General features: G+C 76.4%; 100 protein-coding genes, 1 tRNA gene, 2 pseudogenes and 2 riboswitches (2 of these 105 only partly in view). Of the genes and pseudogenes, 62 read left to right on the forward strand and 41 right to left on the reverse strand.

Features of this window, described 5'->3' with window-relative positions:
- Positions 1-953: the 5' portion of an LLM class flavin-dependent oxidoreductase gene (locus AC2TDM_RS00285; protein WP_484635443.1), read on the reverse strand. It extends 121 nt beyond the left edge of the window; 953 of the gene's 1,074 nt are visible here — the first part of the coding sequence; it begins with the start codon at positions 951-953; its stop codon lies beyond the left edge, outside the window.
- Between the two features lie 157 nt (positions 954-1,110).
- Here AC2TDM_RS00285 and AC2TDM_RS00290 point away from each other — a divergent pair, with 157 nt between their 5' ends.
- The 4 genes from AC2TDM_RS00290 (at position 1,111) to AC2TDM_RS00305 (ending at position 6,733) form a co-directional block, all read left to right on the forward strand.
- A complete protein-coding gene (locus AC2TDM_RS00290; RefSeq protein ID WP_090034277.1) occupies positions 1,111-1,320 on the forward strand; it encodes a DUF3072 domain-containing protein in 210 nt (69 codons plus the stop codon).
- A 559-nt stretch (positions 1,321-1,879) separates the two neighbouring features.
- Positions 1,880-3,841 (forward strand): alpha/beta hydrolase, encoded by a 1,962-nt coding sequence (locus tag AC2TDM_RS00295; protein WP_484635444.1) that lies wholly within the window; start codon positions 1,880-1,882, stop codon positions 3,839-3,841.
- An 853-nt stretch (positions 3,842-4,694) separates the two neighbouring features.
- Positions 4,695-5,594 carry an alpha/beta hydrolase gene (locus tag AC2TDM_RS00300; protein ID WP_484635445.1) on the forward strand — a complete coding sequence of 300 codons (900 nt, stop codon included), beginning with the start codon at positions 4,695-4,697 and terminating at the stop codon, positions 5,592-5,594.
- Between the two features lie 74 nt (positions 5,595-5,668).
- On the forward strand, positions 5,669-6,733 hold the full coding sequence (locus AC2TDM_RS00305) for a P1 family peptidase (protein WP_484635446.1): 1,065 nt from the start codon (positions 5,669-5,671) through the stop codon (positions 6,731-6,733).
- Here AC2TDM_RS00305 and AC2TDM_RS00310 read toward each other — a convergent pair.
- On the reverse strand, positions 6,718-7,365 hold the full coding sequence (locus AC2TDM_RS00310) for an NADPH-dependent F420 reductase (RefSeq protein ID WP_484635447.1): 648 nt from the start codon (positions 7,363-7,365) through the stop codon (positions 6,718-6,720). The genes AC2TDM_RS00305 and AC2TDM_RS00310 overlap by 16 nt on opposite strands.
- A gap of 64 nt (positions 7,366-7,429) precedes the next feature.
- On the opposite strand from AC2TDM_RS00310, the gene AC2TDM_RS00315 reads away from it, so the two are divergent.
- The 14 genes from AC2TDM_RS00315 to AC2TDM_RS00380 all read left to right on the forward strand — a co-directional run bounded on the left by AC2TDM_RS00315 (position 7,430) and on the right by AC2TDM_RS00380 (position 21,603).
- Positions 7,430-8,194 carry a glycerophosphodiester phosphodiesterase gene (locus AC2TDM_RS00315; protein WP_484635448.1) on the forward strand — a complete coding sequence of 255 codons (765 nt, stop codon included), beginning with the start codon at positions 7,430-7,432 and terminating at the stop codon, positions 8,192-8,194.
- 324 nt (positions 8,195-8,518) lie between these two features.
- Positions 8,519-9,283 (forward strand): type I methionyl aminopeptidase, encoded by a 765-nt coding sequence (gene map, locus AC2TDM_RS00320; RefSeq protein WP_484635449.1) that lies wholly within the window; start codon positions 8,519-8,521, stop codon positions 9,281-9,283.
- Between the two features lie 55 nt (positions 9,284-9,338).
- A complete protein-coding gene (locus tag AC2TDM_RS00325; RefSeq protein WP_484636493.1) occupies positions 9,339-9,860 on the forward strand; it encodes a low molecular weight protein-tyrosine-phosphatase in 522 nt (173 codons plus the stop codon).
- A 62-nt stretch (positions 9,861-9,922) separates the two neighbouring features.
- Positions 9,923-11,122, forward strand: coding sequence for a pyridoxal phosphate-dependent aminotransferase (locus AC2TDM_RS00330; protein WP_484636494.1), 1,200 nt, complete (start codon positions 9,923-9,925; stop codon positions 11,120-11,122).
- Positions 11,123-11,132: 10 nt separating this feature from the next.
- Positions 11,133-12,209, forward strand: coding sequence for a lactate/malate family dehydrogenase (locus AC2TDM_RS00335; RefSeq protein ID WP_484635450.1), 1,077 nt, complete (start codon positions 11,133-11,135; stop codon positions 12,207-12,209).
- A complete protein-coding gene (locus AC2TDM_RS00340; protein ID WP_484635451.1) occupies positions 12,206-12,856 on the forward strand; it encodes a hypothetical protein in 651 nt (216 codons plus the stop codon). Before AC2TDM_RS00335 ends, AC2TDM_RS00340 begins: the two co-directional genes overlap by 4 nt.
- Positions 12,857-13,054: 198 nt before the next feature.
- On the forward strand, positions 13,055-13,297 hold the full coding sequence (locus AC2TDM_RS00345) for a helix-turn-helix transcriptional regulator (protein WP_175499569.1): 243 nt from the start codon (positions 13,055-13,057) through the stop codon (positions 13,295-13,297).
- On the forward strand, positions 13,294-14,679 hold the full coding sequence (locus AC2TDM_RS00350) for a HipA domain-containing protein (RefSeq protein WP_484635452.1): 1,386 nt from the start codon (positions 13,294-13,296) through the stop codon (positions 14,677-14,679). Before AC2TDM_RS00345 ends, AC2TDM_RS00350 begins: the two co-directional genes overlap by 4 nt.
- A 173-nt stretch (positions 14,680-14,852) precedes the next feature.
- A riboswitch (glycine riboswitch) is annotated at positions 14,853-14,951 on the forward strand.
- A gap of 181 nt (positions 14,952-15,132) precedes the next feature.
- Entirely contained in the window at positions 15,133-18,264 is a 3,132-nt protein-coding gene (gcvP, locus tag AC2TDM_RS00355) for an aminomethyl-transferring glycine dehydrogenase (protein ID WP_484635453.1), read from the forward strand.
- 14 nt (positions 18,265-18,278) lie between these two features.
- The gene (gene gcvT, locus AC2TDM_RS00360) at positions 18,279-19,505 is read left to right on the forward strand and encodes a glycine cleavage system aminomethyltransferase GcvT (RefSeq protein WP_484636364.1); all 1,227 of its coding nucleotides are present in this window, start codon (positions 18,279-18,281) and stop codon (positions 19,503-19,505) included.
- 76 nt (positions 19,506-19,581) lie between these two features.
- Positions 19,582-19,959, forward strand: a complete 378-nt coding sequence (gene gcvH / locus AC2TDM_RS00365; RefSeq protein WP_484635454.1) for a glycine cleavage system protein GcvH — start codon at positions 19,582-19,584, stop codon at positions 19,957-19,959.
- Positions 19,960-20,261: 302 nt separating this feature from the next.
- The gene (locus AC2TDM_RS00370) at positions 20,262-20,495 is read left to right on the forward strand and encodes a LuxR C-terminal-related transcriptional regulator (RefSeq protein ID WP_090032146.1); all 234 of its coding nucleotides are present in this window, start codon (positions 20,262-20,264) and stop codon (positions 20,493-20,495) included.
- 58 nt (positions 20,496-20,553) lie between these two features.
- Positions 20,554-20,988, forward strand: a complete 435-nt coding sequence (locus AC2TDM_RS00375) for a (deoxy)nucleoside triphosphate pyrophosphohydrolase (protein WP_090032148.1) — start codon at positions 20,554-20,556, stop codon at positions 20,986-20,988.
- Between the two features lie 174 nt (positions 20,989-21,162).
- Complete coding sequence (locus tag AC2TDM_RS00380; protein ID WP_090032150.1) at positions 21,163-21,603, forward strand: Hsp20/alpha crystallin family protein; 441 nt, start codon at positions 21,163-21,165, stop codon at positions 21,601-21,603.
- A gap of 129 nt (positions 21,604-21,732) precedes the next feature.
- Here the strand turns inward: AC2TDM_RS00380 and metE are convergent, their stop codons facing one another.
- The 9 genes from metE to AC2TDM_RS00425 form a co-directional block, all read right to left on the reverse strand.
- Positions 21,733-24,081: a 5-methyltetrahydropteroyltriglutamate--homocysteine S-methyltransferase gene (gene metE / locus AC2TDM_RS00385; protein ID WP_484635455.1), complete on the reverse strand. Its 2,349-nt coding sequence runs from the start codon at positions 24,079-24,081 to the stop codon at positions 21,733-21,735.
- 123 nt (positions 24,082-24,204) lie between these two features.
- Positions 24,205-25,194: a methylenetetrahydrofolate reductase gene (locus AC2TDM_RS00390; RefSeq protein WP_239078726.1), complete on the reverse strand. Its 990-nt coding sequence runs from the start codon at positions 25,192-25,194 to the stop codon at positions 24,205-24,207.
- Positions 25,195-25,256: 62 nt separating this feature from the next.
- A riboswitch (SAM riboswitch) is annotated at positions 25,257-25,367 on the reverse strand.
- 100 nt (positions 25,368-25,467) lie between these two features.
- A complete protein-coding gene (locus tag AC2TDM_RS00395) occupies positions 25,468-26,058 on the reverse strand; it encodes a DNA-3-methyladenine glycosylase I (protein ID WP_175499410.1) in 591 nt (196 codons plus the stop codon).
- 170 nt (positions 26,059-26,228) lie between these two features.
- A complete protein-coding gene (locus AC2TDM_RS00400) occupies positions 26,229-27,164 on the reverse strand; it encodes a glycosyl hydrolase family 32 (RefSeq protein WP_484635456.1) in 936 nt (311 codons plus the stop codon).
- Between the two features lie 5 nt (positions 27,165-27,169).
- Positions 27,170-28,111 carry a carbohydrate ABC transporter permease gene (locus tag AC2TDM_RS00405; RefSeq protein ID WP_484635457.1) on the reverse strand — a complete coding sequence of 314 codons (942 nt, stop codon included), beginning with the start codon at positions 28,109-28,111 and terminating at the stop codon, positions 27,170-27,172.
- 2 nt (positions 28,112-28,113) lie between these two features.
- A complete protein-coding gene (locus AC2TDM_RS00410) occupies positions 28,114-28,956 on the reverse strand; it encodes a carbohydrate ABC transporter permease (protein WP_175499412.1) in 843 nt (280 codons plus the stop codon).
- A 209-nt stretch (positions 28,957-29,165) separates the two neighbouring features.
- A complete protein-coding gene (locus AC2TDM_RS00415; protein ID WP_090032162.1) occupies positions 29,166-30,452 on the reverse strand; it encodes a sugar ABC transporter substrate-binding protein in 1,287 nt (428 codons plus the stop codon).
- An 84-nt stretch (positions 30,453-30,536) separates the two neighbouring features.
- Positions 30,537-31,601, reverse strand: coding sequence for a LacI family DNA-binding transcriptional regulator (locus AC2TDM_RS00420; protein ID WP_090032164.1), 1,065 nt, complete (start codon positions 31,599-31,601; stop codon positions 30,537-30,539).
- A gap of 170 nt (positions 31,602-31,771) precedes the next feature.
- A complete protein-coding gene (locus AC2TDM_RS00425; protein ID WP_484635458.1) occupies positions 31,772-36,583 on the reverse strand; it encodes a DUF3418 domain-containing protein in 4,812 nt (1,603 codons plus the stop codon).
- A gap of 204 nt (positions 36,584-36,787) precedes the next feature.
- Here AC2TDM_RS00425 and AC2TDM_RS00430 point away from each other — a divergent pair, with 204 nt between their 5' ends.
- From AC2TDM_RS00430 to AC2TDM_RS00450, 5 genes are all read left to right on the forward strand, one after another.
- The gene (locus AC2TDM_RS00430) at positions 36,788-38,824 is read left to right on the forward strand and encodes a GGDEF domain-containing protein (protein ID WP_484635459.1); all 2,037 of its coding nucleotides are present in this window, start codon (positions 36,788-36,790) and stop codon (positions 38,822-38,824) included.
- 224 nt (positions 38,825-39,048) lie between these two features.
- Entirely contained in the window at positions 39,049-40,332 is a 1,284-nt protein-coding gene (gene nhaA, locus AC2TDM_RS00435; RefSeq protein WP_484635460.1) for a Na+/H+ antiporter NhaA, read from the forward strand.
- A gap of 51 nt (positions 40,333-40,383) precedes the next feature.
- Positions 40,384-42,123, forward strand: a complete 1,740-nt coding sequence (locus tag AC2TDM_RS00440) for an alpha/beta hydrolase (protein WP_484635461.1) — start codon at positions 40,384-40,386, stop codon at positions 42,121-42,123.
- Positions 42,124-42,137: 14 nt separating this feature from the next.
- Positions 42,138-42,641 (forward strand): aminoacyl-tRNA deacylase, encoded by a 504-nt coding sequence (locus AC2TDM_RS00445; protein WP_484635462.1) that lies wholly within the window; start codon positions 42,138-42,140, stop codon positions 42,639-42,641.
- Positions 42,642-42,969: 328 nt separating this feature from the next.
- On the forward strand, positions 42,970-43,356 hold the full coding sequence (locus tag AC2TDM_RS00450) for an STAS domain-containing protein (protein WP_090032174.1): 387 nt from the start codon (positions 42,970-42,972) through the stop codon (positions 43,354-43,356).
- Here the strand turns inward: AC2TDM_RS00450 and AC2TDM_RS00455 are convergent.
- The 4 genes from AC2TDM_RS00455 to AC2TDM_RS00470 form a co-directional block, all read right to left on the reverse strand.
- The gene (locus tag AC2TDM_RS00455) at positions 43,353-44,588 is read right to left on the reverse strand and encodes a cobalamin-independent methionine synthase II family protein (protein WP_484635463.1); all 1,236 of its coding nucleotides are present in this window, start codon (positions 44,586-44,588) and stop codon (positions 43,353-43,355) included. The genes AC2TDM_RS00450 and AC2TDM_RS00455 overlap by 4 nt on opposite strands.
- 24 nt (positions 44,589-44,612) lie before the next feature.
- A complete protein-coding gene (locus AC2TDM_RS00460) occupies positions 44,613-46,493 on the reverse strand; it encodes a carbohydrate-binding domain-containing protein (protein WP_484635464.1) in 1,881 nt (626 codons plus the stop codon).
- Between the two features lie 62 nt (positions 46,494-46,555).
- Entirely contained in the window at positions 46,556-47,431 is an 876-nt protein-coding gene (locus AC2TDM_RS00465) for a polyphosphate polymerase domain-containing protein (protein ID WP_484635465.1), read from the reverse strand.
- An 11-nt stretch (positions 47,432-47,442) separates the two neighbouring features.
- Complete coding sequence (locus AC2TDM_RS00470) at positions 47,443-48,099, reverse strand: DUF4956 domain-containing protein (protein ID WP_484635466.1); 657 nt, start codon at positions 48,097-48,099, stop codon at positions 47,443-47,445.
- A gap of 162 nt (positions 48,100-48,261) precedes the next feature.
- On the opposite strand from AC2TDM_RS00470, the gene AC2TDM_RS00475 reads away from it, so the two are divergent.
- On the forward strand, positions 48,262-49,443 hold the full coding sequence (locus AC2TDM_RS00475) for an exonuclease SbcCD subunit D (RefSeq protein ID WP_484635467.1): 1,182 nt from the start codon (positions 48,262-48,264) through the stop codon (positions 49,441-49,443).
- On the forward strand, positions 49,443-52,553 hold the full coding sequence (locus AC2TDM_RS00480) for an AAA family ATPase (protein ID WP_484635468.1): 3,111 nt from the start codon (positions 49,443-49,445) through the stop codon (positions 52,551-52,553). Before AC2TDM_RS00475 ends, AC2TDM_RS00480 begins: the two co-directional genes overlap by 1 nt.
- Before the next feature lie 29 nt (positions 52,554-52,582).
- Here AC2TDM_RS00480 and AC2TDM_RS00485 read toward each other — a convergent pair whose 3' ends face one another.
- A complete protein-coding gene (locus AC2TDM_RS00485; protein WP_090032187.1) occupies positions 52,583-53,050 on the reverse strand; it encodes a hypothetical protein in 468 nt (155 codons plus the stop codon).
- A 229-nt stretch (positions 53,051-53,279) separates the two neighbouring features.
- Between AC2TDM_RS00485 and AC2TDM_RS00490 the strand changes: the two genes are divergently transcribed.
- Both AC2TDM_RS00490 and AC2TDM_RS00495 read left to right on the forward strand, forming a co-directional pair.
- The gene (locus AC2TDM_RS00490; RefSeq protein ID WP_090032189.1) at positions 53,280-54,005 is read left to right on the forward strand and encodes an LmeA family phospholipid-binding protein; all 726 of its coding nucleotides are present in this window, start codon (positions 53,280-53,282) and stop codon (positions 54,003-54,005) included.
- A complete protein-coding gene (locus AC2TDM_RS00495) occupies positions 54,002-54,703 on the forward strand; it encodes a M50 family metallopeptidase (RefSeq protein WP_484635469.1) in 702 nt (233 codons plus the stop codon). Before AC2TDM_RS00490 ends, AC2TDM_RS00495 begins: the two co-directional genes overlap by 4 nt.
- A gap of 16 nt (positions 54,704-54,719) precedes the next feature.
- Here the strand turns inward: AC2TDM_RS00495 and AC2TDM_RS00500 are convergent, their stop codons facing one another.
- The 3 genes from AC2TDM_RS00500 to AC2TDM_RS00510 form a co-directional block, all read right to left on the reverse strand.
- Positions 54,720-55,385 carry an HNH endonuclease family protein gene (locus AC2TDM_RS00500; RefSeq protein ID WP_239078725.1) on the reverse strand — a complete coding sequence of 222 codons (666 nt, stop codon included), beginning with the start codon at positions 55,383-55,385 and terminating at the stop codon, positions 54,720-54,722.
- A 300-nt stretch (positions 55,386-55,685) separates the two neighbouring features.
- A complete protein-coding gene (locus AC2TDM_RS00505) occupies positions 55,686-56,429 on the reverse strand; it encodes a hypothetical protein (protein WP_139224363.1) in 744 nt (247 codons plus the stop codon).
- A 66-nt stretch (positions 56,430-56,495) separates the two neighbouring features.
- Positions 56,496-57,395, reverse strand: coding sequence for a ParA family protein (locus AC2TDM_RS00510; RefSeq protein ID WP_484635470.1), 900 nt, complete (start codon positions 57,393-57,395; stop codon positions 56,496-56,498).
- 76 nt (positions 57,396-57,471) lie between these two features.
- Here AC2TDM_RS00510 and AC2TDM_RS00515 point away from each other — a divergent pair, with 76 nt between their 5' ends.
- Positions 57,472-58,311, forward strand: a complete 840-nt coding sequence (locus tag AC2TDM_RS00515) for an HAD family hydrolase (RefSeq protein ID WP_484635471.1) — start codon at positions 57,472-57,474, stop codon at positions 58,309-58,311.
- On the opposite strand, the gene AC2TDM_RS00520 is transcribed toward AC2TDM_RS00515, so the two are convergent.
- On the reverse strand, positions 58,292-58,891 hold the full coding sequence (locus AC2TDM_RS00520) for a TetR/AcrR family transcriptional regulator (RefSeq protein WP_484635472.1): 600 nt from the start codon (positions 58,889-58,891) through the stop codon (positions 58,292-58,294). The genes AC2TDM_RS00515 and AC2TDM_RS00520 overlap by 20 nt on opposite strands.
- Before the next feature lie 225 nt (positions 58,892-59,116).
- Between AC2TDM_RS00520 and AC2TDM_RS00525 the strand changes: the two genes are divergently transcribed.
- Both AC2TDM_RS00525 and AC2TDM_RS00530 read left to right on the forward strand, forming a co-directional pair.
- Complete coding sequence (locus AC2TDM_RS00525) at positions 59,117-62,443, forward strand: hypothetical protein (protein ID WP_484635473.1); 3,327 nt, start codon at positions 59,117-59,119, stop codon at positions 62,441-62,443.
- Positions 62,443-63,333 (forward strand): SDR family oxidoreductase, encoded by an 891-nt coding sequence (locus AC2TDM_RS00530; protein ID WP_090032201.1) that lies wholly within the window; start codon positions 62,443-62,445, stop codon positions 63,331-63,333. Before AC2TDM_RS00525 ends, AC2TDM_RS00530 begins: the two co-directional genes overlap by 1 nt.
- A gap of 47 nt (positions 63,334-63,380) precedes the next feature.
- On the opposite strand, the gene AC2TDM_RS00535 is transcribed toward AC2TDM_RS00530, so the two are convergent.
- Together AC2TDM_RS00535 and AC2TDM_RS00540 are read right to left on the reverse strand one after the other, a co-directional pair.
- Positions 63,381-64,001 (reverse strand): L-threonylcarbamoyladenylate synthase, encoded by a 621-nt coding sequence (locus AC2TDM_RS00535; RefSeq protein WP_090032459.1) that lies wholly within the window; start codon positions 63,999-64,001, stop codon positions 63,381-63,383.
- A gap of 70 nt (positions 64,002-64,071) precedes the next feature.
- A complete protein-coding gene (locus AC2TDM_RS00540) occupies positions 64,072-65,046 on the reverse strand; it encodes an FKBP-type peptidyl-prolyl cis-trans isomerase (RefSeq protein WP_239078724.1) in 975 nt (324 codons plus the stop codon).
- Positions 65,047-65,257: 211 nt separating this feature from the next.
- On the opposite strand from AC2TDM_RS00540, the gene AC2TDM_RS00545 reads away from it, so the two are divergent.
- The 7 genes from AC2TDM_RS00545 (at position 65,258) to AC2TDM_RS00575 (ending at position 71,724) form a co-directional block, all read left to right on the forward strand.
- Entirely contained in the window at positions 65,258-66,364 is a 1,107-nt protein-coding gene (locus tag AC2TDM_RS00545) for a Gfo/Idh/MocA family protein (protein ID WP_484635474.1), read from the forward strand.
- Between the two features lie 66 nt (positions 66,365-66,430).
- Positions 66,431-67,417 (forward strand): LLM class F420-dependent oxidoreductase, encoded by a 987-nt coding sequence (locus tag AC2TDM_RS00550; RefSeq protein ID WP_484635475.1) that lies wholly within the window; start codon positions 66,431-66,433, stop codon positions 67,415-67,417.
- 129 nt (positions 67,418-67,546) lie between these two features.
- Positions 67,547-68,671, forward strand: coding sequence for a VIT1/CCC1 transporter family protein (locus AC2TDM_RS00555; protein WP_484635476.1), 1,125 nt, complete (start codon positions 67,547-67,549; stop codon positions 68,669-68,671).
- Between the two features lie 144 nt (positions 68,672-68,815).
- Positions 68,816-69,187, forward strand: coding sequence for a YtxH domain-containing protein (locus tag AC2TDM_RS00560; RefSeq protein ID WP_484635477.1), 372 nt, complete (start codon positions 68,816-68,818; stop codon positions 69,185-69,187).
- A 121-nt stretch (positions 69,188-69,308) separates the two neighbouring features.
- Positions 69,309-69,641: a hypothetical protein gene (locus AC2TDM_RS00565; protein ID WP_139224367.1), complete on the forward strand. Its 333-nt coding sequence runs from the start codon at positions 69,309-69,311 to the stop codon at positions 69,639-69,641.
- A gap of 65 nt (positions 69,642-69,706) precedes the next feature.
- Positions 69,707-71,056, forward strand: coding sequence for a hypothetical protein (locus AC2TDM_RS00570; protein WP_484635478.1), 1,350 nt, complete (start codon positions 69,707-69,709; stop codon positions 71,054-71,056).
- The gene (locus AC2TDM_RS00575) at positions 71,053-71,724 is read left to right on the forward strand and encodes a hypothetical protein (protein WP_484635479.1); all 672 of its coding nucleotides are present in this window, start codon (positions 71,053-71,055) and stop codon (positions 71,722-71,724) included. The genes AC2TDM_RS00570 and AC2TDM_RS00575 overlap by 4 nt, the downstream gene beginning before the upstream one ends.
- Before the next feature lie 25 nt (positions 71,725-71,749).
- On the opposite strand, the gene AC2TDM_RS00580 is transcribed toward AC2TDM_RS00575, so the two are convergent.
- Entirely contained in the window at positions 71,750-73,633 is a 1,884-nt protein-coding gene (locus tag AC2TDM_RS00580; RefSeq protein WP_484635480.1) for a phosphoenolpyruvate carboxykinase (GTP), read from the reverse strand.
- A 95-nt stretch (positions 73,634-73,728) separates the two neighbouring features.
- On the opposite strand from AC2TDM_RS00580, the gene AC2TDM_RS00585 reads away from it, so the two are divergent.
- Positions 73,729-75,243 carry a helix-turn-helix domain-containing protein gene (locus tag AC2TDM_RS00585; protein WP_484635481.1) on the forward strand — a complete coding sequence of 505 codons (1,515 nt, stop codon included), beginning with the start codon at positions 73,729-73,731 and terminating at the stop codon, positions 75,241-75,243.
- A gap of 11 nt (positions 75,244-75,254) precedes the next feature.
- Here AC2TDM_RS00585 and AC2TDM_RS00590 read toward each other — a convergent pair whose 3' ends face one another.
- Positions 75,255-77,075 (reverse strand): pyruvate dehydrogenase, encoded by a 1,821-nt coding sequence (locus AC2TDM_RS00590; RefSeq protein WP_484635482.1) that lies wholly within the window; start codon positions 77,073-77,075, stop codon positions 75,255-75,257.
- A 128-nt stretch (positions 77,076-77,203) separates the two neighbouring features.
- On the reverse strand, positions 77,204-78,415 hold the full coding sequence (locus AC2TDM_RS00595; RefSeq protein WP_484635483.1) for an MFS transporter: 1,212 nt from the start codon (positions 78,413-78,415) through the stop codon (positions 77,204-77,206).
- A gap of 240 nt (positions 78,416-78,655) precedes the next feature.
- Here AC2TDM_RS00595 and AC2TDM_RS00600 point away from each other — a divergent pair, with 240 nt between their 5' ends.
- Positions 78,656-79,681, forward strand: coding sequence for a TerC family protein (locus AC2TDM_RS00600; protein WP_090032225.1), 1,026 nt, complete (start codon positions 78,656-78,658; stop codon positions 79,679-79,681).
- Here the strand turns inward: AC2TDM_RS00600 and AC2TDM_RS00605 are convergent.
- The 3 genes from AC2TDM_RS00605 to AC2TDM_RS00615 form a co-directional block, all read right to left on the reverse strand.
- The gene (locus AC2TDM_RS00605; protein WP_484635484.1) at positions 79,678-80,286 is read right to left on the reverse strand and encodes a TetR/AcrR family transcriptional regulator; all 609 of its coding nucleotides are present in this window, start codon (positions 80,284-80,286) and stop codon (positions 79,678-79,680) included. The genes AC2TDM_RS00600 and AC2TDM_RS00605 overlap by 4 nt on opposite strands.
- A gap of 400 nt (positions 80,287-80,686) precedes the next feature.
- Positions 80,687-82,366, reverse strand: coding sequence for a phosphoglucomutase (alpha-D-glucose-1,6-bisphosphate-dependent) (gene pgm / locus AC2TDM_RS00610; RefSeq protein ID WP_484635485.1), 1,680 nt, complete (start codon positions 82,364-82,366; stop codon positions 80,687-80,689).
- An 80-nt stretch (positions 82,367-82,446) separates the two neighbouring features.
- A complete protein-coding gene (locus AC2TDM_RS00615) occupies positions 82,447-83,379 on the reverse strand; it encodes a diacylglycerol/lipid kinase family protein (protein WP_484635486.1) in 933 nt (310 codons plus the stop codon).
- A 217-nt stretch (positions 83,380-83,596) separates the two neighbouring features.
- Between AC2TDM_RS00615 and AC2TDM_RS00620 the strand changes: the two genes are divergently transcribed.
- Complete coding sequence (locus AC2TDM_RS00620) at positions 83,597-84,421, forward strand: DUF5926 family protein (protein ID WP_484635487.1); 825 nt, start codon at positions 83,597-83,599, stop codon at positions 84,419-84,421.
- A 17-nt stretch (positions 84,422-84,438) separates the two neighbouring features.
- Entirely contained in the window at positions 84,439-85,221 is a 783-nt protein-coding gene (locus tag AC2TDM_RS00625; RefSeq protein ID WP_373308404.1) for a glycosyltransferase family 2 protein, read from the forward strand.
- Here the strand turns inward: AC2TDM_RS00625 and AC2TDM_RS00630 are convergent.
- Complete coding sequence (locus tag AC2TDM_RS00630) at positions 85,130-87,421, reverse strand: hypothetical protein (protein WP_484635488.1); 2,292 nt, start codon at positions 87,419-87,421, stop codon at positions 85,130-85,132. The genes AC2TDM_RS00625 and AC2TDM_RS00630 overlap by 92 nt on opposite strands.
- Before the next feature lie 138 nt (positions 87,422-87,559).
- On the opposite strand from AC2TDM_RS00630, the gene pheA reads away from it, so the two are divergent.
- From pheA to AC2TDM_RS00650, 4 genes and pseudogenes are all read left to right on the forward strand, one after another.
- Positions 87,560-88,513, forward strand: a complete 954-nt coding sequence (pheA, locus tag AC2TDM_RS00635) for a prephenate dehydratase (RefSeq protein WP_484635489.1) — start codon at positions 87,560-87,562, stop codon at positions 88,511-88,513.
- 671 nt (positions 88,514-89,184) lie between these two features.
- Positions 89,185-90,257 (forward strand): annotated as a pseudogene (locus AC2TDM_RS00640) (PP2C family protein-serine/threonine phosphatase).
- 89 nt (positions 90,258-90,346) lie between these two features.
- A complete protein-coding gene (locus AC2TDM_RS00645; RefSeq protein ID WP_484635490.1) occupies positions 90,347-91,609 on the forward strand; it encodes a hypothetical protein in 1,263 nt (420 codons plus the stop codon).
- A gap of 122 nt (positions 91,610-91,731) precedes the next feature.
- A complete protein-coding gene (locus tag AC2TDM_RS00650; protein WP_484635491.1) occupies positions 91,732-91,989 on the forward strand; it encodes a hypothetical protein in 258 nt (85 codons plus the stop codon).
- Positions 91,990-92,006: 17 nt separating this feature from the next.
- Here the strand turns inward: AC2TDM_RS00650 and AC2TDM_RS00655 are convergent, their stop codons facing one another.
- Entirely contained in the window at positions 92,007-92,930 is a 924-nt protein-coding gene (locus tag AC2TDM_RS00655; RefSeq protein WP_484635492.1) for a metal ABC transporter substrate-binding protein, read from the reverse strand.
- Positions 92,930-94,060: a hypothetical protein gene (locus tag AC2TDM_RS00660; RefSeq protein WP_484635493.1), complete on the reverse strand. Its 1,131-nt coding sequence runs from the start codon at positions 94,058-94,060 to the stop codon at positions 92,930-92,932. The genes AC2TDM_RS00655 and AC2TDM_RS00660 overlap by 1 nt, the downstream gene beginning before the upstream one ends.
- Before the next feature lie 49 nt (positions 94,061-94,109).
- On the opposite strand from AC2TDM_RS00660, the gene AC2TDM_RS00665 reads away from it, so the two are divergent.
- The 4 genes from AC2TDM_RS00665 to AC2TDM_RS00680 are packed head-to-tail and all read left to right on the forward strand — an operon-like array spanning position 94,110 to position 97,479.
- Complete coding sequence (locus AC2TDM_RS00665) at positions 94,110-94,730, forward strand: metal ABC transporter ATP-binding protein (protein WP_484635494.1); 621 nt, start codon at positions 94,110-94,112, stop codon at positions 94,728-94,730.
- Positions 94,727-95,593: a metal ABC transporter permease gene (locus tag AC2TDM_RS00670; protein WP_484635495.1), complete on the forward strand. Its 867-nt coding sequence runs from the start codon at positions 94,727-94,729 to the stop codon at positions 95,591-95,593. The genes AC2TDM_RS00665 and AC2TDM_RS00670 overlap by 4 nt, the downstream gene beginning before the upstream one ends.
- Positions 95,594-95,602: 9 nt before the next feature.
- Positions 95,603-96,658: an Fpg/Nei family DNA glycosylase gene (locus tag AC2TDM_RS00675; protein WP_484635496.1), complete on the forward strand. Its 1,056-nt coding sequence runs from the start codon at positions 95,603-95,605 to the stop codon at positions 96,656-96,658.
- Positions 96,655-97,479, forward strand: a complete 825-nt coding sequence (locus AC2TDM_RS00680) for an alpha/beta fold hydrolase (RefSeq protein ID WP_484635497.1) — start codon at positions 96,655-96,657, stop codon at positions 97,477-97,479. Before AC2TDM_RS00675 ends, AC2TDM_RS00680 begins: the two co-directional genes overlap by 4 nt.
- A gap of 4 nt (positions 97,480-97,483) precedes the next feature.
- On the opposite strand, the gene AC2TDM_RS00685 is transcribed toward AC2TDM_RS00680, so the two are convergent.
- From AC2TDM_RS00685 to AC2TDM_RS00695, 3 genes are all read right to left on the reverse strand, one after another.
- Positions 97,484-97,765 (reverse strand): hypothetical protein, encoded by a 282-nt coding sequence (locus tag AC2TDM_RS00685; RefSeq protein WP_484635498.1) that lies wholly within the window; start codon positions 97,763-97,765, stop codon positions 97,484-97,486.
- Positions 97,762-98,382 carry an ArsR/SmtB family transcription factor gene (locus AC2TDM_RS00690; RefSeq protein WP_090032253.1) on the reverse strand — a complete coding sequence of 207 codons (621 nt, stop codon included), beginning with the start codon at positions 98,380-98,382 and terminating at the stop codon, positions 97,762-97,764. The genes AC2TDM_RS00685 and AC2TDM_RS00690 overlap by 4 nt, the downstream gene beginning before the upstream one ends.
- Before the next feature lie 91 nt (positions 98,383-98,473).
- Positions 98,474-99,697: a diacylglycerol/lipid kinase family protein gene (locus tag AC2TDM_RS00695; protein WP_484635499.1), complete on the reverse strand. Its 1,224-nt coding sequence runs from the start codon at positions 99,695-99,697 to the stop codon at positions 98,474-98,476.
- Between the two features lie 124 nt (positions 99,698-99,821).
- Here AC2TDM_RS00695 and AC2TDM_RS00700 point away from each other — a divergent pair.
- From AC2TDM_RS00700 to AC2TDM_RS00720, 5 genes and pseudogenes are all read left to right on the forward strand, one after another.
- A pseudogene (locus AC2TDM_RS00700) lies at positions 99,822-99,968 on the forward strand (DJ-1/PfpI family protein); the annotation flags it as partial.
- Between the two features lie 38 nt (positions 99,969-100,006).
- A complete protein-coding gene (locus tag AC2TDM_RS00705) occupies positions 100,007-100,693 on the forward strand; it encodes a DJ-1/PfpI family protein (RefSeq protein ID WP_203708767.1) in 687 nt (228 codons plus the stop codon).
- A gap of 9 nt (positions 100,694-100,702) precedes the next feature.
- Complete coding sequence (serS, locus tag AC2TDM_RS00710) at positions 100,703-101,995, forward strand: serine--tRNA ligase (RefSeq protein ID WP_090032257.1); 1,293 nt, start codon at positions 100,703-100,705, stop codon at positions 101,993-101,995.
- Positions 101,992-102,792, forward strand: a complete 801-nt coding sequence (locus AC2TDM_RS00715; protein ID WP_090032259.1) for an HAD family hydrolase — start codon at positions 101,992-101,994, stop codon at positions 102,790-102,792. Before serS ends, AC2TDM_RS00715 begins: the two co-directional genes overlap by 4 nt.
- Entirely contained in the window at positions 102,789-103,829 is a 1,041-nt protein-coding gene (locus AC2TDM_RS00720) for an EamA family transporter (RefSeq protein ID WP_090032261.1), read from the forward strand. Before AC2TDM_RS00715 ends, AC2TDM_RS00720 begins: the two co-directional genes overlap by 4 nt.
- On the opposite strand, the gene AC2TDM_RS00725 is transcribed toward AC2TDM_RS00720, so the two are convergent.
- From AC2TDM_RS00725 to AC2TDM_RS00750, 6 genes are all read right to left on the reverse strand, one after another.
- Positions 103,792-104,343 (reverse strand): hypothetical protein, encoded by a 552-nt coding sequence (locus AC2TDM_RS00725; RefSeq protein WP_090032263.1) that lies wholly within the window; start codon positions 104,341-104,343, stop codon positions 103,792-103,794. The genes AC2TDM_RS00720 and AC2TDM_RS00725 overlap by 38 nt on opposite strands.
- 57 nt (positions 104,344-104,400) lie before the next feature.
- Positions 104,401-104,994 carry a bacterial proteasome activator family protein gene (locus AC2TDM_RS00730; protein WP_484635500.1) on the reverse strand — a complete coding sequence of 198 codons (594 nt, stop codon included), beginning with the start codon at positions 104,992-104,994 and terminating at the stop codon, positions 104,401-104,403.
- Between the two features lie 43 nt (positions 104,995-105,037).
- Positions 105,038-106,033 (reverse strand): NAD(P)H-quinone oxidoreductase, encoded by a 996-nt coding sequence (locus AC2TDM_RS00735; protein ID WP_484635501.1) that lies wholly within the window; start codon positions 106,031-106,033, stop codon positions 105,038-105,040.
- Between the two features lie 21 nt (positions 106,034-106,054).
- On the reverse strand, positions 106,055-107,194 hold the full coding sequence (locus AC2TDM_RS00740; protein ID WP_484635502.1) for a sugar kinase: 1,140 nt from the start codon (positions 107,192-107,194) through the stop codon (positions 106,055-106,057).
- A gap of 56 nt (positions 107,195-107,250) precedes the next feature.
- Positions 107,251-107,889, reverse strand: coding sequence for a bifunctional 4-hydroxy-2-oxoglutarate aldolase/2-dehydro-3-deoxy-phosphogluconate aldolase (gene eda / locus AC2TDM_RS00745; protein WP_484635503.1), 639 nt, complete (start codon positions 107,887-107,889; stop codon positions 107,251-107,253).
- A gap of 83 nt (positions 107,890-107,972) precedes the next feature.
- On the reverse strand, positions 107,973-108,833 hold the full coding sequence (locus tag AC2TDM_RS00750; protein WP_484635504.1) for an IclR family transcriptional regulator: 861 nt from the start codon (positions 108,831-108,833) through the stop codon (positions 107,973-107,975).
- 95 nt (positions 108,834-108,928) lie between these two features.
- Here AC2TDM_RS00750 and AC2TDM_RS00755 point away from each other — a divergent pair, with 95 nt between their 5' ends.
- Positions 108,929-109,366: an arsenate-mycothiol transferase ArsC gene (locus AC2TDM_RS00755; protein ID WP_484635505.1), complete on the forward strand. Its 438-nt coding sequence runs from the start codon at positions 108,929-108,931 to the stop codon at positions 109,364-109,366.
- Between the two features lie 391 nt (positions 109,367-109,757).
- Positions 109,758-109,849 (forward strand) — tRNA-Ser (locus AC2TDM_RS00760).
- An 18-nt stretch (positions 109,850-109,867) separates the two neighbouring features.
- Here the strand turns inward: AC2TDM_RS00760 and AC2TDM_RS00765 are convergent.
- Positions 109,868-110,011, reverse strand: coding sequence for a hypothetical protein (locus AC2TDM_RS00765; RefSeq protein ID WP_484635506.1), 144 nt, complete (start codon positions 110,009-110,011; stop codon positions 109,868-109,870).
- A gap of 367 nt (positions 110,012-110,378) precedes the next feature.
- Between AC2TDM_RS00765 and AC2TDM_RS00770 the strand changes: the two genes are divergently transcribed.
- From AC2TDM_RS00770 to AC2TDM_RS00795, 6 genes are all read left to right on the forward strand, one after another.
- The gene (locus tag AC2TDM_RS00770) at positions 110,379-110,843 is read left to right on the forward strand and encodes an ATP-binding protein (RefSeq protein WP_484635507.1); all 465 of its coding nucleotides are present in this window, start codon (positions 110,379-110,381) and stop codon (positions 110,841-110,843) included.
- A 101-nt stretch (positions 110,844-110,944) separates the two neighbouring features.
- A complete protein-coding gene (locus AC2TDM_RS00775; RefSeq protein ID WP_090032473.1) occupies positions 110,945-111,118 on the forward strand; it encodes a CsbD family protein in 174 nt (57 codons plus the stop codon).
- A 183-nt stretch (positions 111,119-111,301) separates the two neighbouring features.
- Positions 111,302-111,685 carry an STAS domain-containing protein gene (locus tag AC2TDM_RS00780; protein ID WP_090032278.1) on the forward strand — a complete coding sequence of 128 codons (384 nt, stop codon included), beginning with the start codon at positions 111,302-111,304 and terminating at the stop codon, positions 111,683-111,685.
- Positions 111,686-111,760: 75 nt separating this feature from the next.
- Complete coding sequence (locus AC2TDM_RS00785; RefSeq protein ID WP_484635508.1) at positions 111,761-112,336, forward strand: ATP-binding protein; 576 nt, start codon at positions 111,761-111,763, stop codon at positions 112,334-112,336.
- 167 nt (positions 112,337-112,503) lie between these two features.
- The gene (locus tag AC2TDM_RS00790) at positions 112,504-112,734 is read left to right on the forward strand and encodes a DUF6458 family protein (RefSeq protein WP_090032282.1); all 231 of its coding nucleotides are present in this window, start codon (positions 112,504-112,506) and stop codon (positions 112,732-112,734) included.
- An 88-nt stretch (positions 112,735-112,822) separates the two neighbouring features.
- Positions 112,823-113,176: the 5' portion of a helix-turn-helix domain-containing protein gene (locus AC2TDM_RS00795; protein ID WP_484635509.1), read on the forward strand. The gene runs 243 nt beyond the window's last position; 354 of the gene's 597 nt are visible here — the first part of the coding sequence; the start codon lies at positions 112,823-112,825; the stop codon falls past the right edge of the window.

A 113,176-nucleotide genomic window follows, 5' to 3' on the forward strand; every position in this document is an offset into this window, starting at 1 on the left:
AGGTCGAACCGGTCGACGCCCAGGGCGGCCACCGCGTCGGCGATGCGCCGGGCGACGGTCTCGGGGCTCCCGACGAACAGCGCCCCGCCCTCGGCCTCGGCGTCGAACTCCGCCCGGCCCATGGGGGGCCAGCCGCGCTCGCGGCCGATGCGGTCGCGGTTCGCCTTGAAGTGCGGGAACAGCAGCTCGCGCGCCTCGTCGTCGGTGTCGGCGACGAAGCCGGGGGAGTGCACGCCCACGGCCTGCCGCCCCGTGCCGATCTGCTCGGTGGCCCGGTGGAACAGGTCGACGTAGGGGGCGAACCGCGCGGGCGCGCCGCCGATGATCGCGAGCATGAGGGGCAGCCCGTGCCGGGCGGTGCGCACGACGGACTCGGGGCTCCCGCCCACGCCCACCCACACCGGCAGGGACCCGCGCTCCGTCGTCGGGAAGACGCGCTGGTCCGTCAGCCCCGCGCGGGTCGTGCCGGACCAGGTGACCGGGCCCTCGTCGCGCAGCCGGACGAGCAGGTCCAGCTTCTCCTCGAACAGCACCTCGTAGTCGGTCAGGTCGTAGCCGAACAGCGGGAAGGACTCCGTGAAGGAGCCGCGGCCGACGGTGATCTCCGCGCGCCCGCCGCTGATCGCGTCGATGGTCGCGAAGCGCTGGTAGACGCGGACGGGGTCGTCGGAGCTGAGGACCGTCACGCCGGAGCCGAGCGTGATCCGCCGGGTCCGCGCCGCGACGGCCGCGAGCACCACGTCGGGGGCCGAGACGGCGTAGTCGTCGCGGTGGTGCTCGCCGAGGCTGAGGTGGTCCACGCCGACCTCGTCGGCCAGGACCCCCTCCTCGACGACGTCCCGGACGACCTGGTGGGCCGGCACCGGCCGGCCGTCGTCGTCGACCGTGACGTCGCCGAAGGTGTCGAGGCCGAAGGTGACGGTCCGGGGCTGCTGCGCGGTGGGGTCGCTCATGGCCCGATCAACGAGCACGCCGCACGCGGTGTTCCTGTGGGTGCCCTGTCCGCGCCGGCGCCGGCGCCGGCCCCGCCGGGCGGGTGTCGGGGGGCGGGGCTAGCGTCGGCGGCGGACGCGGCAGGACGACGACGCCGCCCGACGAGAGGAGCCGGCCGTGGCCGATGCCGATGACGTGACGCAGTCCGCCGAGAAGGACCCGTCGGACTGGACGACGGGGGACGAGCCCATGACGGGCCCGCAGCGCAGCTACCTGCACACGCTGGCGCGCGAGGCGGGCGAGGAGGTGCCGGACGACATCACGAAGGCGCAGGCCTCCGAGATGATCGACCGGCTGCAGTCGGCGACGGGGCGCGGCGCGTCCTGACCCTCGCCCTCGGGCTCCGAGGGCCCTGCGCCCGAACGGCCGTCGTCCCCCCGCGGGGCGGCGGCCGTTCCTCGTCTGGGGACGGCCCACGGCGGCCGCCGGACAGACCCTTGACACGGACGTGTGAACGGCAGACTTCCGCTGTGCGGTTACGACGTCGTAAAGTGCGCGTCAGCAGCATTACGACGTCGTGAGCGCGGTGCACGGGCGCGCCGCCGCGGGAGGCACGGCGCGGTGCCGGTCCCCGACGTGAGCGGACGGCGATGAGAGGCGAATCGATGGCGATGGGATCTCGACAGGGGACGACCGGGCTGCGGCGACGCCGCGGCCGGCAGGCCGTGGCGGCCACGGCGGCCGTGGCGATGGGGGCGGCGGCGCTGCTCGTCGCGCAGCCCGCGGCGGCGGACGCGATCGGCGCCGACCCGTGGGTCGCGGAGGTGCCGAACAACCCGGTGCAGGACGTCTACCGATTCACGGTGCCCTCCGCGGCGGTGACCGCGGCGACGGGCATCGCGGGCGGCCAGACGGCGGTCGAGGGCAACTTCGGCCCCGGCAAGGCGTGGACCACGTACAACATGGGCGCCAGCGGGGCGAACCTCACCGCGACCTTCGGCCCCTTCAGCCGGGCCTGTACTACTACCAGTACGCGACCCGCCCCGCCGCAGACCAGGACGCGGTCGCCTTCCGCAACCCGGCGGTCGCGCAGGAGGTCACGTCGAAGCCGACGCTGGCCACGCTCTTCGTCCCCGGGCCGGGGGCGGAGTGGCTCGCGGACGCGCCCGGTGGTGGTGAGCTGGAGACGTTCTCCTACGGCAAGGCGCCGCGCAGCGGGGGGGAGGCGGTCGTGTGGACGCCCCCGGGCTACGACGAGGACCGCGCGGAGCCCTACCCCGTCCTCTACCTGCTGCAGGACGAGGGCCAGAGCCCGCGCGAGTGGGCGGAGCTCGGCCGGCTCGAGCAGATCATGGACAACCTGACGCTCGGCGGCGACGCCGAGCCCATGGTGGTCGTCATGGGTGACGCGGGCGTGTCCGACCGCGTCTCCCGCGTGACGAAGGACCTCTTCCGCGACACCGAGCGCGCGTACAACGTCGCCACCGACGGCGAGGAGCGGGCGATCGCGGGCATCGGTCGCGGGGCCGCCCTGGCGGTGGAGAGCCTCGTCGAGAGCCCGCGGGACTTCTCCGCCGTCGGCGTCTTCTCGGGCGGCTACGACGGCTCGATCCGGGACAGCAAGGTCCGCAAGATCAACGAGTCGACGGACGTCCTGCGCCTGTACGCGGGCAACGTCACCGACCCCGCCTACGACGACACCGTCGCTCTCGCGGCGTCGCTCACGACCGCAGGTGTGGAGTTCCAGTCCGACGGCTCCGACCCGACCACCGGCGGGACCTGGGACACCTGGCAGAAGAACCTGCACGACTTCGCCCAGCGTGCCTTCCGTGACGCGGTCGACGACGGCCCGAGCGAGGGCCACCTGCCGCTCGTCCCGTACACGCCGCCCGCGGCCGGCACGACGCCGACGCCCGTGGTGGGCGAGAACGGCGTGGTGACCTTCGAGCTCGGCGCCCAGTACGCCGACGCCACCGGCGTCACCGTCTGGGCCAACTTCGGCCCGGCGGGGAGCTGGCCGCGGACGCCGATGGTGCAGCAGGCCGACGGCTCGTGGCGCCTCTCGCTCGTCGTGCCCGGCGGCTCGTACTACGACAAGTTCGTCGTCGACGGCGTGGACCTCAAGGACCCGACCAACCCGACGAAGGTGACGTCGGAGCCCACGTGGAGCACGTTCACGGTCGAGGGCGACACCCTGCGCGGCCGGTACACCTCCGAGGTCCCCGCGGCGGCGCAGGGCGAGGTCAGCGTCATGACCTACACGAGCACCGCCGGTGAGCAGCAGCGGCAGGCGTACGTGTGGACGCCCCCGGGCTACGACGCGGACCGCGCCGAGGCCTACCCGGTCTTCTACCTGCAGCACGGCGGCGGGCAGACCTGGACGGACTGGGTCGAGGTCGGCCACATCGACCGCATCCTCGACAACCACCTGCAGGACGGCACGATCGTCCCGATGGTCGTCGTCATGGCCAACGGGAACGCCGTGGACTTCCCCCGCGAGGTCACCGAGCGCATCGTGCCGACGGCCGAGGCGCAGTACAACGTCAGCACCGAGGGCGACCAGAAGGCCCTCGCCGGCCTGTCGATGGGCTCCGGCGCCACCCTGAGCACGCTCTGGGCGCACCCGGGCGACTTCGCGTACATCGGAGCGATGTCGGCCTTCGGAGCGGTGCCGGCGGGCGCCGACGTCGCGGCCATCAACGAGGGGACGAAGCTGCTGCGCGTGTACAGCGGCGACGTGCAGGACTTCACCTACGGCGCGACGCTGCAGCTCATCTCGTCGATGACCACCCGGGGCGTGGAGCACGAGTTCGCCCCGATCATCCCGGGCCCCCACAGCTGGGACGTCTGGCAGAAGTCGGTCATCGACCTCCTGCCGCGGCTGTTCGTGGACGGTGCCGGGGCCTGACGCCCCTCACCTCCGCCCCGGTGCGGCCGGCAGGCACGTCCTGCCGGCCGCACCGGCCCCGACGGCGCTCCTCGGTGCCCACCGCACCACCGCGCTCGTCACCGCACGACCGCAGGACGTCGACGTGCCCCAGCGCTCGTCGACGACGAGCCGCCGTGCGACGGCTCGCCCACCGTTCGAGGGAGAACAGTGATGTCAGCTCTGCACCCCAGCCGGGCCGTCGCCGGGTCGGGCCCCGCGACCGGACGTGCGTCCGGCCGTCGGACCGCCCGCCTGGTCCTGGTCACCGGCGTCGGCGCCGCGCTCGCGCTCGGCGCCGTTCCCGCGACCGCCATGGCCGACGACCACGTCGACCTCACCCCCGGCCCGACCGTCGTGGCCGACCCGGGGTCGCCGACGGGCTACACCGGGCACTTCGTCCTGCACGAGCCCGACGCCGAGAGCGTCCGCTTCGTCGCCGACATCAACCTGCGCAGCTGGGAGGACCCGGCGGACCCGACCGTGTACTCGCCCTTCGACTACCGGCCCGGGCTCATGCGCGGCGGCGGTGCGTACGAGGTCGAGATGACGGAGGTGGAGGACGGCTGGTGGGTCACGGAGGTGCCCCTGGCCGCCGGCGCGAACCAGTACTGGTTCTACGTCGACGGGGACACGAGCCTCTGGGTGACCGATCCCGCCAACTCGCCGGTCTACGCGCCCGACGGCCTCACGGGTACCGCCCGCCGCGCGTTCAACAAGGTCAACGTGCCCTACGACCCGGAGAAGCAGGACTACGCCCCGCTGGCGGCACGGGCGGTGGAGAAACCCCCGGCCCGGCTCGGCGAAGGGGACGTGGAGCTACGTCCCGATCCAGGTGGCCGGTGCCGAGCGCACCGTCGGCGTCTACCTGCCGCCCGGCTACGACCCGGAGCGGCGGCAGCCCTACAAGACCATCTACATGCAGCACGGCGGCGGCCAGGACCAGTCCGACTGGCTCAACATCGGCAGCGTCCCGGTCATCATGGACAACCTGCTGCAGGACGGGCTGACGGAGCCCGCGGTCGTCATCACCACGGCGACGAACTACCTCGGGGACCCCGCCCAGGGCTACCCGAACCTGCGCGACGTCGTCCTGCCGTTCGTCGAGAGCACCTACAACGTCTCGACGGACGCCGACGACCGCGCCTTCGCCGGGCTCTCGATGGGCAGCATCGCCACCCAGAACATCATCAACCACGATCCCACACTCTTCGGGTGGTACGGGCCGTGGAGCGGCGGGGCCCGGCTCGACCCGACCACGCCGGACCTGGCGACGCCGTACATCCTCTTCGGCGGCGGCGCGTGGGACTTCGGCCTGCCCAACGCGGCCGTGGTCGAGTCGTACGACAACGCGCTCGTCGAGAACGTCGTGGTGAGCGGGGCGCACGACTTCAACGCGTGGAACCAGCTCTTCACGATCTTCGCCCGTGACTACCTGTGGCAGCCGGACGCCTTCGTCGCCCCGTACCTCGAGCGGACGCAGGCCGAGCTGGACGCGCTGCAGGCCGAGCGGGCCGTCGCCGGACCGGTGTCCTTCCTGCTCGACGGGCACCTGTCCGCCGCCACGCGGATGGCGGACCGCGGGAAGACCACCGCGGCCGTCGTGCAGCTCGAGCGGTTCCTCGGCCGTCTCGACTCGCCCCCCGGGCCGTCCAGCCGGGTGTCCGAGGAGGCCGACGCCGAGCTGCGGGAGCGTGCCGAGACGCTCATCGAGAACCTCAGCCAGGAGCGCTGAGCGCGGGTCCACGCGGAGGGGTGCGCCGACCAGGGGGCGGCGCACCCCTCCGTCGTCATGACAGGGTGACGGACATGGACGACGAGGTCGGCAGCATCACGGACGTCCCCGGGGTGCGCGTGGGCCACGTGCAGCGGGTCGGCGACGGGTGGCTGACCGGCGTGACCGTGGTGCTGCCCCCGCCGGGCACGGTCGGCGGGGTCGACGTGCGCGGCGGCGGACCCGGCACGCACGAGACCGACGCGCTCGACCCCCGCACGCTCGTCGCCACCGTCGACGCGGTCGTCCTCACCGGCGGCAGCGCCTACGGCCTCGTCACCGCCCACGGCGTGCAGCGCTGGTGCGCGGAGCAGGGGCGGGGGTTCCCCGTCGGCCCGCGGCCCGACGAGGTCGTGCCCATCGTCCCGGCCGCCGCCGTGTTCGACCTCGGCCGCGGCGGGCGGTTCACGGCCCACCCCGACGAGGCCATGGGCTACGCCGCCGCGGTCGCCGCCGGCGCGCAGCCCGAGCACGGGACGGTCGCGCGCGGCACGGTCGGCGCGGGCACGGGCGCGGCGATCGCCGGCGGCCGGTTCAAGGGCGGGGTGGGCACGGCGTCCGTCCGCGTCACGGTGGACGGGCCGCAGGGGCCGCGACCCGTCGTCGTCGGCGCCATCGCCGTCGTCAACGCGGCGGGGGCGCCGCGCGACGACGCTGCCGGCGCGAGGACCGCGGTCCCGGCCGCCGCGGCGGAGGCAGGAGGCGCGCTCGCCGCCGCACCCCTCAACACGACCATCGCCTGTGTCGTGACGGACGCGGCGCTCGACCCGGCGGAGACGTCCCGGACCGCGACCGCCGCGCACGCCGGCCTCGCACGGGCCCTCAACCCGGTGCACACCCTCGTCGACGGCGACACCGTCGTCGCCCTCGCCACCGGCGACGTCCCGCTGCCCGCACCGCGCCCGGAGCGGGTCGGTGCCCTCGTCGCCCTGCACGCCGCCGCGGCGCACGCGCTGGAGGCGGCCGTCCGCGACGCCGTGCGCTCGGCCACGCCCGTCCGGACGCCGGCCGTCGACCTGCCCGTGTGGCCGGGCGGTCCCGCCGTGGACCCCGGGAGGGGGACCGGCGGCGGGACCACCCCGGGTCACATGTCGCGGTAGCGGCGCGCGGCGCCGAGGGCCTCCTGCAACCCCGCGACGTCCAGGCGGACGCCGTAGCCGGGCGTGTCGCGCTGGATGCGCCAGCCCTCCGACAGCGGCTGGAGGGTCACGGTGTCGAAGCCGAGCTCGTGGATCAGCGCGGCGACCTGGCCGACCGCATCGGTGTCGTCCCCGGCGACGACCAGTGCACGGCGGCCCGCGGGCTCGTCGGGCTGGGCGTGCTCGAGCAGGTGCGAGGCCATGATGTGGTTGAAGGCCTTGACCACGCGGCTGCCGGGCAGGTGGGCCTGCAGCAGCTCCGCGGTGGTGGTGCTCTCGTCGTCGAGCTCGGCGATCTGGCCGTCGCGCTGCGGGTAGTAGTTGTTGGTGTCGACGACGACCTTGCCCACCAGCGGCTCGGCGGGCACGGACCCGATCGCCTTCAGCGGGATCGTCACGACGACGAGGTCGCCGGCGGCCGCCGCGTCCTGCGCCGTCGCCGCCCGGGCGCGCGGGCCGATGTCTGCGACGAGGTCCGCGAGCGTCTCCGGCCCGCGGGAGTTGGAGAGCACGACGTCGTACCCGTGCTGCGCGAAGAGCCGCGCGAGGGAGGAACCGATGTGGCCTGCGCCGATGAACCCGATCGTGGTCATGGCGGCCCCAACGTCACCCGACAGGGGTCGTGTTCCCGCAGGGTCGCGCCGCTACGGTCCCGGCATGGACCCGGTCCGGCCGGCTCGGCCGCTCGTCGTCGCCCACCGCGGCAGCTCCTCCGTCGCCCCGCAGAACACGCTCGCCGCGCTGGAGGCGGCGTGGCGCGCCGGCGCCGACCTGGTGGAGGTCGACGTGCAGCGCACGCGCGACGGCGCGGTCGTCGTGCTGCACGACGACGACGTCGACGCGACGACGGACGGCACCGGGGCGGTGGCCGACCTCGACCTGGCGCAGGTGCGCGCCCTCGACGCGGGGGCGTGGTTCTCGCCGGCGTACGCCGGGCAGCGGGTGCCGACGCTGGCCGAGGTGCTGGCCTTCCTGGCCGACCGGCCGGGCATCGACCTGCTGCTCGAGGTCAAGGGCACGTGGGACGAGGACGCCGTGCGCGCGGTGACGGAGCCGGTCCTGGCGGCGGGGCTCGGCGGGCGGGTGCTCGTGCAGGGGTTCGACGAGGGGACCGTGGCGGCGCTCGCGGCGGTGGCACCCGGGCTGCCCCGCGCGCTGCTGGTGGCCGAGGTGCCCGACGACCTCGTCGAGCGGTGCCGGGCGCTGGGCGTCGTGGCGTGCAACCCCGGCGCGCTGGCGCTGGCCGCGCGGCCGGACCTCGTCGGGCGTCTGCAGGCGGAGGGGTGGCGCGTCATGGTCTGGACGCTCGACGAGCCCGAGGACTGGGCGGCCGCGGTCGCGCTCGGCGTCGACGCGGTCATCACCGACCGGCCGGACCGCCTGCGGGGCTGGCTGGAGGGGCGGGCGTCGTCGTCCTCCTGAGCCCCCGCCGAGGACCGGCGATCTCCCTCGGCGAAAACCCCTTGGCGTCCCCGCCCGACGGACGTACGGTCGAGGCACACGGAAGGGAGGTGGTCCTGAGGTGAATTCTCATAGGACGCGTGAGGTGGCTGCCCGCTAGTCGCCCGAGCACTCGGACGGATTGTCCCGATCCGCCGTGCCCCGCCGGACCGTTCCGGACGGGCGCAGCGAATCCCCGGCAGTCACCGCAGCCCGTGGGCGCCGTGGTCTCGTCCTCCACGGCAGGTCCCCGTCAGGGGAGCCAGCCCACGGGCTGTTGCCTGCCCGCGTGCGAGAGTGGGGCGCATGGCTCTGAAGACCCCCGCCCAGATCGAGGAGATGCGGCCGGCCGGACGGTTCGTCGCCTCCGTGCTGTCGTCGCTCCGGGACGTGGCCCGCGTCGGCATGACGCTGCAGGACCTCGACGACCACGCGCACCGCATGATCGACGCCGCCGGCGCCCGCTCGGTGTACCTGGGCTACCACCCGTCGTTCGGCGCCATGCCGTACCCGGGGGTGCTGTGCACGTCCGTCAACGACGCGGCCCTGCACGGCCTGCCGTCGGACCGCGTGCTCGAGGACGGTGACGTGCTGAGCATCGACTTCGCGGCGGAGCTCGGCGGCTGGGTCTGCGACTCCGCGCTGACGGTCCAGCTCGGCACGACGACGCCCGAGGCGCAGGAGCTCATCGCGACGACGGAGCGCGCGCTCGAGGCCGGCATCGCGGCGGCCCGCGTCGGCGGGCACATGGGCGACGTCTCCGCGGCGATCGGCCGCGTCGGGCACGCGGGCCGCTACGGCATCAACACCGACTTCGGCGGCCACGGCGTCGGCCGGACGATGCACGAGGAGCCGCACGTCCCCAACGACGGCCGCCGCGGCTCGGGCATGCGGCTGAAGGCGGGGCTCGTCGTCGCCATCGAGCCCTGGTTCATGGCCGGCGGCCGCGACTACGTCATCGACCCCGACGGCTGGACGATCCGCTCCGCCGACGGGTCGCTCGCCGCGCACGCCGAGCACACCGTCGCGCTCACCCCGGAGGGGCCGCTCGTCCTCACCGCCCGCGACTGACGGCGTCGCGGGGCAGGATGGCCGGGTGACCAGCACCCCCGAGCCCTACCGCGTCATGACCGTCTGCACCGGCAACATCTGCCGCTCGCCCATGGCGGAGGTGGTCCTGCGCGAGCGGCTGCGGGAGGCGGGGCTGGCCGACCGGGTGCTCGTCGACTCGTCGGGCATCTCGGACGAGGAGAACGGCAACCCCGTCGACCGGCGCGCCCGCCAGGTGCTGCAGGCGCACGGGTACCCGGTGCTCGAGGGGCACCGCGCGCACGCGGTGGCCACCAGCGAGGTCGTGGAGCGGGACCTGCTCCTGGCCATGACGGCCCAGCACGCGAAGGCGCTGCGGCACCTGGCCGACCACGCCGGGGCCGAGACGACGAAGGTCCGCATGCTGCGCAGCTTCGACCCCGACGCCCCGCGCGTGGAGCCCGGCGGCCGCGAGTCCCGGCTCGACATCGCGGACCCCTGGTACGGCGGCATCGAGGACTTCGAGGTCACGCTGCAGGAGGTGGAGGCGGCCGCGGACGGCGTCGTGGCGTACGTGCGCTCGCAGCTCGAGGCGCGCGACGCGGGCGGCGGCGCCTGACCGTGGCGCCGCCGCCGCCGACGTCGCAGCCGGTCCCGCCGCCTGACCTGCCGCCTGACCCGCTGCCCGCCTCCCGCCGGTCCCGGGTCCCGCCGTTCGCGGTCATGCAGATCGTGGCCGCGGCCAACGAGCGCCGGGCGGCCGGCGCCGACGTGCTGTCCCTGTGCGTGGGGGAGCCGGCCGGCGGCGCGCCCGCGGTGGTCCGGCGGCGGGCGGCGGAGCTCGTCGAGCACGCGGACCTCGGCTACACGGAGGCGGCGGGCCTGCCCGCCCTGCGCCACGCGATCGCCGGCCACTACGCGCGCTGGTACGGGCTGGACCTCGACCCGCGCCGGGTGGTCGTGACGACGGGCTCGTCGGGCGCGTTCGTCCTGGCGTTCCTCGCGGCCTTCGAGCACGGCGACCGGGTGGCGCTCGCGCGGCCCGGCTACCCGGCCTACGCGAACATCCTGCGGGCGCTCGGCTGCGAGGTCGTCGACCTGCCGTGCGGCGCCGCGCAGCGCTACCAGCCGACGACGGCCCAGCTCGACGCGCTGGACCGCCCGCCCGCCGGCCTGCTCGTCGCCAGCCCCGCCAACCCCACGGGCACGATGCTCGACGCGGCCGCGCTCGACGCGCTGGCGGCGTGGTCGGCCGCGCACGGCACCCGGCTCATCAGCGACGAGATCTACCACGGCCTCACCTACGCGGGCCCTGACGGCCGCCGCCCCCCGCTCACCACGGCGGCCCGCCACCCGGACGCCGTCGTCGTGTCGTCCTTCTCGAAGTACTGGGCGATGACGGGCTGGCGGCTGGGCTGGCTCGTCCTGCCCGACGCGCTCGTCGACGCCGTGGACGCGCTCGCGGGCAACATCGCGCTCTCCCCGCCCGCCCTGCCGCAGCACGCGGCCCTGGCCGCCTTCAGCGAGGAGGCGTACGCGGCGGCGGAGGCGTCGGTCGCGCGGTACGCCGACGCCCGGGCGCTGCTGCTGGACCGGCTGCCGGCCCTGGACTGGTCGCACGTCGCACCCGCGGACGGCGCGTTCTACCTGTACGCGGACGTCTCCGCCTCGGGCCTGGACTCCGTGACGTGGTGCGCCCGGCTGCTCGACGAGGCCGGCGTCGCCCTCACGCCCGGCACGGACTTCGACCCGGCGGACGGCCACCGGTGGGTGCGGCTGTCCTTCGCCGTCGCGCCGGAGGTGCTGTCCGCGGCGCTCGACCGCATCGAGGCGTGGCAGGCGACGATCGGCGTGGCTCCCGACACCGGCACGACCCCGTAGGTTCTGCGCCGTGGACGTGGCGGTGCTGGGGGCGACGGGGGACGTCGGACGGCAGGTCTGCACGCAGCTCGTCGAGCGGCGCGTGCTGCCGACGAGCTCGCGGCTGCAGCTCGTCGGGCGGGCCGACGGGCACTCCGGCCGGGCCACGCACGGCCTGCGCGCGGACCTCGTCGACGCCTACGACGAGCACGCCCCGCTCATCGACGTCGCCCTGACGCCCGAGGAGGTCGTCGCGGACGTCGTCGTCGTGTGCGCGGGCAGCACCGCACCCGCCCGTCCCGACGCCTCCACGGACCGCGGCGCGCTGGCCGCCGGGAACGCCGCGGTCTTCGCCGCCTACGCCGACGCGCTCGCGGCGCACGGCTCGGGCAGCGAGGTCGTCGTCGTCGTCTCCAACCCGGTCGAGCTGGGCGTCGCCGTGATGGCCGAGCGCCTGGGCCGGCACCGGGTGGTCGGCATGGGCGCGTGGCTCGACACGCTGCGGTTCCGCCGGGAGGTGGCCGTGTCCCTCGGCGTGCGTCGGCACCGGGTGACGGGGTTCGTGGCCGGGCAGCACGGCGACGACCTCGTGCCGCTGTGGTCGACCGTGCGGGTGAGCGGGCTGGACCTGGCCGAGCGGCGGCGGGCGGTGGACGGGCTGCGGCGCGGGCGGACGCTGGCGACCTTCGGCGCGGAGATCGCGGCGGCGCAGTCCGAGCTCTCGTCGCTGGTGCTCGACGACGTCGAGGCGGCCTTCGCCCGCATCGACACCTACCCGGCGGACCTGCGCGTCGTCACCCGTCCGTCGCTGACGCACCGCAGCGGCGCCAAGACCGCGGCCGGGACCGCCAGCGCGACGATCGACCTCGTGGAGACGGTGCTCGACGGGCGGGACATCGTCGTCGCCGGGCAGGTAACGCTCGACGGGGAGACGATCGCGGGCCGGGAGCGGCACGGGGTGCTCGGCGTGCCCGTCGTCCTCGGCCCGGAGGGCTGGTCCCGCGTCCTGCTCGACGAACTGCCGCCCGACGAGGCCACGCGCCTGGACGAGGTCGCCGACCGGATCGTGGCCGTCACGGCGCCGTGGCTCGGGACGGGTGCCCGGTGACGGCGCCCGACGAGAGCCGCGCGCCCCTGCCCGCCGAGGACGAGGAGCGATGGGTCGCCTACGTCCGCGCCGACCACCGCACGGGCACCGTCGCGGCGCTGGCCGGGGTCTTCGCCACCCGCGGGGTCAACTTCGACTCCCTGGCCGGGTCGCCGGGCTCCCGGGTGCCGGCGGCGGACGGCACGGTCGAGCCGGGCCTCGTCGTCGTCACGTTCTGGGCCACTCCGCGTCGTCAGCGGCTGCTCACCCGCAGCGTCGAGCGCCTCGCGGCCGTCCGGAGGGTGCAGGTCCGCAGCGCGGGCCATCCGGACGTGCGGGCGGCGGCGGTCGTCCGCCTGCCCGTCGAGTCGACGTTCCGGCCGCCCGACGACTCCGCGGTGCGCTGGACGGGGGAGCCGCAGGGCCAGGGACCGCTGCTCGTCGAGGGTCGGTTGGCCGACGTCGAGGCGGTGCTGGACGCCGCAGAGGCGGCGGGCGCGGTGGCCTCCGCCGTCGTCCTGGAACCCTTGCCCCCCGCCGAGCTGATGGCGGAGGCGAGCACCTCGATCCTCGACGAGGTGCACGACGGAGCTGGTGGACGAGCCGGGGGCGGCCTGCCCTTCCGCGATGCGGCGGAGGCGGTGCGCGAGGACCGTGATCGTCGTTGACGCGAGCTCGTCGCAGGTCCTCTCGTCGATGTCGAGGTGCTTCTCGATGCCGCCGGCGGTGGTCGGGGCCTCACGCTGTCGGTCCAGCTCCGCGTACTTCGTGCGTCGCTGAGTTGGATGTCGCGATATGCAGACGTGCCGTTGGCGACCGGATATCCTGACGCACGGCAGGCAACGGTACGGTCACAGGAGGGCGTCGTGGAGGAGCCGCGCAGAGCCGGCTGGGCCTACGTCGCGACGCCCGAGCAGCTCGGGCGCTGGCTGCGCGAGCAGCGCGAGTCCCTCGAGCTGACCCAGGAGCAGCTCGCCGACGAGCTGGGCATCACGCGCCAGTACCTGCACGAGATCGAGAGCGGCAAGCCCAGCCTGTACACGTCGCGCCTGTTCTCGCTGCTACGCCTGCTCGGCGCGCGGTTGAAGGTCGAGGGGCGCAACGGGTGAGCCCAGCGCTCGACGCATGGCTGTACGGGACCCACGTCGCCACCTTCAGCCCCGCCGCCGGACGCTCCAGCCCCGGCGTGCGGATGACCTGGGCGTCCGGGGCGGCGGAGCGGTGGGGCGACGGATCGGTCGTGCTGTCCCACCTCCTGCCGACCGGTGCCGACCCCCACCCGGCACGGGCGCGCGCCTGGCTCGAGGGACTCCTTCCGGAGGGGCGCGCGCGCACCCACCAGGCCGTCGAGGTCGGGGTCGACCCGGAGGACACGCTGGGGTTCCTCGCCATCTACGGCCGCGACACCGCCGGAGCCCTGGTGCTCGTCCCGGCAGGGGAGACGTCGGTCGACCGCATCGGTCACCTCGAGACCGTCGACGACGAGGAGATCGCCCGCATGCTGCTCCGGGCTGCCGAGCGAGCGGGAGGGGCGAGCGGCCGTCGGGACTCACTCACCTCGCTCCCCGGCATGGAGCCGAAGATCGCGCTCGCCCTGGACCCGCAGGGGCGGTGGAACCGGTGCGTGGACGGGGCGCCGTCCACCCACATCCTCAAGCTGTCGCGCGAGGCCGGCAGCGCCACCGCTGACACGATCGACACCGAGGCGGCCGCGCTGGACCTGGCCCGGCGGATCGGCCTCACCACCGTCGACGCCCACGTGGCGACCTTCGGCGGCGTGCGGGCGATCGTCGTCAGCCGCTACGACCGGATCGCCTCTTCAGACGGGGTCACCGCGCGGCTCCACCAGGAGGACTGCGCCCAGGCGATGGGACTCGACACCCGCAATCCCGACAGGAAGTTCCAGTTCGGGCGCTCGCTGCCCTCGCTGCTCAGGATCGCGCAGCTGCTGCGTGAGGGCGCCTCGGAGCCGGACGAGCTGCTGCGCCTGACGACGTTCAACCTGGCCATCGGGAACACCGACGCCCACGCCAAGAACATCTCCCTGCTGCACCCGGACGACGGCACGGTGTCGCTGGCACCGGCCTACGACGTCGCGATGCACCTGCACGCGGACGTGCCCGGCGAGAGCGCCATGGACATCGCCGGCCGACGCGCCATGCGCGACGTCACCGGACCCGACCTGCTTCAGGAAGCCACGAGCTGGGGCATGCCTGCGCGTCGCGCCGAACGCGTCGTCGCGGCCACCCTCGACGAGCTGCGCACCGCGCTGGAGGAGATCGACCGCGACCGGCACCCCGGCGTCCGCGATCTGGCGTGGCGCACCGTCGAGAAGCGCACGCAGCAGCTCGCGGACCAGCTCGCACCCGTGCAGCGTGCTGCGCGTCCCCAGGGGCGCGCGCACGCGACGCAGCCGCGCCGACCGAAGGGCAGCCCGCGCGGCGGGCAGTTCGGCACGATGCATCGCTCCGAGCCCGACCCTGAGCCGTGACGGTACGGGCGGCGAGGAGTTCGGCACCGCGATCTCCGCCGACGGCAGTCCCGGACCATGCCCTTGTCGGCGCGCAGGGCCGCCACAGCTCGGCGAGGATCACGACGTAGTGCCGCCCGGCTCTTGCGCCTGCGCGATAGCCTGGGCGCGGATCGACAACCGAACACGCTGCTCGAGCCGTGGTGGGAGAGCTCCCGCCGCACCCACCGGCGCGACGCCGTAGGAGCAACCCTCCCCGGGAAACTCTCAGGCCCCCGCACCGCCACGGCGAGGCGACTCTGGAAAGCGGCCGCCCGTCCTCGACGGGCCGGCCCACCGACGGTGCAAGCCGGCGCGTCCCGCACGACGGACCGGCGAAGCTCTCAGGTCGTGCGCCCGCGCAGGGCGCGCCGATGACAGAGCGGGGAGCCCCCTGCCCGTCCCGGCCTGCCCGGGCGACCCCGTGGAGCCCCCGTGACCGACCAGCTCGAGCGCACCCTGCCCGCCGGCACCACCGGCACGTCCGGTACCGACGCCCCCGTCAGCGCGACGCACGGCGACGAGTGGTCGCCGGCCGCCACCGTCTTCGCCGACCGGCACGTCGGTCCGCGCGGCACCGAGACCGAGCACATGCTGGCCGCGCTCGGCTACGCGGACCTGGACACGTTCGTCGACGCCGCGGTCCCCGCCGCCATCCGCTCGGAGCACCCCCTCGACCTGCCGGCCGCGCGCTCGGAGGAGGAGGTGCTCGCGGCCCTGCGCGGCATCGCCGACCGCAACCGCGTGCTCACCTCCATGATCGGCCAGGGCTACAGCGGCACCATCACGCCGCCGGTCATCCGCCGCAACGTGCTCGAGTCGCCGGCCTGGTACACCGCCTACACGCCCTACCAGCCCGAGATCTCCCAGGGCCGGCTCGAGGCCCTGCTCACCTTCCAGACCGTGGTCTCCGACCTCACCGGCCTGCCCACGGCCAACGCCTCCCTGCTCGACGAGGCCACCGCCGTCGCCGAGGCCGTCGCGCTCATGTGGCGCGCGCAGAAGAACGCCCCGGGCACGGTCGTGCTCGACGCTGACCTGTTCGGGCAGTCGCTCGCGGTGACCCTCGGGCGCGCGAACGCGATCGGCCTGCCGGTCGTCGTCGCCGACCTGACCCAGGGCCTGCCCGACGTCGAGGGCAAGCTCCTCGGGGTCGTCGTGCAGCAGGTCGGGGCGTCCGGGCGGGCGCTGGACCTCGGTCCGGTCGTCGCCGCCGCGCACGAGCAGGGGGCGCTCGTCACCGTCGCCGCGGACCTGCTCGCGCTGACGCTGCTGCAGGCCCCCGGCGACCTCGGCGCCGACGTGGCCGTCGGGTCCGCGCAGCGCTTCGGCGTGCCGCTGTTCGGGGGCGGCCCGCACGCGGCCTTCGTCGCCGTCCGGGCCGGGCTGGAGCGCACGCTGCCCGGGCGGCTCGTCGGCGTGAGCCTCGACGCGGACGGCGCGCCGGCCTACCGGCTCGCGCTGCAGACGCGCGAGCAGCACATCCGCCGCGAGAAGGCGACGAGCAACATCTGCACGGCCCAGGCGCTCCTGGCCGTCGTCGCCGCCATGTACGCCGTCCACCACGGGCCGGACGGGCTGCGCGCCATCGCCGAGCGGGTGCACGGCCGCGCCGTGTCCGTGGCCGACGCGCTGCGCGGGCACGGGCTGACGGTCGAGCACGCGGAGGTCTTCGACACCGTGCGCGTCGTCGTGCCGGGGCGCGCCGGCGCGGTCCTCGCGGCTGCGGAGGCGCGGGGCATCAACCTCTGGGCGCCCGACGCGGACCACGTCCAGGTGGCCTGCGACGAGCGGACGACCGCCGACCACGTCGTGCAGGTCGTCGAGGCGTTCGCCGAGGCGGCGGTGCTGGGCGAGGCCGACGGCACCGACGGCGACGACGCCGTCGTCGCCACGACGCCCGGCGTCACGGTGCTCGACGCCGCCACGCCGCCCGCGCACCTGCTGCGCACGTCGGACTACCTCACGCACCCCGTCTTCCACCGCCACCGCTCGGAGACGGCGATGCTGCGCTTCCTGCGCCGGCTGTCGGACCTGGACCTGGCGCTGGACCGCACGATGATCCCGCTGGGCTCCTGCACGATGAAGCTCAACGCGACGGTGGAGATGGAGCCCATCTCCTGGCCGGGCTTCGCGGACGTGCACCCCTACGCCCCGGCGGACCAGACCCGCGGCTACGCGGAGCTCGTCGAGCAGCTCCAGGGCTGGCTGGCCGAGATCACGGGCTACGCGGCCGTGTCCGTGCAGCCCAACGCCGGCAGCCAGGGCGAGCTCGCGGGCCTGCTCGCGATCCACGCCTACCACCAATCCAACCGCGCCGAGGGCGAGCCCGACCGCGACGTGTGCCTCATCCCCGCCTCCGCGCACGGCACGAACGCGGCGTCCGCGGCGCTCGCGGGTCTGCGCGTCGTCGTCGTGGCCACCGCGCCGGACGGGTCCGTCGACCTCGCCGACCTCGACGCGAAGCTCGAGCAGCACGGCCCGCGCGTCGCCGCGATCATGCTCACCTACCCCTCGACGCACGGCGTGTACGAGGAGCACGTGCGCGAGGTGACGGGCCGCGTCCACGCCGCCGGCGGCCAGGTGTACATCGACGGCGCGAACCTCAACGCCCTCGTCGGGCTGGCGCGCCCGGCCGAGCTGGGCGGCGACGTGTCCCACCTCAACCTGCACAAGACGTTCTGCATCCCGCACGGCGGTGGCGGGCCGGGCGTCGGGCCGGTCGCGGTCGCCGCGCACCTGGTGCCCTACCTGCCCGGGGACCCGACGCCGGAGCGCCTGCGCTCCCGTGCGGCGCACCCCGCGGCCGGCGGTGCGGCGGGCGGGGCGGCGGCGTCCGACGAGGTGCGGGCCGACGAGCGCGCGGGCCGTCCGGGGGCGGTGCTCGTCGCCCCCGGGGACGTCCCGCTGGCCGGCACGCCGGTGTCGGCGGCGCCGTGGGGGTCGGCCGGGATCCTGCCGATCTCCTGGGCGTACGTCGCGCTCATGGGGCCCGACGGCCTGCGGCGGGCGACCGAGACCGCAGTCCTGGCGGCGAACTACCTCGCCGTGCGGCTGCGCGACCACTTCCCGGTGCTCTACACCGGCCCGGGCGGGCACGTCGCGCACGAGTGCATCCTCGACCTGCGGCCGCTGACCGCCGGGACGGGCGTGACCGCCGAGGACGTGGCCAAGCGGCTCATGGACTACGGCTTCCACGCCCCGACGCTGTCGTTCCCCGTGCCGGGCACCCTCATGGTGGAGCCGACGGAGAGCGAGGACCTCGGCGAGCTCGACCGCTTCGTCGACGCCCTCGTCGCCATCCGCAAGGAGATCGACGCCGTGGCGCAGGGCCGCTGGCCGCTGGCCGACTCCCCGCTGCGGCACGCGCCGCACACCGCGGCGAGCGTGTCCGCCGACGCGTGGGACCTGCCGTACGGCCGCGAGCTGGCGGCCTTCCCCGTGCCGCGGCTGCGGCGCGCGAAGTACTGGCCGCCGGTGCGGCGGATCGACGGCGCCCGCGGCGACCGCACGCTCGTGTGCTCCTGCCCGCCGGTCAGCGCGTTCGACGAGGGGGACCGGGCGTGAGCGGGGACGTGACGGTGGGCACGACGACTGACGCGACGACGGGCACGACGACGGACCAGACGCGGCGGTCCCCGCTGCACGACGAGCACGTCGCCCTCGGCGGGACGCTCGTGCCGTTCGCCGGCTGGACGATGCCGCTGCGCTACACCTCGGACCTGGCGGAGCACACGGCCGTCCGGACCGCGGCGGGGCTCTTCGACCTGTCGCACATGGGCGAGATCGTCGTCGAGGGTCCGGGCGCCGGCGCGTTCCTCGACCGGGCGCTCGTCGGGGCGCTGTCGGCCCTGCGCGTGCTCGGCGCCCGTTACACGATGCTCTGCCAGAGGGACGGCGGGGTGCTCGACGACCTCGTCGTCTACCGCACGGGCGACGAGGCGTACCTCGTCGTCGCGAACGCGGCCAACCACGAGGTCGTCCTAGCGGCGCTGCGCGAGCGGGCGGCGGCCGCGAGGGGTGTGGTCGGCGAGGTGCGCGTCGAGGACCGCTCGGCGGCGATCGCGCTCGCTGCGGTGCAGGGCCCGCGGGCGCTGGACGTGCTCGTCGCTCTGCCGGGGCTCGTGCTGGCGGCGGGGCCCGACGGGTCGGTCACCGACCTGCCCACCGGGCTGGCGGCGCTGAAGTACTACGCCTGCCTGCCGGCGGCCGTCGACGGGCGGCCGGTGCTCCTCGCGCGGACCGGCTACACGGGGGAGGACGGGTTCGAGCTGTTCTGCGACGCGGCCGACGCCCCCGCGCTGTGGCGCGCGCTGCTGGCGATCGGGACGCCGCTCGGCCTGGTGCCCGCGGGCCTGGCCGCCCGGGACAGCCTGCGCCTCGAGGCCGGGATGCCGCTGTACGGGCACGAGCTGGACACGACGACGACGCCGTTCGAGGCCGGGCTCGGCCGCGTGGTCCGCCTGGACAAGGTCGACGCCGCCGGGGAGCCGGTGCCGTTCGTGGGGCGGGAGGCACTGGCCGCCCGCGCCGGCTCGGCACCCGCGCGCGTGCTCGTCGGGCTGGAGGGCCTGGGCCGGCGGGCCGCCCGGGAGGGCTACCCGGTCCTGGCGTCCGCCGCCGCCGACGCGCCGCGCGTCGGCACGGTGACGTCCGGGGCGCCGTCGCCGACGCTGGGCCGGCCCGTCGCCATGGCCTACGTGACGCCGGAGCTGTCGGCGCCGGGGACGCAGCTGGCCGTCGACGTGCGCGGCCGCCCCGAGCCCGTGCGGGTCGTGGCGCTGCCGTTCTACCGCCGCGCGCGCTGACCCCTACCCCCTGGCGCGACCCCCTGGCGCGACCCCCTAGCGTGACCCCCGACCGTCCCCACCCGGAGGAGACCCCATGACGTCGCCCGAGCTGCCCGCCGACCTGCACTACACCGCCGAGCACGAGTGGCTGCGCGACGGCGAGCCCGCCATGTTCGGCATCACCGCCGTGGCCGCCGACGCGCTCGGGGACGTCGTCTACCTCGAGCTGCCGGCCGTGGGCGACGAGGTCACGGCCGGCGCGGTCGTCGGCGAGATCGAGTCGACGAAGTCCGTCTCCGAGCTCTACTCCCCGGTGACCGGCACGGTCGTCGAGGTGAACACCGCGGCCGTCGACGACCCCTCCGTCGTCAACGCCGACCCGTACGGCGCCGGCTGGCTGCTCAAGGTCGACGTGACGGCTACCGGGTCGCTGCTCACCGCCGAGGAGTACGCGGCCAGCACCGCGGGCTGACCGCGGCTCCGCCGCACGACGACCGCCGTACGACGACGGCAGCCCCACGACGCCGGGACCCGGGAGGGTCCCGGCGTCGTCGTGTCCGCGCACGTATCAGGACGCTCCTCCGGCGTTCCTGCCGTGCCGAGGGGTGCGGAAAAGGTCGCGCCGTTCACCCAAACCGGTGAACGATGGGCTCCGAACCCCCCGTGTCAGAAGAAGTCGCGGAAACGGCGTCATAGGCGTGAGCGGGGCACCTCTCATGCACGACGCACACGGACGGACCCCTGCCGGGGGCCGTCGGAACCCGGAGGGCCCAGATGAGCACCATGGTCGAGATGCGCGAGCCGATGACGTCCCTCGTCACGCTGACACGTCGCGAGCGCGTCGTGCTGGCCGAGCTGGGTGAGGACGTGACGCTCGAGGAGATCGCCACGCGCCTGTTCGTCACCCGCAACACGGTGAAGAGCCAGGTCCGCAGCGTCTACAAGAAGATCGGCGTCTCCACGCGCCACGAGGCCGTGGCCTGGGCGATCGCGCACGGCATCCGCTGACGCACCCCGCAGGACCGCCGCCGGGCGGAGCAGGCAGCCCGGCTGGCAGGATCGGCGCATGACCGGCTCGCAGCCCACCCTCGTCGTGGCAGCCGCCCTCGTCGACGACCTCGACGCGCCCACCGTCCTGCTCAGCGCTCGTCGCCGCACGCCGGCCAGCCTCGCCGGCCGCTGGGAGTTCCCCGGCGGCAAGGTGGAGCCGGGCGAGACGCCGGAGGAGGCCCTCCACCGCGAGCTGCGCGAGGAGCTCGGCGTCGCCGTCGGGCTGGGGGACGAGGTCCCCGGGCCCGAGGACGGCGTCTGGCGCATCACCCCCACGCACGTGCTGCGGCTCTGGCTGGCCGAGGTGGTCAGCGGCGTGCCGGCCCCCCTCGTCGAGCACGACGAGCTGCGCTGGCTCCCGGCCGGGCAGTGGTTCGACGTGCCGTGGTTGGACGCCGACGTCCCCATCGTCACGGCCGTCGTCGCGCTGACCAGCGCGGACGCTGCCTGAGCTCGTCTCGTTCGTCCTGGGCGAACGAGGCCACGACCGCCCTCGAAGGGCTGGCACTCACGTGCGTCGAGTGCTAGAACATCTCCCGTAGCCGCTGCGCGGTGACGCCGACCGCCACCGCGTGAGCGCCCCGGCGCCGGGAGGTCCGGCGCCGTCCCGAGGGAGGTGACGGCTGTGGCTACGCGACTCGACCCGTTCCAGGAGATGGACCGTCTGCTCGGCCAGATGTTCGCGGCCGACCGCGCGACGGCCAGCATGCCGATGGACCTGTACCGGTCCGGCGACCACTACGTCCTGCACGTCGACCTGCCGGGCGCGGACCCGGGGACGATCGACGTGAACGTCGAGGACCGCACCCTGACGATCCGCGCCCAGCGCACGCCGCGCACGGAGCAGGACGTCCAGTGGCTGGCCAAGGAGCGGCCCGTGGGCACCTACGCCCGGCAGCTCACCGTCGGCCGCGGGCTCGCGCTCGACCGGATCTCGGCCACCTACGCCGACGGCGTCCTCACGCTGACGATCCCCGTCGCCGAGGAGGCGAAGCCGCGGCGCATCGAGGTGCAGCACGGCGGCAGCGCCACCCAGATCGGCGCGTCGGAGCCGGCCAGCGCCTGATCCGGCTGCGTGATCCGGCTGCCGGTCGGCTGCGCCGGCACCGACAGCGAGAGCCCGGGACCGCGAGGGTCCCGGGCTCTCGCCGCGTGAGGCGTCAGCGTCAGGCGTCAGCCGTCAGGTGTCAGACCGTCAGGCGTCGGCCGTCACCGCGCGCCGCTCACGGACGGCCCGCGTCGCGGCGACGAGGTGCTCCAGCGAGGGCACGACCTCCTCGTAGCGGCGGGTCTTGAGGCCGCAGTCCGGGTTGACCCACACGCGCTGCGGGTCGATGGACCGCACCGCCTCCGTGAGCAGCTCCGTGACCTCCTCCGTGCTGGGCACGCGGGGGGAGTGGATGTCGTAGACGCCCGGGCCGATCTGGCGCTCGAAGCCCGAGGCGGCGACGTCCGCGAGGATCTCCATCTTGGAGCGCGCGGCCTCGATGCTCGTGACGTCCGCGTCGAGGCCGTCGATCGCGTCGATGACCTCGCCGAACTCCGAGTAGCACAGGTGCGTGTGGATCTGCGTCTCGTCGCGCACGCCGGCCGTGGCCAGACGGAAGGACCGCACCGACCAGGCGAGGTACGCGGCGTGGTCGGCCCGGCGCAGCGGCAGGAGCTCGCGCAGGGCGGGCTCGTCGACCTGGATGATGCCGATGCCGGCGGCCTCGAGGTCGGCGATCTCGTCGCGCAGGGCGAGGGCCACCTGGTCGGCCGTGTCGCCGAGCGGCTGGTCGTCGCGGACGAAGGACCAGGCGAGGATCGTCACCGGACCGGTGAGCATGCCCTTGACCGGCTTCGGCGTGAGCGACTGCGTGTAGGTCGACCAGCCGACGGTGATCGGCGCCGGGCGGGACACGTCGCCCCACAGCAGCGACGGGCGCGTGCAGCGCGAGCCGTAGGACTGCACCCAGCCGTTGGCGGTGACCGCGAACCCGTCGAGGTGCTCCGCGAAGTACTGGACCATGTCGTTGCGCTCGGGCTCGCCGTGGACGAGGACGTCGATGCCGACGTTCTCCTGCAGCTCGACGACACGGCGGATCTCCGCCTTCATCTCGTCCTCGTACTGCTCGGCCGTGAGCTCGCCCTTGCCGAAGGCGGCGCGCGCCTTGCGGATCTCCTGCGTCTGGGGGAAGGAGCCGATGGTCGTCGTCGGCAGCGGCGGCAGGGAGAAGCGGGCGGTCTGCGCGGGCTCGCGCTGGGCGTACGGGGTGCGCTCGGCGTCGGCGTCGGTGAGGGCGCCGGTGCGCTCGCGGACCTCGGGCCGCACGACACCGGGGGTCTGCGCGCGGGTCCGCAGGGCGTCGCCGGCCTCGAGGAGCTGCGCGTGTACGGCCTCGCGGCCCTCGACGAGCCCCTCGGCGAGCGTGACGACCTCGCCGACCTTCTGGTCGGCGAACGCGAGCCAGGACCGCAGGGTCGCGTCGAGCTGCGGCTCGTCGGCGACGTCGTGGGGGAGGTGGAACAGGCTGGTCGACGAGGCGACCATGACGGCCCCGGCGCCGAGGCGCTCGAGCTTCTCGAGCTGGGTCAGCTTCGCGTCGAGGTCGGCACGCCACACGTTGTGGCCGTCGACGACGCCGGCGACGAGGGTCGTGCTCTCCAGGCCCGGCACGGCGGCCGCGGGCGCCGACCCCTTGACGAGGTCGATCGCGAGGGCCTCGACGGACGTGGCGGCCAGCACCGGCAGCGCGTCCTGCAGGTCGCCGTAAGGCGCGGCGACGAGCAGCGCCGGGCGCTCGGGCCGCGCGAGCTCGTCGGCCAGCACGGCGTAGGCGCGAGCCGTCGCCGCCAGGAGGGCGTCGTGGTCCGCGTCGACGGAGTCCGACACGAGGGCCGGCTCGTCGAGCTGCACCCACGTGGCGCCGGCGGCGGCCAGGCGGCGCAGCAGCTCGGCGTACACGGGCAGCAGGTCCTCGAGGCGGTCGAGCGGGACGAAGCCCTCAGGGCTCCCGGCGGCCGGCTTGGACAGCGCGAGGAACGTGACGGGCCCGACGAGCACGGGGCGCGTGAGGACCCCGTCGGCGAGGGCCTCGGCGAACTCCCGGACGGGCCGGTCGGACGCGAGGCGGAAGGTCGTGCCCGGGCCGATCTCGGGGACGAGGTAGTGGTAGTTCGAGTCGAACCACTTCGTCATCTCCAGCGGCAGGTCGTCCCCGCGGCCGCGTGCCACCGTGCTGTAGCCGGCGAGGTCGAGGCCGCCGTCGGCGTCGACGAGGTCCGCGAAGCGCTCGGGCACCGCCCCGGTGACGACCGCCGCGTCGAGCACGTGGTCGTAGAAGGAGAAGGCGCTGGGGATCGAGGCGTCGTCGGTGCCCAGGCCCAGCTCGGCCAGGCGGGTGCGGGTGCGGCGGCGCAGGTCGGCGGCGACGGTCTCGAGCTCGTCGGCGGTGCTGCGGCCGGCCCAGAAGGACTCCAGCGCGCGCTTGAGCTCGCGGCGCGGGCCGATGCGCGGGTACCCGAGGACGGTCGCGCGGGGGAACGGGACGGTGCTGGTCATGGTCCTGGCCTTCGGTCGGTCGGTCGTCAGGGCGGTACGTCGTGGAGGTGCGGGTCGTGGAGGTGCGGGTCGTGGAGGTGCGGGTCGTGCAGGTCGTCGTGCGAGCGGTCGACGGCGGCGCGGTCAGCCGACGGCGGCGGGGACGCGGTCGCCGGCGGCGGGGGTGTCGCCGGGCGCTTCGCCGGGCGCTTCGTCGGGCGCGTCGTCGTGCGCGTGGCCGAGCAGGCCTGCGCGCTCGAGGGCGTCGAGCGGCCCCCGGTGCTGGTTGAACGTGTAGACGTGCACGCCGGGGGCGCCGGCGTCGAGGACGCCGCGCAGCAGCTCGGCGGTGGCGTCCACGCCGACCTCGTGCCGGTGCTCGGGGTCCTCGATGGCGTCGAGCCGCCCGACGAGCGCGGCCGGCGCCGGGACGCCGGTGAGCTGCTCGAGGCGGCGCAGGCGCCCGGGGTCGGTGAGCGGGATGACGCCCGGGATGATCGGGATGCGCACCCCGGCGGACCGCGCCTCCTCGACGAGGCCCGCGAAGTCGTCCGCCGTGTGCACGACCTGCGTGATGGCGAAGTCCGCACCCGCCTCCTGCTTCGCGAGCAGCGACTGGACGTCCTGCGCGCGGGTGCCGCCGGTGGCGTGGTTGCCCCGCGGGAACGCGGCGACGGCCAGCGACAGCGGGCGCACGGTGGCGCGCACGGCCTGCGCCGGGCTGACCGCGACGCGTTCGGCCTCGATGCGGCGCAGCAGCGCCACGAGGTCGGCGGCCGTGTCGACGCCGTCGGGGTGCGGCTGCCAGTCCTCGGCGTCGGCGGGCGGGTCCCCGCGCAGCGCCAGGAACGCGCGCACGCCCTCGTCGAGGAACTCGCGCACGACCTGGGACACCTCCTCGCGCGAGGTGCCCACGCAGGTGAGGTGGACGATCGCCGTCAGGGACGTCTCGCGCAGCAGCCGCCGCACCAGCGCCCGCGTCGTCTCCCGCGTGCGCCCCGAAGCGCCGTAGGTCACGGAGACGAAGTCGGGGCGGGCCGCCTCGAGCGCGCGCACGGTCTGCCACAGGCGGGGCTCGGCCGCGGGGGTGCGCGGCGGGAACAGCTCGAAGGAGAGCGTGGGGCGCTCGGTCACGGCGGGCAGGTGCTCGGGGCCCGGCGGGCACACGTCGGCGCCGCGGGGACAGCGAGGTCGGTCGGTCATCGTCCGGCTCCATCGGTCCTGGCGGAAGCACCCACACCCTCGGTGAGGAGGGCGGGTTGCTGCGGCGTCGCTGAGCCAGGTCTCTCGGCCGCTCTGGATGGTCGCGGTGAGGCTAGGGAAGGTCTCGCAGCGTGGGCAAGAACCGTCCACCAGCCGAGACGATCGGTCTCGTGGAGCCGGACGGACCGGGACGGACCGGTCGGCCTAGCGTCGCGTCACGACCGGGCAGGTCGCGAGGTGGTCGTCGACGAGCCCGCACGCCTGCATCGTCGCGTACATCGTCGTCGGCCCGACGAACCGGAAGCCGAGGCCCTTGAGCTCCTTCGCGAGGGCGGCGGACGCCGGGGTGCGGGCGGGTACGTCGGCCCAGCTGGTGGGCCGTGGCCGCGCACCGCCCTCGTCGTCCGCCGGCGCGTGGGACCAGACGACCTCGTCGAGCGACCGGCCCGCGTCCTGCAGCGCGACGACCGCCCGCGCGTTGGCGACCGTCGCCTCGATCTTCAGACGATTGCGGACGATGCCCGCGTCGGTGAGCAGCCGGGCGACGTCGGCCTCGTCGAACGCCGCCACCGCCGCGGGTTCGAAGTCCGCGAAGCCCCGGCGGAAGGCGGGCCGTTTGCGCAGCACGGTGATCCACGACAGCCCCGACTGGAAGCCCTCCAGCGCGATGCGCTCGAAGAGCGCCCGGTCCCCGTGGACGGGCACGCCCCACTCCGTGTCGTGGTACTCCTCGTAGAGCGGGTCGCCGTCGCCGAAGCAGCGGCCGGTCACCGCACCGGTCATCGCACCGGTCATCGCACCGGTCATCGCACCGGTCATCGCACCGGTCGTGTCGCTGGTCATGCCGGTGATCCTGCCGGAGCACGGGGACACGGCCGCAGCGCCCGGGCGCGGGTGTGGACGGCGGCGTCGAGGACGGGCCCGGGGACGGCTCGGCGAGCCGTCCCCGGGTGTACCGGCACCGCTCAGGCGAGCTGGAGCCTGTCGCCCACCCGCACGACCGGCAGCGGGTCGGTGATCTCCCCGACGAACTGCCCGTCCTCGGTGTCCCGGAAGCCGATCAGGGACCACCCGAGGACCGGGTCCTGCACCAGTCGGGCGGCGTACAGCGACGGGTGGTCGAACGTGTGCGCGCGGGAGAAGTCCCACGGCCCGAGCAGCGACTCCCCGGGGACCACCCACATGCCGCCGCCGGTCCACTCCTGGCGCCGCTCGGGCGACAGGTGCTCCGACCAGCAGCAGAAGATGAGCACGGGCAGCCCGTCGACGACCTCGACCTGCGTGACCTCGAGCTGGCCGAAGCCGGCCGGCGAGGTGAGCGGCGGTCCGACCTCCCAGTGCTCGAGGTCCTGGCTGCGGGCGTGGCCGACGACGCTGCGGCCGATCGGGTCCCCGGTTCGCACCCGGGCGGTGACCAGCATGTGCCAGCCGTCGCCGTCCGGGTCGCGCAGCACCCACGGGTCGCGCCAGGCCTCGTCGAACCAGGTGCCCTGGTCCAGCGTCTCGTACCAGCGCGGGTCGGCCGACGTCACCGGACCGGGCAGGCGCTCCCAGACGACGAGGTCGTCGGAGCGCGCGACCCCGATCCGCTGGACCAGCCCGCGGTCGGCGCGGGACACGCCTGTGTAGAACATCCGCCACGACCCGTCGTCGGCGCGGACGACGGACCCGGTCCACGTCGCCTGGTCGTCCCACGCGTCGGGGTCCGCCGCCACCAGGGCGTCGGGCAGCAGCTCCCAGGAGCGCAGGTCGGTCGAGCGGGCGTGCCCGATGGAGGCGCGCAGGTGCCGCCGGTCGGGCTCGAGGAGGGCGCGGGAGGCCCGGAGGAAGAACAGGTGGTGGTGCGTCCCGTCGTAGGCGGTCCAGCTGTCCCACACCCAGTGGTCGGCGAGCTTGAGCACCGGCCCTACCCCTTCACGCCGCTGGCGGCGATGCTGCTGACGAAGGCGCGCTGGAAGACCAGGAACACCAGGAGGACCGGCAGGGTGATGAGCGACGTGTACGCCATGACCTCACCCCAGGCCGTGTTGAGCTGGAAGAAGTACTGCATGCCGACCATCACGGGCCGCAGCTCCTCCTTCTGCACCGTCATGAGCGGCCAGAGGTAGGAGTTCCACGCGGGCAGGAAGGTGAGGATCGCGACGGTGGCGAACGCCGGCCCGGCCAGCGGCGCGACGATGCGGCGGTAGATCGTGAACCAGCCGGCCCCGTCGATGCGGGCGGCCTCGTCGAGCGACTTCGGGATCGTCGAGAAGTACTGCGTGAAGAGGAAGATCGAGAACGCGTTCGCGACGAACGGGATGATCTGCACCTGGTAGGTGTTCAGCCAGCCGAAGTCGTACTTGAGCACGAACCCCTCGAACACCAGCGTCGGCAGCTTCGAGACCCAGTAGACCATCGGCACCGCGATCGTCTCGAAGGGGACGATGAGCGTGGCGATGATGACGGTCAGGAGGACCTTGCGGCCCCGGAACTCCATCCGCGACAGGGCGAACCCGGCCATGGAGTTCACGACGAGCCCGAGGCCCACGATGAGCACGGTGACGACCACCGAGTTGAGCAGGAACCGGCCGACGGGGACGCGGTCGAAGACGTCGGCGTAGTTCTGCAGCGAGATGTCTCCGACCGGCAGGAAGGCGCGCGGCGAGTCGACGTCGGACAGGATCTGCGCGTCCGGCTTGAGGCTCGAGACGAACATGAAGACCAGCGGGAAGAGGAAGAACACCGCGAGCACGGTCATGAGCGCGTAGGAGCGCCAGGCGCGGGTGGTGCGGGGGCCGGTGGCGGGCGCGGTCGCGGGGGTGCGACGGGCGGACCGGCCGCGCGGCGGGGCGGCGGCGTTGGCCATGGTCAGTCCTTGTCTCGGGTCAGCCGGCGCTGCACGAGCGCCACGGCCAGGACCAGCACGAAGAAGATGAGGGAGATGGCCGCGCCGTAGCCGACCTGCTGCTCGCGGTAGCCGCGGCGGACGGCGTGGTACACGAGCGTCGTCGTGGAGTTGACCGGACCGCCCTGCGTCATGACGTCGATCTGCACGAACAGGCCCAGGGCGGCGATCGTGATGGTCACGAGGATGAAGACCATCGTCGGGCGCAGGCCCGGCCACGTGACGTTGGTGAACTGCTGCCGCGGCGTCGCGCCGTCCATGCGGGCGGCCTCGTACAGCTCCTCCGGGATGGTCTGCAGGCCCGAGAGCCAGATGATCATGTGGAAGCCGACGGCCTGCCAGATCGAGAGCACGATGATCGCGGGCAGCGCCGTGGCGGTGTTGTTGAGCCACGCGGTGCCCTGCCAGGCCCCGAAGGTGAGCGTGTCGATCGCGGAGTTCACCAGGCCGTCCTGCTGGTACATGAACTTCCAGAGGATCGACACGACGACGATCGACGTCACCACGGGGATGAAGAAGATGACGCGGTAGGCCGTCACGCCGCGCAGCCGCTGGTTGACCAGCAGGGCCAGCACGAGCCCGAGGCCGGCCTGCACGGGGACGACGACGACCGCGAACAGCGCGGTGTTGAGCACCGAGCGGAGGAACACCGGGTCCGCGGTGAAGGCCCGCACGAAGTTGTCGCCGCCGACGAAGCGGGGCGGCTCGGGCGAGATGAGGCGGGCGTTGGTGAAGGAGAGCCCGAAGGCGAGCGCCACCGGGACGACGAGGAAGAGCAGGAGGAGCACGACGGCGGGGGCGACCATGCCGTAGGCCGACCGGTGGCCGCGCAGGGCGGGCGACCGCCGACGGCGGGTCGTCGGGCGGGTCTCCGGGGACGCGGCGCGCGCGGTCGCGGTGGCCGGCGTCCCCTGCTGCTGGACGGGGATGCTCATGACGGGTCCGTTCCGGCGGGTGGGCGGGCTCGCGCCTGCCCACCCGCCTGGCGTGGTCGGGGGCTGCCGAGCTCAGCGGCTCAGGAGCCGTAGCCGTCGTTGGCCTGGATGTCCGCGTCGATGTCCGCGACCGCCTGGTCGAGGGTCGACTGGATGTCGGCGCCGGCCATGATGTCCTTGGCCGCGCGCTCGAAGGTGCTGCTGATGACGGCGTAGGCGGGCGTCGGGGGCCGCAGGACCGCGAACTGCGTCAGGTCGACGAACGGCCGCAGCGGCGCGCCCTCCGCGAAGTCCTGCGAGGCGGCCTCGGCCTCCTCCGTCGCCGGGATGACGACCTGGCCGTCGCTGAAGGCGGTCACGTACTCCGTGTCGAAGCTGTGCTCGAGGTACGCGCGCGCACCCTCGACCTGGTCGCAGGAGCTGGAGATGCCCCACTGCCAGGACCCGCCACCGATCTTCGGGCCCTGGCCGAAGTCCGGCGGCGGGAGGATCAGCAGGTCGTCACCGGCCGCCGTGAGGGAGTCCTTCGCGTTCCAGACGCCGGTGTAGCTGATGGCGGCCTCGTCCTCGTTGAACTCGGTGTTGCCCACCGTGCCGCCGTTGCTCGTCAGGCCGCGCTCGAACGCGCTCTGGAACCAGGTGAAGAACGCCACCGCCTCGGGACCGTTGAGGACGCCGTCGGCCGACTGGTAGTCCTCGCGGTCGATGAGGTCGCCGCCGGCGCTCTGCAGCATGGGGGAGTAGGCGTAGGGCCACCACTCTCCGGTGTCCTCGGCACCGATGTCGAGGGGCGTCTCGTAGCCCGCGGCCTTGAGGGTCACCAGCGCCGCGTCGAACTCCTCGATGGTCCACGGGGAGTCGACCGTCGGGATGCGGATGCCGTTGGCCTCGAGCACCGACTGCCGCGCGAACAGCGACAGCGCCGCGTCCCAGTAGCCGGCGGAGTAGATCTCACCGTCCCACTCGCCCACCGCCGTGGGCAGCAGCGCGTCCGTGATCTCGGAGGAGATGCCGAGCGGTTGGATGTAGCCGGCCCACGCCCAGTTCGGGACGATGGGTCCGTCCATGTCGAGCAGGCACGGCAGGTCGCCGGACGCGGCGGCGGCGACGATCGCGTCGTTGTACGCGCCCTGCGGGAACGACTCCTCGACGACCTCGTAGTCGTCCTGCGAGGCGTTGAAGTCGTCGATGATCTGCTCGTAGACGGCGAGCTCGGCCGGGTTGCCGGCGGAGTGCGTCCAGAGCGTGATCTGGGCGGGGCCGTCGCCGGAGGAGCCCTCCGACTGGCCGGCCTGGCCGCAGGCCGTCAGGGCCGTGGCCGACGCGGCGGCGATCGCTACGATCGACGCGAGGGACGTGCGCTTCATCGCGGTTCCTCTCCTGGGGTCGGGCGTTGCCGCGCCCGTGCCCCGTGCTCGGTGGGCGCCGCGGTCGCGGCGTCCACGGGTGTGTCACTGCCCGTCGCCGGTCCTCTGTCCAGGAACGACCGGCGGCGGGCTCACGGAACCCCGCTCGACGAGGGGGCACGGCATCCGCAGGACGCCGTCGGCCTCGTCGGGGGGTGGTCGGACCCCGAGGAGGACCTCGGTGGCCCACCGGCCCATCGCGTGGTGCGGCAGCGCGACGGTGGTGAGCGGCGGGTCGAGCTCGGGGGCGATGAGGACCAGGTCGTCGTAGCCGACGACGGACAGATCCTGCGGGATGCGCAGGCCGTGCCGGCGGGCCGCGGTGTACGCGCCGTGGGCGACCTGGTCGTTGTAGCAGAACACCGCGGTCGGACGGTCGGCCGGCGGCAGGGCCAGCAGGGTCTCCGTCGCCGCGGCGGCGTCGGCCGCCGCCGTCGTGGCCGAGCGGACGTGCCATCGCGGGTCGGGTGCGACGCCGGCCTCGGCGAGGACCTCCCGGTAGCCCTGCTCGCGCAGGACGGAGGCCACGGGCCTCGGGTCCTCGTCGATGTCGACGAGCCCGATGCGCCGGTGCCCCGCGGCGACCAGGTGCGCGATCGCCGCGCGGGCGCCGCCGAGGTCGTCCGGGACGACGGCCGGCCGGGCGTCGTCGCCCACGGGGTAGCAGTCGAGGAAGACGGTGCCGGGGGGCAGGTCCGCCGGCGGGTCGACCGGCCGGTGCCACATCGAGGCGTAGATCATGCCGTCGACCTGCTGGGCGAGCAGGGCGCGCACGGCGTCCTCCTCGACCTCGCGCACGCCCCCGGTGCCGACGAGGAACAGCAGCCGGCCGTGCTCGCGGGCCACGTCCTGCGCCGCCTCCACCATGCCGACGGCGAACGGGGTGGTCGCGATGCGGTCCGAGAGCAGGCCGATGGTGTGGGTGCGGCGGGTGCGCAGCCCCCGGGCCAGGACGTTGGGCTCGTAGCCCATCTCCCGCGCCAGGTCGCGGATGCGGGTCCGGGTGGTCTCCGGGAACCGGGCCGCGTTCCGGTCGTTGAGGACGAGGGACACCGTGGTCACCGAGACGCCGGCCGCACGGGCCACGTCGGCGATCCTCACGCGCGTCACGAGCTCTCCTCTGAGCAGGTAAACCGATTGACCAGCACCCCGAGGATGGCCGGGTGCCCGGTGCGCTGTCAACCACCGATGCACGATCGTGACCGGTGTCCGCGCCCGGTCGTGCCCGGGTGCGCCCGTTCAGGTGGCGCGGCAGGGCTCCTGACCTGCGAGGTGGCCGGTCAGGGCAGGGTGGCCAGGGCCTTGCGGATACGGGTGGTCGAGACGGGCACCGGGACGCCGAGCGTCTGGGCGAAGAGGCTCACCCGCAGCTCCTCGAGCTGCCAGCGCACGGCCTCGAGTGCGGCGTCGCGCGCCACGTCGGGCGGGGCGGCCGCGGCCCGGGTCACGGCCGCGCGGTAGGCCTCCGTCACGTCGCGGACCTGCCACGCGAGGTCGGCGTCGCGCTGGGGGCTGTCCGCGGCCTTCTCCAGCCGCAGCCGCGCCGCGCGCAGGTACCGGGTGAGCTGCGGCAGCCGGTCGGCCCCGGTCTCGACGACGAAGCCCGGGTGGACCAGCGCCGCCGCCTGCTCGCGGACGTCCTGCACCGTCGCCAGGAGCGCGAGGCTCGTCGTCCCGCGGACGGCTGCCTCCAGCTCGCGCCACGCGGTCAGCACGGCGACGAGGTGCCCGACCAGGCCGTGCACGGCGTCCTCGAGCCCCGCGCGCACGGCCGCGCGCACGGCGGCGTAGTCCTCCGCGGTGCGGACGCGCTCGGCGGGCACGGACCCGGGGGCGGCGGCGCCGGCCGCGGGTGCGAGGTGGCGCGCCACCAGCGCGTCGATCGCCGCGAGCTGCACGTCCGCGACGAGCGCGTCGGTGCTGGGGTACGGCGAGGCGGCCAGGGCCAACGCCTGCGTGCCGGTCCAGCGCGAGGTGACCCGGCCGGACGGCAGACCGACGTCGGCCAGCAGCAGGCGACGCAGCCCGCGCCGGGAGGCCGTCGGGCGGGCGGCTGCGTCGGCGAGCGTCCGCACGGCCGCCGTCGCGCCGGCGCCCGTGCCCTCCTCGACCAGGGAGGGGTACGCCCGGACGGGGACGCCTCCGACGGTCGTCTCCACCACGTCGGGCAGGGTGCCGCCGGGCAGGTCCGGCCACGTGGTGAGCCCGCTGCGCTCCAGGGGCGGGCTCGGTGGGGCGGCCGGCGCCGCCCCGGGACCGGGTCGCGGCGCCGGCGACCCGTCGCGGCGGCCGCCGCGCCCCCGGGCGCGCACCTCCCCGTCCGCGCGGGGACCGGCGCCCGGCCCCGCCGGCCCGCCGCCCGCCGCTGCCTGCGCCTCGGCCATCGCGGCCTGCACCGCCGTGCGCACCGCCGAGGAGACGGCGTCCTGCGCCCGGCCCGCCAGCCGGCGCTGCAGCACGAGGAGGTCCTTGCCCTCGTCGAGCACACCGCCGCGGTCCCCGACGACGCGGAACGTCATGCGCAGGTGCGCGGGGAGCCGGTCCTCGTCGACGTCCGCCGGGTCGACGTCCACGCCGCGGACCGCGCGCACGGCCTGGGCGAACGCCTCCCGGAACGACGGCGCCGCGTCGCCGGCGCGCACGGTGTCCTCCCACGACGCCAGGTGCTCGTGCATCCACGCGTCGACGAGCCGCGCGACGTCCGGCGCCGGCACGAGCTGCACGCGCACGGGCTTCGGCAGGGCGCGGATGGTCGCGGTGACGAGGTCGGCGCGCAGCCCGGGCACCATCCAGTCGAAGCCCTCCGGCCGCAGCCGGGCCAGCGTCACGAGCGGCACGTGCACGGTGACGCCGTCCGCCTCGGTGCCGGGCTCGAACTGGTACGTCAGCGGCAGGCTGAGGTCGCCCTGCGGCCAGCGGGACGGGAACGCGCGCTCGTCGACGCCGTGCCCCTCGCCGACGAGCAGCTCGCGCGTGAAGGTCAGGAGGTCGGGGTCGGCGCGCCGCGCGCCCTTCCACCACCGGTCGAAGTGCGCGGCCGACACCACGTCGTCCGGCACGCGCTCGTCGTAGAAGTCGAACAGCACGTCGTCGTCGACGACGAGGTCGCGGCGGCGGGCGCGTGCCTCGAGCTGCTCGGCCTCGGCCAGCAGGCGCCGGTTCTCGTGGAAGAAGCGGTGCGGCGTCGTCCACTCGCCCTGCACGAGCGCGTGGCGCAGGAACAGCTCCCGCGCGTGGCCGGGGTCGACCTTCGAGTACAGGACCCGGCGGTCGGCGACGATCGGGACGCCGTAGAGCAGCACCTTCTCCGTCACCATGGCCGCGCCCTGGCGGGTCGACCACGCCGGCTCGGAGTACGTGCGCCGGACGAGGTGGGCCGCCAGCTCCTCGGCCCATTCGGGCTGGATGCGCGCGGCGTCCCGCGCCCACAGCCGCGACGTCTCGACGAGCTCGGCCGCCATGACCCACGCCGGGGGGCGCCGGGCCAGGCCGGAGCCCGGGAAGATCGCGAACCGCGCGCCGCGAGCACCGATGTACTCGTTGCGGGCCCGGCGGTCGGGGCGGGCACCGCGGGCGGCGTCGCGACCCCGGTCGCCGCGGCCCTTCGTCGTGGCCTGGACCTCCGTGGCCTCCTGCATGCCGATCTGCGACAGCAGCCCGGACAGCACGGCCTGGTGGATGCGGTCCCCGTCCCAGCCCCAGCGCGTCCGGTCGGCCTCGAGGGCCTCGGCGTCCGCGGGGGCGTCAGCGGGTGGCGCCTCGGTGCGGAGCGCGTCGGCGGCACCGGTCCCCGACGGCGTGTCTCCGGCGACACGCCGGTCACCCGGACCGCGCTCCGCACCGTTCCGCCGACCGGCCGCGTCGCCCGGCGCGTCGACGACGCCGCGGTCGGTGGGGCGGGGGGCGCCCTTCGCGTCGATGCCGAGGGGGGCCGTGAGGTCGCGCAGCTGCGTGACGACGTCCTGCCACTCGCGCAGCCGCAGGTAGTTGAGGTGCTCGGCGCGCACCTGGCGCCGGAACGCCGACCCGGACAGCGCTCGGCGCTGCTCGCGCAGCCACGTCCACAGGTTGAGGTACGTCAGCAGGTCCGACGAGGGGTCGGCGAAGCGGCGGTGCAGCGCGTCGGCCTGCTCGCGCTGGTCGGCCGGGCGCTCGCGGGGGTCCTGGATGGACAGCGCCGCGGCGATGACCGCCACCTCGCGGGCGACCCCGCGCCGCCCCGCCTCGACGATCATCCGGGCGAGCCGCGGGTCGATCGGCAGCTGCGCCAGCGCCTGCCCCGTCGACGTGAGCCGCAGCCGGCCGTCCTCCGCCGCCAGCGCCCCCAGCTCGGTGAGCAGCGCGACCCCGTCCCGCACCGACCGCACGTCCGGCGGGTCGACGAACGGGAAGTCGACGACCTCGTCGGGCGAGGCGACGACGCCCACCGCGATCATCTGCAGGACCACCGACGCCAGGGACGTGCGCAGGATCTCCGGCTCGGTGAACTCCGGCCGCGAGAGGTAGTCCTCCTCCGAGTAGAGGCGGATGGCGACGCCGGGGGAGAGGCGGCCCGAGCGCCCCGAGCGCTGGTTCGCGGACGCGCGCGAGATCGGCTCGATCGGCAGGCGCTGCACCTTCGTCGCCTTGGAGTAGCGCGAGATGCGGGCGGTGCCGGGGTCGACGACGGACGTGATGCCGGGGACGGTGAGGGACGTCTCGGCGACGTTCGTCGCCAGGACGACCCGGCGGGCGGTGTGCGCCTCGAAGACGCGGTGCTGCTCCGCCGCCGACAGCCGCGAGTACAGCGGCAGCAGCTCCACCGGCCGCGGGTGCCGCGGGTCGGTGACGCGCGTCCCGAGCGCCGTGCGCAGGGCGTCCTCGGCGTCGCGGATCTCCCGCTCCCCGGACAGGAAGACCAGCACGTCGCCGGGGGAGTCGACGAGCAGCTCCTCGACCGCCTCGACGATGCCCGTGACGAGGTCCTTGTCGGCGCCGCGGGCCGCGGCCGCCGCGCCCGAGGCCCGGCCCGTGCGGGCGCTGCCGCCGCGCGCGGCCCGTGCGGCCGGCGCGGGGGGCGTCGTGGGGGCGCGGTCGTCCTCGTCGACGAACAGCTCGTCGTCCTCGTCCTCGACGCCGGTGCGGTCCGGCGACAGCGGCCGGTAGCGCACCTCGACGGGGTAGGTGCGGCCCGTGACCTCGACGACGGGGGCGGGCAGGACGTCCGGGTGCTCCGGGTCGACGCGCGCGCGCTCGGCCTCCGTCAGGCCCGCGAGGCCCGTCGCCGGGTCCACCGGCGTGCCGAAGTGCCGGGCGAACCGCGCCGAGTCGATCGTCGCCGAGGTGATGATCAGCTTGAGGTCCGGGCGGCGCGGCAGCAGGCGCGTGAGGTACCCGAGGATGAAGTCGATGTTGAGCGACCGCTCGTGCGCCTCGTCGACGATGAGCGTGTCGTACTGGCGCAGCATCGGGTCGCGCTGGATCTGCGCGAGCAGGATGCCGTCGGTCATGACCTTGACGAGCGTGTCCTCGCTCGACTCGTCGGTGAAGCGCACCTGGTAGCCGACGACGCCGCCGATGCGGCCGCCCAGCTCCTCCGCGATGCGCTCGGCGACGGACCGCGCGGCGATGCGGCGGGGCTGGGTGTGGCCGATCTGGCCGGCGCGCCCGCGGCCCAGCTCGAGGGCGATCTTGGGCAGCTGCGTCGTCTTGCCGGACCCGGTCTCGCCCGCGACGACGACGACCTGGTGGTCGCGGATCGCCGCGGCGATCTCCTCCCGGCGCGCGCTGACCGGCAGGTCCTCGGGGAAGGCGATCGTGCCGAGGTCGACGGCGGCGCGGTGCTCGGCCGCGCGGGCGCGGCGGGCCTCGGCGCGCGCGTCGTCCGCGGGGCGACGGCCCCGGGGCTGCTGCGGCCCGGCGGCCCGGCCGCGGACGTCGCCGCGTGCGTCCGACCGGGCGACGTCGCGAGGCCGCCGGCCTCGTCGTCGGCCCTGCCCCTCGCTTCGGCCCCCGCTGCGGCCCCCGCTGCGGCCCGGACCGCCGCCCGACCCCGGGCGCGACGGCTCGCCGCCCGCGGGGGGCGGTGGGTCGACCGGGACGGACGCGCTCACGACGTCCCATCCTCGCAGCCGTGACGACCCCTGCCCGACGAGGGACCTGGCCGCAGGGGCGTTGCGCCGCCCGGGTGACCGTGCCCGCGGCGTGTCCTCACCCCTCCGCACCCGCCCGATGGACAGGACGAGGGCCGCGACCGGCCCCTCGCGGACGACGGATCGGGGTGACCGGTGGGCGGCAGGACGAGCAGGTGGTCCCCGGTGGCGACGAGCATCGCGCCCAGCCTCGCCTTCGCCCTGCTGTTCGCCGCCGCGTCCGTCGTCACCCGGCTGAGTGCCGGCACCTCGCCGGTCGGGCTCGTCCACCCGGCGGCCGGTGTCGCGGCGGTGTGGTTCGTCGTGCAGGGGCTCCGGCCACGGCCCACCCGCGTGGTGGTGCTCGACCACGCCCTCCTCGTCGGCAGCGCCACGACCGTGGGTCTCCTGGACGGCGTCCCGACGGTCACCGCGGTCGGTCTCGCGCTGGCCGGTGTCGTCCGCGTCCACGTCTTCGTCCGGCTCCTGCGCCGCTGGGCACCGGACCTGACGGGTCCCGACGGCGGCTGGGAGCTGCACCGGCCCGGGCAGATCGTCCCGGTGCTCGCGGCCGCGGTCGTCGCGTCGCTCGCAGGGTCGACCGTGTCGTGGCCCGCCGTCGCGCTGGGACCGGGCGCGCCGTGGCCCGACACCGTCCTGCTGCTCGTGACGCGCAGCGCGGCGGGCATCGTCGTCGTCTCGCTGGTCGCGCTGCGGGTGCCGCAGATGGCGCGCGACTGGCGGGCACGGGCGCTCGAGCGCCGTGCACCGGGCCGTGCAACCGGACGTGCACCCGGACGTGCACCCGGACGTGCACCCGGACGTGCACCCGGACGTGCACCCGGACGGGTGCCGGCCGCCCGCCGGTGGGCCGCGGCCGAGCTCGCGCTCGCGCTGGTGGTCTCGGCCGCCCTGTGCACGGTCGCCTTCGGGCTGCTGCGGCTGCCGCTGGCGTTCACGGTGCTGGCGGTCACCGCGTGGGTCGCGGTGCGGTTCCGGACGTCCGTGGCCGTCCTGCACGACGCGGCCGTCGGTGTCGTGGTGCTCGTCGCGACCGTGCGCGGCGCCGGGACGTTCTCCCTGGTGACGAACCACGTGGAGCAGGCGCTCGTCGCGCAGCTGTTCGTCGTGCTCCTGCACGTGCTCGGCCTGGCGCTGGCCACGGGGCGCGACGAGCGGACCGCGCTCGCGGACCGGCTGCGCGGCGCGGTCGCCGAGGCGGAGCGGACCACCGACCGGGTGCGCGACCTCGCGGCGGCCGTCGCAGCCGTGACGCAGGCCGCCGACCCCCGCGCGGAGGTCTGCGCCGCCGCGTGCCGGCTGACGGGCGCCGACTCGGCGTTCCTCGTCGAGCCCGACGGGTCCGGGGACCTCGTGTCGACCGGGGAGTCGGGGTGGGACGTGCCCATCCGGCTGTCCATGACCGACGAGAGCCTGAGCCTGCGCGTGTACCTGTCCGGCGAGGGGGCGTTCGCCCCGGACGTCACGCGGCACCCGCGGGTCGCGCCCGTGATGAGCGAGGCGCTCGGCCCCGCGTCCGCGCTCTGGGAGCCGGTGCAGGCGCGCGCCGGCGTCACCGTGGCGGTGCTCGTCGTCATCTGGCGGACGCCGCGTGCGGAGCTGCCGCCCGAGGACGTCGCCACGTTGCGGGCGCTGGGCGCGGGTGCGTCCCACGCCGTGGAGCGGGCGGACCTGCTGGCGCAGCTCGAGGTCGCCGCCGAGCGCGACGTGCTCACCGGCCTGGCCAACCGCCGACGCTGGGACCACCTCGCCGCGACGGAGGTCGCGCGGGCGCACCGGGCCGGCACCCCCTTGAGCTTCGCGCTCGTCGACCTCGACCACTTCAAGGCGTTCAACGACACCCGCGGGCACCTGGCCGGCGATGCGCTGCTCGTCGACTTCGGCCGGCTGCTGGGCCGGTGCCTGCGGGAGACGGACGTCGTCGCGCGGTGGGGCGGCGAGGAGTTCGCGCTCGCGCTGCCGGGCTGCACCGCGACGGACGCGGCGCAGCTCGCCCGGCGGGTCCAGGCCGTGGTCCCGCAGGGGCAGACGTGCACGATCGGCATCGCCGAGTGGCGGCCGGGGCTGTCGGTGGCGGACGCCCTGGCCCGCGCCGACGAGGCGCTCTACCGCGGGAAGAAGGGCGGCCGCGACCTCATCGCGGTGCACGGCCGCGCGCTGCCGGGCGTCATCCCGAGCCCGCCGCCCGGCAGGGGGGCCTGACGCCCGACGCCGGAGCCGGTGACGGAGGCCACCGCTCCCGCCCGCCCCGACGGAGGGCGCCGCGCGTCGGCGGCGGGCATGATGAGGGTCAGGTGCGCCGGGAAGTCTGGTCGGCAGTCCCGTCGGCGTCCCCGCCGGCAAGCCGCCGCCCCTCCGGAGGAACCGTGTCGTCCTCGTCCCCCACCCCGCCCGGCTCCGCCGCCCCTGGTCCGACCGCCGCACCGGTGGCGCCGCGGTCCCTCGTCGTCCGCTTCGGCCGCTGGGCCGCGCAGGAGACGACGGGCGGGCTGCTGCTCCTCGGCGCCGCGCTGCTCGCGCTGCTCTGGGCCAACTCCCCGTGGCGCGGCGTGTACGAGACGGTGTCGAGCACGGTCGTCGGGCCCGCGGCCCTGCACCTCGACCTCAGCATCGCGACGTGGGCGGCCGACGGGCTGCTGGCGATCTTCTTCCTCGTCGTCGGCATCGAGCTCAAGCACGAGCTCGTCGCCGGCAGCCTGCGCAACCCGCGGCAGGCCGGGGTGCCGATGATCGCCGCGGTGGGCGGCATGGCCGTGCCGGCGCTGGTCTACCTGGGCGTCGTGCACGGGCTCGGGGAGCCGACCGCGTCGCACGGGTGGGCCATCCCCAGCGCCACCGACATCGCCTTCGCGCTGGCGGTGCTGGCGATCTTCGGCCGCGGGCTGCCCGTAGCGCTGCGGACGTTCCTGCTCACGCTGGCGGTCGTCGACGACCTGCTGGCCATCGTCGTCATCGCCGCGTTCTACACGAGCGAGCTCGCGATGCCGGCGCTGCTGGGCGCGCTCGCGCTCGTCGCCGTCTTCGGGGTGCTCGTGCGGCTGCGCCGGCCGCCGGTGTGGCTGCTGGTGCCCATCGGCGTGGCGGCCTGGGTGCTCATGCACTCCTCGGGGGTGCACGCGACGATCGCGGGCGTCCTCCTGGGCCTGACCGTGCCCGCGAAGGCCCTGCACGGCGAGCACCACTCCCGCACGCACAGCTGGGAGGGCGTGTGGCGGCCGGTGTCGGCCGGCTTCGCGCTGCCCGTCTTCGCGTTCTTCGCCGCCGGCGTCAGCCTGCTCGACGAGGAGGGCAGCCCGGTGGTGGGCGAGGTGCTCGGCCAGCCGGTGGTCGCCGCGGTGGTCCTCGGCCTGGTGGTCGGCAAGGTCGTGGGGGTGCTCGGCACGACGGCCCTCGTCGTGCGCCTGACGCCGCTGCGCCTGGCGGACGGGATCGGCCTGCGCGACCTGCTGCCCGTCGGGCTGCTGGCCGGGATCGGGTTCACGGTGTCGCTGCTCATCGCGGAGCTGTCCTTCGCGGACGGCGAGCACACGGACGGGGCGAAGGTCGCGGTGCTGCTGGGCTCGGTCCTGGCGGCCGTGCTCGGGTCGGTGATGCTGCGCTGGGACGCGCGGCACGACCGGACCCGGGACATGAACGAGGACGGCATCGACGACGGGGACCTGGTGCGCATCGGGGACGAGGCACCGGCGCCCGCCGCCGATCGCCCGTAGCATCGCGCCTCCCGGGACCGCAGCCGGTCGGCCCGGCGAGGGGAGGCCTGCGTGCGGCACCCCGTCCTGCGCCCGGCACCGCCGCACCCGGCCGGTCTCGTGGTCGCGACGCTCTTCGCGGTCCTGGCGACGACCCCCTCGCTGCTGCCGCGGGACTGGCTGTTCCAGGGCCTGGTCTCGGGCGTCTCCGGAGCCGCGGGGTACGGCGTGGGCGTCGCCGGGGCGTGGCTGCTGCGGCGGTCGTCGCGGTGGCGGGCGTGGCGGGCGCGGGTCGACGTCCGCGTGCGGGACCGGGTGCCGGCGCGCCTGCGGCGCGCCGGGCTGCCGCTGCTGGGGGTGCTCGCGGCGGCGGCCCTCGTCGTGGCGCTCGCGGTCGGGGCGGGGTGGCAGCGGGAGCTGACGACGGCCATGGGCATGCCGTCGACGACGACGTCGGGCTGGCTGCGGGCCGCCCCGCTGCTCGTCCTCGTCGCCGGCGTGCTCGTCGGGGTCGGGCGCGGGGTGGGCCTGCTCGTGCGGCTGGCGGCTGCGGGGCTGCGCCGGCTCCGCGTGCCGAGCGGTGTCGCCGGGCTGGTGGCGACCCTGCTGGTGGCGACCGGGCTCGTCGTCGTCGTGGACGACGTGCTGCTCGCGCGGGCGCTGTCGGCGGTCGACGCGGCGTTCCGCGGGTCGAACCAGGCGGACCTGCCCGGGGCGCCGGCGCCCGTCGAGGCGGACCGCACGGGCGGGCCGGGGTCGCTCGTGGCATGGGAGACGCTGGGGAACTGGGGGCGGGCGTTCGTGGACGGGGAGCTGTCGGCGGCGACGCTGGCCGCGGCGCCGCGCGGGGCCGTCGCCGACCCGGTGCGCGTCTACGTCGGCATCGACAGCGCCGAGGGCGCGGCGGCGCGGGCCGACCTCGCCGTCGCCGAGCTCGAGCGGGTCGGGGGCTTCGACCGGGAGGTGCTGCTCGTCGTGACGACGACGGGCAGCGGCTGGGTGAACGCCGCGGCCGTGGACGCGCTGGAGCTGCTGCACGGCGGCGACACCGCGGCCGTCGCTACGCAGTACTCCTACCTGCCGAGCTGGCTGTCGTTCCTCGTCGACCGGTCGCGCGCGGAGGTCGAGGCGCGGGCGCTGTACGACGCCGTCGAGGCGCGGGTGGAGGCGATGCCCGCCGACGAGCAGCCGCGGCTGCTGTCCTACGGCGAGAGCCTCGGGTCGCTGGGGTCGGAGAGCGTCTTCACGTCGCTGGCCGACATCCGGGCGCGGTCCGACGGTGCGGTCTGGTCCGGGCCGCCGCACGCGAACACGGTGTGGCACGCGCTCGTCGAGCGCCGCGACCCCGGGACGCCGGAGGCCGAGCCCGTGTACGCCAGCGGGCTCGTCGTGCGGTTCGCCGACGACGCCGCCGACATCGCCGAGCCGCCGACGCCGTGGGAGGAGCCGCGGGTGCTGTACCTGCAGAACCGGTCGGACCCCGTGGTGTGGTGGTCGCCGGAGCTCCTGCTCGAGCGCCCGGACTGGCTCGCCGAGCCGCCCGTGGACGGCGACCGGCCGACGATGACGTGGTACCCCGTCGTCACGTTCTGGCAGCTCACGTTCGACCTCGTCAACGCCAAGTCGGTGCCCGACGGGCACGGGCACAACTACGAGGCCGTGCTGCTCGACGCGTGGGCGGCGGTGGCGGCGCCCGAGGGCTGGACGGACGCGGACACGGCTTCAGCGCACCTGGTGCTGGACCCGCTGCTGGACCCGCTGCTGGACCAGGTGCCGGACGAGGTGCCGCCCGTGCAGGAGCAGGAGGGCTGAATACAGTGGACGCCATGGCGCCCGACCGTGGTGGGACCGGCAGCGACGGCGAGCGGCGGGCGCGGGCGGCGTTGGAGGCGTGCGGGGCCGCGTTCACGCTGACGCGGCACGGGCCGGTGGCGTCGCTGGCCGAGGCGGCGGCGGCGCGGGGCGTGACGCCGGCGGACGTCGTGAAGACGCTCGTCGTGCGGCGCGGCGACGACGACTTCCTGTTCGTGCTGGTGCCGGGCGACCGGACGATCTCCTGGCCCAAGCTGCGGGCCCTCCTGGGCGTCTCGCGCCTGTCGATGCCCGACGCCGAGACCGCCCGCGACGTGACCGGCTACGAGCGCGGCACCATCACGCCGTTCGGCTCGACGACGGCCTGGCCCGTCGTCGCCGACCACCGGGTGCGCGGCCGCACGATCTCGCTCGGGGCGGGGGCGCACGGCGTCGCGGCGACCATGGCCGGGGGCGACGTCGTGCGCGTCCTCGCCGCGACCGTGGCGGACGTGACGGACCCCGTGCCGGACGTGTGACGGAGGCGTGAGAGGGCCGGACGAGGGCGGACGTCCCTCCTCCGGGTGAAGACTGTGGCCTATCCTGGTCGCCCGGCATGCCCGTGTCGGTCCCTCGTGGGAACGTCGTGCGGGTCCCCGGACGTCGACCGGTCGGACCTGCGGGATGCCACGTGGCACCCCATGGGCGGACCGGTGAGCAGGACGCACCGGAGCGTCCGGCTGGATCACCGAGGACACCTCGGCCGGTCCCGGCGGTCCAGCGAGGGCCGCACGTGCACCACCCGCACCACGAGAGCGACGCAACCCGCAGGGGACCACGGCTGCGCGCGGCAAGGAGCACCACGTCATGACCCATCTCGCCGACAGCCCTGCCGGCGCGATCCTCGTCGAGCACGAGAGCGGCACCACGCTCGTCCGGCTCGTCGGGGAGATCGACGGGGCCCTGCGCGAGCAGGCCAGCCACACCATGGGGCTGGCCCTGTTCGCCGACCAGCGCGTCGTCGTCGACGCGACGAGCACCACCTTCGTCGACTCCTCCGGCCTGGCGTTCGTGCTGCAGCTGCACATGGCCACGCAGGAGGCCGGCCTCGAGCTGCGCCTGCGGGACCCGTCCCGCGTCCTGCGGACGGTCCTGGAGACGGTCGGGCTGTCCGACCGCATCCCCGACGACGAGCCCGCGGCCGCCACGGCGGGCACGCCGGCCGTCGGCGCCCGGCAGGCGCCGCGGGGCTAGCGCCAGAGACGGCGGCTGGCCAGCTCCGCCCCGGCGACGAGCGACTCGAGCTTCGCCCACGCGATCTGCGCGTGGACCCGGCCGCCGAGACCGCAGTCCGTGGACGCGACCACGCGCTCGCGCCCGACGCGCTGCGCGAACCGCTCGATCCGCTCGGCGACGAGCTCCGGGTGCTCGACGACGTTCGTCGCGTGCGAGACGACGCCCGGCAGGATGACGGCGTCGTCGGGGAGCACCACGTCGTCCCACACCCGGTACTCGTGCTCGTGCCGCACGTTCGCCGCCTCGAAGGAGAAGGCGCCGGCGTGCACCCCCAGCATCGTCGAGACGATGTCGGCCATCGGCAGGTCGGTGGTGTGCGGTCCGTGCCACGAGCCCCAGCACAGGTGGAAGCGGATGCGGTCCTTCGGCAGGCCGCGCAGCGCGTAGTTGAGCGCCTCGACGCGCAGCCGCGTGAAGGCCAGGTAGTCCTCGAGCGACGGCTCGGGCTCGATCTGGTCCCAGCTCTCGGCGACGGAGGGGTCGTCGATCTGCAGGACGAGGCCCGCGTCGATGATCGCCGTGTACTCCTCGCGCAGGACGTCGGCCCAGGCGTAGAGGAACTCCTCGTCGCTGCGGCCGGTGGCGTCGTGGATGCGGGCGGCCGACCCGGGGGCCAGCGAGGTGACGAAGCCCTCGGGCGCCCCGGTGGCGTCGAGGGCCGCCCGCAGGTGCCGGACGTCGGCGGCGATGGCGTCCTGGCCCGTGTACGTGAGGTCGCCGACCGCCTCCGGGAAGACGGGCGGGGCGCCGTGGAAGATGCCCGACGTCGGGTCGGTGTAGGCCTCCGCGAACCGCTGCTGGTCGCGGCGGTGGGAGAAGCCCGTGAGCCGCACCTCGCCGGGGCCCGACACGACCTTCTCCGTCGCCCAGGCCGCCCGCTCGTCGAGCGCCAGGCCCCCCGTGCGCTGGAAGGAGTAGGACCACCAGGCGCCGAAGTCCATGGGCGAGCTCATGGCCTTGCCGTACTCGCCGTCCCCGGGGACGGAGATGCCGAGGGCCAGCTGGCGCTCGACGAGGGCGCGGACCTGCTCTCCGAGGAAGGCGTCCCAGTCCTCGGGCACGCCGTTGCCGGCCCCCTGCGCCGACTCCTGCGCCGCCTCCTGTCGCGCGCGGTTCGCCGCGACGAGCTCGTGGGTGCGCGGCAGGGAGCCGGCGTGGGTAGTGAGGATGGCGTCGTCGCTGCGGAGCATGCGGCGATGCTAGGGGCGTCCCGGTCAGGGGCGGGGGCCGCGTCCGCCGCCGGCGGGGCCGCCGCCCATCCCGCCGCCCCCGCCCATGCCGGCGACCTCGACCCCGGCGGTGGCGGTGACGAGCGTCGTCGCGCCCGAGGCGTCCCCGGACGCCGCGAGCCCGCCGACCTCGTCGCCGGACGCCGTGCCGCCCTCCGCGAGGGTGTACGTCGCGTCCGCGACGACGTCCGCCGAGGAGAGGACGACGTTGCCGACGGTGGTGCTCGTGGTGAAGGTGGCCAGCACGGCGCCGCTCTCGTCGAGCAGCTGCAGGACGGTGCCGTCACCGACGGGGGAGCTGAGGGTGAAGGAGACGAAGGACTGCGGCGACGAGGCCGAGGGGGTCATGGCCATGCCCGACGAGCCAGCCGCCAGCAGCGTGCCGCCCGAGACCTCGAAGGTCCCGTCGACGTCCAGTGCGCCGTTGCCGCTGCCCTCGGGGCCGTTCACGACGACCGTGCCGCCGGTCATCGTCAGGTAGCCGTTGGCGTCGAGACCGTCGCCGTCCGACCGCACGACGACCGTGCCGCCGCTGATCGTCAGGCCGTAGGCGTCGCTCGTGCTCTGCGCCATCGGGTCGCCACCGGCGGCTTCGGTGGCGGTGGGGTCGGAGGCGTTGACGCCGTCGTCGCTCGCGGTGATGTCGACCTCCCCGCCGGCGAGGGTGATGACGCCGGACTCGAGGCCCTCGTAGGAGTCCGTGACGGTGACGGTCCCGCCGTCGACCGTGACCGCACCGTCGCCGTGGATCCCGTCGTCGCCCGACGCGACCGTCACGGTGCCGCCGTGGATGCCGACCGCGCCGTTCGTGTGGATCGCGTCGTCGGTGGCGTCGACGTCGACCGTGCCGCCGCCGACGACGACGGACACGCCCGCGACGAGGCCGCGCGGCGACTCCGTCCCTGTCGGCGTGCTGCCGCTGCCGTCGCCGGCGGTGACCGCGAGGACGCCGTCCCCGACGACCACGTCCGTCGTGGCGTCCACGCCGTCGTCCGTGGCGGTCACCGTGGTGGTGCCGCCCGTGATCGCGACGTAGCCCGCCGTGGCATCGGTGTCGTCGTCGGCCTTCAGCCCGTCGCCGCCGGCGGTGACGTCGAGCGTGCCGCCCTCGACGACGAGGTAGTCCTGCCCGCGCACGCCGTCGTCGACCGCGGCGACGACGAGCTCGCCGGACTGGACGACGAGGCCGTCGGAGGAGGAGATGCCGTCGTTGCTGCTGCCCTCCACGCTCAGCGCGCCGGTGCCGGTGATCGTCAGGTCGATCTGGCTCGCGAGCGCGGCGGTCGGGCCGGCGCCGTCCGCGGCGGTCCAGCCCGCGGTGTCGGCGAGGTGGTTCTCGCTGCCCTCGGCGAGGAGCACGGTGACCTCGTCGGCGGCGACGACGGACAGCGCGGCCCCGGTCGACGACGTGACGTCCGCGCCGTCTAGCACGAGCGTGACCGTGCCCTCGTCGGCGGTGTCGACGACGACCTGGCCGTCGTCGAGCGTGCCGGAGAGGACGTAGGTGCCGGCCGCGGTCACGGTGACGGTCGAGCCGTCGACGGTGACGCCGTCGCCGCTGCTCGTCGCCGAGCCGCCGTCGAGGGTGACCGTCGTGGCGGTGGACAGGTCCACGTCGGCCTCCGTGCCGTCGGTGTGGGTGGCGAGGTTCGCGGCCAGGGCGTCGGCGACGGACTGCGCGGCGTCGGTGCTGGTCACCGTGCCGTCGGTGGCGTCGTCGACGGTCGTGGTGGAGCCGCTCGACGCGCTGGTCGTCGAGTCGGCGGAGGTGGTCGCGGCGGCCGTCGAGCAGCCGGTGAGCACGGCGGCGACGAGGGTGGCGGACGCGAGCGTCCGGGCGAGGACGGGGCGGCGGGCGATGCGCATGGGAGGTCTCCTGGTGGCCCGGTGCGGGCCGGTGGTGGGGTTGGGGGCGGGGGTGCGGCCGGTCAGGCGGCGACGAGGTGCGGCCCGACGTCCTGGGTCAGCACGCGGTGCCAGGGGGTGGCGGGCAGGCCGGGGTGCAGGGCCGCCATGCCGGTGCCGTACTTCGAGATGCGGACGGGCCGGTACCCGTGGCGCCACAGCAGGCGGTCCGTCGACGAGGGGGTCGACCCGGTCTTCGTCTCGACGACCGCCATGCCGGCCAGGGCCAGCGGCGGGGCCGACGGGGTGCCGTCGGGGCCGAGCGCGGTCCAGGTGAGCCCCGTGTCGATGGTCGTGCGGCTGTCCGTGGCGGGCAGGTGCAGCGTGGCCCGGCGGTAGCGGCTGACGAGCGTGGGTCGCAGGTCGGGGATCTCGTCGCCGTCGGCCAGGGGGACCGCGGCGGCGTCGAGGACCTCGGCGGTGAAGCGCAGGCCGTCCTCGTCGAGCACGTCGCGGTGGACGAGGTCGTACGGCAGCCGCTCCTTGACGGTGGTGCCGCGCGTGCCGCGCGTCTTGACCTCGACCCAGCAGCTCGCCGCGTCGACGTACGTGCGGGTGCGGACCTTGAACCGCCGTCGCCGACGACGTGCCGCGCCGAGGTACGACACCAGGCCGGGGGTGTCGAAGTAGACGGACTCGTAGGCGAAGGAGCGGGCGCCGTCGATCTCGAGGACGCGGGCGCCGGCCTCGACGCCCGCGCCGATCCCGCCGAGCACGTGGTCCAGCTCGGCCAGCGGGACCACGTACTTGCGGTCCACGCGGGTCTGCCGCGAGGCCCGCTCGACGAGCTCGGCCAGGCCCACGGGCGGCAGCCGGTGCAGGACCGCCTCGCCGAGCGGCGGCATGCCGGCCGTGACGGGGACCGGGGTGCCCGCGGGGCTGCCCGTCGGGGCGCTCATCGGGGCGCTCATCAGGAGACGCCCTGGTCGGCGCGGTGCTGCAGGGGGAGCGGGAGAGGGTCGCGCGCAGGGGTGTGCAGCGCGGCCTGCAGCGGGGCCTGCACCGGCGGCTGCGTCGGTCGCCCGGCCTCCACCAGCTCGTACCGCACCTCCAGCGCCGTCGTGTCGTTCACCAGGTCGACCCGGTGGACGCCCACGGAGTGCACGCGGGCACCGAGCAGCCGCTCGAGGTGCGCGACGAGGGCCGTCTCGTCCGTGAAGGCGCGGTCGAGCACCATGTCCTGGCGGCGGTACCGCCGCAGCAGCCGCGGGTGGTCGCCGACGGCGAGGACGAGGACGACCAGCGCCATGAGCGCGACGGACACCAGGACGTCCGTCGTCGCCAGCCCGCCGAGGAGACCCAGCGCCAGGGCCGCGAAGTAGTAGGCGACCTCGTGCTGGCCGAGCTCGGTGGACCGCAGCCGGATGATCGACAGCACCCCGAACAGCCCCAGCCCCAGGCCGGCGCCGACCGTGCTCGTCGCCAGGGCCGCCGACACCGCGAGCACGCCGACGTTGACGGCGAGGAAGGACACGACGAGGTCGCGGCGGCGGTGGCGCGGCAGGTAGACGGCGAAGGCGAGGAGGCAGACGGCGACGAGGTCGGCCGCGAGGAGGGGGAGGCTCATGTCGGGCTCCGGTGGGGCTCGGGGGTGCTGCTGGGGACGGGGACCATGAAGCCCGCGGCGTCTGTGCCGACCCTGTGCCCGGGGTGTGCCGGAGGTACGGACCGGCCCGACCCGCCGCCCGCGTCCGGGGTCGTGTCGGTGCCCCCGTCTACCGTCCCCGGCATGCGGATCCTGCACACGTCCGACTGGCACCTGGGCCGGTCGTTGCACGGCGTGGACCTCCTCGACCACCAGGCGGCGTACGCCGACCACCTGGTGGAGCTGGTCCGTGCCGAGCGCCCGGCGGCGGTCGTCGTGGCGGGGGACGTGTACGACCGCGCGATCCCGCCGGTCGAGGCGGTGGCGCTGCTGTCGGCGACGCTCGCCCGGCTGGCCGAGCACACGGTCGTCGTGCTCACGTCCGGCAACCACGACTCCGCGACGCGGCTCGGGTTCGGCGGGGCGCTCATGCGCGAGCAGGTGCGGCTGCGCACGACGGTGGCGGCGCTGGCCGAGCCGGTGGTGCTGCCCGGGGACGACGAGGACGTCCTGGTCTACGGCCTGCCGTACCTGGACCCGGACGCCACCCGCGCGGCCCTGGCCGACGAGGGGGCGGAGCCGCTCGCGCGCTCGCACGCCGCCGTGACGGGCGCCGCGATGCGCCGGGTGGCGGCGGACGTCGTCCGTCGCCGTGCCGCGGCCCCGGGGCGGCGGCTGCGCGTGGTCGTCGCGGGCCACGCTTTCGTCGTCGGCGGCCAGGCCAGCGAGTCCGAGCGGGACATCCGCGTCGGGGGCGTCGACCACGTGCCGGCCGGCGTGTTCGCCGGTGCGGACTACGTCGCGCTCGGGCACCTGCACGGCCCGCAGCGGCTGAGCGGCGTCGAGGGCACGGTCGTGCAGTACTCCGGCTCGCCGCTGGCGTTCTCCTTCTCCGAGCAGCACCACCGCAAGTCGACGGTCCTCGTCGACCTCGACGCGGCCGGCGGCGTGCGGACGGAGCTCGTCGCGGCGCCCGTGCCGCGGCGGCTGGTGGACGTCCGGGGCTCGTTGGAGGAGCTGCTCGGCGCGGCGGGGGAGCCGCACGTCGACGCCTGGACGCGCGTCACGGTGACGGACGCGCACCGGCCGCCGGACCTGTACGCACGCGTGCGCGCCCGGTTCCCGCACGCGCTCGTCGTGCACCACCGGCCACCGGAGGCCGTCGGGGCCGGCGCCCGGTCCGCGCTGGTGACCGCCGCGCGGGACCCGTGGGAGGTCTCGGCGGAGTTCGTCGCGCACGTGACCGGCTGCGACGCCACGCCGGCGGAGCTGGCGGTGCTGCGGCGCGCGACGGAGGACGTCCTGGCCGCGGAGAGGAGCGCCTGATGCACCTGCGCACGCTGACCCTGCAGGCCCTGGGGCCGTTCCGGGGCCGCCACACCGTCGACCTGGCCGCCCTGGGCGCCTCCGGGCTCTTCCTGCTCGAGGGCCCCACCGGCGCCGGCAAGTCCACCCTCATCGACGCGGTGGTCTTCGCGCTCTACGGCAAGGTCGCCTCGGCGGACGCCAGCGACGAGCGGCTGCGCTGCACCCTGGCGGCCGACGACGTGGAGACGGTCGTCGACCTGGTCTTCGAGGTCGAGGCAGGCCTCTTCCGGGTGCGCCGGACCCCGGCGTACGACCGGGCGAAGAAGCGCGGGACGGGTTCGGTGCGGCAGCAGGCGAGCGTCCGGCTGTGGCGGCTGACGCCGGACGACCCGGACGGGACGCTGGTGGCGAGCCGGCTGGACGAGGCGGGGGCCGAGATCCTCCGCGTCGTCGGGCTGGACCGCGCCCAGTTCGTCCAGACGATGGTGCTGCCGCAGGGGGAGTTCGCGCGGTTCCTGCGCGCCGACCCGGAGGAGCGCCGCGGCCTGCTGCAGACGATCTTCGGCACGGAGGTGTACGAGCGGCTGCAGGCGCGGCTCGTCGAGCTGCGGCGCGAGGCCGACCGGGCGACCGAGGAGGCGCGGAACCGCGTGACGGGCGCGCTGGCGCGCACGGTGGGCGCGGCCGGGCTCGACGAGGAGGCCGCGACCGCGCTGACCACCGCGCTGACCGCCGGGCTGGGCGAGGCTGGTCCCGCGGCGGGCGCCGTGCTCGCCCTGACCGGGCCGCTGCAGGCCGTCGCGACCGGGCTGGCCGACGACGCGGCAGCGGCCGGTGAGGCGGCAGCCGTCGCGGGGGAGGTGCTCGCCGGCGTCGAGGACGCGCTGCACGCCGCCGAGGGCATGGTGGGGCTCGTGCGCCGGCGCACCGACCTGCTGGGACAGCGCTCGGCACTGGAGGCCGAGGAGCCGACCGTGCAGGTCCGGCGCGGGCTGGTGGTCGCATCGCGGACGGCCGGGCCCGTGCGGGGTCCGCTGTCGGCGGCCGACCGCGCCCGCACGGAACGGACCGCCGCCGCCAAGGCCCTCGAGGCCGCCTGCGACGCGGCGCCGGCGGCGCTCCTGACCGCCCTGCGCGACGCGGCGGACGGGGACGGGACCGGGGCAGGCGATGAGCGCGCGGGCGGCGCCGGGCCGGTGGGCGTCACGGTCGGGGTGCTCGCGGAGCGGGAGGCGCGGGCCCGGGCGGTGCTCGGCCGGCTGGAACGTCCCGTCGCGCTGGAGGCGGGTCTGGAGGCCCGGCGGCGCGGCGTCCGCGAGGCGCGGGCCGAGGTGGACGACGCGTCGGCGGTCGCCGCGGCGGTGGCGGTCGCCCTCGCCGCGCGGCCGGAGGGGCGCGCAGCGTTGGAGGAGGCCCGCGAGGCGCTCGCCGACGCACCGGCCGCGCTGGTGCGGGCGGAGGGCGCCGTCGCGGAGGCCGAGGCGCTCGCGCGGGGGGTGCTCGCCGCGGCGGCCGCGGCCGAGGAGGTGGGGGCGGCGCAGGACGCCGTCACGCGGTGCGCCGGTGCTGCCGGGGTCGCGGTGGCGGCCGAGGCGGAGGCACGCACGCGCCGGGTCGCCGGGCTCGCCGGCGAGCTGGCGCAGGACCTCGTCCCGGGCACGCCGTGCGCGGTGTGCGGCGGGCGGGAGCACCCGCTGCCGGCGCCGCTGGCCCCCGACCACGTCACGGAGGAGGACGTCGAGCGGCTCACGGCGGCGCGCGAGCGGGCGGAGGCCCTGCTGTCGGCCGCTGCCGCACGGCTCGCGGAGGTGACGGCCCTCGCGGACGCCGCGCACGCCGCCGTCGGCGGTGCCACGGCCGACGACGCTCGGGAGGCGCTCGCGGCGGCACGTGCCGCGCTCGAGGCGGCGGAGGCGGACCGGGCGGCCCTCCTCCGCGCCGAGGCGGACCTGCGCGAGCACGACGCGCGGACGGAGACGCTGCGGGCGGAGGCGCAGGAGGCCGCCGGGCGGCGGGCCGAGGCGGAGGCAGGGCTCGTCGTCCTCGTCGGCGCGCTGGAGGCCGACGAGGCCGAGGTGCGGGCGGCCCGCGACGGGCACCCGACGGTCGCGGCCCGGCACTCGGTGGCCGCCGCCGAGGTCGACGTGCTCGTCGAGCTCCTCGAGGCCGTGCGGGCGCACGCCGAGGCCGACCGGACGGCGGCGCGCTGCGAGGCCGATCTGGCCGCGGCGCTGCTCGCCGCCGGTCACGGCGACGAGGCCGCCTGCCGGGCGGCCCTGCTCGAGCCGGAGGAGGAGGAGCGGCTCGACGCGCAGGTCCGCGCCCACGAGGCACGCCTCGCGGCCGTGACGGCGGCGCTGGCCGACCCCGAGCTCGCCGCCGTGGCCGACCTGTCGGCCGACGCCCTGCCCGACCTGACCCTGCTCACGGCCGCCCGCGCGGAGGCGCGGTCACGCGCCCGGGACGCGGCCGGCCGGGCGCAGGCCGCCGCGGACCGCGTCGAGGCGTTGCGCCGTCACGCCGACGCGCTGACCGCCGCCGCCGCTGACCTCGACGCGGCGGTGGCCGCGGCGGCCCCCGTGCAGCGCCTGGCGGCGCTGGCGTCCGGGACCGGCCGGGACAACGCGACCGGCCTCTCGCTGGCGACCTACGTGCTGGGGCGCCGGTTCGAGGACGTCGTCGCGGCCGCCAACGAGCGGCTCGCGGTCATGTCCGACGGCCGGTACGCCCTGGCCCGGTCCGAGGAGCGCGAGGACGTGCGGACGCGGCGCACGGGGCTTGCCATGAAGGTCCTCGACCACCGGACGGGCGCGTCCCGCGACCCGCGGACGCTGTCGGGCGGGGAGACGTTCTACGTCTCGCTGTGCCTGGCGCTGGGGCTGGCCGACGTGGTGTCGGCCGAGGCGGGCGGCATCCGGCTGGGCACGCTCTTCGTCGACGAGGGCTTCGGGTCGCTCGACCCCGGGACGCTCGAGGGCGTGCTGGCCGAGCTGGGCCGGCTGCGGGCCGGTGGACGCACGGTGGGCGTCGTCTCGCACGTGGAGGCGCTCAAGCAGGCGGTCGCGGACCGCATCGAGGTGCGGCCGTGCGGCGACGGGTCCAGCACGCTGCGGGTGCTGGCCGGATGAGCGGGAGGGCGTGTGCCCGGGAGCGGCGGCTACCAGGTCCAGCCGCGGGAGACGAGCTCGGACTCCTCGCGGAACCGCTCCGACTCGTCCATCGGACGCCGGCGGTCGACCTCGATGCCGGCGAGCCCGCACGCCTCGGCGAGCAGGGCGTCGTAGGCGAGCTGGCACGCGAGCAGGCGCGTCGTGCGGGCGTAGGCCGTGGGGTCGTCCTCGAGCTCACGGACGTTGCTGACGACGGCGCTGAGCCGGGTCTGCAGGAGCAGCGCGTCGAACGGGTCGAGGGCGCCGCCCTCCTCGCCCTTGGCCCGGCCGTTCATGGGGCCGTCGAGGAGCGCGACACGGTTGGTGCCGGACCCCTGCTGGGGCAGCACGGCCGGCGTCCGCGCAGGGGCGGACGAGCGGCGGTCGGCGTCGTGTCCCGTGGGGACGAGCATCCACACGAGCCACAGCACCGAGGAGGTCACCATGGTGACGACTAGCAGCAGCACCCACGTCATCGTGTGTCCTTCGTTCGGCTGGGAGCACGATGCTACGTGACGTACGCCTCACTTGCGAACAGAAGCGGACACCCCGGGCGTACCGCTGGGGGCGACCTGCGGGGCCGTCGCGCGGAGCTCGGGCGCCGGGAAGCGCTCGCGGGGCCGCTGACCAGCGGTCCTGCCGTCGTTCTCCGGCGGGCGAAGGAAACGGACGCACGATCCACAGGGACGGGACGGGGACGGAAACATGAGCGCCCGGGCTGCTGACGGGCGACGAGCCGGCCGCTGGGCGGTGCTCGTCGCCGTGCTGGTGCTCGTCGCCGTGGTGCTCGGCGGGCTGTGGTGGGCCGACGGCTGGGCCGGTCGGCGGGTGCGCGACGGGGTGGCGCTTGCCGTGGCCGAGGCCGTCCCCGGCGCTCGCGGCGAGCCCGAGGTCGTCGTGCACGGGTGGCCCGTGCTCACGCAGCTGGTCGCCGGCCGGCTGGAGCGGGTCGACGTCCGGCTCGACGGCGCGACGCTCGACGGCGTCGACGTCACGGACGTGAGCGGGCGGCTCCGCGGGGTCAGCACGGGCGTGGCCCCCACCGCGGAGGACGCCGTCCTGCACGCCACCGTGCCGGTGGCGTCGCTGCAGGCCCTCGTCGACGAGCAGGTGGACGTGGACACCGAGCTGGCCGTCCGGGACGGCGCGCTGACCGCCGACCTGGAGGTCCTGCGGCTGCCCGTCCGGGTCGAGCTGGGCCTGCGGGTCGAGGACGCCCGCCTGCTCGTCGACGTCGTCGGCGGCACCGTGGCGAGCGCGCGGGTGGACGTCGACGACCTCCCGGGCGTCCTGGCCAGCCGGGTCCAGGGGCTCGAGGTGCCGGTCGCGGGCCTGCCGGCCGGCCTCGCGCTGACGGACGCCGAGGTGGTGGCCGACGGCGTGCGGGTCCGTGCGGCCGGGACCGACGTGGTCCTGACGGCGTCGTCGTGAGCGCCGAGCTCGCCGCGGTGCCGCGGCCCGCGCTCGGGCTGGCCGTCGCGGCGCTCGTCGTCCTCGTCGTGTCCTGGGGTCCGGCGTGGCGCGTCGCCCGGCACGGCGTGACGCTGGTCCACGAGGCGGCGCACGGCGCGGTGGCGCTGCTCGTCGGACGGCGGCTGGCCGGGATCCGGCTGCACTCCGACACGTCGGGGCTCACGGTGTCGGCGGGCCGGCCGCGCGGGCCGGGGATGGTGGCGACCCTGCTCGCCGGGTACCCGGGTCCGGCGCTGGTCGGCCTCGCGGCGGCGCGGGTGCTGGCGGAGGGTCGCGCCGCGCTCGTGCTGTGGGGGCTGCTCGTCGTCGTCGTCCTGGTGCTGCTCGTCGTGCGGAACCTGTTCGGGCTGTGGACGGTGCTCGTCGCCGGGGGGCTTCTCGTCGCCGTCACCCAGCAGGCGTCGCCCGAGGTGCAGGGGGTCGTTGCGCACGCGCTGACCGGCCTCCTGCTGCTGGGGTCGGTGCGGGCCGTGGTGGAGCTGGGCCGGTCGCGGCGGCGGCTGCGCGGCGGCCGGCGCCAGGACACGTCGGACGCCGGGCAGCTCGCCGGGCTCACCGGCGTCCCCGGCACGCTCTGGGTCGCCTTGTTCGGGCTGGTCTGCGTCGGGTGCACCGCGCTGGCGGCCACGTGGCTCTGGGCGGCGGCGACCGCGTGACGCGGCGGGAGAGGACTCAGCCCGCGACGACGCACCGGTCGAGCCACCGCGCCATGGCGTCCCGCTCGGCCGGCGTGACCCACAGGCCGTACGCCGCCTTCACCCGCACCTGCCGCAGCACGTACGCGCACCGGTACCCGGTCTGCGGGGGCAGCCACGTCGCGGCGTCGCCCGCGCCCTTCTGCTGGTTGGCGGGCCCGTCGACCGCGAGCAGGTTCGCCGGGTCGTTCGCGAAGGCCTCGCGCTGCTCGACCGTCCAGCCCTGGGCGCCCTTCTGCCAGGCGTCCGCCAGCGCCACGACGTGATCGATCTGGACCGCCGCGGAGTCCGGGCCGCGGCGGAAGGTCAGCGTGCTCCCCGTGTAGGGGTCCGCGAGCGTCCCGGCCACGACGACGCAGGCGTCCTCGGGGTCGGTCCGCACCGCCTCCAGGTCGCGCGCCAGCACGTCGTCACGGGTGCGGCAGCCGTTGCCGTCGACGTCCGCCCACGGCTCGCCGAACCGGGCGCGGTCGTAGCCCTTGCTCGGCGCGCGCCCCTTCACCGCCAGACCCTCGAGGGCGGACCGCCCGGCCGCGAGGTCCTGCGCGGTGACGGGGAACCGGGCCGCCTGCTGGGCCTGCGTCCACACCGGCGTCCCGGCCCCGACCGCCACCGCGACCGCGAGCAGCACGAGCAGCGGCACCCATCCGGGCAGATGCCAGCGGCGTCGTCGGCGGGGTGGCCGGGTGCCCGGTCGAGGGGTCCCTCGGCGGGTCCTCGCCACGTCCACCTCCCGCTTCACCTCGCCCGCGCTGGCACGCACCTCGCACGCACCTGGCACGCACCTGGCACGCACACCGCACGCACCTCGCACGGGCACCCCACGACGTGCCCCGGGGATGCCCCGAGCCGGGCAGCAGGGTGCCACCCGCGGCACGGTCCGCCGGTCGAGCCCTGCGGCGTGGCGCGCCGCCCGGGTGGGGCGGGGCTGGGGACGGCTCGATCAGCGACCGGCGGCGCGGCGCAGCGGGGCGAGGAACCGCCCGACGGCGGAGCGGGAGCGCTGCGTGGGCAGGACCGGGAGGGTCGGCGTCGCGTCGGTGGTCGGCGTGGCGTCGGCGGACCGTTCGGCGGCCTGATCGGTGGCCGGGTCGGGGGTCCGGGTCGAGGACGCCGGCCCGGCCGTGCCGGTACCGGCGCCGGCGTCGGATCGGGCCAGCGCCGCGCGCTCCCGCCGCGCCTGCGCGTGCATGCGGTGCGGCAGGTCGGCGGTGGACAGCATCGGGCCGTCGGGACGGCGGACCAGCGCGCGGACCAGGGCGTCCGTGACGGCGCGCACCTCGTCGGGCCCGAGCCGCGCCGGCAGGGCGTGCAGGATGCCCGGCAGCTCGTGCGTTCCCACGACCGCCACGCCGCGGGTGCCGCCGACCAGCGGGTACAGCTCGTGCGGCGACCGCTCGTCGGGCACGCAGACGGCCACGCGGACGAGGTGCCGGAACCGGGCGTCGAGGAGCGAGGTGATGACGCTGCCCGCGCGCTGGACCGCGCCGCGTGCGGCGTCGAGCCGGCGCGCGGCGAAGGGCCCGCCACCGGTCGCGCTCACCACGACGACGACGCCGCCCGGGCCCACGACGATGCACTCGGCCGCCGCGCCCGGCAGCTCCGCCACACGCGGTCCGTGCAGCACGGTCCAGCCCTCGAGGCGCCGCGTCGGCACCGGGGCCCCGTGCAGGTCGTCCATGGTCATGATGCCTCCCTGCCGCCTCCATCGGCACGGGTGCGGGCCGACCTGAGGCCCGGGGGACGCGGGTCTCTAGCGCTTGCCGCCCTTCGCGCCCTTGGGCGGCTTCGTCCCGGCCTTCGTCCGACCGGTGGTGGTCTTGGTGGCAGGCGCGGTGGTGGGCGCGGTGGTGGGCGCGGCGGTGGTGGCGGGCTCGGCGGGCAGCACCTGGCGCTCGACGGCCGCCCACAGGGCCGCGAAGGCGGCCGTCGCCGGGGAGCGCGGCGCGAACGTCACCAGCGGCGCCCGGTGCACGCCCATCTGCTCGACCGCGGTCGCCGCGGGCACGACGACGTCCAGCACGTCGGGCCGCCCTCCCGCCAGCTCCCCCACGGCCTGCCGGTGCGCGGTGCGTCGTCGGTCGACCATGGACAGGAAGGCGAGCACGGGCACGGGCCGCGGCGCGTCGGCGACCAGCTCGAGCACCTGCTCGAGCGAGCGAAGCGCCAGCGGGGACGGCGGCAGCGGCACGACGAGCGCGTCCGCGGCCCGCAGCACGTTGCGGGCGACGAGCGACGCCGCCGGCGGGCAGTCGAGCACGGCGAGGTCGTAGCGGTCGCGGACCGGCTCGAGCGTCTCCTCGATGCGGCGCCCCGACCGTTTGGCGGCGTCGAGCGCGAGGTCCAGGTCGCGGTAGGTGGCGTCGCCGGGCAGCACGTCGAGCGTCTCCCACGCGGTCTGCCGGATGGCCGACGCGACGGTCGACCGGCCCTGCACGAGCGCCTCGGCGCCGCCCTTGAGCCGCGGCTTCACGTCGAGCAGCCACGTCGCGCCGCCCTGCGGGTCGAGATCCCACAGCAGCACCTCCCGGCCCGCCGCGGCGGCGTGGGCGAGGTTGACGGCCGCCGTGGTCTTGCCGACCCCGCCCTTGACCGACCACACCGCCACCGTCCGCAGCCGCCGACCGCTGCCCGTCGTCCGCCCTCGTGCCACGCCCGGCCTCCGTCCGTCGTGCGGCCCCTCGCCCCTGCCCGCGGTCCGCGGCGCGCCGCCCCGGTCGGGTGCGGTCGTGGCCCGAACCGTACCGAGCCGCCGCACGCGTGGTTCGATCGCGACGACGTGCCGCGACACAGGACCCGAGGAGATCGCCCTGCTGCCCGACCCCCTGCCCGCCACACCGCCCGCCACACCGCCCGCCACACCGCCCGCCACACCGCCCGCCACACCGCCCGCCACACGGCCCGCCACACTGCCCGACGCCGTCCTGCTCGACCTCGACGGCACCCTCGCGGACTCCGAGCCGCTGTGGTCCCGGGCCACGGCGGAGCTGGCCGCCCGGCACGGCGCGCCCTGGGACGACGCCACGGACGGCCACCGCATCGTCGGGTGGGCGATCCCGGACATCGCGGCGCTGCTCGTCGCGCGGGGCGTGGCACTGCCGTCCCCCGTGGTCGAGGAGTGGCTCAACGACCGCGTCGCCGCGCTCATGGGGGCCGAGCCGCCGTGGCGCCCGGGTGCGACCGCGCTGCTCGGCGCCCTCGTGGACGCCGGCGTGCCGACGGCGCTCGTGACGATGACCTACCGACGGCTGGCGACGACGGTCCGCGACGCGGCGCCGCCCGGCGCGCTGGCGGTCGTCGTCGCCGGCGACGACGTGCGCCGCGGCAAGCCCGACCCCGAGGCGTACCTCACGGCCGCGGCGACCCTCGGCGCGGACCCGGCGCGGTGCGTGGCGGTGGAGGACTCCCTCACCGGCGTGACCGCCGCGCTCGCCGCGGGCGCCCTCACGTACGCGGTGCAGCCCGCCACGGTCCTGCCCGCCGCGCTGGCCGACCACCCGCGGGTGCGGCGGGTGGACGGGCTGCCGGCGGTCGCGGCCGCGCTGGGGCTCAGCGCGGCGGGACGGTGAGGTGCTCGAGCAGCTTCTCGACGAGCATCCGCTGCCGCCGCGGGGTGATCGCGTCCCCGCCGAGCGCCGCTGAGGCACGCAGCCCGACGAGCAGCCACAGCGCCTCGTCCACCACCGTCTCGTCCGACTCGGCCGTGCGCACCTCGCCCCGGGCGCGGCCCTCACGCAGGTGCTGGTACATCCGCGTCCGGCAGCGCTGGTGGTGCCCGGCGAACAGCGCCGCCACGGCCCGGTCCTGCGTCGCCGCCTCCCAGAAGGCCGTGACGACCCGCGCCTCGAGGCGGCGCTCGTCGTCGAGGGGCAGCAGCTCGACCCACTGCCGCCGCAGCGCCTCGAGCCCCGTCGTGCCGTCGACCGCCGTGGCGACGCGGGCCTCCGCCCGCTCGAACGCCTGCCGGCACGTGGCGTGCAGCAGCTCGTCCTTCGTCGGGAAGTAGGGCTTGACGGCCCCGTTGGCGAACCCGGTGACCTCGGCCACGCGGCGCAGGGTCACGGCGGCGAGCCCCTCGTCGAGGATGAGCCGGCCCGTCGCCGCCACGAGCTCGTCGCGGCGGCGGTCGCGGTCCACCGTCCTGGGCACGGTCGCCTCCCCTCGGTCGGGGCAGCGCTGCCCCGCCGGCGGCCGGGAGCGCGCCCCCGTCGTCCGCGCGCCCGACGGTAGTGGTCCGCGGCGTCCCCCGAGGCCGGCGCGGACGGGTCGTCCGTCACAGCGGGCGCTCACGCCGGACGCCGCGCCGCCGATGGGCTGACGGGCCGGCCGGCCCGCCGCCGCCCGCCGCGAGCGGCGACCTGGGACGGGGGACGCGTGCACGACGAGACGGCCGCCGCTGCGGCGCCGCCCGCGCCGGAGCCGGTGCCCGCTCCCGTGCCCTGGGCCGACGAGGTGCTCGGCGTCCCCCGCCGGCACCCGCTACGGGACCTCGACGCGGTCCGCTCGGTCGTCCTCGACCTGCCCGACGAGGGCCGCGACCTGCTCGACCGCCTCGCCGAGGGCCGCCGCGTGCTGCTCGTCGCCGGCGAGCCCGCGAGGGGCGAGGGCGTGTGGCGCGTGCTCCCGCCGCCCGCGACGGCAAAGCCGGTCACCACGCCCGGTGTCACGCCCGTGCCCGTCGACGAGCCCCCGGGCGACCCGCTCGAGGCGCTCGCCCGGGCGGCGGCGGCCGCGGACCGGCGCCTCGACGGCGCGGAGCTCGTCCTCGCGCTCGGCCGGCTGTCGGACGCCGACGACGCCCCCGGCTGGTCCGTCGCCGCCGGCGGGAGCCGGCTCGGCCGCACCGCCGCCCTGCTCCTGCCCGTACGGCTGCACCCGTCGCCCGAGGCCCCCGACGCGTGGGAGCTGCGGTGCGAGCCGGGCCGTCCCGCCCGCCGCAACGCCGCCGCGGGCCGCGCCGTGGCCGCCGAGCACGGGCCGCTCGCCGCCGCGCTCGCCGACCCCGCCCCCGTCCCGGTGACCCGGCTGGCCGGGGTGCTCGACGAGGTCCTCGCCGCCGCGACGCCACCGGTGCGCGCGACCCGCGCCGCCGAGCTCGCCCTCCTGCCGCTCGCGCCCCTCGAGGACGCGGCAGCCCTCCGAGCGCTGCCGCTGCCGGTCGCGGGGCTGAACCCGCGCGGGCCTCGCCCGGGGGTCGAGGTGCTCGAGACGCCCGCCGGGCCCGGCGGCACGCGCGCCGTGGCCGGCGTGCTCGTCGCCGCGCTCACGGCCGGGACGCCGGTGACGGTCGTCGCCGGGCAGGACGCGGACCTCGACGACCTCGCGACCCGGCTCGAGGCCGCGGCCCTCGGACCCTTCGTGCTCGCGCTCACCGGGCGCGGCGCCACCGCGGGGGGGCTGCGGGACCGGCTGCGCAGCGCGGGGCGGCCCCCGGCGGCGCTGCTCGAGGGCGTCACGGCGGACGCCGCGGAGCACGCCGCGCTCACGGCCTGCCTGGCGCGCGACGACGCGGCCGGGCACCTGCCCGGCCCGGCCGGCGTGGCGCTGTGGGACGCGTTCGCGGCGGTGCTGCGGCTCGAGGCGGAGCTGCCTCCCGAGGCGGTCGCGCTCGAGCCGGCCCTGCCCGTCGGCGACCCCGCGCGGCGTCCGGACGCGCTGCCCGCGCTGCGGTCGACCGTCGCCGACCTGGCGGAGGCGCTCGTGGCGGGCGGGGACCCCGACGCGTGGGTCGCCGAGCACCTCGCGGGCACCGGGGCGGTCGACCTCGACCGCGTCGCCGTGGCGGTCACCGGCCTGCTCGCCGCCGACCGTGCCGTCCGCGCCACGGGCAGCGCGCTGGCCGACCTCGTGGACGCCCCGCGCGCGCTGGTCGACGTCGCGGCGCACCTCGGGCTCGTCGCCGCGTGGCTGGACGCGCGCGCGGCCGGGCGTCCCGTCGCCGCGTCGGCGTGCGTCCGGACCGTCGACGACACCTGGCACGCCGCCGCGTCCGCCGCGCGGGCCGCGCTCGCCGGGGTCCGTTCCGCCGGGAGGGAGCTCGTCGGGCCGGACGGCCCCGTCGGCCCCGGTGCGCTCTGCCTCGACCTCGACGTCCTGGACGCGACCCTCGTCGCGACCCCGGAGCGGCGCTGGTGGCCCGAGCGGGACCGGCGCCGGCGCCGGGCCGCGGTGCTCGCCGCGCTCGCCCCGCACCGTCGGCCGGACGTCGCGCTCGAGCCCGACGACGCGCCCGGGCTCGTCGAGGCGCTGCTGGCGCTGCGGGACGCCGCGAGCGAGGTCGTCCGGCGGGTGGCCGCGGTCCCGGGGACCGTGCTGCCCCCCGGGTGGCAGCCCCTCGACGACGCCGCCGCCGACGCCCTGCTCGCCGACCTCGACCTGCGCGCGGCCACCGCCGCGCTGGCCACGGCACCCGGCGTCGGCCCGGGGGCCGTCGACGCGGCCGTGCCGCCCGGGCCGGCGGAGGCGCGCGCGGCGGCGGAGGCGGTCCGCGCGCTCGCGGCCGCGTGGTCCGCCCTGCCGGCCGCGCTCGGCACGGACCTGGCGGGGCTCGCGAGGGCGTGCGGCGACCGGCCCCCGGCCGCGGTGCTGACCCACGACGGTCCGCGGTGGGCCGACGAGGTCGCGGCGGGCCTGCCCGGGCTGCGGGCGCGCGCGGGCCTGCGGCTGGCCCGGGCGGCGCTGCCCGACGAGGTCGCGGCGGTCCTGCTGCCCGACGGGCCCGGGGGCCGGCGACGCGCGCGGGTCGCACCGGAGCACCTCGTGGGCACGCTGGAGCTCGCGGCGGCCCACGCCGTTCTCGACGAGCGCCGGGCCGCCCTGGACCCGCGCTCCTCGGGCACCGCCGTGCTGCGGCCGGCCGAGCGGGCGGCCGTCGTCGACCGGCTGGCCGCCCTGGAGCTCGCGGAGCGGTCCGCGGCCCGGGCGCGCGTGCCGCTGCGGCTGCTCGCGGCCCTGCCGGAGGAGGCCCGCGTCGCCCTGGCCGACGGCCTCGTCGCCGACCTCGCGGCGGCCGTGCCGATGCGGCCCCTGTGGGCCTTCCTCGCTGCCCGCGGCGACGACCTGGCGGTGCTGCTGCCGGCGGTGCTCGTGCCCCTGGACCTGCTGGGCCGTGCCCTGCCGCTGCAGCACGAGGACGCGGTGCTCGTCGTGGAGGACGCCGGCCGGGTGCCGGCGGCGCGGGTCGCGGTGGCCGCGTCGCGGGCGCGCCGCGTGCTGCTCGTCGAGCGCACGGGAGGGGCGCCCCCCGACCCGGCCAGCGCCCTCGTCGTCCTCGGCGCCGGTGCGTCCCCCGTACAGGACGGCGGCGGCCCCCGGCGGCCGGAGCTGCGGGCGGCCGGCGGCGGCCCGGCCTGGGAGCGGCACCGGGCGGCCGTGGCCGCCGCGCTGGTGGCGGCGGGCCTCGTCGTGCGCGACCCGGCCGGTCCGGAGGGGACGGTCGCGGACCTCGTCGTCGGACGGGCCGACGGGTCCGGGGTCGCCGTGCTGCTCGACCGGCCGGCGCCCGGGGCGCCCGCCGGCAGCAGCAGCGGCGACGTGGCGCTGTCGGCCTGGCTGCAGGGCCGTGACGACGGGGGCTCCTGGGCCGCGGTGCGCACCGTGACCGCGGCCGCGTGGCTGACCGTCCCGGACGGTGTCGTCCAGGACGTGGACGCAGCGCTGCCCCCGGTGGCGGGATCCGCTGCACGTCACACGATGAAGTGATGACAGACAACACCGCACCCGACCCGCGCGAGGCCCACCCCGGCACGGAGGCCCAGGACGCCGAGACCATCGCCCACCCGGGTCTCACCGGCGACATGCCCTCCGAGCCCGACCACGGCGAGGAGAGCTACGTCGGCCACGGCAAGCTCGACGGCCGCAAGGCCCTCATCACCGGCGCCGACTCCGGCATCGGCCGCGCCGTCGCCATCGCCTTCGCCCGCGAGGGTGCCGACGTGGCCATCTCCTACCTGCCCGAGGAGGAGGAGGACGCGAAGGTCACCGCGTCCTGGGTGGAGAAGGCCGGCCGGAAGGCCGTCCTGCTGCCCGGGGACATCCGCGACGAGTCCTTCTGCACGCAGCTCGTCGAGAGCGCCGCCTCCGGGCTCGGCGGCCTCGACGTGCTCGTCAACAACGCCGCGTACCAGATGGCGCAGCCGGCGGGCCTCGAGGACATCACCACCGAGCAGCTCGACCGCGTCTTCAAGACCAACCTCTACGCGATGTTCTGGATCACGCGGGCGGCCCTGGCGCACCTCGGCGCGGGCTCGACCATCGTCAACACGAGCTCCGTGCAGGCCTTCCAGCCCAGCCCGCCGCTGCTGGACTACGCCACGACGAAGGCCGGCATCCTCAACTTCACGAAGGGCCTGGCGGAGACCCTGGCCGAGAAGGGGATCCGCGTGAACGCGGTGTGCCCCGGCCCGATCTGGACCCCGCTCATCCCCGCCACGATGCCCGAGGAGAAGGTCGACGAGTTCGGCGGCGACACGCCGCTCGGCCGCGCCGGCCAGCCGGCGGAGATGGCCCCGGCCTACGTCTACCTGGCCTCGCCGGACTCGAGCTACGTCACCGGCGACCGCATCGTCGCCACGGGCGGCAAGATCGTCTGACCGGACGGCGGCCGGGACCCGTCACGCGTGACTCGTCGCGTGACCCGTCACGCGAAGCGCGACGGGTCCCCGGCCCCCTCCCGCACGACCTCGGGCGACCCGCCCGTGAGGTCGACGACCGTCGTCGGCGTGGTGCCGCAGTCGCCCGCGTCGACGACGGCGTCGAGCACGTCGTCGAGCTCCTCCTTGATCTGCCAGCCCTCGGTCATGGGCCACTCGGCCCCGGGCAGGAGCAGCGAGGAGGACAGGATCGGCTCGCCCAGCTCGGCGAGGATCGCCTGCGCCACCGGGTGCTGCGGGATCCGCACGCCGACGGACCGCTTCTTGGGGTGCGCCAGCCGTCGCGGGACCTCCGGCGTGGCCGGGAGGATGAAGGTGTACGGCCCCGGCGTCGCGGCCTTGATGGCCCGGAAGGCGCTGTTGGACAGGTCGACCATCTGCCCGAGCTGCGCGAAGTCCGCGCACACGAGCGTGAAGTGGTGCTTGTCGTCGAGGTGCCGGATGCGCCGGATCCGCTCCGCGCCCCCGTGGTTCTCCAGCCGCGCGCCGAGGGCGTAGCAGGAGTCCGTCGGGTACGCGATGAGCGCGTCGTCGCGGAGCTGAGCCACGACCTGCGAGATCGCGCGCGGCTGCGGGTCCTGCGGGTGCACGTCGTAGTAGCGGGCCACGACGCCCACGCTAGGCCGACGCGCGCCGGGCGCCACCGCGAGGGCGGCGCCCGGCGCGGGCGCGAGCGCGTCAGGCCGCCGGCGCCGGGACCGTGCCGAGGAGGTCGACGACGAACACGAGCGTCGAGCCGCCCGGGATGTCGCCGTTGTCCTCGGCGCCGTAGCCGAGGTCCGGCGGGATGACCAGCAGCACCTGCGAGCCCACCGTCTTGCCGGCCAGGCCCTGCGTCCACCCCTGCACGACCTGCTGCAGCGAGAAGGACGCGGGCGTGCCGCGCTCCCAGGAGGAGTCGAACGAGGTGCCGTCCCACAGCCACCCGCTGTAGTGCGCGATGACCGTGTCGGTCTCGGCGACGACCGGCCCGGTCCCCGTGATGAGGTCCTGCGAGACCAGGGTCGTGGGCGGGTCGCCGGCGACCGGCTCGATGGACGGCGCGCCGTCCTCCGCCAGCGTCACGGTCGGCAGGCCCTCCGGGGGCGTGACGGCCGTGCCCTCCGCACGGTCGGGGACGGTCTGCGCGGAGGGGATGTCGACCACGGCGACCCGCGTCGGCTCGCCCGGGATGGCGAGGAGCGCGCGCACGCCCACCTGCTGCCCGACGAGGGCCTCGACGAACGCGGTCGGCAGGGAGGTGCCGTCGAGCACGAGCTGCTCGGGGGCGCCGCCCTCGTCGTGCGTGGAGCCGAGCGCGGACCCGTCCTCGCCGGAGACCCACGTGGAGTCCAGCGCGACGATCTGGCCCTCCTCCAGGGTCTCGCCGGTGCCGGGCGTGAGGATGCGGGCGGCGACGTCGCCGACGGTGAAGGGGGTCTCGGGCAGCGTCACGGTGGCGGCGGCCCCGGGCTCGCCCTCGACCACCACCTGCTCCAGCGCCGCCTGGTCGGCGGCGCTGGTGTCCGCCGTCGCGGAGGCCGACGACGAGGGGCTGGCGCTCGCGCCGTCGGTGCCGTCGTCGGCGGAGCACCCCGCGACGACGGCCACGAGGCCGAGGGTGAGCACGCCGCCGGCGGCGACGATCTTGCGGAAGCGGGCGGTGCGGCGCACGGCGGTCCTCGGGGCTGGGGGTGGGTGTCGGCGCGCGGTGCCCGGCGGGCCTTCGGCGACCCGGCGACGGCCCGCACGCGCTGCGGTCCGGGGTCGACGGTACGCGACGGTCCTGGACGCCCCCTGGGCGAGATGCCGGTGACTCTGCCGGTGGTCTGTCGGTGCCGTCGTCTAGCGTCCGCCCCGGGTCCACGACGACGGGGAGGTGCACGTGGCGGAGCCGCTGCGGTTCGGGCTGGTGGGTAGCGGGTGGCGCGCGGAGTTCTTCGCGCGCGTCGCCCGGCTCTTCCCCGAGCGCTACACGCTGGTCGGGGTGGTGACGCGGTCCGCGGAGCGCGGGGCGCAGGTCGAGCGCGCCTGGGGCGTGCCGACCGTGCGCACGGTCGAGGAGCTCGTGACCGGCGCCCTGCCCGGTGCCGGTGCCCGCGCCGACCGCCCGCAGCTCGTCGTCACCGCGACGCCCTGGCCCGTGACGCCCGACGTCGTGCGGGGGGTCGTCGCCGCGGGCGTGCCCGTGCTGGCCGAGACGCCGCCCGCGCCGGACGTCGACGCGATGCGCGAGCTCTGGGCCGACGTCGGCAGCACCGACCTGGTGCAGGTCGCCGAGCACAGCGTCTTCATGCCGCAGCACGTCGCCCGGCTGGCCGCCGTGCGGGCGGGGCTGCTGGGGACGGTCACCTCCGTGCACGTGTCCTCCACGCACCAGTACCACGCGGTGGCGCTGCTGCGCCGGTTCCTGGGCGCGGGCCGGGGGCCGGCGGAGGTGCGGGCGACGACGCACGTGGCCCCGCTGCTGGACCCGGCCTCGCGCGCGGGTTGGACGGGGGCGACCGAGCCGGTTCCCGCGACGACGACCCTCGCCACGCTGGACCTCGGCGAGGGGCGGCTGGGCCTGTACGACTTCACCGACAACCAGTGGCACAACCCGCTGCGGGCCAACCGCCTGCTGGTGCGCGGCAGCCACGGCGAGCTCGTCGACGACCGGCTCACGCGGTGGCTCGACCCGCGGACGGTCGTCACGTCGTCGCTGGTCCGCCGGCAGTCCGGCGTCGAGCAGGACCTCGACGGGTACGACCTCGAGCACGTCAGCCTCGACGGCCGGGTCCTGTGGCGCGCGGAGCACGAGGGCGGCCGGCTCGCCGACGACGACCACGCGGTCGCGGGGCTGCTCGCCGCGACCGCTGCCTGGGTGCGCGGCGACGGCCCGGCGCCCTACCCCCTGGCCGAAGGCCTGCAGGACCACCTGCTCGGGCTCGCCATCGGGGAGGCGGCGTCGTCGGGCGGCGTCGTGCGCACGGTCGCGGAGGCGTGGGCCTGACGTGGCACGACCCTCGTCGGGGACGTTCCGGATGCGGCGTGACCGGGGCCGCGCGACGGTAGCCGCATGACGCGTTTCGGCTACACCCTCATGACCGAGCAGTCCGGTCCCAAGGACATCGTGCGGTACGCCGTGGCGGCCGAGGAGGTCGGCTTCGACTTCGAGGTCTCCAGCGACCACTACTTCCCCTGGCTGGACTCGCAGGGGCACGCCGGCTACGCGTGGAGCATGCTCGGCGCGGTCGCGCAGGCGACGTCGCGCGTCGGCCTCATGACCTACGTGACCTGCCCGATCCTGCGGTACCACCCCGCGGTCGTCGCCCAGAAGGCCGCGACGCTGGGGATCCTCTCCGACGGGCGCTTCACCCTCGGCCTCGGCGCGGGGGAGAACCTCAACGAGCACGTCGTCGGCGAGCGCTGGCCGGCCGTGGGCGAGCGGCACGACATGTTCGAGGAGGCCGTGCACATCATCCGCGAGCTCCTCTCGGGCGAGCGGCTGACCTTCGAGGGGACGCACTTCCGCACGGACTCCGCCCGCCTCTGGGACCTGCCCGACGAGAAGGTCGAGATCGGCGTGGCCGTCTCCGGTCCGCAGTCGGTGCACCGGTTCGCGCCGCTGGGCGACCACCTCGTCGCCACGGACCCGGAGAAGGAGCTCGTCGACATGTGGCAGGAGGCGCGCCCGGCCGGGACCGGGCCGTCGCGCGCCGTCGGCCAGATCCCCATCTGCTGGGGCCCGGACAAGGACGCCGCGCTTGCGAAGGCGCACGACCAGTTCCGCTGGTTCGCCGGCGGCTGGAGGGTGAACGCCGACCTGCCGACGACCGAGGCCTTCGAGGCGGCGAGCCAGTACGTCCGCCCCGAGGACGTCGCGGAGACGATCCCCTGCGGCCCGGACCTCGACGCGATCGTCGAGGCCGTGCAGCCCTACTGGGAGGCCGGCTTCACCGACATCGCCCTCGTGCAGGTGGGCGACGAGGGCCAGCAGGAGTTCCTCGACACGGCCGCCGGGCCGCTGCTGGAGAAGCTCCGCGCGGCCGCGCCCAGCGCCTGAGGCGTCCGTCCGCGTCGCCGCAGGTCGGGGCGCACCGACGCTCGTCGGGCGTCCTGACCTGCGGTTTCGTGCGCCCGAACACCGCGCTCGGGCGTGACCGGCGGCGCAGCCGCGTGCCAGGATCGTCCCATGACCTCCTCCTCCACCCCGGGCTCCGCCGTGCCCGCGCCGGCCGCCCCCACGCCGGCCCAGGTGCGGCGCTGGCGGCAGATGCTGGCCGACGAGCGCGCCGAGGCGGCGGTCTACCGGGACCTGGCGTCGCGGCGCGAGGGCGAGGAGCGGGAGATCCTGCTCGCGCTGGCGGAGGCCGAGCGGCGCCACGAGCAGCACTGGCTCGACCTGCTCGGCGACCAGGTCGGCCGGCCGCTGCGGGGCGACTGGCGCAGCCGCGTGCTCGGCGTGCTCGCGCGGCGGTTCGGGTCGGTGTTCGTGCTGGCGCTGGCGCAGCGGGCCGAGGCCCGCTCCACCTACGAGCGGGACCAGGACGCGACCCCGCGCATGGCCGCCGACGAGCGCCTCCACGAGGAGGTCGTGCGCGGCCTGGCGATGCGCGGGCGCAACCGCATGTCCGGCACGTTCCGGGCGGCGGTCTTCGGCGCGAACGACGGGCTCGTGTCGAACCTGGCGCTCGTCCTGGGCGTGGGGGCCGGCGGGGTGTCGACGTCGGTGGTGCTGCTGACGGGCCTGGCCGGGCTGCTCGCCGGGGCGCTGTCCATGGCGGCGGGGGAGTACGTGTCCGTGCGCTCCCAGCGCGAGCTGCTCGACGCCTCGCGCCCCGGGCCGCACGCCCGCAGCGCCCTCGAGCACGTCGACGTGCAGGAGAACGAGCTCGCGCTGGTCTACCGCGCGCGCGGCATGGCGCCCGACGAGGCCGCCGAGCGGGCGCACACCGTCCTGGCGGCCCTGCAGGCCGGCAACCCGCGCCGCCCGGCGTCCGGCCTCAGCCCGTCGGACGACGAGGGCGACCACGAGACGGTCGGCACGGCCGTCGGGGCGTCGCTCGCGTCGTTCGCGTTCTTCGCCTCCGGCGCCGCGGTCCCCGTGCTGCCCTACCTGCTCGGCGCCGAGGGGCTCGTGGCCGTCGCGTGGTCGGCCGCGCTCGTCGGGCTGGCGCTGTGCGCGACGGGGGCCGTCGTCGGGCTGCTGTCCGGGGCGCCGCCGCTGCGGCGGGCGCTGCGGCAGGTGGCGATCGGTTTCGGCGCCGCCGCCGTCACGTACGCGCTGGGGCTCGCGTTCGGCACGGGCGCGCTCTGACGCCGGCCTGACGCCGGGCTGACGGCGGGCTGACGTCGGGCTGACGCCGGGCGGAGGCTGACCCGCCCTCTTAGGCTCGACGCGTGCCGCCGCCCGGCGGTGCGCGGCGCGGGGGCGTGCCGCACCGACGTCAGGGAGGTCCCCATGCGGGGCAAGGTCGCGTTCGTCCTCGGGGCAGGGGTGGGCTACGTGCTCGGCACCCGTGCCGGCCGCCAGCAGTTCGACCGCCTGAAGGCGCAGGCCGACAAGGTGTGGCAGAACCCGAAGGTGCAGGACTACGTCCACGGCGCCGAGGACCAGGTCGCGACCTTCGCCAAGAGCCAGGGGTCGGCGCTGAAGGACAAGGCCGTGGGCGCGGCGAAGGCGAAGCTGCAGGGCTCGTCGGGCTCGTCCTCGACGGAGCCGACGCCGGGCGTGGACCCGACGGCCGGCGTGCCCGGCGCGCCCGCCACCCCGCCGCGGACCGCGAGCGGCGAGCCGGGACCGTCGGCGCCCGGGGGGACGCCGCAGGGCTGACCTCGGCCGCCGAGCGCGGCGGCGGCGGTCGTCCACAGGCCGCCGCACGCGTGCCGCCGCCCCTGCCCTAGCGTCCGGCTCCGCGCGGGGCGACCGTCCCCGCCGGGACGGGGTGGGTGCGGTGGCGACGGACACGGGCGGCGGGGGCGCGCCGGCGGGCGGCACCCTCGTCGTCGACACGGGGGCGCTGCGATCGCTCGCGGCCGCGCTCGACGCCGTGCGCGCGCTGCTGCCCGGCGGCACACCCGCGCTCGACGAGCTGCCGGCCGCGGTCGGGCACCCGGCGCTGGCGGCCGCCGCGCGCGACCACGTCGACGGGCGCCGCGCGGACCTGGTCGGGATGGACGACGAGCTGCGGTCCCTGGCCGAGGGCTGCCGGGCGGTGGCCGACGGCTTCGAGTCGGCGGACGGACGGCTGGCGGCCGGGGTGCCGGCCGTGGGCGGCGCCGCGTGAGCCGGCCCGCCGGCGGGTGGGCGCCGCTCGCGGCCGAGGACCCCGTCCCCGGGAGACCGGACCGCGTGAGCGCTGCCGCGGCCGAGCTCGCCCTCGCGGCGGGTGCCCTGCTCGACGCCGCTTCCCGCGTGCGGGGCTCGGTGGTCGCCGGGCAGTCCCTGGCCGCCGCCGCCCTGGCCTCCCGTGCCGGCGGGACGGCCATCGACCTCGACCGGGTCGCCGACCGGGCGGCGGCCGCGTCGCGCGCGCTCGGCACCTACGCCGCCGACCTCGAGGAGGCGCAGGCTCGCGCCCGCACGGCCCTCGAGCACGCCCGCGCGGCGGAGCGGGTGCGGGACCGTGCGGCTGCCGCGGCTGACGACGTCGTCGCGCAGCAGGTCCGCGAGGTCGACCCGGTCCGCGTCGCGGCGCTGGCCGCCGACGGGGCGGCCGCGGCGGGGGCGATGGCCGCCGCGGAGGACGACCTCGCGGCGGCGCGGGCCTCGGTGGCGGCGGTAGAGGCCGCCCGCGACGCGTCCGCCCTGGCGGCCGCGCGGGTGCTCGACGCGAACGGTCCGCTGCCGTGGTCCGCCCTGGGAGGGCTGGCGGCCTCGGTGGGAGCCGTCCTGGGGGCGGTGGTCCACGCCGTGGGGACCGGCGTGGGGACCGGCGTGGCGACCGCCGCCGGGACGGCCTGGGACGGCGTGGTGGCAGCGGGTCGGTGGCTGCTGGAGCGCCTCGACACCATCGCGCCGGTGCTCTCGATCGGCGCGTTCCTGCTCGGGTGGGTGCCGGTGCTCGGGCAGGTGCTGATCGTGCTCGCGACCGTCGCGGCCGTCGTGGCTCTCGTGCGCGACCTGTGCCGGAAGCTGCAGGGCGACGACGAGACCACCTGGTGGACGGTCGCCGGCGACCTCCTCGGCGTGGTGTCGGGCGGCCTGAGCCGCGCCATCGGCGTCGGTGTGCTGGCGGCTGCCGGCGGAGGCGTGCGCTTCGGTACGGTCGTCGGCCGGGAGGCCCGTGCCTCCATGACCTCGTTGGTGCTCTTCCGCGCCCTCCGTGCGGACCTCGGCGACGGCGTCTCGCGGGTGCGGGACGTCGCGGCGCAGGTCCGCCGGATGCCGGTCGGGGACGCGCTGGGCACGGTCGGCGCGTCCGTGCTGGGCGCCGCGCGCGCGCCGCACCAGCGCCTGCTCCGGTTGTTCGCCAACGCCGACGAGTGGCAGGCCGTCCGCGGCCTGGCGAGCACGGTCGCCGGGCGGCCCGTGCTCGGGGCGGTTCCGCTCGACGACGTCCCGCGGGAGACGGCGGCCGCGGGGACGCTCGCCTGGACCGGGATGCGGGCGTACGACGCGACGAGCCTCGTCGGGGAGGTCGGCGAGCTGCGGCGGGAGCTGATCGGTCCCGGGCGGCGCGTGGCCCGGAGCGCGTCGTGACGGCGGTCGGCAGCGGGGTCGTCGTCGTGCTGCCGGACCACTGGACCTCGGTGCCCCTCCGGGACCTCGCCGGCCGGGAGCGGGCGGTGCGCGCGGTGGTCCGGCGGCGTCTCGGGGTCGCCGACGGGCGCGCGCACCTGCGGCGCGAGCTGACGCGGGACCTGACGGCGTCGGCGCGGCGGGCGGCCGACGCGGGGGCGTGGCTGCTGGCGCTGTACGCCCTGCCCGTGCCGCAGCCCGCCGGGGCGTCGCGCGACGACCGCCGCGCCGACCGGTCCGGGGACCACCCCCTGGCCGTGGTCACCGCCTCGCTGACGGCGTCCGTGCTGCCGCTGCCGGGCGGTGGGCGCGGGCTCGATGCGGTGGCGGCTGCCGTGGGTGGCGCCGCCCGGACCGCGGCGGGCGCCGGCGACCGGACGCTCGTCCGCGGGACGGGGTCCCTGGGGCCCGTGCTGCGGCGGCGGCGCGTCCTCGACCGTCCGGACGGCTCGCAGCACGTCGTGTGGGACGCGTGGCTCGACGTGCCCGCCTCGCGCGGCGGGGCGGCCGTCCACCACCTCGCCGTCGCGTCGGAGCACGTCGAGCTCCTCGAGCCGCTCACGGGGCTGGTCGACGCCGTCGTCGGCGCGGTGCACCTGCTGCACGACCGTGACCGCCCAGCAGCCTGACGCGACGACGACGGCGCCTCGCCCGTCAGCCGCCCAGCTCGGTCCGCAGGTGGGTCAGCCGTCGGCGCAGCGCGGCCGGCACCCGGTCCCCGAAGCCGTCGAAGAAGGCCTCGATGCGGTCGGCCTCGGCCGTCCACGCGTCGCGGTCGACGGTGAGCAGCGCGTCGAGGTCGCCGGGAGTCGGGTCGAGACCGTCGATGTCCAGGGCGCCGGGCGCCGGCAGGAGCCCGAGCGGGCTGCGGACCGCCGCGACGTCGTCCCGCCGCCCGCGCGCCCGGTCGACCTGCTCCGCGACCCAGGCCAGCACCCGGATGTTCTCGCCGAACCCCGGCCACAGGAACCGGCCGTCGGCGTCGCGGCGGAACCAGTTGACGCCGAAGACCAGGGGCCGGCGGTCCTCGGCGATCCCTTGGCCCACCCGCAGCCAGTGCTCCCAGTGCCGCGCCATGTCGTACCCGCAGAAGGGCATCATCGCGAACGGGTCGCGCCGCACCTCGCCGAGGGTGCCCTCCGCGGCCGCGGTGCGCTCCGAGGAGATCGTCGCCCCGAGGAACACCGCGTGCTCCCAGTCCTCCGCCTGCAGGACCAGCGGCACGTCCGCGGCCCGGCGCCCGCCGAACACGATCGCGTCGAGCGGCACGCCCGCGGGGTCGTCCCAGTCGTCCGCGATGGTGGGGCACCGGTCGGCACGGACGGTGAAGCGCGAGTTGGGGTGCGCCGCCGGGCGTCCGGCCGCGCCGTCGGCGGGGGTCCACGGGCGCCCGGTCCAGTCGGTCAGGTGCGCGGGCGGCTCGGGCGTCAGGCCCTCCCACCACACGTCGCCGTCGGGGGTGAGCGCGACGTTGGTGAAGATCGTGTCCCGGGCGACGGTCTCGACCGCCGCCGGGTTCGTCGCCGCGCCCGTGCCCGGGGCGACGCCGAAGAACCCGGTCTCGGGGTTGATGGCCCGCAGCGTGCCGTCGGCGCCCGGACGCAGCCACGCGATGTCGTCGCCGAGCGTCTCCACGCGCCAGCCGGGCAGCGACGGGCTCAGCATCGCCAGGTTCGTCTTGCCGCAGGCGGACGGGAACGCCGCCGCGACGTGGTAGCGCCGCCCCTCGGGCGAGATCAGCCGGACGAGGAGCATGTGCTCGGCGAGCCAGCCCTCGTCGCGCCCGATCACGGAGGCGATGCGCAGCGCGAAGCACTTCTTGCCCAGGAGCGCGTTGCCGCCGTACCCCGAGCCGAACGACCAGATCTCCCGCTCCTCCGGGAAGTGGACGACGTACTTCAGACGGTTGCACGGCCACGGCACGTCGGCCCGGCGCGTCCCGTCCGCGTCGACGAGCGGCGCGCCGACGGAGTGCACCGCCGGGACGAAGGGCTCGCCGGCCTCCACGAGGGCGAGGACGTCGGACCCGACCCGCGCCATGACGCCCATGCTCACCACGGCGTAGGGCGAGTCGGTGAGCTGCACGCCGAGGGCCGACAGGGGTCCGCCGACCGGGCCCATCGAGAACGGGACGACGTACATCGTCCGGCCGCGCATGCAGCCCGCGAAGACGGCGCGGAGCTCGCGGCGCATCTCGGCCGGGTCGCGCCAGTTGTTCGTCGGCCCCGCGTCGGCGGCGTCCGAGGGGCAGATGAAGGTCCGGGACTCCACGCGCGCCACGTCGTCGGGGTCGGAGCGGGCCAGGTAGCTGCCCGGGCGGAGCTCCGGGTCGAGCGGCAGCAGGGTCCCCGTGGCGACCATGCCGGCGACGAGCCGCTGCCGCTCCCGCTCGGAGCCGTCGCACCACACGACCGCGTCCGGCTCCGTGAGGCGGGCGACGGCGTCGACCCAGGCGCGCACGTCGCCCGTCGCGGCGACGGCGGCCAGGTCCTCGAGGGTGGTGAGCGGTGCCGGGGCACGTCCGACGAGCATCGTCATGTCGGTGACCTCCTCCTGCGGGCCCGGACGGCCCGACGTCGGCCTCTATGCTTCGTCACGCAGAACGCCGCGACGACGGGGACGAGGTGTTGAGCATGGCGATTCTTGACAGCGGGTCAGATCGCGGCGGGCGGGTGGCGGCGGACGCCGACGCGCCGGGGGCGGACGCCCTGACCCTCGGGCGTCGGCTGCGGCACCTGCGGACCGCCCGCGGGCTCACCCTCGACGCGCTGGGCAGCCGGGTCGGGGTCACGGGCAGCCTGCTCTCCCTCGTCGAGAACGGGCGGCGCGAGCCGCGGCTGCCCCTGCTGCGACGCCTCGCCGAGGCCCTCGAGGTGGGCCTGCCCGACCTCCTCGACGCCGAGCCGCCCTCCCGGCGCGCGGCACTGGAGATCGCCCTCGACCGCGCGCAGCGGTCCCCCGGCTTCGAGCGCCTGTCCCTGCCGGCGGTCCGGCCCGGCCGGACGCTGCCGCTGCCGGTGCTCGAGCAGCTCGTCGGCCTGCACGCGGAGCTGGCGCGGCGCGACCTGGAGGCCGTGGCGACGCCGGAGGAGGCGCGCCGGGCCAACACCCAGATCCGGCTCGAGCGGCAGGCCCGGGACAACTACCTCCCCGACATCGAGCGCCTCGCCGAGACGATGGCCCGGCGGGCCGGGTACAGCTCCGGCGCGCTGACGCACCGGGCGGTGTCCCGCATGGCGGAGGACCTCGGCTTCCGCATCGTCCACGTCGACGACCTGCCGTCGAGCACCCGCACGGTGACGGACCTGGCGAACGGGCGGATCTACCTGCCGCCGGCGTCCTCCCCGGGTGGGCACGGCCTGCGCTCGCTCGCGCTGCAGGCCATCGCGCACCGCGTCCTGGGCCACGAGCGACCGACCTCCTACGACGACTTCCTCCGCCAGCGCGTCGAGATCACCTACTTCGCCTCCGCGTGCCTGCTCCCCGAGTCCGCCGCCGTGGAGGCGCTGGGGGCTGCCAAGAAGGCGAAGGACCTCGCCATCGAGGACCTGCGGGACGCCTTCGGCGTGACGCACGAGGCGGCCGCCCAGCGCTTCACGAGCCTCGCGACGCACCACCTCGACATCCGCGTGCACTTCGTGCGGGTGGGCGGCGACGGCGCCCTGCACCGGGCCTACGCCAACGACGGCCTGCCCCTGCCGACCGACGTCACGGGTGCGATCGAGGGGCAGATCGTCTGCCGGCAGTGGGGGGTTCGGCAGGCCCTGGCCCGTCGCGACCGGTCGTCGGAGTCCTACCAGTACACCGACACGCCGGCGGGCACCTTCTGGTGCTCGACGCAGACGGGCTCGGGTACGGGGGGCCACACGGGCCTGGCCATCGGCGTGCCGTTCGCGTCCGCCAAGTGGTTCCGCGGCCGCGACACGACCGTGCGGCGCACGTCCACCTGCCCGGACGAGGCGTGCTGCCGACGGCCGTCCCCCGTCGCCGCGGCCCGGTGGGCCGACGCCTCGTGGCCGAGCGCCCGCGTCCACCAGCAGATCTTCTCCCCGCTGCCGGCCGGCGACTTCCCCGGCGTCGACTCGCGCGAGGTCTACGCCTTCCTCGAGCGGCACGCCCCGGCGGCGGGAGCCCCCGGAACGCGCTGATCGGGCCGCTGTCAGGGCAGCGGGACGTTGCGCAGGTTCGAGCGGGCCATGGCCATGACCTCCCCGACCCCGCCGCCGAGGACCTCCTTGCTCATGGCGGCCGTGAAGCCGGTGACCTGCTGGCGGGTGAGCTTCGGGGGCAGGGAGAGCGCCCGCGGGTCGGTGACGAGGTCGACGAGCGACGGCCCCTCGTGCGCGATCGCCTCGCGCAGGGCGGCCCGCACGTCGCCGGGGTGCTCGACGCGGACCGCGTGCAGCCCGACCGCCCGGGCGACCGCGGCGTAGTCGACCGCGACGGAGTCCGTCCCGTAGGACGGGAACCCGTCGACCAGCATCTCGAGCCGCACCATGCCCAGCGTCGCGTTGTCGAACAGCACCACGGTCACGTCGAGCTGCAGCTGCTGCAGCGTGATGAGCTCGCCGAGCAGCATCGACAGCCCGCCGTCGCCCGCCACGGCGACGACCTTGCGCCCCGAGGCCGCCGCGCCGCGGACGGTGAGCCCGTCGGTCCCGGCGTCGCCCTTCCCCAGCGGTGCCCGCCCGGCCAGCGCCGCTCCGATGGCGTGCGGCAGGGCGTTGGCCATCGACCCGTGCCAGAAGGACCCGATCATCCGGCGGTGGTGCGTGGGCGTCAGGTACCGCGCCGCCCAGACGTTGCACATGCCCGTGTCGACGGTGAAGACGGCGTCGTCGGGCGCCTCCTCGTCGAGCAGCACGGCCGCGTACTCGGGGTGGATCGGCTCGAGGTGCTCCACGTCCTTCGTGTACGCGCCGACGCCACCCATGAGCTTGGCGTGCCTCGCGCGCATCCGGTCGAGGAACCGGTGGCTGCGCTTGGGCCGCACCAGGCCGAGGAGCGCGCGCACGGTCTCCCCGACGTCCCCGACGACCGCGAGGTCGTTGCGGGTGCGGCGGCCGAGGTGCGTGGCCTCGACGTCCACCTGCGCCGTGCGGACCCCCGCGGGCAGGAACTGGTCGTAGGGGAAGTCGCAGCCGAGCAGGAGCAGCAGGTCGGCGCCCTCCATGGCCTCCTGGCACGCGCCGTACCCGAGCAGCCCCGACATCCCCACGTCGTACGGGTTGTCGACCTGGACGAACTCCTTGCCCCGCAGGCTGTGCCCGACCGGGGCGTTCAGGCGCGCCGCCAGGGCCACGACGTCCTCGCGGGCCCCGCGCACACCGGCGCCCGCGAAGATCGTCACCTTGTCGGCGGCGTCGATCGCGGCCGCCAGCCCGGCCACCGCGGTGGCGTCCGGGACGACGCGCGGCGCCGCGGGCCGGGTGAGCACGTCCGGCGCAGCGGGCGGCGCGTCGAGGTCGGCGACGTCCCCGGGCAGCGTCAGCACCGCGACGCCCGGGGCGCCGTAGGCCTGGTGGATCGCCGAGCGGATGACGCGCGGCGCCTGCGCGGCCGAGGAGATCATCTCGGAGTAGACCGAGCACTCCCTGAAGAGCCGGTCGGGGTGCGTCTCCTGGAAGAAGCCCGTGCCGATCTGCGCGCTGGGGATGTGCGAGGCGATGGCCAGGACCGGCACCCCGGACCGGTTGGCGTCGTACAGGCCGTTGATGAGGTGCAGGTTGCCGGGCCCGCAGGAGCCGGCGCACACGGCGAGGGTGCCGGTGATCTCCGCCTCGGCCGCGGCGGCGAAGGCGGCCGCCTCCTCGTGCCGCACGTGCACCCACGCGATGTCGGCGCCGTCCTCCCGCGCCCGGCGGATCGCGTCGACCACCGGGTTGAGGCTGTCGCCGACGATCCCGTAGACGTGCCGCGCGCCCGCGGCGAGGAGCTGGGCGACGAGCTGGTCCGCGACGGTGGTGCGGCGACGGGGCACGGTGGACCTCCGGTCCGGTGGGCGTGCTGCGCACGGCGGACCGCCGCGCGGGCGTGGCGCCATCGTCGTCCCGGGGTGCTCCGCGCGCACCTGCGCGGGGGTGCCGGCCGAGGCGCGGGGCCGTCGGTTCAGCCGACGAGCGCCGCGCGACGCAGCACCGGCCCGGCCGCCACCGCCGCGAGCACGGACAGCACCCCGGCGGCGACGACGACGTGGAAGCCCGCGTGCGCACCGGCCGCGTCGATCCGCGCACCGGCCAGCGCCGACCCGAGTGCCACGCCGGCGCCCAGGGCGGTGCCGATCCACGACAGCCCCTCGGTGAGCTGCTCCGGCGGGACGGCGGCCTGGACCAGGGTGTTGCCGTTGATGAGCGTGGGGGCGATCGCCAGGCCGGCGACGAACAGCACCACGCCCAGCACCGGCAGCGACCCGACCAGCGCGAAGAGGCACACCGCCAGCCCGAGGGCCACCATGCCGGTGGCGAACCTCTGCCCCACCGGCCGCGTCCAGTGCCGCGTGCCGTACACGAGCCCGGCCAGCAGCGACCCGACCGCGAACAGCGCGAGCACCACGCCCGCCGCCCAGGGGGTGCCCGCCTCCTCCGCGAAGGCCACCGCGGCGACGTCCACCGCCCCGAAGATCGCGCCCATGGCGACGAAGACCGCCGTCACGACGGCCATCGCCGGGGTGCGCAGCACCGTCCGACGGCGCGCCTCGTCGTGCCCGCGCGGGGCGGGCGCCGGCTCGGTGGACCGCTGCTGCAGGAAGGCCCACCCGCCGACGAGCAGCGACACCGTCCCGACGACGAGGCCGGCCGTGGGGTGCACCGCGGTGGCCAGGAAGGTCGCGAGCACGGGCCCGACGACGAAGACGACCTCGTCGAGCACGGACTCCAGCGCGTACGCGGAGTGCAGGCGGGTCGGGTCGCGCCGCAGGAGGGCGCTCCACCGCGCACGCGACAGCGAGGAGAAGGAGCCGATCGCGGCACCGCCCACGGCCGCCGCGAGGTAGAGCCAGACCTCGGCCCAGCCGGCGACCGCGCCCACGCCGACGGCGACGAGCCCGAGCGCCGACAGCAGCATCGCCGGCCGCATGACCCGGCCCTGCCCGTGGCGGTCGACCAGCCGCGCGAGCTGCGGCGCGCAGAGGGCCTGCAGGGCGACGAACACGCCCGAGACCCGGCCCGCCAGCGCGTAGGAGCCCGTCAGCTGCGAGACGGCCAGGACGATGCCGATGCCCACCGTCGACATCGGCAGCCGCGCCAGGGTCCCCGCCGTGACGAAGGCGGGGGCGCCGGGGCGGGCCAGGACGTCGCGGTAGGGCTGCAGCACGGGGGACATCCTCCCAGCCGCCGGCCTGGCGGCGACCGGCCCGTCCCCCAGACCGACCGCGGAGGGGTTGACGACGGGCCGCGACGACCGCATCCTGTGCGTGTTCGTGAAGGGGAGTACCCCTCGACACCTCGTCGTCACGACGGTCCCGCGATCGGGGCCCGGCGCGGTGGACCGGACGGGCGCAGTCCGCAGCAGGACCGCCCGCGGTCGGGGGAGACCTTCGGTCGACCGACCGAGAGGTGCCCCGTGGACGTCCCCCTGTGGCTGTGGTCCGCCGTCATCGGCCTCATCCTCGCGATGCTGGCCGTCGACCTGTTCGCGCACCGGCGTGCGCACGTCATCGGTGTCCGGGAGGCGGCGGCCTGGTCCGCCGTCTGGGTCGCGATCGGCGTCGGCTTCGGCGTCGGCATCTGGCAGGTGTACGGCTCGGAGCTCGGGCAGCAGTACTTCGCCGGCTACCTCATCGAGAAGTCGCTCGCCGTCGACAACGTCTTCGTCTGGGCGATCATCTTCACGTACTTCGCCGTGCCGCGGGAGCTGCAGCACCGGGTGCTGTTCCTCGGCGTCCTCGGGGCGCTGGTGCTCCGCGGGGCCTTCATCGCCGCCGGCGCCGCCGCGATCGACGCGTTCTCCGCGATCCTCTACGTGTTCGCCGCGTTCCTGCTCTGGACCGGCGTCCAGATGATCCGGACCCGGGACGCGCACATCGACCCGTCGCGGTCGCGGGTCGTCCGCTGGTTCCGACGCGCGGTGCCGATGACCGACACCTTCCACGGCCAGCGGTTCCTCGTCCGCCGGCACGGGGCGCTGCTCGCCACGCCCCTGCTGCTCGTGCTCGTCCTCGTCGAGGTCACGGACGTGATCTTCGCCGTCGACTCGATCCCCGCGATCTTCGCCGTCACCTCCGAGCCGTTCCTGGTCTTCACCGCCAACGCGTTCGCGCTGCTCGGCCTGCGGGCGATGTACTTCCTGCTCGCCGACCTCATGCACCGCTTCGTGTACCTCAAGCTCGGCCTGGCCCTCGTGCTGGTCTGGGTCGGCGTGAAGATGGCCCTCCAGGTGGACGTCTACAAGATCCCGACGGCCGTCTCCCTCACCGTCATCGCCCTCCTCATCGGCGGTGCCGTCGCCGCCAGCCTCTGGCGCACCCGCGGCCAGGAGCGCACGGGCCTGCCGGCCCCGGAGGACCCGCCCTTCCGCGTCGCCACCGCCGAGGAGGACGCCGAGGTCGAGCCCGCCTTCCGTCGCCGCCGCGTCCCCTCGCGCGTCTAGCCGGCGCCGGGCGCCCGGCCGACCGCGGCCCCGACGAGGGCCGGGCCGGCCGTGCGCAGCAGGGCGACGTAGCGGGCCGCCCGCTCCTCGTCGTCGCCGGGGAGCAGCCCAGCCAGCTCCAGCGCGACGGCGCCGTGCACGAGCGACCACAGGTCGAGCGCCAGACGCGCCGCGGCGTCGTCGGGCACCGCGGGCAGCACCCGGGCGACCGCGGCGCGCAGGAGCGAGAACGCCGCGGTCGTCGTCGGCTCGGGCCGCGCACCGGGCGGGAGGGGGGCCTCGACGACCACCCGGTAGCCGTGCGGGGACGCCAGCGCGTGGTCCCGGTACGCCGTCGCCAGGGCGAGGAGGTCGGCCATGGCGTCACCCGTCACCGGCACCTGCGTCAGCCGCTCGGTGAACGCGGCCTGCGCCGCGCGGGAAGCGGCGCGCAGCAGCTCCTCCCGGCTGCCGAAGAGGGCGTACACCGCCGAGGCGGAGGTGCCGGCCCGGGTGGCGACGTCCCGGACGGTGAGCGCGACGGCGCCGCGCTCGGACACCACGCGGGTCGCCTCGGCCAGCAGGCGGGCGCGCAGGGCGTCGTCGTGGGTCCGGGGCCGGGGCACGGCAGGAGCCTAGCCAGCGTCGCCGCGTTGTGGAACGCTGTTCTGTAACAGTGTTCTGATTCGTCGCGGGTGGGGCGGCCGGACGGGGCGCGAGGGCGGTGGTCGCGGTGCTGGAGCTGTCCGACGACGCGCGGGTGACGGCGGGCGTCGTCCTGCTGACGGTGGTGGCGGTGGAGGCCGGCGGTGTGTCGCTGCTGCGCCTGCTGCTGGGGCGGGAGGCCGCCACGGAGTGGGTTCTTCCTGGGCGCGGCCGGGCGGGGCCGCACCACGCCGCGCCGCGTGTTCGTGCTCGTGCCCGTCGGCGCGGTGGTGCTGGCGGCGGGCGTCGTCACGCTGGGGGTCGGTCTCCTGCGGGGGTGACCTGCAGGTCCGACGTGGCGACGACGCCCGCCGCGGGCGCTCAGCCCTGCAGTGCGTCCGAGACGACCTGCTTCGCGGCGGCCTGCACCTCGCCCAGGTGCTCCTCGCTGACGAAGCTCTCGGCGTAGATCTTGTAGACGTCCTCCGTGCCGGACGGGCGCGCCGCGAACCACGCGTCCGCGGTCGTGACCTTGAGGCCGCCGATCGCCGCGTCGTTGCCCGGCGCCCTCGTCAGGCGTGCGGTGATGTCCTGGCCGGCGAGCGTGGTGGCGGTGACCTGCTCGGGCGAGAGGGCGGCGAGGGTCTTCTTCTCCTCGCGCGTGGCCGCCGCGTCGACCCGGGCGTACCAGGACCGCCCGTGCTGCTCGACGAGGTCCGCGTGCAGCTGCGACGGCGTCCGGCCGGTCCTCGCCGTGATCTCCGAGGCCAGCAGCGCCAGGAGGATGCCGTCCTTGTCCGTCGTCCAGACGGTGCCGTCCGTGCGCAGGAACGAGGCGCCCGCCGACTCCTCGCCGCCGAAGCCGACGGACCCGTCGACGAGGCCCGGCACGAACCACTTGAACCCGACCGGCACCTCCACCAGCCGCCGCCCCAGCGAGGCGACGACGCGGTCGATCAGCCCCGACGACACGAGCGTCTTGCCCACCGCCGTCCCCTGGCCCCAGCCCGGGCGCGCGCCGCCGAACAGGTAGGAGATCGCCACGGCGAGGTAGTGGTTCGGGTTCATGAGCCCGTCGGCCGTGACGATGCCGTGGCGGTCGGAGTCCGCGTCGTTGCCGGTGGCGATGTCGTAGGGCGCGGCGCCGCCGCCGCCCGTCATCCGCTCGACGAGCGAGGCCATCGCGTACGGCGACGAGCAGTCCATGCGGATCTTGGCGTCCCAGTCGAGCGTCATGAACGACCACCGCGGGTCGACCTCCGGGTTCACCACCGTGAGGTCCAGCCCGTAGCGCTCGCCGATGGCGCCCCAGTACTCCACCGACGCGCCGCCGAGCGGGTCCGCCCCGATGCGGACCCCCGCGGAGCGGACGGCCTCGAGGTCCAGCACGTTCGCCAGGTCGTCGACGTAGGCGGTGAGGTAGTCGTGCTTGCGCGTCGTCGATGCGGCCAGCGCCTGCTCCACCGGGACCCGGCGGACGCCCTTCCAGCCCTCGCGCAGGATCGCGTTGGCACGGTCGGCGATCCAGCCCGTGGCCTCGGAGCCCGCGGGGCCGCCGTCCGGCGGGTTGTACTTGAAGCCGCCGTCCCGCGGGGGGTTGTGGGACGGGGTCACGACGATGCCGTCGGCCAGGCCCGGTCCCTGCGTGCGGACGCCGGCGGAGGTGCCGGCCCCGTTGTGCCGCAGGATCGCGTGCGAGACGGCCGGGGTCGGCGTCCAGGAGTCGCGCGCGTCGACGTGCACCTCGACCTCGTGCGCCGCCAGGACCTCCAGCGCCGTGCGGAAGGCCGGCTCCGAGAGCCCGTGCGTGTCGCGCCCGATGAAGAGCGGGCCGTCGGTGCCCTGCGCGCGCCGGTACTCGACGATCGCCTGCGTCGTGGCCGCGATGTGCGCCTCGTTGAAGGCGCCGTCGAAGGCCGACCCGCGGTGCCCGGAGGTGCCGAACACGACCCGCTGCCCGGGGTCGTCGAGGTCGGGCTCGGTGTCGTAGTACGCGCCGACGAGGGCGTCGACGTCGATGAGGTCGGACGGTTGGGCGGGGGTGCCGGCGCGCGGGTCCATGCCCCGATCCTGGCCCACGGGTGCACGGCGGCGCACCCGCCCGATCACCACCTGGTCTCGAGCCCCTTCCCGGTGCGGGGTCAGCGGGGGGTCGTCGGGTCCCGCGGCACGAAGGTCTGCGGGACCATGACGCGCATGGCGTCGCCCGTGACCGTCACGGTGGCCGGCGTGCTACCCGTGACCTCGCCGTCGACGTCGAGGGCCAGGGGGCGGTCCGTCGTGATCTCGAATCGGGTGCCCGTCAGGTAGCCCTTGCGCTCCAGCGGCTGCCAGGGGGTGAGCGCCTGCCGGGCGGCCGCGGTGGCCACCGAGAACCGGCGCGACCCGCCCAGGGCGTAGGCGACGAGGAGGCGGTCGTCGACGCCGGCGTCGCGCGCGATGGGCGTGCCCGCGTGGACGCGGCCGTTGGCGATGTTGAGCTGGTGGGTGCGCACGGTCCAGACCCGGTCCTCCGTGCGGATCTCGGCCTCGAACGCGCGGTGGGTGGTCAGCGCGCGGGCGGCCGTCACGGCGTAGGCGGCCCGGCCGATGCGGCGCTTGAGGGCGTGCGGGGTCCGGCCGGCGACCGCCGCCGACACCCCCATGCTCGCGAGGTTGGCGAACCAGTCGCCGTTGACCTGCCCGAGATCGACCGACGCGACGCGACCGCGGGCCACCACGTCCACGGCGTCGGCCAGCCGGAGCGGCAGGCCCAGGCTGCGGCCGAAGTTGTTCGTCGTGCCCAGGGGCAGGTAGCCCAGCACGGTCGACGTGTGCGCGAGGTGGTCGACCACCCCGGCGACCGTCCCGTCCCCGCTGCCGACGACGAGCAGCGGCGGCCGCGCGGCCAGCACCTGCGGCAGCAGCACCGGCATCTGCGCGGCCGGGTCGTCGACGAGGTGCTCCGCGGTGACGACGACCCCGCGCTCCTCGAGCATCCGCCGCACCCGGCCGTGCAGGGCGGCGCCGCGGCGCGAGCGCACGTTGACGACCAGCACCGCCTCGCGCGGTCGTGCGGGCCCCGGCCCGTCCATCGTCCGTCCTCCTGCTCGACCTGCTGCTGCACGTGGTCCGGGCGTGCGCCCCCGCCGTGGCCGGCGGGGGCGTGCCCGGCGACGCCGATCCTGCCGTCCGGACCCGAGCATCCTCCACGGGCGGGCTGTGCGGGCGCCGTGCGTGCGGGCGAGCCCGCACGGGTGACCGGCCGGTGACAGGCCGGTGACCCGCTCCTGACCGGCTAGCCTCGGGCGCGTGCCTGCACACACCGACTTCGTCCTGCGCCCGTTCGAGGGTCTGCCGTCCGAGACCGACTGGGTCGCCCTCAAGGAGCTCGTCCCGGCCGGCACGGGGACCGCGCGGACCACCGCCGAGCACGGGTCGCGCGACGTGCTCGTCACCACCGTGCTGCCCGAGGGCTGGCGCTCGCTGCACCGCGCCGACGGCGCCGTGCTGCTCGCCCTGCAGACGCTGGGCGCCGGCTCCGGCGACGCCAGCCGCGACGCCGCGGCGGCCCTGCTCGAGGCGCTCGAGGTCGAGCCGGGGACCGCGGTCGAGGGCGGCTCGCTCGTCGGGCCGGGGCCGCGGCTGCAGGACGTGCTCGACCTCGACGTCCCGTTCGAGGTCACCGTCACCGACACGTTCGACTACTGGCTCGACCCCTCCGCCGAGCGCACGCCCGAGCTCGTCGGGGCGCTCGAGGAGGCGGACAAGGGCATCGTCGACACGGTCAAGCTCGCCGCCGCGCCGTCGGCGTACTGGGTCCGCATGGGGGCCAAGGAGTTCCTGCGCTGGGTGCAGCCGCTCGACGAGCAGGTCGTCCTCGACGCGCTCGCCCGCCTGCACGGCCGGCGCGAGTCGGGCTTCGAGGGGTCGAAGTTCATCGGGTACTTCCGGGCCGCGGGCCTCGTCGTGCCGGTGTGGGAGCTCGCGCGCGGGACGGAGGCGGAGGAGCTCGAGGCGCCCTTCGCGGCGTTCCTGCCCCGGTTCGAGGCGGCGCTGGCGGAGACCGGGCCGCTCGACGCGAACGCCCGGCGGGCGCGCGCGGGCCTCGTCGCCCGTCAGGTCACGCTGCGCTGACAGGGGCCGCCGCTAGGGTGAGCCGCGTGGAGCGCGCCTTCCGCCGGGTGGCGGTGATCATCCCCGCCAAGGACGAGTCGCGGCGCATCGCCGCCACGGTGCGGGCCGCCCGTGCCATCCCGCACGTGGACCTCGTGCTCGTCGTCGACGACGGGTCCGTGGACAGCACGCAGCACGTCGCCCGGGAGGCGGGGGCGGTCGTCGTGCGGCACTCGCACAACCGCGGCAAGGCCGCGGCCATGGAGACGGGGGCGGCCGTCGTCGCCATGCGGGACATGCCCGACCGGCCGGCGCGCGACCTGCTCTTCATCGACGGCGACCTGGCCGACACGGCCGTCAACACCGCGCCGCTGGTCGGGCCCGTGCTCGCGGGGGAGGCGGACCTCACGATCGCGCTGCTGCCGCCCCAGCCGGGTGCCGGCGGGCGCGGGTTCGTCGTCAAGGCGGCACGTCGGGCGGTGGCGTCGCTGACCGGGTGGACGCCGACGCAGCCGCTGTCGGGGATGCGCTGCCTCACGCGCGAGGCGTTCGAGGCGGCGACGCCCCTGGCGCGCGGCTGGGGCGTGGAGGTCGGCATGACGATCGACCTGCTGCGCCGGGGCTTCCGCATCCAGGAGATCCCCTGCGAGCTCAAGCACCGCCCGTCGGGCACGGACCTCAAGGGCCAGCTGCACCGCGCGGCGCAGTACCGCGACGTGCAGCTGGCGGTCAACGCCCGGCGGTTGCGGGCGGCCGTGGGGGGGCTGCCGCGCGGCGCGGCGCCCCGGCGTCCGGCCACGGGACGCGGTCCGGAGGACTGAGCCGCAGCGCTCGTGGCAGGTGCAGCTCCGCCGTGGCACCCACGAGGGCCGGCACCGCCACGGCGACGCCGGTCGCGGGGATGATGATCCCCGAGTCGTTGACGAGGAAGCCGACGGCCAGGCCCAGCCCCGCGGCGACGAGGCCCGCGCGCACGAGCGGCACGGCCTGCTCGAGGTCCGCCGCCTCCCGCGCCAGCTCCGCGGCCTGGCGCCGGGCCGTGCGGGCGAGCACCCACAGCAGCGCGATGCCGGCGACCGCGGGCACGAGGTAGCGCCAGGTGGTGAGGATGCCGAGGTTCGCGTCGAGCTTGCGCTGCAGGACGGGCAGCAGCCCGCCGTCCAGCACGGTCGCGACGAACCGCCCGAGGTGGGTGCGCTCGTCGGCCGGACGTGCCCAGTCCAGCAGGGCGAACCCGCCGACGACGGCCGCCCCGACGGCCACCACCGCGGCGACGACGCGCCAGCGCACGGGCCGCCCGCTGACGACCAGCGCCAGGTAGGCGAACGAGATGAGCAGGGACGGCGGCCCGCCGAAGTCGCTGCCCAGCCCGGGCGCCCCGTCCACGACGACGAGCAGCAGGCCCAGCGCGACGACCCCGGCGAGCGCGGCCCGCCGGCGCCCGGCCCGGACGAGCACGTCGCCCAGGACGACGGCCAGCATGACCCCACCCGCGAGCAGGAGCGCGAAGCCCTGGTTGCTCATGCCGTAGAAGCGCGCGGCGAGGATGCGGTGGGCCCCCATGGGGGAGTCGATCGTCAGCCACGAACCCGTCAACGCGTCCGCGACGAGCACCCCGACCGTCACCGCCGCGACCACCGCCGCCGGCCCCAGCACGTACCGGCGCCAGGGGCCGAGCAGCGCCGCGGCCGTGATGACCAGCGCCCACCCGAGCAGCGCCGCCCAGAAGCCGAGCACCGGCGCCCCGGCCCGCCACCACGGCACGAGCCCGGTGAGGAAGGACGCGACCGGCCAGGCGGCCAGGAACGGTCCGACCACGCGCAGGACCCGCACCGGCCCGCGCAGCGCGCCGTGCTGCCGGTCCCGCGGGCGGGTGAGCACGAGCGCCGCGGCGACGAACAGCGCCACCTGCAGCAGCACCAGCACGGTCGAGAAGCCGCCGCTGACCTCGCGGACCTGGTCGGCCTCGGCCGCGACGTCCTCGAGCAGCGCGATGCGCGCCCCGGCCGTGGCGGGGCCGCCGGTCGCGCGCATCGTCGAGCCGGACATGGCGGGGTCGGCCGGCAGGCCCAGGGCCGACAGGACCGTGGGCGCCACGTCCACGGCCTGCACGAGGCCGCGCTGCTGCGTCGAGCCGGTGGTGAGCAGGCCGGGACCCGCCCAGCGGGTGCCGGCCGGGCCGGTCGCGGCGGCGAGCTGCAGCTCCGCGCGCCCCGAGTCCGCGAGGGACACGACGAGCACCTGCGCCCCCGTGCCCTCCGCGCCGGCCAGGACCGCGGCGAGGGTGCTGTCGACGACCGCGACCTGCTCGGCCCGCGGGGCGAAGGCGGTGCCCTCGCGGTCCCGCACCCCGCCGGCGTCGACGACGACGAGCGGGGCGGCCGCCAGCGCCGAGGTGACCTGCTCCGACAGCCCGCCGGCGGGCGCGCGCCGGCTCTCCCACGTGCCGACCTGCAGCCCCGCGCCGTCCGCCAGCGCCACGGCCGCCCCCGGGCCGATGCCCGCGGGGCTCACGCCCGCCTCCCGCAGCGTGTCCCCCAGCAGCCCGATGCGGGCGTCGTAGGCCTGGTCGACGACCGCCGCGGCGTAGTCCGACCAGCCGGGCGCCAGGCCGTCGGGACCGATGTCGACGAGGACGCGGCAGCGGTCCCGCACGAGGCCCTGCTCGTCCTCGGCGGCGAGGTCCTCCTCGGTCACGTGCGCGAGCCCCGTGCGCTCCAGCGGCGGGGCGTCGGCGGCCCGCGCGCCGGCGGAGACGCCGAGCCACCCGTCCGCCGGGCACGCGCTCGACGAGACGCTGCGCGCCGCGACGTCGGCCAGGCGCGCGTCCTGCGCCAGGGCGTGCAGCGCCGGCGTGCCCGTCGCCGTCACGTCGTCCCAGCGGACCCCCGTGACCCCGACGAGCAGGACCGGCGGCTCGTCGGCGGCGCGGGCGGGCGTCGCCCCGGCCACCAGCAGCACGAGGAGGCCGGCGAGCGCCGCGAGCGCGACGGACGGGCGGGGGAGGGACCGCGGGAGCACGCGGCCAGGCTACGGGCAGGCCGCGTAGGGTCCCCCCGGGGCGCGGCGCCTCCCGCCGGGACCCGCACACGGCGTCCACGCCCCCTCCACAGCCGCCCGACCCGTCCGTCCGACAGGCCCGACCGACCCGGAGGAGCCATGCCCGCCCCCGACGCCCCGCGCTACGCCTACCTCGGCCCGGCCGGCACGTTCACGGAGGCCGCGCTGCGCCAGGTGGCGGGGCCCGACGAGGCCGTCTACCTGCCGCAGACCGACGTGGGCTCGGCCATCGCCGCCGTGCGGTCCGGGGAGGCCGACCTCGCGGTCGTCGCCATCGAGTCCACGGCCGAGGGCGGCGTCACCGCGACGCTCGACGCGCTGGCCACGGGCGAGCCGCTGGTCCTGCTGCGGGAGATGCTCGTGCCGGTCCAGTTCACGCTCGTGGCACCGGCCGGCACGGACCTGGCCGACGTGCGGCGGGTCAGTGCGCACCCGCACGCCTGGGTGCAGTGCCGGCGGTGGCTGGCCGCGCACCTGCCCGGGGCGATGCACGTGCCCGCGACCTCCAACACCGCCCCCGCGGCGATGCTGGCGGCCGGGGACGGGCCGGTGCCGTTCGACGCGGCGCTCGTGCCGCCGGCCGCGGTGGGCACGTACGGGCTGGTCCCGCTGGCCGAGGACGTGGCGGACAACCCGTCGGCGATGACGCGGTTCGTCGTCGTCGGGCCCCCCGGGGACGTGCCGCCGCCGACCGGGGCGGACAAGACGACCCTCGTCGTGCACCTGCCCGACAACGAGGCCGGGGCGCTGCTGGCCATGCTCGAGCAGTTCGCCGTGCGCGGGGTGAACCTGTCGCGCATCGAGTCGCGGCCCATCGGCGACGCCCTGGGGCGTTACTCCTTCTCCATCGACGCCGAGGGTCACATCGCCGAGGAGCGCGTGGGGGAGGCGCTGATGGGGCTGCACCGGCGCTGCCCGTACGTGCGGTTCCTCGGCTCCTACCCGCGGGCAGACGCCGTCGCCCCGACGATGCACGCCGGTACCACCGACGCGGAGTTCGTCGCCGCCCGCGCCTGGCTGCGGGCGGTGCGCACGGGCGGCGCCGGGGCCTGACCGCTGGTGCCCGTCCACCTCCGAGAGGTACTGCGGCGACACCCCGGCGCGGTCCGCCACGTCGACCAGGCGGAGCCCGGCGTCGCGGCGCGCGTCCCGCAGCCGCTGCCCGATGGCCCGCCGCCAGGCCAGGCCGTCCGGGGCGGGCCGAGGGGCGACGGTCGTCCGGTCACCGGCGGCGACGCGGGTGCGGGCGAGCGGACGGCGACCGGCGCGGCGGGGGAGCGGGAGGACGGTGACGACGGCGCTCATGCCTCGGACGCTAGCCAGGCCGCGGCCGGCCGGGCCCCCGCTCCGCTGAGGGCAGAACGCGCCGGGTGGGCCCACAACGGCACGGCGGTGCGGACCGGTGCCGACGGACGGTGGGCGACCTGGAGGACGCGTGGAGGACCGAGTGCCTCGACGATGACGGCGAGGTCGTGCTCGTCCTGCACCAGTCGGACGACATCACCGACTACGTGCGGCTGCGCACCTCGGGCCGTGCGCCGGCGCCCGACGCCGACGACCTGCAGGAGCGCGTGCGCGAGGTGGAGGCGGACCTGTACGCGCGCACGCGCGAGCTGGAGGTCCTCAACGCCCGGCTGCGGGACGCCAACGAGCGGGACCGCCGCACCGCCCGCGCGCTGGCGAGGCTGGCGCGAGCGGCGTCGGAGCTGGCGCACGCCCAGACGGTGGCGGACGTCGTGGAGCACGCCCTGGGGCCCGGCGCCGCCGGCGCGGTGGCCATGTTCGGCGTGCTCGACGGCGACGCCCTCCGGCTGTTCTCGACCACCCCGGGCACGGTCGCCGGCACGGTCGCCGGCACGGTCGCCGGCACGGTCGCCGGCACGGCCGTCGAGCGGGTCGTCCCACGGGACGCGGCGCTGCCGGCCGCGCGCGCCGCCCGGGGCGAGCGCCTCGTGGCCGACGAGCACCTCGACGCCGCGCCGGGCGCCGCCGCCGGTGAGCCCCTCGGCCCGACCTGGGTCGCGCTCCCGCTGCGGACCGGCGACGAGGTGCTCGGCTCGCTCACGCTGTCATGGCCCGAGCCCCACACCTTCGACGGGACCGAGCACCAGCTGCTCGACGCGCTGGCCACGCAGTACGCGCAGGCCCTCGTACGCGTCCGTCGCCTCGAGGTGGAGCGCGAGCTCGCCGACGCGACCCGGCATCTCGCCGAGGCCCTGCAGCGGTCGCTCCTGTCCGACCCGGTGCAGCCCGAGCACGGGCAGGTCGTCGCGCGGTACGCCCCGGCGTCGCGCACCGCGAAGATCGGCGGGGACTGGTACGACGCCTTCGTGCAGCGGGACGGCGCCACGGTCGTCGTCATCGGCGACGTCACCGGGCACGACGTCAACGCGACCGCGGCGATGGGGCAGCTGCGGTCCCTGCTGCGCGGGTGCGCTGGTCGAGCGCCGGGCACCTGCCCCCCGTCGTCATCCGGCCCGACGGCACCGCCGACCTGCTGACCACGGGACGCAACGACGTCCTGCTCGGCGTCCGGCCGGATGCCGCCCGGACCGAGCACCTGCGCACGCTGGAGCCGGGTGCCACCCTCCTGCTGTACACGGACGGGCTCGTCGAGCGCCGGGACGAGGACCTGGCCGCGCGGCTGGAACACCTGCGCCGCACCGTGGAGGAGCTCGCCGCGGGGGACGGCGAGCTCGACACGCTGTGCGACGAGGTGCTGGCCCGCGTGCTCCCGGCGCACCCGGACGACGACGTCGCGCTCCTCGCGGTCCGCCTCCACGCGCAGGACCGGTAGGCCCGGCCACGGCCCTCGCACTGTGACGGTGCTGGCAGCGGCGGCGCCTCGACGGGCGCGACCGGCCGGCCTCTGCCTACCGTCCCCGCGTGACGGACGTGCGGGGGCAGGCACCGGGCGCCGCCATCGCGCTCCTGGAGCCGCTCGCCCCGCGCCCGGCCTCGCGGCCGCGGCTGACCGCTCGCACGGTCCTGGTGCTCCTCGCGGTCTACGCGGGCGCGCGGGTCCTGTCGGCGCTGCTGCTGCTCGTCGTGCACCGGACGGGCGTCGTCGACGACGGGCCCGGAGGCCTGGGCGTCGGCCTCGCGGCGACGCTGCCCGGGACGGGCTTCACCGACCTCCTGCAGGGGTGGGACGGGGAGTACTACCGGCGGATCGCCGAGGACGGCTACCCCACCGACCTGCCCCTCGACGCCGACGGCGAGGTCGCCAAGAACGCCTGGGCCTTCATGCCCGTCTACCCGCTCCTGGCCCGCGGGGTCATGGCCGTCACGGGCCTCGGGTTCGGCGCCGCCGGCACCGCCGTCGCGCTGCTGGCCGGCGCGGCGGCCGTGATCGTCCTGCACGTGCTGCTCCTGCCGCACGCGGGTCGCCGCGCCGCCACGCTCGGGGCCGTGCTGCTGGCGATCAGCCCGATGTCCTTCCTGTTCACCGTCACCTACGCCGAGAGCACGTTCCTCGTCCTGGTGTTCGGCGCGCTCGTCGCGATGACGCGGCAGCGGTACGCGCTGTTCGCGGTGCTCGGCGTCGTGGCCGCGTTCACGCGGCCGGGTGCGCTGGCGCTGGCCTTCGCGCTGGTGCTGCTGCACCTCGTGCGGGCCCGACGAGGCCTGGTGCAGCACCGGCGCGAGCACGTGGCCGCCCTCGGCGCGGCCACGGCCGTGACGCTGGCCGGTCTCGCGTGGCCGGTCGTCGCCGGTCTCGTCACGGGCCGCGCTGACGCCTACCTCGCGACCGAGACCGCCTGGCAGCAGGAGTACACGGGCCGAGCCGGCTTCGTGCCGTTCACGCCCTGGTTCCGGTTCGCCTCGGCGGTGCTCGACCCGGTGCTCGGGCCGGGTGCCGGAGTGGTGCTCGTGACGCTGCTGCTCGGGACGACGGTCGTCGTCGTCGCGCGGCGGTGGAACGCGCCGGGGGCGGACCTCACCGTGTGGGCGGTCGCGTACCTGGCCTACCTCGTCGCCGTGTTCGTGCCGCAGCACAGCACGTTCCGCCTCCTGCTGCCGCTGGCCCCGGCGCTCGGTGACCCGGGGCTCACCGGGACCCGACGACGAGCGGCGCTCGCGGTGGGGGCCTCGCTGGCGCTGCAGCCCGTCGCGGTGCTGGCCCTGTGGGTCGTCGTCGCGCCCTGAGGGCCGGAGTTCACCGAGGGGCGGGGACGGGACCTCCGTCCCTGGACCGGGGCGGGCGTTCCGGTCGATGGTGAGGGAGCCGGCGACCCCGGCACGCCACCCGCGCCCACGAGGAGCCCCCGATGTCGACCCTGACCGCGACCCACCCGCACCACGCCCCCCACACCGCCGTGGCCGCGGCGCTCACCGCGCTGCACGACGGCGCCGAGCGCGGCCACGACCTCGTCGAGCGCGTGCGCACGGCCCCCCTGCCGGAGCCGACCGGCGTGGCCGGCCGGGTGCGCCGCGCCGTCTGGGTCGCCGTCAGCTCCGCCGCGCTGGGCGGCGGTGCGCTGCTCGTCACCGGGCTCCTGGCGGGGGTCGTCGACGTCCTGTCCTGAACCCCGCCAGGACCGGGTCAGCCGGCGTCGCCGCAGGCGAGGCCATCCCGGAGGGCCGTCAGGTTCTCGCGCATGAGGCCCGGGTAGTCCTGCCCCTCGGCGACGCGCTCGATCGGGTGCAGCACCGCCGTCGTGACGCCGAGGTCGTCCGCGAGCGTGGTGGCGACCTCGGGGCTCGTCGTCGCCTCGAAGAACACCGTGCGCACGCCCCGGCCCTGCACGACGTCCACGACGGCACGCAGCCGGGCCGGGGACGGCTCGACGTGCGGGTCGATGCCGGCGATGCCCACCTGCTCCAGCCCGTAGGCGCCGGCCAGGTAGCCGAACGCCTCGTGCGCGGTCACGAGGGTGGCACCCGCGCACCCGGCCAGCCCGGTGCGGTACTCGGCGTCGAGGGCCTCGAGCTCCCCGACGAGCCGCTCGGCGCCCGCCCGGTACGCGCCCTCGCCCGCCGCGTCCACGGCGACGAGCCCGTCCGCGACGTCCTCGGCCAGCCGCGCCATGCGGGTCGGGTCGAGCCAGACGTGCGGGTCGCCCTCCTGGTCGGCCAGCGTCGCGGCGTCGACCAGGTGCTCCGGCACCTGCAGCGCCAACGCCTCGTCGACGCCGGTCTGCATCCCGCTCAGGTGCACGACGAGGTCCGCCGCGCCGAGCGCCGCCACGCCCTGCGGCGACAGCTCCGTGGCGTGGCTGTCCGCTCCCCGCGCCGTGAGGTTCTGCAGCTCCACCCGGTCGCCCGCGACCTCCTGCACCACGTACTCCAGCGGGTAGGAGGAGGTGACGACGAGCGGACGGCCGTCCGGACCGGCACCGTCGCCCGTGTCGCCACCGCCCGCACCACCACCCCCACCACCGCCCCCGCCGCCCGAGCAGGCGACGAGGGCGGTGAGCGCGAGGGCGGCGGCGCCGGCGCGGGCGGGTGCGCGCAGCCCCCGCGGCATCAGTGGTCGTGCCCGGCGTGCGCCTCGGCGGCGCCGGTGACGCCCTCGAGCTCGTTGGGCACGACGTCGAGCTCCGCGCTCGCCCAGACCTCCCCGGTCGCGATGTCCACGGCGTGCACGGCCCTGGCGGCCGGGTCGGTGATGTAGGCGGTGCCCTCCATCGTGAAGACCTGCGGCTGCGGGTCCTGCCAGTTCCCCGACACCTCCCACGCGTCGATGACGGGGACGGACCGCGTCACCGTGCCGGCGACGACGTCGATGACGTGCAGCGACCCGTCCGTACCGAGCACGACGCCCTCGCCGTCCTCGCCGCGGCCCAGCGACCGGTACCAGTAGGAGGAGGGCAGGTCGACGAGGCGCACCGTCGCGGTGGTGGTGTCGATGAGCGACACGCGCGTCGTCAGGTCGATCTCCGCGTCGGGGTCGCTCTTGTAGTCGCCGATGACGACGGTCTCGTCCGCCGCCACGGTCTCCCCGTGGACGTCCGGGCACTGGTCGTTCGCCGCGAAATCCTGGCCCTCGGCGTCGAGGACGCGGATGCCGGTGCGGCCCTCCTCCGTGCCCTCGGAGACGACCATGCGGCCGTCGGACAGCTCCACCGCGACGCCGTGGTGCGCGGACGGCGTGGTGTACGTGCGCTCCTCGCGGTCCGCGTCCTCGATCTCGGTGCTGTCGAAGGCGGTCACGTCCCCGGTCCCGTCGTCGAACAGGACGGTGCGGCCGGCGTGCGTGACGACGTGCGCGGGTTCCTCCGCCGGGAACACGGTCCCGGTCAGGTGCGGCTCGGCCGTGTAGAAGTGCGAGTGGTCGCCGTGCGGCTCCTCCCACGCGCCCGCGTCCAGGACGTGCCACCCGCCCTGCCCCGAGACGAGCAGGTGGCGGCCGTCGCCGGCCGGGTTCAGCCGGACGAAGCCCTCCATCTCCTCGTCCGCGAGCACCTCGAGCGTCGTGGCGTCGAGGACCTGGACGCCACCGTCGTAGGAGATGGCCAGGCGCGGGGAGGAGGCGGCGGCCTCGACGGCGTCGGCGGCGCCGTGCGCGTCCTCCGTGGCGCCCGGGGCGGTCGTGCCGGTGGACGTCGCGGACGGCTGGGTGCCGCCGCAGGCGGTGAGGAGCGCGAGGGGCAGCACGGCGGCGGCCGCGAGCGACCGGCGTCGGGTCGGGGTGGGGTGCTGCGCCGTGGGGTACGCGGGACGCCCCCTGCTGCGCGACGTCGACGTCGCGGTGCACCGCTGCGAGTGCGTGGCCGTGACCGGCGCAAACGGGTCCGGCAAGACGACGCTGCTGCGCGCGGTGCTCGGTGCCGCGCAGGTGCTGGGCGGCTCGCTCGAGGTGTCCACGCCGCGCGTCGGCTACGTGCCGCAGCGCGACAGCCTCGCCTCCGTCGTGCCCGCGACCGTCGGGGAGGTCGTCGCCGTCGGGCGGCTGCCGCTGACCGACCCCCTGCGCCGCCTGCGCCCGTCGGCCCGACGCGCCGACCGCGAGGCCGTGGCCGCCGCCCTCGACCTCGTCGGCCTGGCCGACAGGGCGCGCACCCCCATGGCCCAGCTCTCCGGCGGCCAGCAGCGCCGCGCGCTCGTGGCGCGGGCGCTGGTGGCCGAGCCGGAGCTCCTGCTGCTCGACGAGCCGACCGCCGGCGTCGACGCCCGGCACCAGAGGGTGCTCGCCGACGTCCTGGACCGCGTGCGCCGGGCCGGTGTGGCGGTCCTCGTCGTCACGCACGAGCCGGCCGCGCTGGCGGGCGCCATCACCCGGTCCCTGGCCGTCGCGGACGGGCGCGTCGGGACGGTGGCGGCGTGAGCGACCTGCTGACGGTCCTCGACTACGGCTTCATGCGGCGGGCGCTGCTGGCCGCGGCGCTCGTCGGGGTGGCGGCACCGCTCGTCGGGACGTTCCTCGTCCAGCGCGGGCTGTCCCTCGTCGGGGACGGGCTCGGGCACGTGGCGCTCGCGGGCGTCGCGGCCGGCGTGCTGACCGGGACGGCGCCGGTGTGGACGGCCCTCGTCGCCGCCGTCGGGGCCGCGCTGCTCGTGGAGGCCGTGCGGGCGCGCGGGCGCACGGGCGGCGACGTCGCGCTGGCCGTCGTGTTCTACGGCGGCATCGCCGGCGGCGTCGTGCTCATGAGCCTCGCTCCCGCCGGGACGACGACGAACCTTGAGGGCTACCTCTTCGGCGCCATCACGACGACGAGCCCGGGGGACGTGCGGGTGTTCGCGGTGCTCGCCGCGGTGCTGCTCGTCGTCGTGACCGTGCTGCGGCCCTGGCTGTTCGCCGTGGCCGTCGACGAGGAGCACGCGCCCGCCGCCGGCCTGCCGACGCGGGCGCTCACGTCGGCGCTCGCCGTGCTCACGGCCGTCACCGTCGTGCTGTCGATGCGGACGGTCGGCCTGCTGCTCATCAGCGCGCTCATGGTGCTGCCCGTCGCCGCGGCGCAGCGCGTGTGCCGCAGCTTCGGATCGGTCGTCGTCGCCGGGTCCGCCGTCGGGCTGGTGGCGAGCGTCGGCGGCGTGACGGTCTCGGCCGCCGCCGGCACCCCGTCCGGCGGGACGATCGTGCTGCTCGCGCTGGCCGCGTTCGCGCTGGCGGTCCTCGTCGGCGGCCTGCGGCGACGCGGGCTGAGCCGGTCCTGGGCCGGCACTGCGACCCGTGGGGCGCGCCCGTAGCCTGACGCGATGCCCGAGGGTCACACCGTCCACCGAGCCGCTCTCCAGCTGGCGCAGGACCTCGTCGGGCGGCCCGTCGCCGTCTCGTCCCCCCAGGGCCGGTTCGCCGCGGGTGCCGAGCGGCTCGACGGGCGCGTCGCCGAGCGGGCGGACGCCGTCGGCAAGCACCTGTTCCTGTCCTTCGAGGGCGATGCCGTGCTGCACGTGCACCTCGGGCTCTACGGGCGCTGGGACCTCGCCGGGCGGGTGTCGCGGCTGCGCGCCGACGCGCTCGAGGACCCGGCCGCGTTCGCCGACCGGCCCGTGCCGGCCTCCGCCTCGTCGGGCGGCGCGGGCCGGGGCGGGTCCCGGCACGTGCGGCTGGGAGAGCGCGAGGTGGAGGACGAGGGGGACGCCGAGGGCGAGGAGCCGCTCGACGGCCCCACGTTCCCGCCGGATCCCGTCGGGCAGGTGCGCGTGCGACTGCTCACCGAGCACACGGTGGCGGACCTGCGCGGGCCGACGGCGTGCGAGGTGCTGGACCCGGAGGGGGCGGCGGCCGTCGTCGCCCGGCTGGGGCCGGACCCCGTGGTGGGCGACGAGCTGCGGCAGCGTCTCGGTGGCGCACCGGCCACGCGCAGCCCCGCCGACGAGGCCGTGCACCGGATCACGAAGCGGTCGGTGCCCGTGGGGCAGCTGCTGATGGACCAGGCCGTCGTCGCCGGCGTGGGGAACATCTACCGCGCCGAGCTGCTGTTCCGCGCGCGGCTGGACCCCTGGACCCCCGGTAAGGAGGTCCCCGCGAAGACGGCCCGTGCGCTCTGGGAGGACTGGGACACGCTCCTGCGCGACGGCATCCGCACCGGGATGATGATCACGCGCGAGGACCTCGACGCCGAGGGCCGCGCGGCTGCACGGCGCGACAGGTCGCAGCGGCACCACGTCTACCACCGCCAGGGGCAGCCGTGCCTCGTCTGCGGGACGCCGGTCGTCATCGAGACCATGCAGGCCCGCAACCTGTTCCGCTGCCCGTGGTGCCAGGTCCGGCCCGGGACGCGTCGCCGCGCGCGGCGCGCGCCGCGGTGAGGGGCCGCGGCCCGGGGGCGACGGCGCGGGACGAGCACGTCGAACGGGTGCGCATCGGTGGTGCCGTCCTGCGGGTGCGCTCCCGCACGGGTGGACAGGCGTCGGGGGCGGCGTCGGGGGCGGCGTCGGGCTCAGGGGCCGACGAGGGCCGCCACGACGTCGTGCTCGTCCACGGGCTGGGCGTCGACGGGCTGTACTTCGAGCGGCTGACCCGACGGCTGACCGACCTCGGCGCGGTGCACCGCGTCGACCTGCCCGGCTTCGCAGGCCTGCCGCTGCCGGACCGCGAGCCCGTCGAGGTCGTCGACCACGCCGAGCTGCTCCTGCACTGGCTCGACCGGGCGCGGCCCGTCCGGCCGGTGCTCCTCGGGCACTCGCTCGGCACGCAGGTCGTCGTCGAGGCCCTGGCCCGCCGGCCGGACGCCGCGACGCACGCCGTCCTCGTCGGCCCGACGGTGTCCCCCGACGGGCGCACCGCGCACCAGCAGGTCGGCCGCCTGCTGCGGTCCGCGGTGTTCGAGTCGCCCGGCACGCAGGCGCTCATCGTCCGTGGCTACGCGCGGTGCGGCGTGCCCTGGGCGGTACGCCAGCTGCGCGCGATGCTCCGGCACCCCACCGAGGACCGGATCGGGCGGGTGGCGGTGCCGGTGCTCGTCGTGCGCGGGACCCACGACCGGGTCGCGCCGCGGGGCTGGGTGCAGGACCTCGCGGACGCCGCCCCCCGCGGTGCGGTGGCCGAGGTGGCGGGGGCGTCGCACGCCGTGGTGCACGACCACGCGGAGGAGCTCGCCGCGCTCGTGCGGGAGCACGTGCGCCGCTGAGACCTCAGAGGCCGCCGGCCCCGAGGCGGGCGGCGATGGCGGCCGTCCGGTGCCGCTCGAGGTCGGCGAGGGCCGCGGCGTACGCGGCCCGGTCGCGGCGGCGGCCCTCGTCGCGCAGGGCGGGGCGGGAGCGCGGCGCCGCGACCTCGACGAGGAGCTCCCCGCGCACGCGGCCGAGCCGCAGCAGCACGCGGAGCGCGGGGGCGGGCGTCGCGGGGCCGGTGGCGGAGGTCGCGGCGGGGGCCGGGACACGGGTGGGGGCGAGGGCGGGGGCGAGCGTGCTCATGGTCGGTTCTCCGCAGCAGGGGGGATCTCGTCGGGGTTGACGGTCGCGAAGAGGCGTCCGATCCGGGCGCCGTCGGGCCGCAGGGAGGGGTCGGCGCGCCGCCCCGCGAAGCGTGAGGTCAGGTCGTGCACCTGACGGACGAGGTCGCGCATCTCCTCGGCCGTGGCCCAGAAGGTGGCGGACGTGACCGTGACGGTGTCGTCCCAGTCGGCGTTGCGAACGTGCGGCGCCTCGAGGAACGCCTTGACGCGCTCCACCTCGCGCAGCATCTGCAGGCCGGCGACCTCGGCGACGGCCCGCTCGGAGGCGGGGTCGTCGGGGTCGGGGTCGAGGGTGCGCTCGGTGGCCGTGACCCGCCACGGCTTCTCGCGTCCGCGGGCGGTGGCGGGCTCGATGAACCCGGCCTTGGCGAGCGTGCGCAGGTGGAACGAGCAGTTCGCCACCGTCTCGTCGAGGCGGTCGGCGCACTGCGTGGCCGTCAGCTCGCCCTCCTCGCCCAGCAGGCTGAGCAGGTCGAGGCGGACGGGGTGGGCGAGCGCACGGATCCGCGCCGGGTCGCTGACCCGCTGGACGGCGGGGGCGAGGGGGCGGGCGTCGGACGGGGTCGCGGACGGCATGGGTCGAGCCTAGAAGCGCAAGAACGCTTGCGCAAGAGGTGTTGCGAAAGAACTGTTGCGCTCGAGCCGGAGGCGGTGGCGGCCGCGATCGTCAGGCCGAGGCGCCGACCGCCGCCCCCGTCTTGCGCCCCAGCGCGCTCTCCGGCGTCACCCGCACGACGAGCGCGCCGGGCTCGACCCGCGCCTCCAGCCGGCTCACCCTGCCGATCACCTCGCCGTCGACCTGCACGGCCTCGCCCTCCGGGACGTCCACCTGCACGGTGCGGGCGCGCGCGTGGTCGATCCGGCCGATCTTGTTCGGGAGCTCGTTGCGCAGGCCGACGCCCTGCAGGACCACCTCGCCGAGGAGCTGCGCCCACCCGACGAGGCCGCCGCGCGTGTCGATCGACGCCACGTCGAGGACGCCGTCGTCGAGCTCGGCGTCGGGGAGCAGCATGATGCCGCCGGGCAGCCGGCCGCAGTTGCCGACCAGCAGCGAGCGGAGCCGGACCGCCTGCCGGTCGCCGTCGTCGAGGCCGACCTCGGCCCGGATCCGGCGCCCGTGGAGGTGGCGGACCCCGCCGACGAAGTAGGCGATCCACCCGACCCGCGCCTTGAGCCCCTCGTCGGTGTCGGCCACCATCGCGGCGTCGAACCCCAGGCCGGCGATGACGAGGAAGATGTGGTCGCGCGGCTCGTCGGTGTCGGCGGGCCGGTCGTCGGCCGCCTCCGCGATGTCGTCGCGCACCTGCGACTCCCAGCGCTCCACCCGCAGCTGGCCGACGTCGATGGCGCGGTCGACGCCGTCCAGCGCGATGTCGAACGCGCCCATGGGGTCGTTCAGCGGGATGTCGAGGTTGCGTGCCAGCAGGTTCCCGGTGCCCAGCGGCATGAGCCCCATCGGCACGCCCGTGCCGAGCAGCCCCTCCGCCACGGCCCGGACCGTGCCGTCACCGCCCACGGCGACGACGAGGCGCGCCCCGTCCTGCACGGCCTGACGCGTCTGGCCCACGCCGGGGTCCTCCGCCGTGGTGTCGTACCAGAGCGGCTCGGGCAGGTACTGCTCGGCACAGGCGCGCCGCACGGCCCGCCGCAGGCCGGGGACGTCGGGCTTGGTGGGGTTGGCGACGAACGCGACGAGGGGTCCCTGCCGCTCGGGCAGGGCGGGCCCGCCGCCGACCGCCGGGGCGGGAGCGGCGGGCAGCGGCGGCGCCGTCGCCAGCCGCTCGAGCGAGGCCGACACGCGCCGGCTGCGCGCGTTGATCATGAGCGCGAGCACGAGCGCCGCCCCCGCGAGCAGCACCGCGACCACGGCCAGGCCCTCACCCCATGTCATGGCCGCAATCTACGCAGCGGGCACCGGCGCGGCCCGACGGGTCCGGGTGCCGTACCCGTCGTCGCCGACGAGACTCGGGGGACCGCCGGCCCCGTGGCCGGTCCGACGGACGAGGGAGCACCACATGCGCCGGGGACGACCGCTGAGGGGGCGCCGCATCGCCGTCCTGGCCACCGACGGGTTCGAGAAGGCCGAGCTCGTCGTGCCGGTGCGGGCGTTGCAGCGCGCCGGTGCGCGGGTCGAGGTGGTGTCGCTGCGGCGCGGCCGGATCCGCGGGATGAACCTGCACCAGCCCGCCACCGCGTCCGCGTGGACAGGACCGTCGGGCGTGCGGACCCGGCCGGCTACGACGGCCTGCTCGTGCCCGGTGGCTTCATCAACCCCGACCTGCTGCGCCAGTCGGCGCAGGCGCGGGCGTTCGTCCGCGGGTTCGCCGCGACCGGGCGACCGCTGGTCACGCTGTGCCACGGGCCCTGGGTCCTGGCGTCCGCCGGGCTGCTCCAGGGCCGGACGCTCACGTCGTGGCCCGGCATCCGCGACGACGTGGTCAACGCCGGTGGCACCTGGCTGGACCGTCCGGTCGTGCGGGACGGCAGCCTCACCACCAGCCGCGGCCCGCAGGACCTGGCGCTCTTCGTCCCCGCGATGCTCGACGCGTTCGCCGGGCCGGGGCGAGGGACCGGCCACGGGGCGGCAGGACGGGCGGCGCGACGCGCGGCACGGCACACGGCACAGGACACGGCACGGGACACGGCACGGGACAAGGCACGGGACACGGCACGGCACACGGCACGGGCGACGGCCGCGGACCCGCGCCCGGCGCCTCCGGGTTCCGACCCCCAGCGCGAGCAGCCGCCGGGCCTGGCGGCCGCCGCGCTGCGCCGCGCGCCGAAGCCGTCCCTGGCGGCGGTCGTCGGCGTGGCGCTGGCGGGCGTCGCCGTCCGTGCCCGTCGTGCCGGCGCAGGTGGTCCGGCTGCCCGGGGCGGCGGTGGCTAGGCTCGGACCGTGATCGACCTGCGACTCCTCCGCGAGGACCCCGACGCCGTCCGCGCGAGCCAGACCGCACGCGGCGACGACCCCGGGCTCGTCGACCAGGTGCTGGAGGCCGACGCGCGGCGCCGGTCCGCGCTGACGGGCTTCGAGACGGTCCGGGCGGAGCAGAAGGCGCTCGGCAAGCAGGTGGCGGCCGCGCAGGGCGAGGCCAAGCAGGAGCTCCTGGCGCGGGCGAAGGCGCTCGCGGAGCAGGTCAAGGGTCTGCAGGCCGAGGCGGACGCGGCGGAGACGGCCGCGACGGAGCTGGCCCGGCGGATCGGCAACGTCGTCGAGGAGGGCGTGCCCGCGGGCGGCGAGGACGACTACGTCGTGCTCGAGCACGTCGGCAGCCCGCGGGACTTCGCGGCCGAGTACGGCGAGGGCTTCCGCGTCCGCGACCATCTCGAGCTGGGCGAGGGGCTGCGCGCGATCGACACCGAGCGCGGCGCCAAGGTGTCCGGCGCGCGGTTCTACTTCCTCACCGGCGTCGGGGCGCGGCTGGAGCTGGCGCTGCTCAACGCCGCGGTGGACCGCGCCCTCGCCGCTGGCTTCACGCCGACGATCACGCCGACGCTGGTCAAGCCCGAGGTGATGGCCGGCACGGGCTTCCTCGGCGCGCACGCCGACGAGATCTACCGGCTCGAGGCCGACGACCTGTACCTCGTCGGGACGAGCGAGGTGGCCCTGGCGGGGTTCCACGCCAGGGAGGTGCTCGACCTGACGAGCGGGCCCCTGCGGTACGCCGGGTGGTCGGCCTGCTACCGGCGCGAGGCCGGCTCCTACGGCAAGGACACCCGCGGCATCATCCGCGTGCACCAGTTCCACAAGGTGGAGGCGTTCACCTGGACGACGGTGGAGGACGCCGCCGCCGAGCACCGCCGGATCCTGGCGTGGGAGCGGGAGATGCTCGACCTCGTCGAGCTGCCGTACCGCGTCATCGACGTGGCGGCCGGGGACCTGGGGTCGAGCGCCGCCCGCAAGTTCGACTGCGAGGCGTGGCTGCCGAGCCAGGGGCGCTACCTGGAGCTCACGTCCACCTCCAACTGCACGACGTTCCAGGCGCGCCGGCTCGGCGTGCGGGAGCGGACCGCCGACGGGCAGCTGCGCCCGGCCGCGACGCTCAACGGGACGCTCGCGACCACCCGCTGGCTCGTCGCGCTGCTGGAGAACCATCAGCTCGAGGACGGGTCCGTCCGGGTGCCCGAGGGGCTGCGCCCGTACCTGGGCGGGCTCGACGTCCTGCGACCGGTGGGGGTGACGGCATGAGGCGGACACGGCTGGTGGCGCTGGACGTCGACGGGACGGTCATGTCCTACGACGGGGTCATCTCGCCGGCGGTCACGGCGGCGGTCGGGGCGCTGCGGGACGCCGGCATCCACGTGGTGCTCGCGACCGGGCGCGGCCCCCACTCGGCCGTGCCGGTGGCGCGGCAGCTCGGGCTCGACGAGGGCTGGGTCGTCTGCTCGAACGGCGCCGTGACGGCCCGCGTGTCGCCGCTGTCCGACGACGGGTTCGAGGTGGTCCAGGCGGTCACCTTCGACCCCGGGCCGGCGCTGCGGGCCATCGCGCTGGAGATCCCCGACGCGCTGTTCGCCGTCGAGGACCTGGGCCACGGCTTCCGCGTCTCGGGCGAGTTCCCGGCGGGGGAGCTGTCCGGGAAGGTCGAGGTCGTGCCGTTCGAGGAGCTGTCGGCCGAGCCCGCCACGCGTGTGGTCATCCGCGCCCCGCAGGCCGAGCCCGAGGAGTTCCGCGCGATCGTCGAGCGCGTCGGCCTGCACGAGGTCGAGTACGCCGTCGGCTGGTCCGCCTGGCTCGACCTCACGCCCGGCGGCGTCTCGAAGGCGAGCGCGCTGGAGTTCGTCCGGCAGGACCTCGACGTCGAGCCGTTCGGCACGGTGGCCGTCGGCGACGGCGCCAACGACATCGCGATGATCCGCTGGGCGGCGCGCGGCGTGGCGATGGGCCAGGCGGCCGACGAGGTGCGCGCCGTCGCCGACGAGGTCACGGGCACGATCGACGACGACGGCCTGGTGCCGGTGCTGCTCAGCCTGCTGGAGCGGTGACGCACGTCCCGGCGCCCGCGCTGTTCGTCGTCTCCGGCCTCACGCAGTACGTCGGCGCCGCGGTGGCGGTGGGGCTGTTCGCGGTCCTGCCGGCGCCGACGGTGGCGTGGCTGCGGGTGGCGGTCTCCGCGCTGGTGCTGCTGCCGTTCGCGCTGGCGACGAGGGCAGCCGACCGGCGACGCGCGGCCGGGGGCAGTGCCGGGGGCAGTGCCGGGGCCGAGGGCGAGGACGCCGCGCCCGTCGTCGAGCCCTGGCGGGCCGCCGGGACCGCGGCGCTGTTCGGCGTCGCGCTGGCGCTCATGAACGTCTCGTTCTACGTCGCCATCGACCACCTGCCGCTGGGCACCGCCGTGGCGGTGGAGTTCCTCGGGCCGGTGGCGGTCGCCGCCGTGACCGGGCGGGGGTGGCGCGAGCGCGGCGCCGTGGCCGTCGCGGCCGCCGGCGTGGTGCTCCTCGCCGGCGTGACGCTGGAGGGCGGCGACGACGGGACCGTGCCCGTGGTCGGCCTGCTCGCGGCCCTCGGGTCGGCGGCGGCCTGGGCCGCGTACATCGTGCTGGGCCGGCGCGTCGCGCGGCAGGCGCCGCGCGGGCTCACGGGCCTGACGGTGGCGATGGCCGCCGGGGCGGTCGTGCTCGCTCCCGCGCTGGCCGGTGACGCCGGTCCGCTGCTCGACGACCCGCGGCTGGCGCTGCTCGTCGTCGCCATCGCCGTGTGCTCCTCCGTGGTGCCGTACGGGCTGGAGCAGGTGGTGCTGCGCCGGGTGAGCGCGGCGACCTTCGCGGTCCTGCTGGCCCTGCTGCCCGCCACGGCCACCGTCGTCGGGCTCGTCGGGCTGTCGCAACGTCCTGCACCGCTCGACCTCGTCGGGCTGGTGCTGGTGTCCGTCGCGATCGCGCTGACGGCCCGGCGGACCGGCGGTGGTGGCCGGTCCGCCGGGCGCGGCGGTGGTGCAGGTGCAGGTGCAGGTGCAGGTGCAGGTGCGGTCGGTCGCGGCCGCGTCAGCGGCCGAGGAGCCGCTCCAGCACGCCCTTCTTGACCTCGGTCGCGCGCTCCTGCTCGCCGGCGAAGGCGCTGACGACGACGAGCGCGCCCGTCAGCGCCGGGATGACCCACTGCAGCACGTCGAGCTGGCGCTGCGCGGCGGCGACGGAGTCGGGCGTGGTCGCGGTCGGCGTCGTGCCGTCCTGCGCCGGCACGTCCGTCTGCGCGGAGACCTTGCGGCCGAGCACGCGGCTGTAGCCCGTGGCGGCCAGGGCCGCGGCGGTCAGCGCGGTCTTGCCCGCGGCCATGGAGGCGACACCGCTCTGGGCGGCGATGCGGCCGCTGTTGGAGCCCACCTGCGCGACGCTGCCGAGCAGGTGCACGCCGATGGCGACGGCGTTGACGGGCGTCCACCGGTCCCAGCCGGTGTTGGCGACCGCACCGGAGCCGGAGGCGGTGGGCGCGGCCGCGGCGGCGGGGTTGAGGGCGACGGCGTTGGCGAGCGTGCCGCCGAACCAGGCGGCGAGACCGAGGTCGTGCAGCGAGCGGGACAGCGTCGAGCGGGCCACAGGGGCCAGGGGTGCCGCCGTCCCGACGACCTCCTCCCCGCCCCTACCTGCGAGCGGTCAGAGGTACTGGCCGGGACCGGGGCGCTCGTCGCCGGGCTGGCCCGGCTGGCCGGGCTGGCCCTGGCCGGCGACCGGGACGACCATGCCGCGCTGGCCGCCCGGCGGCAGGCCGCGGCGCAGGCCCGTGATCTGCTGCTGGGCGGCCATCTGCTGGGCGACGATCGCCGTCTGCAGGCCGTGGAACAGGCCCTCGAGCCAGCCGACGAGCTGCGCCTGCGCGATGCGCAGCTCCGCGTCGGACGGGGCGTCGTCGGCGACGAACGGCAGGGTGATGCGCCGCAGCTCGTCGACGAGCTCCGGCGAGAGGCCCTCCTCCAGCTCCGTGAGGGACCGGCCGTGGATCTCGGCCAGGCGGGCGCGGGCGGCCTCGTCGAGCGGGGCGGAGCGCACCTCGTCGAGCAGCTGCTTGACCATGGTGCCGATGCGCATGACCTTCGCGGGCTGCTCGACCATCGAACCGAGGTCCTCGCGGCGGCGGCCGTCGCTCTCGCCGGCGGGCGGGCCCTCGTCGGGGGAGCCGACCTGCGGGCCGCCGGAGGCCGGCAGGACGAGGACGCGGGGGTCGGTGGGCTCGGGGGTCGCCTGGGTCACGCCCTCGATGATGGGTGCCCCCGGCGCGACGCGCACCCGCGGCTCAGACCTCGAGCGCGAGCGAGCCGAAGACGCCGCCGGCCTCCAGCGTGCGGTGCGCCTCGTCGGCCCGGTCGAGGGGGAGGGCGGCGTGCAGGCAGGGACGCAGCGTGCCGTCGACGACGTGCGGCCACACGTGCGTGCGCAGCCCGGCGACCACCGCCCGCCGCTGCGCCAGCGGACGCGAGCGGAGGCTCGTCCCGGCGACGCTCAGCCGCCGTGCCAGCAGCAGGCCCAGGTCCAGCCCCGCGCGGGTGCCGCCCTGCAGCCCGATGACGACGAGGCGGCCGTCGGGCGCCAGCACCGCCAGGTTGTCGGCCAGGGCCGCGGCGCCCACGACGTCGAGCACGACGTCGACGCCCGCGCCGCCCGTCGCGGCCAAGACCTGCTCGACGAGGTCGTCGGCGCGGTGGTCGAGCACCGTGGGGACGCCGAGGTCCCGCACGCGGGCGACCCGGTCCGGGCCGCCCGCGGTGGCCAGCACCTCGAGCCCGAGCGCCCGGCCGAGCTGCACCGCCAGGGTCCCGACGCCGCCGGACCCCCCGCGCACGAGCAGCCCCTCCCCGGGGCGCGCGTGCGCGACCTCGAGGTTCGACCAGGCGGTGGCCAGGGCCTCGGGCAGCACCGCCGCCTCGGCCGCGGACAGGTGCTCCGGCCACGGCAGCGTCAGCCCGGCGTCGACGACGGCCCGCTCGGCGTAGCCCCCGCCGGGCAGGAGCGCGACGACGCGGTCGCCCGGCGCGGGCGTCGGGGTGTCACCGGGGGCCGCGTCGTCCGGCGGGCCGACGGCGGCGACCACGGCGGCGACCTCGAGGCCGGGCACGTCCGACGCACCGGCGGGCGGCGGGTAGAGCCCGCGCCGCTGCAGGAGGTCGGCGTTGTTCAGGCCGGCGGCGTGGACCTCCAGCAGCACCTCGCCCGGACCCGGCACGGGGTCCGGGACCTCCCGCACGACGAGCTGCTCGGGACCACCGGGACGGGCGACGACGACGGCACGCACCCGGCGACCGTACCGGGCGCCTCAGCGGTCGACGCGGGCGCTGCCGCCGCCGGCCAGCTTGAGGACCTCGGCCTTCGTCACCATCGTCGTGTCGCCGGGGGTCGTCATCGCCAGGGCGCCGTGCGCGGCGCCGTACTCCACGGCGGTCTGCAGGCTCTCGCCCTCGAGCAGGCCGTAGACCAGGCCCGACGCGAACGAGTCGCCGCCGCCGACGCGGTCGAGGATCTCCAGGCGCGGGCGGTGCGTGGCCTCGACGAGGCCCGTCGGCCGGGACCACGCCACGGCGCCCCAGTCGTTGATCGTCGCCGTGTGCACGCCGCGCATCGTCGTCGCCACCACCCGGAAGTTCGGGAAGTCCGCCACGGCCTTCTCGATCATGGCGCCGAAGGTCGACGCCTCGAGGTCGGACAGGTGCTCGTCGACGCCCTCGACCTCGAAGCCGAGCGAGGCGGTGAAGTCCTCCTCGTTGCCGATCATCACGTCGATGTGCCGGGCGATCTCCCGGTTGACCTCCTGCGCCTTGGCCTTGCCGCCGATCGCCTTCCACAGGCTCGGGCGGTAGTTGAGGTCGTAGGAGACGACCGTGCCGTGGCGCTTGGCGGCCGTGACGGCCTCGATGACGGTCTGGGCCGCCGTCTCGCTGAGCGCCGCAAAGATGCCGCCGGTGTGCAGCCAGCGCACGCCGAGCTCGCCGAACAGGTGGTCCCAGTCGACGTCGCCGGGCCCGAGCTGGGACGCGGCGGTGTGCCCCCGGTCGGAGACGCCCACGGCCCCGCGGACGCCGAAGCCGCGCTCGGTGAAGTTCAGGCCGTTGCGCACGCCGCGGCCGATGCCGTCGTACGGCACCCAGCGCACGAACTGCGTGTCGAGGCCGCCGGTGAGCATGAGGTCCTCGACGAGCCGGCCGATCTCGTTGTCGGCCAGCGCGGTGACGATGGCGCCGCGCATCCCGAACGCCCGCCGCATCCCGCGGGCGACGTTGTACTCCCCGCCGCCCTCCCAGGCGCGGAAGGAGCGGGCCGTGCGGATGCGCCCCTCGCCGGGGTCGAGCCGCAGCATGACCTCGCCGAGGGAGACGACGTCGTAGCGGCAGTCGGCGGCCGGGCGGACGGCGAGCCCGGTGTCGGAGGGGCCGGCAGGGGTGGCGCTCGGGGTGCTCATGGTGGGAGGTCCTCGCTCTCGTCGGTGGGGGCGTCGGGCTCGGGCGGCGTCGGGCGTCAGGCGGGGACGGGGCTGCCGGCCAGCGCGACGGCCTCGGCCGTCAGCTCGCGGACCGCGGCGAAGTCGCCGGCTGCGATGCGGTCCTTGGGCACCATCCACGACCCGCCGACGGCGGCGACGGCGGGCAGGGCCAGGTACTCGTGGAGGTTCTTCGGCCCGACCCCGCCGGTGGGGACGAACCGCACGCCCCCGAAGGGCGCGGCGAGCGCGGCGATGGCCGGCGCGCCTCCCGAGGTCCCCGCGGGGAAGAACTTCACCGTCGTCAGGCCGAGCTCGAGGGCGGCCTGGATCTCCGTGGCGGTGACCGCGCCCGGCAGCGCGAGCACGCCGTGCTCCGCGCAGCGCTCGACGACCGCGCGGCTGGTGCCGGGGGAGACGACGTAGGACGCGCCGGCGGCGACGGCGGTGTCCACCTGCTCCGGCGTGAGGACGGTCCCGGCCCCGACGAGCACGTCGCCGCGGTCGGCCATCGCGCGGATCGCGTCCGCCGCGGCGGCGGTGCGGAACGTCACCTCGGCGACGGGCAGCCCGCCGTCGACGAGGGCCTGCGCGAGGGGGGCCGCGTCCGCGGCGTCGTCGAGCACCACGACGGGCACGAGCCGCGCGGCGGCGAGCTGGGCGAGGAGGTCGGCCATGGGTCCTGTCCGGGTCGGGATGCGACGTTCCGGCTGACGGAACAAACGATTCGCTGTACGGAACCCATCGTGTCACAGCGGGATCAGTCGGCGACACCCTCCGGCAGCGCCAGTCCGGCCGGGAGGAGGGGCGGGAGCACCTCCGCCACCGTGCGGCGGAGCGCGTCGACGCGGTCGGGCGTCATCCGCTCGGCCGGTGCCGTGACGCTCACCGCCGCCACCGCGGCGCCCGAGCGCAGCAGCGGGACGGCCACGCAGGAGATGCCGGCCTCGTTCTCCTCCACCTCCGTGGCCCAGCCCCGCTCCCGCGCGCGCTCGACGGCGTCCCACGCGCGGGCGGCGTCGGCGGCGTGCTCACCCGCCACGGCCTGCACGTATCCCTCCAGCGCCTGCCGTCCCGTCCCGCGCCACGCGAGCAGGGCCCGCCCGAGCGCGGTGGTCACCGCCGGGACGCGGCGGCCCACCGCCGACCACACCCGCAGCGCCCGTGCCGGCTCCACCTTGTCGAGGTAGACGACGTGGCTCCCGTCCAGCACGCCGAGGTGGACGAGCTCGTCGGCCGCGGCGGACAGGGCGACGAGCGCCGGGTGCAGCAGGACGGGCAGGTTCTCCTCCCCGAGGAAGTCGTCCGCGAGCCGCGTCGCGGCGGGACCCAGCACGTAGGCCCCGCGGGCGTCCTGCACGACGAACCCGCGGAACCGCAGCGCCGCGAGCACCCGGTGGACGGTGGCCTTGCTGAGTCCGAGCGTCCCCGCGAGGTCGGCCAGCGCGAGCCCGCGCGGCCCGGCCGGCGCCAGCGCCTGCAGGACCAGCAGCGCCCGGTCGACGGCCTCCACGGGCGACGAGCCGGCCGGCCCGGGGCGGGTCGCGGCGGGCACGTCGGCGGGGGTGCCGGGGGCGGCGGCGCCGCGGGGCTGGGCCGGGGACGGCGGCGGGGGCGTCATGGGGCCAGCCTCCCAGGCGGCGCTCTCGTCGCGGTGGCGTGACGGGCCGGGGACGGGTCTCCCGCCGGGACCTCCCCGTGAGCCAGGATGACGGCGTGACCGAGCCGCTCGACACGACCGCCCCGCACGTGCCCTCCGTCCTGTTCGTCTGCGTGAAGAACGGCGGCAAGTCCCAGATGGCCGCGGGTCTCATGCGGCAGGCTGCCGGCGACGCCGTGCGGGTGGCCTCCGCCGGCACCCGGCCCGGGGACGCGGTGAACGCGCTGTCGGCCGAGGTCCTGCGGGAGGTCGGCGTCGACATCACGCGGGAGAGGCCGCAGCCCGTGACCGACGCGCTCGTCGCCGAGGCGGACCTCGTCGTCGTGCTGGGGCGGGAGGCGGTCGTCGAGCCGGCGGACGGCACGCCCGTGGAGACCTGGGAGACCGACGAGCCGTCGGAGCGCGGCATCGACGGCGTCGAGCGCATGCGGCTCGTGCGCGACGACATCGCCGCGCGGGTGCGCGAGCTCACCGCGCGGCTGTCGGCCCGCTGACCGCGGTCGCAGCGCCTGCCGTAGCGGCGTCGCCCGCACCGACGCCACCGCCGTCCCGGTCGGCGGCGCCCGGTACCGGTCGGCACCTGCCGAGATCGATCGAGGGACGGCTGGGTGCGGAGCGCGCCGTCATCACGGCGTGACGCCGGCGTGTCGCCCGGGACGCGCCGGTGCCGGCCACGCGATCCGCACCGGCCCGCCACGGAGGTGGTCCTCCGGTGCGGCGTCCGCGGCGGGGACGGGGGCGCGGTCGGCGTGTCTCCCCGGGCACGCCGACCGCGCAGCCGCACGCCGCACCGACGGACCACCCGTCCCCGCGGGCATCCGCGCCGGCACCCCCTGGTGCTGCAGGACCGGCACCGCCCCGCCGCCGCTAGGCTCCAGGTCCTCGGGAGGGCTGTCTGAGCGGCCGAAAGAGACGGTCTTGAAAACCGTTGGGGCGGGACACCCCCGTCCTCGTGGGTTCGAATCCCACGCCCTCCGCCCGGGAGCCCCGCCACGTCAGCCCGCGGTCTTCGCGGCCGCCCCCAGGATCACGTCCGTCACCACCTCCGGCCGCGAGACCGTCACGGCGCGCGAGGCGTCCACCTCGACGAGGTGCGCGCCGGCACGGTCGGCCGCTAACCGCGACAGCTCGCCCGGCACCGCGAGGTCCTGCAGGGCCGACAGGGACCAGGACTGGACGGTCTTCCACGCCGCCCGGGTGGCGGGGGCCGGAACGCGGCGAGCGCCAGGGGCCGCTGCGTGGCGACCGTGCGCCGGGCCACGACCGAATCGACGTGGACCGCGAACAGCTCGTGGAACTGCTCGGGGTCGATGTGGAGATCCGTCCCCGCCCCGACCCCGAGAGCTCGGGGTCGACTCCCGCAGGAATCCGGCGGTGCACTCGGGCAGCGTCCGACCGGCTGACGCGGGTGGTGCACGTCGCCCCGCCAGCGGTGGTCGGTCCGGAGCCGCGGGCCTACCGTCGTGGGGCACCCTCCCGAGCCCGAGGAGCACCGTGGTCCCCGCCATGCCGCCCGAACCGTCCGACGTCCGGGCGCACGACGACGCGGGCCTGCCCACCGGCGCGCCCACGGCGGGGTTCTCGCTGCTCGGCGCCTGGCGCCTGCCGTCGACCGCGGGACTCGCGGGGCTGCGCGGCGGTCTGCTCGACACGCTCGAGGGCGAGGGGGCCGGTCGCGTACGGGACGTGACCAGCCAGGAGGTCGTGCTGGTGGCGTCCGAGCTCGCGACGAACGCGCTCGAGCACGGCGGTGCGCCGGCGGACGTGCGCCTGCTCTGCGACTCGCGCTGCTACCTGCTCGACGTGGCCGACCCGGGCGTCGACGCCCTGCCCGTCGTCGCCGGGGTGCGGCCCGCCGGGGCCGGCGGGTTCGGGCTGCTCATCACCCAGCGGCTCTCCGAGAGCCTGGGCTGGTACGCGGACGGCCCGACGAAGCACGTGTGGGCCACGGTCGGGCCCCACCCGTGCTGACCGGGCGGGTCATGGCCGAGCACCACCACGCTCGACGAGCGGACGGGCCGTCCCCCGCCTAGCGTGGGCCGGGCAAGGATCCCCGAGCAGTGGAGGACGTCATGGGTCTCGACGACAAGATCAAGAACGCGGTCGAGGAGGGCGTCGGCAAGGTCAAGGAGGCCGCCGGACGCGCCACCGACGACGAGCGCCTCGAGGCCGAGGGTCACCGCGACCAGGCCTCGGCGAACACCAAGCAGGCGGGCGAGAACGTCAAGGACGCGTTCCGCGCCTGATCGACTCCTGGTCGACTCCGGGTCGACTCCGGGTCGACTCCGGGTCGACTCCCCACAAGGGCCCGGTGCACACCTCGTGCACCGGGCCCGCGTGCGTCCCGCGGACGGGTGGTGTCGGGGCGGTCCCCGTCCCGACGCGGCGCCCGGGCGGGCGCACGCCCCGCGAGTGGGCACAATGGGGGGATGGAGTCCTCCCCGTCGGCGGCGTCCGCGCCGTCGCACCACCTCGACGACGCCGCCGCGGCACCGTCCGGCGCCGTCGTCGTCCACCCGGAGGACGCCCGCGTCGTCGTGACCCTCACGGGGGACGTCGACGCCGCGCTCGTCGACGACCTCCAGCAGGCCGCCGTCGACACCTCCGAGACCGGGAAGCCGGTCGTCGTGGACGCCTCCGGCGTCGACTTCATCGATTCCTCCGGGCTGAAGTTCCTCGTCCGCGTGGCGACGCGCAGCCCCGAGGGCACGCTGACCCTGGCGGGGCCGTCCCCGGCGTTCCGCTTCCTCCTCGAGACGGCCGAGCTCACCGACGTCCTCCGCGTGGTCGACGAGGTCCCGCCTGCCGCCTGAGGAGCCCGGGCCCGCCGCCCGAACACCTGCCGCACACCCACCCCGCCCGCCCCCTTCAGCCAGGAGAGAGAGCCCGTGGCCGAACCCGCCGCCGCGTCCCCCGGGTCCGTGCACGCCTCCGTGCACGCCTCCGTGCACGCCTCCGTGCACGCCTCCGTGGGTCCTGCGGGGCGCGCCGGCGCCGGGGCGCACGACGTCCGCGCCGCGGCCGACGCGGGCCTGCCCGAGGCACTTCCCGAGGCGGGTTTCGACCCGGTGCGGTTCTGGGTCCTCGCGTCGGTGCGTCAGCTCCAGGCCCTGCGCGGCGAGCTCGTCGCGGCGCTGACGGCGGACGGCGGCCAGGGCGCGGCCACCCGAGAGGTCTCCGTGGCCAGCGCCATGGCGCTCGTGGCGTCCGAGCTGGCGACGAACGCGCTCGAGCACGGCACGCCGCCGACGACCGTGCGCCTGTCCGTGCGCGGTGACACGTACCTGCTGGACGTCGCCGACCGCGAGCTGGGGACGCCGCCGGTCGTGGCCGGGACGCGTCCGGCGGGCGACGGCGGGTTCGGCCTCATGATCGCCCAGCGCCTCGCGCAGGACGTCGGCTGGTACACCACGGAGCAGACGAAGCACGTGTGGGCCACGTTCTCCCGGTCGCAGCAGGCCTGACGACGCACCGGCCCGGCATCGGCCGTCCGGGTGATCCTCGGCGTGCGGGGCCCGCTCGGCGCGCGCGCCCTCGTCGCCCGCGCCACGATCACGTCTGTCCGCACCGGGCGGACGCAGGCGGGCGCAGGGGGCGGACGCGGCACGCCGTCGGAGCAAGGAGGCACGACGTGGGCATCGGCACGGGCATCTTCCTCATCGTGGTCGGCGCGATCCTGGCGTTCGGGGTCGCCCCGGACACCTGGTCGGTCGCGGACCTCAACGTGATCGGCTACATCCTCATGGGCGCGGGCGTCCTGGCCCTCGTCCTCTCGCTCGTCCTCATGCGCCAGCGCACGCGGACCAGCCACCACGAGGTCGTCGAGCGGTACGACAACCGGACGCCCCCGCCGGCGGTCTGACCGGCAGCGACATCGACGAACGCAACCGGAGGGGTCGTCCGAGCGGACGGCCCCTCCGCCTCGTCGGTGCGAGGGCTACGGTCGGACCATGGCGACGGCCCCGGCGGCACCACCGGCACGCCGCAGCGACGCGGCGCGCAACCGTGCGGCGGTGCTGGCCGCGGCGCGCACGCTGCTCGACGAGGATCCCGCCGCCCTCACGATGGGAGCCGTCGCGCGGGCGGCCGGGGTCGGCACGGGGACGCTCTACCGGCACTTCCCAACGCGCGCGCACCTCGTCGAGACGCTGGCCGGACCGGCCCTGGCGGCCCTCGCCGAGCGGGTGCGCGCCGCCTCGCTCGACGACGCCGCGCACGCGGTCGTCGCCGCCCTCGTCGCCGACCGAGCGGTCGCCGACGCGCTGCGGGCGCCGGACGCCGTGACCGCCGAGGGCGCGGCGGCG

Source organism: Cellulomonas sp. plas2, from assembly GCF_057221735.1.

Excerpts from the sequence above, each read along its gene's own strand:
- AC2TDM_RS00305 (WP_484635446.1), top strand. The coding sequence starts at position 5,669 with ATGGACGACGAGGTCGGCAGCATCACGGACGTCCCCGGGGTGCGCGTG.
- AC2TDM_RS00310 (WP_484635447.1), bottom strand. The coding sequence starts at position 7,365 with ATGACCACGATCGGGTTCATCGGCGCAGGCCACATCGGTTCCTCCCTC.
- AC2TDM_RS00315 (WP_484635448.1), top strand. The coding sequence starts at position 7,430 with ATGGACCCGGTCCGGCCGGCTCGGCCGCTCGTCGTCGCCCACCGCGGC.
- map (WP_484635449.1), top strand. The coding sequence starts at position 8,519 with ATGGCTCTGAAGACCCCCGCCCAGATCGAGGAGATGCGGCCGGCCGGA.
- AC2TDM_RS00325 (WP_484636493.1), top strand. The coding sequence starts at position 9,339 with ATGACCGTCTGCACCGGCAACATCTGCCGCTCGCCCATGGCGGAGGTG.
- gcvH (WP_484635454.1), top strand. The coding sequence starts at position 19,582 with ATGACGTCGCCCGAGCTGCCCGCCGACCTGCACTACACCGCCGAGCAC.
- AC2TDM_RS00370 (WP_090032146.1), top strand. The coding sequence starts at position 20,262 with ATGAGCACCATGGTCGAGATGCGCGAGCCGATGACGTCCCTCGTCACG.
- AC2TDM_RS00375 (WP_090032148.1), top strand. The coding sequence starts at position 20,554 with ATGACCGGCTCGCAGCCCACCCTCGTCGTGGCAGCCGCCCTCGTCGAC.
- metE (WP_484635455.1), bottom strand. The coding sequence starts at position 24,081 with ATGACCAGCACCGTCCCGTTCCCCCGCGCGACCGTCCTCGGGTACCCG.
- AC2TDM_RS00395 (WP_175499410.1), bottom strand. The coding sequence starts at position 26,058 with ATGACCGGTGCGATGACCGGTGCGGTGACCGGCCGCTGCTTCGGCGAC.
- AC2TDM_RS00405 (WP_484635457.1), bottom strand. The coding sequence starts at position 28,111 with ATGGCCAACGCCGCCGCCCCGCCGCGCGGCCGGTCCGCCCGTCGCACC.
- AC2TDM_RS00410 (WP_175499412.1), bottom strand. The coding sequence starts at position 28,956 with ATGGTCGCCCCCGCCGTCGTGCTCCTCCTGCTCTTCCTCGTCGTCCCG.
- AC2TDM_RS00415 (WP_090032162.1), bottom strand. The coding sequence starts at position 30,452 with ATGAAGCGCACGTCCCTCGCGTCGATCGTAGCGATCGCCGCCGCGTCG.
- AC2TDM_RS00445 (WP_484635462.1), top strand. The coding sequence starts at position 42,138 with ATGGCGCCCGACCGTGGTGGGACCGGCAGCGACGGCGAGCGGCGGGCG.
- AC2TDM_RS00450 (WP_090032174.1), top strand. The coding sequence starts at position 42,970 with ATGACCCATCTCGCCGACAGCCCTGCCGGCGCGATCCTCGTCGAGCAC.
- AC2TDM_RS00455 (WP_484635463.1), bottom strand. The coding sequence starts at position 44,588 with ATGCTCCGCAGCGACGACGCCATCCTCACTACCCACGCCGGCTCCCTG.
- AC2TDM_RS00460 (WP_484635464.1), bottom strand. The coding sequence starts at position 46,493 with ATGCGCATCGCCCGCCGCCCCGTCCTCGCCCGGACGCTCGCGTCCGCC.
- AC2TDM_RS00465 (WP_484635465.1), bottom strand. The coding sequence starts at position 47,431 with ATGAGCGCCCCGACGGGCAGCCCCGCGGGCACCCCGGTCCCCGTCACG.
- AC2TDM_RS00470 (WP_484635466.1), bottom strand. The coding sequence starts at position 48,099 with ATGAGCCTCCCCCTCCTCGCGGCCGACCTCGTCGCCGTCTGCCTCCTC.
- AC2TDM_RS00475 (WP_484635467.1), top strand. The coding sequence starts at position 48,262 with ATGCGGATCCTGCACACGTCCGACTGGCACCTGGGCCGGTCGTTGCAC.
- AC2TDM_RS00480 (WP_484635468.1), top strand. The coding sequence starts at position 49,443 with ATGCACCTGCGCACGCTGACCCTGCAGGCCCTGGGGCCGTTCCGGGGC.
- AC2TDM_RS00485 (WP_090032187.1), bottom strand. The coding sequence starts at position 53,050 with ATGACGTGGGTGCTGCTGCTAGTCGTCACCATGGTGACCTCCTCGGTG.
- AC2TDM_RS00490 (WP_090032189.1), top strand. The coding sequence starts at position 53,280 with ATGAGCGCCCGGGCTGCTGACGGGCGACGAGCCGGCCGCTGGGCGGTG.
- AC2TDM_RS00505 (WP_139224363.1), bottom strand. The coding sequence starts at position 56,429 with ATGACCATGGACGACCTGCACGGGGCCCCGGTGCCGACGCGGCGCCTC.
- AC2TDM_RS00530 (WP_090032201.1), top strand. The coding sequence starts at position 62,443 with ATGACAGACAACACCGCACCCGACCCGCGCGAGGCCCACCCCGGCACG.
- AC2TDM_RS00550 (WP_484635475.1), top strand. The coding sequence starts at position 66,431 with ATGACGCGTTTCGGCTACACCCTCATGACCGAGCAGTCCGGTCCCAAG.
- AC2TDM_RS00555 (WP_484635476.1), top strand. The coding sequence starts at position 67,547 with ATGACCTCCTCCTCCACCCCGGGCTCCGCCGTGCCCGCGCCGGCCGCC.
- AC2TDM_RS00560 (WP_484635477.1), top strand. The coding sequence starts at position 68,816 with ATGCGGGGCAAGGTCGCGTTCGTCCTCGGGGCAGGGGTGGGCTACGTG.
- AC2TDM_RS00580 (WP_484635480.1), bottom strand. The coding sequence starts at position 73,633 with ATGACGATGCTCGTCGGACGTGCCCCGGCACCGCTCACCACCCTCGAG.
- AC2TDM_RS00585 (WP_484635481.1), top strand. The coding sequence starts at position 73,729 with ATGGCGATTCTTGACAGCGGGTCAGATCGCGGCGGGCGGGTGGCGGCG.
- AC2TDM_RS00595 (WP_484635483.1), bottom strand. The coding sequence starts at position 78,415 with ATGTCCCCCGTGCTGCAGCCCTACCGCGACGTCCTGGCCCGCCCCGGC.
- pgm (WP_484635485.1), bottom strand. The coding sequence starts at position 82,366 with ATGGACCCGCGCGCCGGCACCCCCGCCCAACCGTCCGACCTCATCGAC.
- AC2TDM_RS00615 (WP_484635486.1), bottom strand. The coding sequence starts at position 83,379 with ATGGACGGGCCGGGGCCCGCACGACCGCGCGAGGCGGTGCTGGTCGTC.
- pheA (WP_484635489.1), top strand. The coding sequence starts at position 87,560 with ATGCCCGCCCCCGACGCCCCGCGCTACGCCTACCTCGGCCCGGCCGGC.
- AC2TDM_RS00650 (WP_484635491.1), top strand. The coding sequence starts at position 91,732 with ATGTCGACCCTGACCGCGACCCACCCGCACCACGCCCCCCACACCGCC.
- AC2TDM_RS00655 (WP_484635492.1), bottom strand. The coding sequence starts at position 92,930 with ATGCCGCGGGGGCTGCGCGCACCCGCCCGCGCCGGCGCCGCCGCCCTC.
- AC2TDM_RS00675 (WP_484635496.1), top strand. The coding sequence starts at position 95,603 with ATGCCCGAGGGTCACACCGTCCACCGAGCCGCTCTCCAGCTGGCGCAG.
- AC2TDM_RS00685 (WP_484635498.1), bottom strand. The coding sequence starts at position 97,765 with ATGAGCACGCTCGCCCCCGCCCTCGCCCCCACCCGTGTCCCGGCCCCC.
- AC2TDM_RS00690 (WP_090032253.1), bottom strand. The coding sequence starts at position 98,382 with ATGCCGTCCGCGACCCCGTCCGACGCCCGCCCCCTCGCCCCCGCCGTC.
- AC2TDM_RS00695 (WP_484635499.1), bottom strand. The coding sequence starts at position 99,697 with ATGACATGGGGTGAGGGCCTGGCCGTGGTCGCGGTGCTGCTCGCGGGG.
- AC2TDM_RS00715 (WP_090032259.1), top strand. The coding sequence starts at position 101,992 with ATGAGGCGGACACGGCTGGTGGCGCTGGACGTCGACGGGACGGTCATG.
- AC2TDM_RS00740 (WP_484635502.1), bottom strand. The coding sequence starts at position 107,194 with ATGAGCACCCCGAGCGCCACCCCTGCCGGCCCCTCCGACACCGGGCTC.
- eda (WP_484635503.1), bottom strand. The coding sequence starts at position 107,889 with ATGGCCGACCTCCTCGCCCAGCTCGCCGCCGCGCGGCTCGTGCCCGTC.
- AC2TDM_RS00750 (WP_484635504.1), bottom strand. The coding sequence starts at position 108,833 with ATGACGCCCCCGCCGCCGTCCCCGGCCCAGCCCCGCGGCGCCGCCGCC.
- AC2TDM_RS00770 (WP_484635507.1), top strand. The coding sequence starts at position 110,379 with ATGCCGCCCGAACCGTCCGACGTCCGGGCGCACGACGACGCGGGCCTG.
- AC2TDM_RS00775 (WP_090032473.1), top strand. The coding sequence starts at position 110,945 with ATGGGTCTCGACGACAAGATCAAGAACGCGGTCGAGGAGGGCGTCGGC.
- AC2TDM_RS00780 (WP_090032278.1), top strand. The coding sequence starts at position 111,302 with ATGGAGTCCTCCCCGTCGGCGGCGTCCGCGCCGTCGCACCACCTCGAC.